Here is a 112,906-nt window from a genome sequence, read left to right on the forward strand (position 1 = left end):
GCAATGGCCGACAGCGGCACCATGGTGGTGGCGGCGCTGCTCAATGCCTGCCCGCTGGACGGATCGCGCGCGGCAGTGGTGTTGGCCGGCGCGGCCGCGCCACCGGCGCTGGCGGTGCCGCGCGAAGGCACATACACGTCGTTCAGCGCCTCGGGCGACTGCTGGTACTGCTTTGCCACGCCCATGATCACGCTGTACTGATTGAGTTCATCGTAGATGGTCGTCACCTGGCGCTGGCCGAAGGCGTTGTAGAGCGCATTGTCGACGTCGCGCGGGTTGATGCCGAGGCGCGCGGCGCTGTCCTTGTCGATCTGGACGAACATCTCCACCCCGTTTTCGGCCTGGTCGGTATCGACATCGACCAGCGCCGGTTGGCGCTTCATGGCGTCGGCCAGCTTGCCGGCCCACAGTTTGAGGTCGGCGCGGTTGTCGCTCTTTAAGGTGTACTGGTAGGTCGAATTGGACTGGCGCCCGCCCATGCGCAGGTCCTGCACCGGATTGAGGAACATCGACACGCCGGTCACCTTGGCCAGTTGCGGGCGCAGGCGCGCAGTCACGGCCTGGCCGCCATCGCTGCGTTCGGACACCGGTTTCAGGTTGATGAACATGAAACCACCGCCGGCCCGCCCGCCGCCGGTAAAGCCGACCACCGTGGCCACCGCCGGATCGCGCCGGATGATGTCGACCAGTTGCTTCAACTTGGCTTGCATGGCCTGGAACGAAATGCTCTGGTCGGCGCGGATGCCGCCGCTGATCTGCCCCGTGTCCTGCTGCGGAAAGAAGCCTTTCGGCGCGGCGCTGAACAGGTACACGTTCAAGCCGATCACGAACACGAAAATGAGCATCACCAGCGCAATGCTGTCGAGCGCCCAGTCGAGCGAATGCTCATAAGCCTTGTGAACGCGGTCGAAACCCCGCTCGGCCCAGCGCGCAAGCCGGCCTGGCTGGCGCTCATGGCCGGTGGGTTTGAGCAGCCAGGCGCACATCATCGGCGTGGTGGTCAGCGAAATGACCAGCGAAATCATCACCGCCGCCGACAGGGTGACGGCGAATTCGCGGAACAGGCGGCCCACCTGCCCGCCCATGAACAGCAGCGGGATGAACACCGCCACCAGCGACAGGCTGATCGACAGCACTGTAAAACCGACTTCGCGCGCGCCGAGCAGTGCCGCCTGCATGCGGTCCATGCCGTTTTCGATATGGCGGGCGGTATTTTCCAGTACGACGATGGCGTCGTCGACCACGAAACCGGTGGCCACCGTCAGCGCCATCAGCGACAGGTTATTCAGCGAAAAACCCAGCATGTACATCACGCCGAAGGTGCCGAGCAGCGACACCACCGTGGCCACCGCCGGGATGATGGTGGCGCGTACGCTGCGCAAAAACAGGCTGACCACCAGCACCACCAGCAAAATGGAGATCATCAGCGTCAGCTCGATCTCGGCCAGCGAGGAGCGGATCGAGTTGGTGCTGTCGGATGCCACTTCCAGCTTCACATCCTGCGGCAACTGCGCCTGCAGCATGGGCACCAGGGCGCGCACGCCGTCCACCGTTTCGATGACGTTGGCGCCGGGCTGGCGCGTGATCAGCACGATCACGGCCGGCTGGCCGTTGAACAGGCCCAGTGTATTGACGTTTTCGACACCATCGATCACCTGGGCCACGTCATCCAGGCGCACGGCGGCGCCGTTGCGCCAGGCGACCACCAGGCTACGGTAGTCGGCCGCGCTGCGCCCGCCCGTGGCGGTGCTGGCCTGCGAATAGATTTGCAGACGCATGCCGTTGCCTTCGATCGCGCCCTTGGGCCGGTTGGCATTGGTCGACTGGATCGCGGCACGCACGTCTTCGGTGGAGACGCCGTAGCGGTTCAGTGCGTAAGGCAGCAATTCGACGCGCACGGCCGGCAGCGAACCGCCGCCGATTTCCACGTCGCCCACGCCCTGTACCTGCGCCAGCTTTTGCTGCACCAGGTTCGATACCGACTCGAAGATCTGGCCCGGCGACTTGGTTCTGGACGTCAGCGCCAGGATGATGATGGGCGCGTCGGACGGATTGGCCTTGCGGTAGGTCGGGTTGCTCTTCAGCGTGGACGGCAGGTCGGCGCGCGCGGCGCTGATGGCCGCCTGCACTTCGCGCGCGGCCGAATCGATCTTGCGGTTCAAATCGAACTGCAGGCTCACGCGCGTCGATCCGCTGCCGCTCGACGAGGTCATTTCGTTCACGCCGGAGATGACGCCGAGCCGCCGCTCCAGCGGCGTGGCCACGCTGGTCGACATGGTATCCGGGCTGGCACCCGGCAGCGATGCGCTCACCGAGATGGTCGGAAAGTCCACCTGCGGCAGCGGCGAGACCGGCAGCACGAAGAACGCGCCGATGCCGGCCAGCGCGATGCCGAGCGTGAGCAGGACGGTGGCGATCGGACGCCGTACGAAAGGCTCGGACAGGTTCACTTGGCTACCTCGCCGGCAGTCACGGTGTCCTTACGCGACCAGCGCCGCGCCAGGCGGTCGAAGCCGAGGTATATCACTGGCGTTGTAAACAGCGTAAGCATCTGGCTGACGATCAGGCCACCGAAGATGGCCAGGCCCAGCGGGCGGCGCAATTCGGCCCCCTCGCCCCAGCCGAGCATCAGCGGCACCGCCGCGAACAGCGCGGCCAGGGTAGTCATCAGAATCGGGCGGAAGCGCAGCAGCGCGGCCTGCTGGATCGCCTCGCGCGGCGCCATGCCATGTTCGCGTTCGGCTTCGATGGCAAAGTCGATCATCATGATGGCGTTTTTCTTGACGATGCCGATCAGGAGGATGATGCCGATGATGCCGATCACGCCCAGGTCCTGGCCGCTGATCATCAGCGCCAGCAGCGCGCCCACGCCCGCCGACGGCAGGGTGGACAGAATCGTCAGCGGATGCACATAGCTTTCGTACAGCACGCCCAGCACGATGTAGACGCACACCACCGCCGCCAGAATGAGCCACAGCTGGTTCGACAGCGACGCCTGGTAGGCACCGGCCGCACCGAGGAAGGTCATGCTGACCGACGCCGGCAGCTTGATTGCAAGAGCGGCGGCGCGAATCGCCTCCACCGACTGGCCCAGCGAGACGCCCGGCGCGGTATCGAAACCGATGGTGGTGGCCGGGTACTGCGCCACGTGGGTGATTTGCAACGGCGCCGGCTGCTCGGTGATATTTGCCACCGCCGACAGCGGCGTGGTCTTGCCGGAGCCGGTCTTGATCGGTAACTGGCCCAGGGCGGCGATCGACATGTGCGGGTCGCGCTGCGCTTCCAGGATCACGCGGTACTGGTTGGTCTCGGTGAAAATGGTCGAGACGATGCGCTGGCCGTAGGCGCTGTACAGGGCATCGTCGATCGAGGCCGCCGTGACCGAGAGGCGCGAAGCGGTATCGCGGTCGATGCTGACAAAGGCCGAGACGCCCGTGGCGCCGGCGTCGGTCACCACGTTCGTCACCTGCCTGTTCTGCTGCAGATGCCTGACCAGGGCCGCCGCCCACTGGGTGACGGTGGCGCTGTCGGCCCCTTCGAGCGAGACGCGGTACAGCGTCGGCCCGCTTTCGGCGTCGATGGTCAGGTCCTGGGTCGGTTGCAGGTACAGGGTGACGCCGGCCACGTCGGCGACGCGGCGGCGCAGGCGTTCCATGATCTCGGCCTGGCTGGACACCTTGTCGCGTTTCAGGTTGATCAGCATGCGGCCGGTGTGCAGCATGGTGTTGTTGGCCGCGTCGACGCCGACGTTGGAACTGAGCGACTCCACATCGGGATCGGCCAGGATTGCCTTGCCGGCCGCCTGCTGCAGTTCGGCCATGCGGTCGTACGAAATCGACTGGCGCATTTCCACGCGCGCCTGGAGCTGGCCGGTATCCTGGGTCGGGAACAGGCCCTTGGGAATGAGCACATACAGCACGGCCGTGAGCACCAGCGTGGCCAGCGCCACCAGCAGGGTCAGGCCCTGGCGCGCCAGCACCCAGTTCAGCGCGTGGCCGTAGCGTACGATCACGCGGTCGAAAAAAGCCTGGGTGCGTTGCGCCATGCGCCCCGGTTTTTCATCCTCGTGGCTGCGCAGCCAGCGCGCCGACATCATCGGCACCAAGGTCAGCGAGACCACGCCCGAAATAAGGATCGTGATGGCCAGGGTGATGGCGAACTCGCGGAACAGGCGCCCCACCACGTCGCCCATGAACAGCAGCGGAATCAGGACGGCGATCAGCGATACCGTCAGCGAGATGATGGTAAAGCCGATCTGCGCCGCGCCCTTGACGGCGGCCGCCATCGGCGTTTCGCCTTCTTCGATGTAGCGCGCGATGTTTTCGATCATGACGATGGCGTCGTCGACCACGAAGCCGGTGGCGATCGTCAGCGCCATGAGGGACAGGTTATTCAGGCTGTAGCCGAGCAGGTACATGGCGCCGCAGGTGCCGATCAGCGAGATCGGCACCGCCAGGCTGGCAATGACGGTGGCGCGCACGCTGTGCAGGAAGGCGAAGATCACCAGCACCACCAGCGCCACGGCCAGCAGCAGTTCGAATTCGACGTGGGTGACGGAGGCGCGGATACCGGTGGTGCGGTCCGACAGCACGTCGAGCCGCAGCGCGCCGGGCAGGCTGGCCTGCAGCTCGGGCAGGCGCGCCTTGATGGCGTCCACCGTGGCGATGACGTTGGCACCCGGCTGGCGCTGCACGTTGAGGATGATGGCCGGCTTCATGTTGGCCCAAGCGCCCAGCTTGACGTTTTCGGCGCTGTCGACCACCTTGGCCACGTCGGACAGGCGCACCGGAGCGCCGTTGCGGTAGGCGACGATCAGTTTCTCGTAATCGGGCACGGTCAGCAGCTGGTCGTTGGCGTTGATTGCGTAAGAGCGCGTGGGACCGTCGAAGTTCCCCTTGGCGCTGTTGGCGTTGGCGCCCGAGATCGCGCTACGCAGCGTGTCCAGGCCAAGGCCGTAGGTGGCCAGCGCGCCGGTATCGGCCTGGATGCGCACCGCCGGCCGCTGCCCGCCGCTGAGGGTAACCAGGCCCACGCCCGATACCTGGCTGATTTTCAGCGCCAGGCGCGTGTTGACCAGGTTCTGCACTTCCGTCAGCGGCACCGTGTCGGACGTAATGGCCAGCGTGAGCACCGGCGCATCGGCCGGGTTGACCTTGGCGTACACCGGCGGCGCCGGCAGGTCGGCCGGCAGCAGCGAACCGCCGGCGTTAATGGCCGCCTGTACTTCCTGTTCGGCCACGTCGAGCGTTTGCCCCAGGCCAAACTGCAGGGTGACGATGGAGACGCCCGAGGCGCTGGTGGAACTCATGCGCTGCAGGCCGGACATCTGGCCGAAGCGGCGTTCCAGCGGCGCCGTGACGGTACGCGCCATCACTTCGGGACTGGCGCCCGGATACAGCGTCTGCACCTGGATGGTGGGGAAATCGACCTGCGGCAGCGCCGACAGCGGCAGGAACTTGAAGCCGACGAAGCCGGCCAGCACGATCGCCAGCATCAGCAGCGAGGTGGCGACCGGGCGCTGGATAAACGGGGCGGACGGATTCATCGCGCGCCCCTCGTACTGCGCGCAACCATCATCGCGGCGCTCCTTCGCGCTGGCGGCGACGCCCGCCACCGGCGCCGGCAGCCGGCTTGTCGGTCGCCAGGGTCACTTTGGCGCCGTCCTTGAGGCGGTCCGCGCCTTCGGTAATCACCTGCTCGCCGGCTTTCAGGCCTGTTTTCACTTCCACCTTGTCCACCGTGGCCTGGCCGCGCGTCACGGGGCGCACGGCGACCGTGCGTTCGGCCGCATTGAGCACATAGACAAAGTCGCCCGTGCTGCCGTGACGCAGCGCGGTCACCGGCACCACGACGGCATCCTTGATGGTGCGCAGCTCCAGGCGCAGGTTGACGAACTGGCTGGGGAACAGCGCCTGGTCGTCGTTGGCGAAACGCGCCTTGGCGCGCACGGTGCCGGTCTGCACGTCGACCTGGTTGTCGAGGGCCTTGAAATTCCCGCTGGCGAGCGAGGTGGTACGGGTGCGGTCGAACGCGGTGGCGGCCAGGCTGGCGCTGTCGCGGATGCGCGCCTGCAGGTCGGGCACGCGGTCTTGCGGCACCGCGAATTCGACATCGATGGGCGAGAGCTGGGTGATGACGGCAATGCCGTTGGCGTCGCCGCTGCCGACCAGGTTGCCCATGTCGATCACGCGCAGGCCAACCCGGCCCGTGATCGGCGCCTTGACCTGGGTATGGCCCAGGTTCAGGCGCGCCACGCCTTCGGCCGCGCGGTCGGTCATGGCGGTGCCTTGCAGCTGCTTGACCAGCGCGGCCTGGGTGTCGACTTCCTGGCGCGCGATGGAGTCCTGCGTGAGCAGGGTGCGGTAGCGCTCCAGCGTGACCTTGGCGCTATCGAGCTGCGCTTCGTTGCGCTGGCGCGTGCCGGACGCCTGCATCAGCGCCATCTCGAACGGGCGCGGATCGATCGTGGCCATCACCTGCCCCGCCTTGACCAGCTGTCCTTCGCTGAAGTGGATCTTTTGCAGGATGCCCGATACCTGCGGGCGCACCGTGGCCGTGGCGGCCGCCGTGACCGTGCCGAGAGCGTCGAGGATGACCGGGATGTCGGTGCGTTCAGCCGTGGCCACGCCGACCGTGGTGGCCATGCCGCCGCCGCGTCCACCACGGCCACCGCCACCACCACTGCCCGGGCCGGAAGCCGCGCCCGGCGCGCCGCCAGGGCCGCTGGCCGGGCTCTGGTGGGTCAGGTACCAGGCGAGTCCGCCCAGTCCGGCCATGGCGAGTACGGCAATCACGCTACCGATAAGCTTGGCACGGCGGCTGCGCCGTGGCTGGGAGGGTGATGGATTCATGCTTTTCCTTGTCTTGATTGCAACAACTATTGAAGGAACTCTAGCACGGACAAGGGTGTCGACATGTTTCGGCCGGGGCATGGTCAAGCCCCAAAGCAGGCCGATTCATGGGCTGTCATGACAAGCGCATGCCGCCGCCACGCTTCAGGCGCTGGCGGGGCATGCATTGTCATAGGGGGAATGGGTGATACGGGCGAGTTTGTAACAAACTACATGGCGTTACAAACTCGCTACAAATCGATGGCGTGGCGCACGGATGGGCATGGACTGCCCATCCGTGTACAACAAGGCGTCAGGGCGCCGTGCACATGCAGTGGGTGACCGCCGTGAATGGCTTGCGGTCCTTGGCCAGGTCGGCCAGCCAGCCCAGTTCCTTGCTCACTTCGGCCACGGCGCTCGACGGCACGCCGGTCGGCATCAGGCCCAGTTTGACCTCGATGTTGACCGCGTGCGCGGCGCTCACGCCGAACATGGTCGTGAGCACGCGCTCGAATGCCGACACCTCGCGCTCGACGTAGGCCACACGGTAGCCGTCGGCCAGCTTGGCGCGTTTGGCGGCCGACTTGAGCGCATCGGTGTAGCTGCCGATGGTGTCGACCAGGCCGCGTTCCTTGGCCTGCACGCCGGTCCACACGCGGCCCTGCCCCACTTCGTCGATCTTCGGCTGGGTGGTCTTGCGCGCCGCGGCGGCCTTGGTGGTGAAGTCGCTGTAAATATGGTTGATGCTGCTCTGGATCAGCTGGGCGAAGCGCGGGTCGAGCGGACGCATTGGATTGTAGGCGTCGGCCAGCCAGGTGGTGGTCACGCCGGCGGTGTGGATGCCCAGTTTCTCGACCACTTTTTCGGCCGTCGGCAGGATCGCGAACACGCCGATCGAACCGGTGATGGTGGCGCGGTCGGCGAACACTTCGTCGGACGCCATCGAAATCCAGTAGCCGCCGGACGCCGCCACGCTGCCCATCGACACCACCACCGGCTTGCCGGCGGCGCGCGTCAGTTCCAGCTCGCGCCGGATCAGTTCCGAACCGAAGGCGCTGCCGCCGGGCGAATCGACGCGCAGCACGACGGCCTTGATCTGCTTGTCCTCGCGCGCCTTGCGGATCAGGTTCGCGGTGGACAGGCCACCGATCGAGCCCGCGGGGGCATTGCCGTCGCTGATTTCGCCGGAGGCCACGATCACGCCAACGGCGTCGCCCATCAGGTCCGGAGTCAGGCGCATCAGGTACTCGCCGAAGCCGACCTGGCGAAAGCTCGTGCCTTCATCATCCTTGGCGCCGCGCGTGATCATCATGGCGCGCACCTCGTCGCGCGTTTTCAGGCCGTCCACCAGTTTGCTGGCCAGGGCCAGCTTGCCGGTGTCGCCGGCGGCTTGTTCCATCTCGGCGGGCATGGTCTCGATGCGCTGGGCGATCCAGCCGGCCGGCAGCTTGCGGTTTTTCTCGACGTCGGTGGTGTAGCCGCTCCACAGCGCTTTAAAGAGGAAGGCGTCCGCTTCGGCCGCTTCCGGCGAGGGGCCATTGCCGATGTACGGTTCGGCGAAGCTCTTGTAGGTACCGACTTTCATCAGGTTGACCGTCACGCCGACCTTGTCGAGCGCATCGCGGTAGTAGTTGCGGTAACGGCCGAAGCCTTCGATCATGACCGCGCCCATCGGATGCATATAGACCTGGGTGGCGTGGGAGGCGAGCAGGTACTGGCGCTGGTCGAACGAGCTGCCCCAGGCGATGACGGGCTTGCCGGACGCCTTGACGCGGTCGATGGCCAGGCCGACTTCATTGAGCATGGCAAGTCCGGCGCCATCCATCTCGTCGAGCAGCAGCAGCACGCTGCTGATCTGCGGGTCCTTGGCGGCGCGATCGAGCACGGTGAGCACGTCGCGCAGCTGCACCGACCTGCGTACTTCGCCGGCGCCGGCGTTGGCCATGAGCGCCTCGCGCACGTTGCCGCTGTGCTGCTCGACCAGGCTGCCCTTAATTTCGAGCACGAGCGCGGTCTTGGTCGCCATCGGCTTGACGCCGCCGCCGCTGAAAATGGCGATCAGCAGGAAGATGACAATGGCGAGGAACAGCACGTTGAGCACGCCCCGGCGCGTGCTGTCGACCGCTCTCCAGAACACGCCGAAACCCCGGCGAAGGGAAGACAAGGGTTTGAATGACATCGGTACTCCGGCAGAAAATGTGAGGTTGGTAAAGGCTAAACGTCTACTGTAAGCGAAATCGCCGGGTCCCGTCCGAAATGCGGGGCGCGCCCGGGGCTGGAAATCGCCCACAAGCCGGCAAACACCAATATGCCATTAATCATGAGCAACTCAAGCCCGAGGCGATAACTTCCCAACAGCAATGTTTGATTATATTCAAGGAAAGCGCAGATCACGGGGCCGCCGACGGCCACCAGCGGCACCCAGCGGTCCGCGAGCATGCGCCGGGTCAGGATGCCGAAGGCGAACAGGCCAAGCAGCGGGCCGTAAGTATAGCTGGCCACTTTCAGGATCACGCCGATCATGCTGGGACTGTCGACCCATTTGAAGGCCATCACCAGCACCAGGAACAGCAGCGCAAAGCCAAGGTGCACGCGCTGGCGCCAGCGCACCTTGTCCTGCTCCGTCAGGTCCTGGCGGCGCGTGAGGCCAAGCAGGTCGATGCAGACCGTGGAGGTTAGCGCGGTGATGGCGCCATCGGCGCTGGGGAACAGGGCCGAGATCAGCGCGATCAAAAAGATGATCTGCAGCGTCGCCGGCAGGTGGCCCATGACGATGGCGGGGAACAGCTTGTCGCCGCTGGCAGTCGCCCCCACCACCGGCGCGTACAGGTACAGCAGGCCGCCCAGGAACATGAACAGCGATAGCACCACGAACAGGATCACGGTGAGGCTGAGCAGGTTTTTCTGGGAGTCGGCCAGGGTTTTGACGGAGATCGTCTTTTGCATCATCTCCTGGTCCATGCCGGTCATGGCGAGGACGATGAAGATGCCGGCCACGATCTGCTTGAGGTAGAAATTGGGACTGTCGAAGGACGTGGTAAACACGCGCGCCAGGCCGCGCTCCTGCATCCGGGCCAGGCTCTGGCCGACCGACAGGTCCATCTGGAACAGCAGGATGGCGATGCAGGCGAGCAGCCCGAATAGCATGCAGCTCGTTTGCAGGGTATCGGTCCAGACGATGGTCTTGACGCCGCCCTGGTAGGTGTACATCAGGATCATGGCCAGGATGACCAGGGTGGTGAGCCAGAACGGCACGCCCAGGCTGTCGAGGATGATGGCTTGCAAAATATTCACGACCAGGTACAGGCGCGCGGTGGCGCCCAGCAGGCGCGAGATGATGAAAAAGGAAGCGCCGCTCTGGTAGGCGCGCCGGCCCAGGCGCTGGTTCAGGTAGTCGTAGATCGAGGTCAGTTTCAGGCGGTAGTACAGCGGCAGCAGGATGTACGCGACCGCGATGTAGCCGATCACGTAGCCGATCAGGATCTGCATGTAGCCGAAGCCGTCGCGCCCCACCGCTCCCGGCACGCTGATGAAGGTCACGCCGGACAGGGTGGTGCCCACCATGCCGAAGGCGACCAGCTTCCAGTTGCTGCTTTTATTACCGATGTAGAAGCTGTCGTTGGTCGCGTTGCGCGAGGTGGCCCAGGCGACGCCGAGCAGCAGGGCGAAGTAGGCGATGAGGATGCAAAGAAGTAAAGCCGGGGACATGGACGTGCCTTGGATGATAGAACCGGCAGCAATATACACCGGGCCGGGCCGGGGCATCGGACGAGGGAGCTTTCGGGGATGGCCTCAACGGCGCGAAATCAGCTCGACGATGTTGGCCCTCACCCGGCCGCCATCGACCAGCAGTTCGGCCGCGGTGACGGGCAGGCTGAAACGGCGCGGGCCGGCGCTGCCGGGGTTCAGGTACAGCAGCGGGCCGCGCTGCTCGGCCAGCGGCCGGTGCGAGTGGCCGCTCACCACCACGCTGACATCATCGGGCAGCGCGGCCGCATCCAGATCGGCGATGTCGTGCAGCGCGTACAGGCGCACCCCGCCCACGGTCAACAGGGCGCTGTGCGGCACGGCGGCGGCCCACTCGCCCTTGTCGTTATTGCCGCGCACGACCGTCAGGGGCGCGATCGCGGCAAGATCGGCCAGGATGGCGGCGTTGCCGATGTCGCCGCCATGCACGATGTAGTCGCTACCGGCGAGAAAGGCCATGGCCTCGGGGCGCAGCAAGCCGTGGGTGTCGGAAATGACGCCGATGCGCAGCAATCAGGTCTCCTTGCCTGCGACGCGCCGGAACGGGCCGATGCAGGCATCGAGGGACTCGGCGGCGCACATTACGAACAAGGTGCCGGACGGATGGAAGCGAATGAAATTGATCCCCGTGGCGCCGGTTTTCATGACCTTGCCCGAGCAATCGGGCTTGCCGTTGACTTTGACGTTCTTGTCGACCAGCTTGTAGAAGCCGGCGGCGCTCGGCTTGGCGGGAATCTCGAATTTGCTTTCGGAGACCTCGGCGGCGCTGATCACGAGCGTGGTGCCGTCGCCGCGGAAGCGGTAGGTTTCGGAGCAGCCGCCGCCGGGCAGCTTGAGCGTCCAGATGCCGAGAATGGGATGGCTGGCCGCCAGCGGGGCGCCGTGGGCGACGGGCGCGAGCACGGCCAGTGACAGCGCAAGGGCGGTGAGCATACGCATGGCGGGCTTCCTTTCGGGCGATCATGGCGACAGCTTGAAGTTTGCACCATTTTGCGATTGCGTGCAGGGGCGGCATATGTGTGCGCGGCACCTGGAAAGCGGCCATGCATGCGGCATATCGGAATCGTCACGGGAACAGCGATGCTGGTGGACGGTGGATTGGCGATGCAATCGCCCGTCGGTAAGCGCGGGAGCGTGGCGCCCCCGCGGTGAGGCTTCTTACTTGCTTTTCGCCGGCGCCTTCGGCTTGGCCGGACGGCGGCTGCGCGGGATCGCCTTGCGCACTGGCTTGGCAGCGGCTTCGTCGTCTGCCGGCAGCTCAAGCGCCGCCGGTTCCGGTTCCGGAGTCGGCTCCGGTACAACGTCGGCTTGCGGCGCCACGTCGGCCTGCTTGGCCGCCTTTTTCGCCGCGGGCTTACGCGCAGGGCGACGTTTTTCCTGCGCTGGCGGCACCGGAGTCACTTCCGCTTCGGCCGGCTGCTCCGTGTCCTCGACCTGCGGGACCGGGTCGTACCATGCCGGAGCGGTGGCAACCGGCTCCTCGGCTTGCGCCACGCTGGCCTCGGCCACCGGCTCGTTGCGGTTGCGTCCTCCGCGGCCACGACGGCGCGACGACTCCGGAACCACCGGCGCGGCATCGGCCGTTTCCGGCTGCGGGTCGTACCAGGCCGGCACGCTCGCTACCGGCTCTGCGTCCAGCGCGTCGACTGCGTCCTCCGCCTCCACCACCTCCGGCGCGGCCGCTTCGACCGTGTCGTTGCGGTTGCGTCCACCGCGACCGCGGCCGCGGCGCGGCGATTCCGGCTTGGCCGCCGCTTCTTCCGCTACCTCGGCGTCCACTGGCGCGTCCTGCACGGCTGGCGCTTGCAGCTCCACCGCGAGCGCATGGTTGTTGTTGGCGGCATTGCTGCTGCGGTAAACGTAGGCGCCGGATTTTTCGTCACGGCCGAATTCGAGCATGCCGCGGTTCTGCGCTTCTTCCAGCAGGTTGCCGAAGGTGCGAAAGCCATAGTAGGTTTCGTTGAAATCGGGACGGCGGCGCTTGAGCGTGTCTTTCAGCAGCGACGCCCAGATCTTGCCGCTGTCGCCGCGCTCGGACACCAGCGCATCGAACATTTCGACCACCAGGTCGATCGCCTGCGCCTTGCGCGCTTCGAGTTCTTCCTTGCGGCGGTTGCCTTCGTCGGGCGAGCGCTTCGGCTGCGGCTGCACCTTGCGCTCGTCGCGCTTGGCGGCCGCGCGCTTTACTTCGCGCACCAGGTCGTCGTAGAAAATGAATTCGTCGCAGTTCGCCACCAGCAGGTCCGAGGTGGACTGCTTCACGCCCACGCCGATCACCTGCTTGGCGTTCTCGCGCAGCTTGGACACGAGCGGCGAAAAATCGGAGTCGCCGCTGATGATCACGAAAGTGTTGACGTGCGATTTGGTGTAGCACAGGTCGAGCGCATCGACCACCAGGCGGATGTCGGCCGAGTTCTTGCCGGACTGGCGCACGTGGGGAATCTCGATCAGCTCGAAGTTCGCTTCATGCATGGTGGCCTTGAAGCCCTTGTAGCGCTCCCAGTCGCAGTACGCTTTCTTGACCACGATGCTGCCCTTGAGCAGAAGCCGTTCGAGGACCGGCTTGATATCGAATTTTTCGTAGTTCGCGTCGCGCACGCCAAGTGCGACGTTCTCGAAGTCGCAAAACACCGCCATGCTGATATTGTCTGAGGATGAAGCCATATGATCTGTTCTCTAATAATGGTTTTGCCAAGCTGATCTTAGATTATACGCAACAACCCGATATGGGCAATTACTGCCAGTTTTCGGGTGTGGCGCGGGCGGTGTAACCGGAGACAAAACGCGTGGCCGCGCCCGTGGCCGGGTCGTACACATGGCGCTCCACGCGGCCGATGTCCGCGCCATACACGTGGATACTGACCGAGACGGCACCTGGGCAGGCATTAGAGACGCGGTGTATGTCGCCCACGCGCGGCGACACGATGTCGATGGCGCCCGCCGGCAGGTGGTGCGCGCCAAGCGCCTGGAGCGGGCCGCCTCCGGCTGGAGGGGCGAATTCCTCGCACTGTTCGGCGCCGCGCAGCACGCCGACCATGCCCCAGACGGTGTGGTCGTGCACCGGCGTGGCCTGGCCCGGCCCCCACACAAAACTCACCACCGAGAAGCGTTCGAGCGGGTCGCAATGGAGCAGGAATTGCTGATAGCGGTCGGGGTGAGGCTGGGCGAAGGCCGCGGGCAGCCAGTCATCAATCCCGACCAGACCGGCGAGGAGCGCCCTGCCCTGCTCCAGCATCAGCACTTCATCCTGCGCCGCCGCATCGGCAAGGCTGGTAAAAGCGCGCACGAAGTCGCGCAGGCGGGCGGGGTTGGTCATCGCTTCAGCTCCATGGTGCTCCTTCGCGCAGGGCGGGTGCAGCGAATATAACATTGTCCCCGCGCTTGACGCGCCTGGCCTCCACTGTCACACTTCCCACTTCAATTCACTTCCACAGGAGACTACACCATGCATACGAATGATATTGCCCTCCTGTCGGCTGCCTGATCCCGCCACAACCCGCCTTACTGCTGTTCTTCTGGACTGAGCATCGTGTGTTGATGCGCGCCTGATCGCGCGCCGACCTCCGTTTTCCTTTGCCTGCGTGCTATTGCGCGCGGCTTGTGCCCGCGCGCGTCGCGGGCTTGACGAATCCGGGAACACATTCTCACCATGATCCACATCGATTTTGAATCACTGCGCACTATCGGACTGACGCAATCGGTCGCCAGCCAACTCGCCACCATCAACGATCCATCCGAGGGCACGCGCCTGGCGCGCGTCACCGAAATCCACCGCGACTGGGCCGTCATCCACGACGGCGTCGCCGAATCGGGCGCGCGCTCGCTCAATAAACTGATCCAGTCGCTGCACGCGAACGACGCTGCCCTCGCGGTAGGCGACTGGGTACTGGTTGAAACCCACGCCCACGACGAGCAGTGGCTGTCCGAACGGCTGCCTCCGGTGACCCACCTCGCGCGCCGCACCAGCGAGGGGCGCCGCCAGTCACTGGCCAGCAACGTCGACACCGCGCTCCTGGTCATGGGCCTGGACCACGACTTCAACCTGCGCCGGCTAGAACGCTACCTGGCGCTGGCCGAATCGTCCGGCGTCGAACCGGTGGTGGTGCTGACCAAGGCCGATATCGGCCTTGACGTCGAGGAGCGCATGCGCCAGCTCACGGAGCGCCTGCCGCGCCGGGTGCAGGCGTTTGCGCTCAACGCCCTGGGCGACGAACCGGCGCGCGTGCTCGCACCCTGGCTGGCGCCGGGGCAGACGCTGATCCTGCTCGGCACATCGGGCGCGGGCAAGTCGACCCTGACCAATGCGCTGTCGGCCAGCAGCCAGGAGACCGGCGGGGTGCGGCGCGGCGACAACCGCGGGCGCCACACGACCACCGCGCGTTCGCTGCACCAGTGCCCGAGCGGCGCCTGCATCATCGACACCCCCGGCCTGCGCTCGTGGCAGCCGGACGCCGACGAAGCAGCGCTGGCGGCCAGCTTCGACGACATTGGCGAGCTGGCGCGCCATTGCCAGTTCCGCGATTGCGCGCATGAAGAGGAACCCGGCTGCGCGGTGCGCGGCGCGGTCGATCCGGACCGTTTGCTGAACTACCGCAAGCTGCTGCGCGACGCCCGGCGCAGCCAGCAAACGCCGCTCGATCGCATCGCCGCCCGCAACAAGTGGAAGGTGATCATCAAGGCGCACAACACCAAGGAACGGCAGCGTTAAGGCGCCTGCGGGCCGACCCGCTGCTCGACTTTGGCGCGCTCGATGAAACGGGTGACGTCTTCGTCGAGCAGCAGGCCCTCGTCGCGCAGGGCCCGGGCGGCGAGCGCCACCGCCTTGGCGTATTCCAGCCGCGTCGGGTAGCGCTGCGAGAGCGCGCGGCGCGGATCGCCCGCGCGCGGCAGCGCCGCGAACGGCACCGACAAGCCATTCAGGCCGCACAACTGGCCTTCCGCAAAGCCGCCGCGGCGCAGGTTCCAGCCGGCGTAGGTGGCCAGCGGCACCTCGACATCGGGCAGGCGGATGCCTGCGATATCGTGGCCGTCGACGTCGGCCATCGGCACCAGCACCTGATAGCGTTTGTCGGCCGCCGGCTTGGGCGGCAGGCTGGCGTAACCGACCACCGTCAACTCATTCAAGCCTTCCGGATAAGTCACCCCTAACGCGCGCAGGTCCGGAAAACCGACCGCGTCGCGCTGCGGCGGCACCAGCATGGCGTTGCCGATCCGTGGAAAGCGGCTGGCCGGAGGCTCCCTGCCGCTGCGCGCCCACGCCACCAGACGATCGAGCAGCACGCGCACGGCAGGTCCCTGCTGCGCCGTATTATTCGTCCACTTGCAGATGCCGACCGTCGCCCGGCTCGCGGTCATGTGCTGGGTCGACGCCATGAGGTAGGCGCGCACGCCGGCCGGCAGGGCGATATCCTTGCCGGCGCCGTCGGTCACCACCAGCGAGGCGCGGCCCTGCCAGAATTCGGTGCTGCTGTCGACGTGCATCAGCTTGGGGCAGCTGTCGTTCGCCTGGCAGCGCGCGAAAATGCCGTCGGTGGCGCCGCTGACCGGGTCGGTGGTGACGGCATAGCTGAACGGGAACTGGTCGCCGTAGGTCCAGTGGTTCAGGTGCTGGGTGGAGTAGCGTTCCGGCCGGCCGAAGCGGCGGTTGACGAAGCTCTTGCGGCTGCCGGCGAGGAGCGGCATGGCGCCGTCGAATACCCTGCCGCCGCGTGGATCGGCATTGAAACCCTGCCAGATCAGGTCACGCAAGAAGCGTCCCGGCTGCGACACGCCCAGCGCCAGCGTGACGTCCGGTTTGATGTCGGCCAGGGGATTGGGCTGGCCGGCGCCATCGGCGAGGCCGGATTTGAGGTGGCTGGTGACGTCGCGCAGCGCCGCCATGCCCAGGCCCATGACCACCGGGTCAACCGCCTCGTACTGGAACTGGTAGACCGCGCCGGCGTCGAAGCCGCGCGGGCGGGTGATCTCGATCCGCGTGGGACTGGTGTAGCTCCAGGCGCTGGCCGGCAGGATGAGCGGCGCCGCGGTGGCGTGGGCGCGCACGCTCAGCACCGCCCCCGCCTGGCCGGTCGACGCCGCCCGATACGCCAGGTCGATGGCGCCGGTGGGTTTGATGTCGTCGAAGACCTTCTCTTCGACGCTCTGGCCGGTGATCGGCTGGCCGTCCGCGCGCGCCGTGGGAAAGGCGGTGCCGGCCGATTCGCCGTTGGCCGACAGGCCGATATCGCCCTGCCAGCCGATCCACGCCAGCGTATGCCCGCGCCGCATCAGGAAGCCGTTGCCGGCGTCGCCTGCTCCGGCCTCGTTGACCATCTGGAGCGCCAGCTTGCCGCCGCGGTTGGGGATATCGAGCAGGAGCACGCGCGAGGCCCTGGATGCATCGCGCGGTCGCATCACGATCACGTCGGTGCGGTACCTGACCCAGCCGCCGGCGCTGGGCGCCTTGTCGAGGTCCACGATGGCGCGGTTGGCAGGATGATGCGGGTCGATGCGCATATGCGCGATGGCGACGATCTTCTCGTAGGCGCCAGCGTCGTCGAAGACCTTGCCGTCGAAGGCGGGGCCGCGGCTGACGATCTCCAGGCGCTCGACCTGCGCGGCCGGCGAGCCGGTGCCGCCGGGCGCGGCGCAGGAGGCCAGCATGGTGAGCGCGAGAAGGCAGGACAAACGGCGCAGGCAGGTCAATTTCGGCTCCTTGTGAGAGCGAGACGATAGCATGACAGGCCGTGTCAGGCAAAGACCACCGAGCGGTGTGCCGCCGCGCCGGCGGTCACGCCATCGGCGGCGGCCCAGGTGGCGTTGTGCGGCATGCGCGCCACGTCGCCGGCGGCGAACACGCTGGGCACGGTGGTTTCCTGGAACTCGTTGGTGCGCACGTAGAGACCGAGCGGGCCTTCGTCGAAGGCGCATCCGAGCTGCTGCGCGAGCGGACTTGTGGACACCTGCGTGGCCAGGAACGCGGCATCGGCCGGCACCAGCGTGCCATCGGCAAGGGCGATGCCGTCCAGCGCGGGCGCCACGCCACCGAGCGACACCACCGGACTATGTTCGATCCGAATGCCGCGCGCGCTCAGGATCCGCTCCTGCTCCGGGTCGAGCGCGATGCCGTTGGCGCAGTAGGTGACGAACGGCGACCACTCGGCAATCAGCTGCGCCATGTGGGCCGACATCGGCATCATGCCGATCACCGCGAGCTGCCGGCCCAGGAATTCGTAGCCGTGGCAGTAAGGGCAGTGCAGGATCGATGTGCCCCAGCGCTCGCGCACGCCGGGAATCGCCGGGAACTGGTCGACCACGCCGGTCGCCAGGATCAGGCGCTTGCCGCGGATGCGCTCACCGCCGGCCAGGACGATTTCGAAGCCGCCGTCGACCCGGGCCGCGCTGTCGACCGTGGCATCGATGACGCTGGCGCTTGGGTAGGCCAGGAGCTGGCGGCGGGCGTCGTCCATGATGGCGCGCGGGGCGCGTCCGTCGTGGCCGACGAAGCCGTGGGCGGCGGCGGCGAATCGGTTGCGCGGCTGGCCGGCGTCGATCACGCGTACCGGGCGGTTGGCACGCGCCAGTTGAATGGCCGCGGCCATGCCGGCGAAGCTGCCGCCGACGACGATAAAGTCGGTGTCCATAGGGGTATCCATCGTGCGCCTTTCGGGTTGGTTGGCGGCCCGGCCAGCTTGCCGAGCCTTAACGTAACAATGATAGTTACGTTAACTGGCGCTGTCAAGCCGAAGGCAGTCGCGAACGCGGGACCGGCCGGAAGACGTGGTTTTTGCTAAAGTAGCGGGATCATGAAACCTGAACACCTCCAGCTGCTGCTGACCCGCGAGATGCCTTACGGTAAATACAAAGGCCGCGTCATCGCCGACCTGCCCGGCCACTATCTTGGCTGGTTCGCGCGCGAAGGTTTTCCGCGCGGCGAGATCGGCGAGCTGCTCGCGCTGATGTACGAACTCGATCACAACGACCTGCGCAGCCTGCTCGACCCCTTGCGCGCTCGCCGCTGACCGGTACGGTGACGGTCAGGAAATCGCCGGCCCGCGCGGGCGCGGCTGATTGCTGCCTGCCGCCGCGATCACGCGCCGGAAAAACGCGACCAGTTCGGGCACATGGGCGTCGAAGGTGAACTGCGCGCGCTGCGACCACACCTGTTCGCGTAGCGCGTCCATGCGCGGGCGGTCGCGCAGCAAGGCGCCCAGGTGCCCGATCGAATCGTAGAACAGGCCGGTGCCGAGCCGGTGCGACAGCGACTGCGTCGCCACGATGGCGCCTTCGTTACTGCGCTGGATCATCGGCAGGCCGGCTGCCGCCAGGGTGGCCATGCGCGCCGGATAATTCAGGTCATCCCAGTTGGCGCGCCGCAGTTCGCCGTCGTTGGTGCTGGCGAAGGCATGCAGCCAGCCGGCGTCGTAGCGCGAGAATTCCTCCACCCAGCGCGACTGGTCGACATTGGCATGCAGGTGCAGATGGCGAGGCGCCAGGCGCCGTGCGTCGGCTATCCATTGGCGCCACTGGCCGTGCGTGAAGTCGCCGTAAAAGTGCAGGTGGATGCCCTGGGCCGCCAGTTCGCCCACGGTGTGGGGATGCAGGCCGATGGGGCGGCCGGGAACGACGGTGTGGACTTCGCCGCCGTCCGCGGCGGACAGCAACCTGGTGCGCGCCTCGCCAAACCAGCTGGCCTTGGGCAGGTCGCCATCGAGCACATGGCAGGGCTTGGACGTCGACAGACCCGGCAGCACGGTATCGAACCAGTCGCGCATTTCCGGGCTGCTGAAGATGCAGCCGTCGGCAAGCTCGAACAGCGCCACCAGCTGCGGCCACGTGCCTTTTTCAAGACAGATGAACGGGCCTTCCTTGAAGTGCCACACGAACGGTACGCCGGGTGTGGCCAGCAACAGCTGGTGGCAAAACGGCACCGCCTGCCAGTTCAGCTGGGCGTGGATGATGTCCGGCCGCAGCTGCCCAACCGCCTCGGGCCAGCGACCGAACGGCAGCTCGCGCACATGCCCGAACGGCAGCGGCCCGACCGTGTTGTACCAGTACGGCTCGCGCATCCACAGCCCGTGCAGCGTGTGGCCCCGCTCTTCCAGCGCCAGCACCCGGTCGGCGTTGTACGCCAGTTCGCCGGCCAGCAGGATGTTCAAGCCATCTTCGGCAGCCGGCGTGGGCGGGCGCGCGCGCATGGCGCGGTACTGCGCCACCTCGTCGATCGCGTTGCCGGCCGTGGTGTGAAAGCGCAGCGGCTCGCGCACCCGGTAATGCTGGCGAAACGGGTTGATGCCGCCCACCGGCTCCTGCATCAGCTTATGGCGCTGGGCCGGGTGGCTGGTCCATTCGCAACTGAGCTGGCCGGTGCCGGTAAACGAACCTTGCTCGCGCAGGCGCCCCCAGAACAGGCGTTCCAGGTCGTCCGATTCGAGCTCGTCGCGGTCGGTCCAGCGCAACTCGCTCCTGCGGTACATGCACTGGACCAGCTGCAGCGCGGTGCCGGCGATCAGGCCGTCGGCCTCGCGGTTGTAATGATGGCGCACGCCCGCGTATGCGAGAACGGCGTCGGGCCGGGCCTGCAGCGCCGCGCACAATGTGGCCAGGTGCTCGCGGTAAAACACGTCGTCGCTGGGCAGGCAGGCGATCAGCGGCGCGCGCGCCAGGTTCAGCGCGCAGTTCAGGGCATTGCCCAGGCCCGTGTTGTGCGGCAGGCGCCGGTAGCGCACGCGTTCATCGCGCAGGAACGGTTGGACCACGCCGGCCGTGTCGTCGGGCGAGCCGTCGTCGATGACGATGGCTTCCCACGCGCCAAGGGACTGGGCCAGCAGGCTGTCGAGCGCGCGCCGGATGAAGTGGCACTGGCCGTACGTCGGCATCAGCACGGTGACCTGCGGTTCGGTTGGGAAAGGGCTTGTCAAAGCGGACTCTTCAAAGGGTGGTTGACCTGTGAAGAAAGCATGCGCGGAAAATGCGCGCCCTGTTTGATGTTGAACAGAGGTGCGCGCAATGAGCGCGCTGGCGCCTCAGCGGCTCACCATCAGCCGTTTCGCTTCGCGCTGCATGCGGGCAAATTCATCGGCGCACACCGCCTGGCTGAACAGGTAGCCTTGCAACTGGTCGCAGCCGAGGTCGCGCAAAAAGGCCATCTGCTCGGGGGTTTCGACGCCTTCGGCCACGATTTCCTGCCGCAATTGCTGGGCCATCGTCACGATCGCACGCGCGATGGCGCAATCGTTTTCTTCGTACGGCAAGCCGATCACGAACGAGCGGTCGATTTTTAATGTGCTGATCGGGAATTTCTTCAGGTAGGCCAGGCTCGAGTAGCCGGTGCCGAAGTCGTCCAGCGCCAGCGCCAGGCCCATGGCCACCAGTTCGTTCATGATCGCGATGATGCCGTCGGTGCCGCGCACCAGCAGGCTCTCGGTTATCTCCAGCATGATCTGCGCCGGCTCCACGCGGTGCCGGTCCAGCACGTCGCTGATGCGGCCCGGCAGACTGCGGTCGAACTGGCGCGCCGACACGTTGATCGCAATCGGCGGCATGGACAGGCCGGCGTCGTCCCACGCGCGGACCTGGCGGCACGCTTCATTCATCACCCAGTTGCCGATATCGAAAATCAGGCCCGTCTCCTCGGCCAGCGGAATGAACACGCCCGGCGAAATCATGCCGCGCTCCGGATGGCGCCAGCGGATCAGTGCTTCGGCGCCGACGATGCGGCCGCTGCGCAGGCTCACCTTGGGCTGGTAGTGCAGCTCGAACTGGTTTCCGGCCAGGGCTTCGCGCAGCTCGGTTTCCAGGCGCAGGCGCTCGCGCGCGCGCTGGTCCATTTCGTCGCGGTAGAACAGGAAGCCGCCGCTGCCGAATTCGCCGGCCTTGGCCAGCGCCACCTCGGCAAAGCGCAGCAGCGAGGCCGTATCCATGCTGTCGTCGAGGTACAGCGCGATGCCGATATTGGCGCTCACCTGCAGGCCGTGGCCCGCCACCAGCAGCGGCGCGGCCAGGGTCGCGAGCAGCTTTTGCGCGACGATGCCGGCGTGCTCGCGCTGTCCGATAGTGGGCAGGGCAATGGCGAATTTGCTGCCGTCGATGCGCGCCAGGATGTCGGGCTCGCGCAGCACGCTGCGGAACTGGCGCCCCACCATGCACAGCACGTCATTGGCCACGTCGTGGCCGAGCGTGTCGCTGATGGCGCCGATGCGGTTCACTTCAACCACCATCAGCGCGCCGTATTCGTTGCCGCGCCGCGCTTCGTTGAGCACCTGTCCGACCAGGTGATTGAACAGCGAGCGGTTCGGCAGGCCGGTCAGGCTGTCGTAGTTGGCCATGCGCTGCATGCGCGCTTCGGCGTCCTTGTGCACGCTGATGTCGGAAAACAGCGAGAACGTATGCGTGATCCTGCCCTCGGCATTGCGCACCACGCTGATGGTGACCGATTGCGGAAACAGCTCGCCATTTTTGCGCTTGCCGACAATCTCGCCGCGGAACGGGCCGTTGCCCTGCATGGCGGCGCGCACCTTGGCGCGGAACTCGGCGTCATGCACGCCGGAGCGCAGCAGGTCGGGCGTCTGCCCGATCGATTCGGCCGCCGAGTAGCCGGTGATGCGGGTGAACGAACTGTTGATCGACACAATGCGCTCGCTGGCGTCGGTAATGAGCACGCCCTGGTCGCTGTCTTCGATGATGCGCGCGTACAGGCGGATCTTGTCTTCCTCGCTCAGGTGTTCGGCCAGCGGCGAGAGGTGCACCAGCATGCCGATCGCTTCGCCGTCGTCATCGTGGATCAGCGACAGCGCCAGCCGCACCCAGATCACGTCCCCGCTCTTGCGGCGGCGCCGCACTTCGACCAGGCAGCTGCCATGTTCGAGGAACAGTTCGGCGATGCCCGGATCGGCTTCATCGGTGTCGTCGGCGTACAGGAACAGCACGTGCTGGCCGATCGCTTCCTCGCTGGTGTAGCCGAACACCGCTTCGGCGCCGCGGTTCCAGCTGGTGAGGTAGCCGGACAAATCGAGCACGATCACCGGTTCGTCGGACGCTTCGTAGGTGTCGGCGTGGTGCCGCAGCAGGCGCCGCGCCGGCGGTTGCTGCGCTTCTTTCGCCAGCAGCAGCTCGGCTTCGAGCCGCACCAGCATCTGGGTCAGCGCACTGCCCTCCATCTCGCGCGCGATGCGCACGAGGTCGAGGCTGCGGTCGAGGGCCGATTCAGCCATGATGACGCGCGCCGCTGTCGCGCAAGGCGCCCAGCATCCAGCGGTTCGCTTCGATGATGGCGGCGTTGAAGTCGCACGGCGTCATTTGCAGGGCCATGACGCGCGCCGCCACCGCATCGGGTTCGCCCCGTTCGGCGCATTCGACCAGGTCCAGCAGCGCGCCCAGTTCACCGTCGCGGTGCAGCAGCGCGCCCAGTACCGCATCGCTGATCGAGAGCGGCGCCAGGATGGCGGGCAGCGGCATGCCGAACAGGACCCCGAGCAGCGAAAACATCCCGGTCATGAATGCCTGCTCCTGGGTGAGCTTGTCCAGGCCGCGCGTACGGGCCAGCAGTTCGAGCGAGCGCGCCCGCACCGACACGCGTGCCAGCAGCATGGGCGAGCGGATGTCATCCTTGTTGGCGGCGAACAGCATCAGATTGAGCCAGCGGCGCAGTTGCTGGCGTCCGAGGATCAGCAGCGCCTGGCCGAAGCTGGTGATGCGCCGCACCACGCCCATGCCGAGTGAATTGACAAGACGCAGCAGCTGGTACGACAGGGTCGGGTCGAGCCGCAGCAGCGCTTCGATTTCGTGGGTGTCGGCGTCGGCGGCGACCAGTTGCACCAGCTGAAGGGCGAGCGCGCGCGATGCCGCCTGGCGGGCCGCCTCCCTGGCCGGTGCGGCCATGCACCAGTCGCCATCGATCCAGCGCGCTTCGGGCGGCAGCAGCACCGCGCTCAGGCGCTCGTCGGCGCAGTACAGGCTGCGCGCGGCCAGCTCGGTCCAGCCCTGGCCGCGCAGCACATCGGCCAGCCGCGCATCGAGGCCGCTCCGGTACAGGCACGGAAACTCATCGCACAAGGCGCCCAGCGCTGCCACGATGGATGGCGCGACGAGCGCATCGTCCGCTGCCGCGGCGGCCGCTGCCGCGCCAACGTCGATCAGCAGACCGGAGGGCAAGCCGCGGCGGTCCGCTAATACGCGTAAAACTAGGAGTGGCGCCGGGCTCGAGCAGGTCATTGGGATCGAGGGGGGGGGTGGGTAACAGTGAAGGCCATGGTACCCCCGAGTTATTTACCCCCACCAACGTTTCGATCAAGAACTAAGGTGATTCGCGGAAAAAAATCTCCCGCTATCAAGCAGGTGTTGCAAATCCGCCCGGCGCAAAATCGGCCAGTTGCGCGAACAGGCCGGGGCGCTGCATGCGCTCGCGCCACCAGCGCAGGGCCGCGCCCTCCTCGCCCACGCGCCAGGCCAGGTAAAAGGTTTCGGCGCCGCGCACTTCCTCGACCTGTTTTTCAACCAACAGCCCGCGCTCGATGGCCGGGCGGGCGCAGGCTTCGGGCAGAAAGCCGAAGCCCAGGCCGGCGATCTGCAAATCGTATTTGGCTTGCATGGTCGGCACCGTCAGCGCGTCCTGCCCCAGCAGCAGGCCGACCGTGCGCGCCGCCATGTTGCGCGCCGAATCGGCCACCACGATGGCGCGGTGGTTCTGCAACTGGCTGCGTCCGAGCGGTTCGGGCATGCCGGCCAGCGGATGGCCGGGCGCGACGGCGAACACGAAGGGCATGGAACCGATCATGCGCGCCACGTAGCCGCCGCCGGCCGGACCGTCGCCGGCCACGCCGACCAGCAGGTCGACGCGGCGGTCGAGCAAGGCTTCCCATGGACCGGACAGGGTTTCCTGCACGATGCGCAGGCGCGTCTGCTGCGCTACTTCATAGAACGCGCGGATGTCGTCCCGCAGCGCGAGCGCGGAAAACATCGAATCGATGCCGATGCCCAGTTCGGTTTCCCAGCCGGACGCGACCCGGCGCACGCGGTGTTCCAGGTCTTGCGCGGCCTTGAGCAGGTAGCGCCCTTCGGTGAGCAGTTCGCGCCCGGCCGGGGTGAGCAGGATGCGCGGGCCGTTGCGCTCGAACACTTGCACTCCCAGGTCGTCCTCCAACTTGGCCACGGTGTAGGAAATGGTCGAGGGTACCCGGTGCAATTCCTGCCCGGCCTTGGAGAAGGACCCGCGGCGGTCGATGGCGTCGATGATCAGCAGTGCTTCCAGGCTCAGTTTTAGCATTCGATTTTTTCGATCATAGGAGACAAAATTTTCCGTTTTTTGATTCGCTCGACGCCCCCTATACTAGCTTCATCGGTGCAGCGAAACAGAAATCCACCGATAACGTGGATCGAAATTATTGCACATTAACTTTAAAGAAACGGAGCAAATCATGTTAGAAATTCGTCCAGGCGCAGAACGTGGCAACGCAAACCATGGCTGGCTGCAATCCAAACATACGTTTTCTTTCGGTCACTATCACGATCCGAAACAGACCGGCTTCGGCCCGCTGCTGGTGATCAATGAAGACAAAGTAGCGCCTTCGCAAGGCTTCGGCACCCACGGCCACCGCGACATGGAGATTATTTCCTACGTGCTGGAAGGGGCGCTGGAACACAAGGACAGCATGGGCACCGGTTCCGTATTGCACTATGGCGATGTGCAGCGGATGAGCGCCGGAACCGGGGTGCGGCACAGCGAGTTCAACGGCTCGGCGACGGCGCCGGTGCATTTTCTGCAAATCTGGATCCAGCCGAACGTGACCGGCATCGCGCCGAGCTACGAAGAGAAACACTTCACGCCGGAAAGCAAGATCGGCCAGCTGCGCCTGATTGCGTCGAGCGACGGACGCCAGGATTCGGTGCTGATTCACCAGGATGCAGCGATTTATGCGGGCATTCTGAACGGTGGCGAGGCGATCGAGCACCCGCTGGCCGCAGGACGCACCGGGTATGTGCACCTGATTCGCGGCTCGCTGACGGTCAACGGCGTCCAGCTCAAGGGCGGCGATGCGGTGAAAATGACGCAGGAGAGCGCGGTCAGGATCGAGAACGCCGAGGCGGCCGAGGTGCTGGTGTTCGACTTGCCGTATTGACAGGCCGCCGACGTTGCGCACCATCGGCGACACGCACCCCTGCGCATCCTCCGCACGCCCGGCAGTTAACTGGTGACCGTGCGCAGGCGCTTGGCAACATCGGCCAGTCTGTATGGCTTGGCGATCAGGTCGAACTGCGCAAGCGCTTCGCCGAACTGCTCCCGCAGCGGGCCGCTCATGTAGCCGGACGTGAGGAGGATTTTGATCTCGGGCATCAGCTCCCTGGCGGCCTGCGCGAGCGCCACCCCGTTCATGTCGGGCATCACGACGTCGGTAAACAGCACTTTGATATCAGGATGCTGCCGCAGCAGATGCATCGCCTCCGCCCCGCTGTTGGCGGCGATCGCGTCGTAGCCCAGGCTTTGGAAGATGGCGACCGTCATGTCGAGCACATCGGGCTGGTCATCGACGACGAGCGCTCTATCGACACTTGGCACTTCAGGCTCGCTCCCGTGCTGCGCAACCTGCGTCGGGAAGTACAGGGAAATGCAGGTTCCTTGTCCCACAGCCGACTTGAGGACGAGGTGGCCGCCCGATTGCTGCATGAGCCCGTACACCTGGCTCAGGCCGAGGCCGGTTCCCTTGCCTACCGCTTTGGTCGTGAAAAAAGGTTCGAGCGCACGGGCCGCGACCTCGGGCGCCATGCCGGCCCCATTATCGCTGACGGAAATCACCGCATACGTGCCGGCAGGCAGCCGATCAATTTCATTTTCCTCCAGCAAGGCCTGGCGCGTTTCCAGCGTGATGGATCCGTCTTCGCCTACCGCATCGCGTGCATTGATCACCAGATTGAGAAGTGCCGATTCGAACTGCGAGACATCGGTCTGCACCCTGCCGACGGGTTCCTTTGTAATGACAAACCGGACCGAGTTGGGAACCGCCCGCCGCAGCACCGCTTCGAACGACGCGATGATATGGTTGATATCGAGCACTTCGAGGGTCAGTGGCTGTTGACGCGCGAACGCCAGCAATTGGCCGGTCAGGGCGGCCCCGCGCTGCGCGGCGCGCTCCATGCTGTCGATGATCTTGCGGTGTTGCGCCGTATCCGATGGCGTCCCACGCAATAAATCGATCCCGCTGCAGATCACATTCAACAGGTTATTGAAGTCGTGCGCGATGCCGCCAGTCAGCTTGCCGATGGCCTCCAGTTTTTGCGATTGCGCAAGCGCTTCCCGGGTGCGTTCCAGCACGAGCGCCGCCTCGCGCCGCTCCGTAATATCGCGGGTAATCTTGGCAAAGCCGATCAGCTGCCTTGCCGAGTCGAATACAGGATCGATCACGACGTGGGCCCAGAAGCGCGTGCCGTCACCGCGCACTCTCCACCCTTCCGTCTCGTAGCGTCCGTCGTGCTGCGCCGTCAGCAGCGCTTTCTCCGGAACTCCGTTGAGCCTGTCCTCTTCGGTATAAAAGCGCGAAAAATGGCTTCCTTTGACTTCGTCGAAGACCAGCCTTTTGATCCGCTTGGCGCCCTCGTTCCAGTTGGTGATCAGCCCGGCTGGCGACAACATGTAGATGGCATAATCGGTCACGCTTTGTACCAGCAGCCGGAAGCGCTCTTCGCTTGCGTGCAGCGCTTCGGCCGCGCGGCGCTTTTCGGTGATATCCCGCGTAATCTTTGTATATCCCAACAGCACATCGTCGGATCCGAAGATGGGATCGATGACGACGTTGGCCCAAAACAGGGACCCGTCCTTGCGCACCCGCCAGCCCTCATCTTCAAATTTGCCGGTCGTGCGGGCCACATACAGCGCCTTGTGCGGCACACCGCTGGCCCGGTCCTCGAGCGTGTAAAACGTCGAAAAGTGCTTGCCGATGATTTCATCCGGCGTGTAACCCTTGAAGCGTTCCGCGCCCGCGTTCCAGCTCACCACGTCGCCATCGGCCGAGAGCATATAGATCGCGTAATCGGTGACTTTTGAAATGAACAGCTTCAGGCGGTCGGCCTCGAGATAGGATTGAGACATGGCAACTCTATAGCTTAAAATACAAGTGTACTCTTTTTTGTCCAGGCAGCAAGCCCAAAAAGCAGCCATTGACGGAGGGGCTATTAGAGCCCCTCCCCCAACGGCCCCACCCGATTTCCGCTACACTTGCGGCTACAGCAATAGATTTGAGAACATGGCCATGCCCTCCCCCGTCACTGAAGAACTCCTCGATTACACCACCTCGTGCGCGCTGCCCACTCCCTGGGCGCAGTTCACCCTGCACGCCTTTGTCGAGCACGCAACGGGCAAGGAGCACCTGGCGATGACCCTGGGCGACATCGGCGACGGCGAACCGGTGCTCGCGCGCGTCCACTCCGAATGCCTCACCGGCGATGTGCTGTTTTCGCAACGCTGCGATTGCGGTGCCCAGCTCGAAGGCGCGCTCAAGCGCATCGCCGAGGAAGGGCGCGGCATCCTGCTCTACCTGCGCCAGGAAGGACGCGGCATCGGCCTGGTCAACAAGATGCGCGCCTACCGCCTGCAGGAAGCCGGCGCCGACACGGTCGAGGCCAACCTGGCTCTCGGCTTTCACGCCGATGCCCGCAACTACGAGCTGTGCCAGCCGATGTTCGCCCATTTCGGCATCCACGCGCTGCGCCTGATGACCAACAACCCGCGCAAGATCGATGCGATGGAAAAACTCGGCGTCACCGTCAGCGAACGCGTGCCCCTGCTGGTGAACCGCAACGCCTTCAATAACAGCTATCTGAACACCAAGGAAGCCAAACTCGGCCACATGATGACCCCGCTGGCCGAGCCCGTTGCGCAGGATGGCGAACTGTAAGGCCCGTAACGCGCGCAAATAAGCTAAGCTGGTGGCAAGATAGCGGAAACAGCTCTTGCCACCGAAGGATTGCATGAAATTTGTCAATACTGCAGTGCTTGCTTATTGTTTCGCCGCCCATGCGATCGCGGCGGCCCCGCCCGCGGCGCCTCCCGCGCCCGTCCGCCCGCCCGCTTCCCTGACCATTCCCGCCGTCGTGCCACCGCCAGCACCGGCCGTCATTCCGCCGGGCGCCGAGCCCCCGGCGGCCAGCACGCCCGAAGTCGAAGAAAACGCCGCCCTGCCACCGCCGTCCTCGGCCGCGCAAAAGGTGTATTCCGCCGCCAAGGGCGACCTGTTGCAAATCCGCATGCTGCTCAAGAACGGGCGCAGCCAGTCGACCGTGGGCTCGGGCTTCATGGTCGGCACCAGCAACCTGGTGTTGACCAATTACCACGTGGTGTCGCAGATGGCGCTCGACCCCGATGTGTACGTGGGCGAATATATCGATACCGACGGCAAGAGCGGCCCGGTCGAGCTGCTCGCCGTGGACGTGCTGCATGACCTGGCGGTGGTGCGCATCAACCGCAACGGCAGCGGCTTTTTCAATATCCCCGAGAAACTGGTGAAGCTGACCCAGGGCCAGTATCTGTATTCGCTGGGCAACCCTCTCGACCTCGGCTTCGCCATTTCGGAAGGCTCGTACAACGGTATCATCACGCGCAGCTTTTACGACCAGCTGATGTTCACCGGCCCGATCAACTCGGGCATGAGCGGCGGTCCCAGCGTGACCGTGGCCGGCGACGTGGCCGGGGTGAACGTGTCGAAGCGGCGCGATGGCGAATTGATCAGCTTTCTGGTGCCGGTGCGCTATGCCCAGGAATTGCTGAAAAAAGTCGCGGCGCAGACCAGCGCGCCCACGGATTTCAATCCCCTGATCGGCCAGCAATTGCTGGCGCACCAGCGCGGCATGATCGACCGCCTGCTCGACTCTCCGCTCTCGCTCAAGACCATGGGCCCGTACCAGGTGCCGGTGCGCGAGTCGGAACAGGTGCGCTGCTGGGGGCGCTCCAACGTCAAGGCCAAAGCGACCTTCAACGCCGACACCATGGCCTGCGCGATGGAGTCCGCCATCTTCGTGTCGGACTCGCAGCAGACCGGGCACGTATCGATGACGCACCAGTACGTGCGCTCGGCCATCCTGGACCCGGCGCGCTTCGCGGTGCTGGCATCGACCCTGTTCAAGACCGATAACCTGGGCAGCACCAAGGACACGCGCATGACCGGACCCATGTGCACCGAAAAATTCGTCAAGACCAAATCGCTCCCGCTGCGCGCGGTGACCTGCGTGCGCGCTTACCGCAAGTTCGCGGGCTTGTACAACTTCACCCTGCTCACCGCCAGCACCGACGACGCCCGCGCCACCTTGCAGAGCCGTCTGGACGTCTCCGGCGTCTCGTACGAAAACGGCCTGCGCACCACGCGCGCCTTCCTCGAAGCGCTGGCGCGCGGGCACAAACAATGAACGCGCCCTACTTCATCGAAACGCTGGCGCGCAACGGCGACGTGCTGCACCGGCACCAGGTCAACACGCTGCCGATCCGCTTCGGCCGCGGCTACGACAACGACTTCATTCTCGACGATGCCTTCGCCGCGCCGCGCCACGCCGTGCTCGAAGCTGACGAGCATGGCCAGGCCGTGCTGCGCGACCTCGGGACCAAAAACGGCGTGGTCCACCTGGGCCGGCGCAAGACCAGCCTGGTGATGACCGGCGACACCGTGATCCGCATCGGCCACACCAGCCTGCGCGTGCGCGGGGCCGACTTTCCGGTCGGGCCGGAGATGGTCGACCGCACCATGCACGGCTGGGAGGGCGGCATCCCGGGCCTGGTCGGCATGCTGCTGATCGGCGCCTTCGCGCTGCTTACCACGTGGCTGAGCGACACCCAGCCGTTCCAGCTGATCCGCTACCTGCTCGCACTGGCCTACGGTGTCGGCGCCGGCCTGGTATGGAGCGGCGCGTGGGCTTTCGCCAACCGCCTGTTCGGGCGCCACGCGCGGCTCGGGCGCCACCTGTTCATTGTCGGCTGCGGCCTGACGGCGATACTGGTCTACAAAATGGCATCGAGCGCCGCGGCCTACGCATTCTCGCTCGAAGCGCTGACCGGCTACAGCTCGCACGTGGTGATCGCCATCGTGGCCGGCGTGATCTTCTTTCACCTGGGGACGGTCAAGCCGCACCAGACCCGCCGCTTCGGACTGGCCTGCCTGATCCTGGCCCTGATCGGCTCGGGCCTGACCCTGATCAGCAACCAGCAGCGCTACGGACGCATGGCCGACGAACTGTTCATGTCGGTGCTGATGCCGCCATCGGCACGCGTCAGTCCCGACCACAGCGTCGATGAATTCATGGGCGACGTCGCCGCCATGAAGGCCACGCTCGATGCCGAACGCAGCGAGAAGGTCAAGAGCGACAGCGGCGAGGACTGAGCCCCATCAGGCTTTCCTGGCCATCAGCGGATGCAGCGTTTCGCCGCGCGCCAGCATGGCCGCAAAGGTGGCGATGCGGCGCGCGCGCGTGTCGGGCTTGACGGCGGTCTGGATGCGAAACAGCACCGCGTAGCGATTCTGCCCGTTGAGCGTGGCGAAAAATTCGCGCGCCCCGGGGTGCGCATCGAAGGCCGCTTCCAGGTCGGGCGGCACCTGCGCCGTGCTGGCCGGCTCGTACGCCGCGGCCCAGCGGCCATCGTTTTGCGCGCGCTCCACCTCGGCCAGGCCGGCCGGCTGCATCTTGCCCTCGGCGATGTAGCCGAGCGCCTTGTCGCGGTTCACGCGCGACCAGATGCTCCTGGCGCCGCGCGGCGTCCAGCGCTGCAGCCAGTGATGCTGGTCCTCGCTGCGTTTCTGGCCGTCGATCCAGCCGAAACACAGCGCCACTTCCAGCGCCTCCTGGTACGTCACGGTCGCCTCCGGCGCGCCCTTCTTCGCGTGGCGCAGCCATACCCCGCGCGAGCCGGCATGGTGTTCGGCCAGCCACTGCGCCCATGCCGCCTGCGAGGCGAATGCGCGCGGGGCGTCATCTTGCGCCAGCGGTGTCTCCAATGTGCCTGCCATCCGGTTTCTCCCGATTCTTTGACATGGCAGACAGAATACGCAATCATCAGCGCTTCGGCCAGCCCCTGCGTCATTCACCCCACCCAATCATGCGACTTCAACGCTCCACCATCGTCATCGGCGTCGCCTGGCTGCTGTTCTGGACGCTGATGGTATCGGTCGCCGTCGAAGACTATCTGCGCGATGGCGGCAAGACGCTGTGGCAGCCGGTGCTGTGGGAAAGCTCCTCGATGCTGGCCGCAACGGGCCTGCTGGCGCTGCAGCGGCGCCTGACGCGCAAGTACGACCATCTGCTGGCGACGCCGTGGCGCTGGTTCGGCCTGCAGGCGCTGTTCCTGCCGATGTACTGGGTGGCGTTCGTGCCGATCGCATTCGGCATCCGCCATGGCGTGTACGCGCTGGCCGGCATGCGCTACGAACACGAAGCCTGGGGGCCGACCTTCTTTTACGAGTCGCTCAAGCTGTCGGTGTTCGTCGGCCTGTTCGTGGTGATCGTGTTCGGCATCCTGTCGTACCGGCAGCTGCTGGAAGCGAAGCTGCGCGCCGAAAAGGCCATCGCCCTGTTGCGCGAGGCGCACCTGCAACGCCTGCGCCAGCAGATGCAGCCGCACTTCCTGTTCAATGCGCTCAACACCATTTCGTCCCTGATGCATACCGACGTGGCGCGCGCCGACGCCACGCTGATCGAACTGGCCGACGTGCTGCGCGCCACGCTCGACGTGGGCGAACTGCAGGCCGCGCCGCTGTCGACCGAACTGCGGCTGGTGCGCGGCTACGCGCGCGTGATGCAGGAGCGCTACGCCGAGCGCGTGACCATCGCATGGCGCATCGACGACGAGGCGCTGGCCTGCCCCGTGCCGGTGATGAGCATCCAGCCGCTGCTCGAAAATATCTTCAAGCACACCGTGGAGAAGCGGCGCGAGACGGCGCACATCGCAATCAGCGCCAGCCGCCGCGACGGCATGCTGGTGGTGACCCTCGACGACGACATCGGCACCCTGGCGCCCGATGCGCCGCCCGGGGTGGGCCTGTCCAACCTGCGCGAGCGCATGGCGGCCCTGTACGGCGAGCGCGCCAGCCTGGCCCTGTCGCCGCTGGCGCCGGGCGGGGTGCGCGCGCAAATGAGGGTGCCATGCGCATCCTGATCGTCGACGACGAGCGCCCCGCGCGCGACAGGCTGCGCCATCTGTTGGCGCAGGAAGCTGGAGTCGAAGCCATTGCGGAAGCGCGCGATGCTGTCGATGCCATGCAGCAGATCGCGGCGTTCGCACCGGACGCGCTGTTTTTGGATATCCAGATGCCCGAGGTGAGCGGCCTCGAACTGGCCGCGTCGCTGCCCGCGCCGGCGCCGCTGATCGTGTTCGCGACCGCGCACGACCAGTATGCCGTGCAGGCCTTCGACGCCAACGCCATCGATTACCTGCTCAAGCCCTACGACCAGGCCCGCCTGCGGCGCGCCTTGCAGCGCCTGCGCGAACGCCTGCTGGCGCGCAGCGCGCAGCCACTGCCGCCGTTCGCGGGCGAGCATGCGCTGCGCCAGTTGCTGGTGACCGAACGGGGTGTCACGCGCGTGATCCGCGTCGACCGGATCGGGTGGATCGAGACCGCCGACAATTACGTGGTGCTGCATACGGCCGGCGAGCAGCCGCTGATGCGGCAGACGCTGGCCGGCCTGCTCGACAAGCTGGGACCGGGATTCGTACGCTGCCACCGGCGCGCGGCCGTGCAGCTGGCATGGATCGAGCGGATCGACACGCTCGACAAAGGCGACTGCGAACTGGTGCTGCGCGACGGCGCGCGCGTGCCGTGCAGCCGGCAGTACCGGGCCGCCGTCATGGCGCTGTTGTAAGGCCGTGCCGTAAGGCCGTGCCGTAAGGCCGCGCGCCGGTTCGCCCCACCGTGATCCCGGCTCGCCCCATGTCGCTGGCGCGCTTGGGCGTGTTGATTCAGGCTGGGGTTTTCCACTCACGGAACGCGCCATGACTTCTTCCCCCGCCCGACTCTGGTTCCTCGACTGGGTCCGCATCCTCGCTTTTTTCGTGCTGATTCTCTACCACGTCGGCATGTATTACGTGACGTGGGACTGGCACGTCAAAAGTCCGTTCGCCAGCCATGCCATCGAGCCGCTGATGCTGCTGTCGTCGCCGTGGCGCCTGGGACTACTGTTCCTGGTGTCCGGCGTGGCATCGAGCCTGATGCTGGCAAAGATTGGCGCCGGCCGCTTCCTGCGCCGGCGCAGTGCGCACCTGCTGCTGCCGCTCATCTTCGGCATGCTGGTGATCGTGCCGCCGCAGGCGTACTTCGAAGTGGTGGAAAAGGTGGCCTACCAGGGCGGCTACGCCGACTTCATGCAGCTCTACTTGGGCCGTTACCGCGGGTTCTGCCGGGGCACCGATTGCCTGATCATGCCGACCTGGAACCATCTGTGGTTCGTGGCCTACCTGTGGGTGTACACGCTCCTACTGGGCGGCCTGGTCATCGCGTTTGGTGCGCGTTTCGACCGGCTGGCCGCGCGCGTCGGCGCACTGCTGGCCGGATGGAAGATCATCGTGCTGCCGGTGGCGGTATTGTCCATCGGGCGCATGGCGCTGATGTCGCGCTTTCCGACCACGCATGCGCTGGTGGACGACTGGTTCAACCACGCGACCTATCTGTTCCTGTTCCTGCTCGGCGCCATGCTCGCGCGCACGCCGCAATGTTGGCCGCGCCTGGAAGCGCTGCGCTGGCATGGCCTGGGAATGGCGGCGGCCGGCTGGGCCGCGCTGACCATCTATTATGCCCTGCCGGATGACCTGGTTTCCGCGCAGGTGGCCGCACCGCTGATGCACGCGCAGCGCATCGTGTATTGCCTGTTCGCGTGGAGCGCAATCGTGGCCGTATTGGGATTTGCGCACCACCACCTCAATCGCGACAGCGCCAACCGGCGTTATCTGGCGCAGGCGGTGTTCCCCGTGTATATCGTGCATCAGACGCTGATCGTCGTGACCGCGCATGCGATCCAGCCGGCCAGGCTGGCGCCACCGGTCGAAGCACTGGTGCTGATCGTGCTGACCTTGACCCTCAGTTTTGGTGTAGCCGACATTGTGCGGCGCTCACGCGTGCTGGGGCCGCTCTTCGGCATCGCGCCCCGCGCCAGCGCGCACGCGGTTACCGCGGCGGGCAAGCAGCCCGCCGCGGCAACTGCGTGACAGCGTCCGGCCGGCTCCATGCCGGCCGGACTCCGGCGAGTACTCTTAGCTGTTCTTGCCGGTGCTGGCGCTACCGGCTTTCCCGCTGGCGGAGCTGCCGGCCTGGCCAGCCGAGGCAGCGCCCGCACTGGTGCTGTTGCCCTGCATGCTGCCGTGCATGTCGCTCTGGCTGCTGCCAGCCGAACCGCCCTGCGCGTTGCCAGCCTGGCCGCTCTGCATGCTGGTGCTGCCGCGCACTTCGGTGCTGCCGTTACCACGCCATGCGCCCGCGTTCTGGGTAAACGGATCGCTGAACTTGCGCATGCTTTCCTGTTGATTGCGTACGCTGCGCTCGGTTTCTTCGGAAGCGACGCGGGCCACTTCGTCAGCCAGGGCGCGCGCGGTGCGGGTGGTTTCCTGCACATGCTGCTCGGTCACGCGGGCCAGCTCGACCTGCGCATCGGCAGCCACGCGGGAAATGTGCTGTTGATAGGCGCGCAGTTTTTCGGTGGCAGGCTGGGCGCGCGATGCGGCTGCACTGATCACGTCGGTCTGGCGGTCGGCCGTCAGCAGTTGCTGGCTGCTGATGGCGGTCTCTTCCAGCAAGGTCTGGGTCAGCTGAATGTTCAGATTGCACAGTTGCTGGAACGAATTGAACAACGATTTCGACATATCGTTGAGGAAAGAAACTTGTGCGTCCAGGTGGCTTCGCACAGCGGGAGTCACGGATTGTGAATATGGAAACATGTAGACCTCGATAAAGTAGTTTTTTCAAATAAACGGAGTTGCTGTACCGGGGACAAGCGGCCTGGTGTGTGACCCTTATCGCGCCGCCGCAGCGCAGGCGTGGTGAAAGCTCCTTGTCTCGTATCAAACCTTCTGCAAGATCTTGTCTTCAGCACGAGCCCCAAGACTAGGCGACAAGAGCGATCAGAGTTTGATATAGATCAAATGTGTTCAAGTCGGCAACGTTCCCAACAGCCTTGCGGGCTTGAAACGGTGCAAGTGTGCTGCATTGCACCAAAAGCATGCCGTTTTCCTGCCCGCGCGGCGCCGCCGCAGGGGAAACAGCCGCATTCGGCCATGGCGTGAAACTTGCATGGATGCACACACTAACCAACTCGACAAGGGAGCGCTGCCATGCTGCTGAAAAATGACTTGCTCTATTACCCGGCGCAGGCGCGCACGATCCGCATCCTGTGGATCGACAGCGCCGCCAGCGTCGCCTACACCTTCGAACTGGGCGCGAAAGGCGCGCATCCGGTGCTGGCGCCGCTCGCGACGCTGAGCGCCGACCTGCGCGAACAGCGCGCGCGCCTCTTGGCAAGCGACCCGCATGCGGGCAGCGGCGACGCCGCAGCCCTGCCCGCGCGCCATCGCCAGGTGCGCGATCGGGCCTGGGCCGTGGTGCAGGCGCTGGTCGCCGACGAACCGGCGATCTTCCAGGCCCGCCACCGCGGGCGCATGGTGATGGAACAAAGCGCGCTGCACGGGGTGTCGCATCCATCCGTGTATCGCTATCTGCGCCGCTACTGGGAGCGCGGCCAGCATAAGGATGCGCTGCTGCCGGACTATAAAAACTCCGGCGCACCGGGCAAGACGCGCGGTTCCAGCGCCAACGTCAAGCGCGGCCGGCCGCGCAAATCGGGCAGCCATCCGGGCCTGAACGCCGACGATGGCATCCGCCGCACCTTTCATGCGGCGGTGGCGCGCTACAGCGCCACCCATGCCCAGTTCTCGCGGCGCGGCGCCTACCGGCAAATGATCCAGGATTTTTTCGACGCCCGCGACGCCGAACTGCTGCCCACCTTCGGCCAGTTCAATTACTGGATCGGCAAGGACGCGCCCGGCGCCAGCGCGGCGGCCTGAATCATCGCCCTGTGCACCGCGCCGGCATGGTGCATGCGCATCAGAAACGATCATGCGTAGCAACACCGGCTTCCTCCGGGAGGCCGCTTTTGTTTGCGGCTGGAATGGGCGTCAACGCGATTGATTGTTACAGATCAAGTCCGGGCCGGCGTCAGGATTTGTCGTACTCATACGCCGGCAAGGGTTCTCCGCAATCCTTGCAGTACATCGCTTCCGGCTCGTGCCCTTCGCTCAGGCACGAGGGGCAGGTCCGGGTGGTGGGCTTCCAGTTCATCCGCTGCGATGTCATTTCCGCCGTCACGATCCCGGTCGGTACCGCCAGCACGCCCCACCCCAGCAGCATCATGAACGACGCGATGATGCGTCCCAGGGTCGTCTGCGGGGTAATGTCGCCATAACCGACCGTCGTCATCGTCACGGTGGCCCAGTACATCGCCATCGGAATGCTGGTGAAGCCGTTTTTCGGACCTTCGACCACGTACATCACGGTCCCCAGAATGAGCACCGCCATCATTACCACCGACAGGAAAATGAGGATCTTGCGCCCGCTCGCGCGCAGGGCGCGCCCAAGCCGGATGTATTCGGTGATGTACAGCGTGAGCTTGAAGATGCGGAAGATGCGCAGCAGCCGCAGGATGCGGATGTCGAGGAAGGCCGACGCTTCCGGCACCAGCAGCGCAAACCAGGTCGGCAGTACCGATATCAGGTCGATCACGCCGAAAAAGCTGGTCGCATAGCGCCACGGATGGCGCACGCAGCACAGGCGCGCGATGTATTCGACCGTAAACAGCAGCGTGAACGTCCACTCCATCACGTTGAGCGGGCGCCCGAAACGGCCCACCACCGACGGCACGCTATCGAGCAGGACCACCACGATACTGAGCAAGATGACCGCCACCAGCAGCACGTCGAAGGTCTTGCCGGTGCTCGTGTCGGCTTCAAAAATAATCGTGTAGATGCGCCGGCGCAGGCCGGTGCCGGGCTTGCCGAAGGCAGGCGGCGTATGCGGAGCGATGTCCTCCGCCGACGTGGATTTATTCGTCATCGTGTGCGCGATCAGCCCGGCCGGGCCGGCCCCTTAAGCTCGACCGTGTTGCCTTCGGGGTCGTCCAGGTAGATCGACGGCCCCTCCCCTTCGGCGCCGTAGCGCGATTCGACCGCGCCGGGCGTGACGCCGCATGCGGCCAGGTGATCCCGGATCGCCTGCGCATCGAACGGTTCGACCCGAAAACACACATGGTCCATATTGCGCCCCTCGCGCCCGGGCGCCGCACCGCCGGCCCGTCCCAGCTTGCCGTCCACCGGCACCAGATCGACCAGCGCGCGGCCGGCGCGCAGTTGCACCAGGCCGATGTCGTCCTGGCGCCGCTCGATCGCGCAGCCAAGCGCGTCGCGGTAGAAGCCGATCATCGCTTCCAGGTCGACCACGCGCAGAACCACGTGATCGATATCACGGATGTTTATCATCGCGGCGTCCCGGGTTCAGTCGGCGTGCCGTTCGACCCAGACCGCGAACGCGTCGATGAATTTCTGCAGGAATGCTTTGGTGCTGTCGTTGGTGAGATTGTCGCCCTCGTACTGGCTGCCGATATTGGCCAGGTAGGCTTCGGGCTGCTGCATGGCGGGCATGTTCAGGAACACCAGCGACTGGCGCAGGTGATGGTTGGCGCCGAACGCGCCGAGCGCGCCGGGCGTGACGCTGACCACGGCGCACGGTTTGCTGCCCCATGCGCTCTGGCCGTACGGACGCGAGCCGACGTCGATCGCGTTTTTCAGCGCGGCGGGCATCGACCGGTTGTATTCCGGGGTGCAGAACAGGACCCCGTCGAATTCCTTGAGCTTGTCGCGGAACTCGGTGTAGACCGGCGGCGGCGCGGCGTCGTCGTCCTGGTTGTACAGAGGCAGCTGGCCGATCTCGACGATTTCCATGTCCAGGGTGGGCGGCGCCAGCAGCATCAGCGTCTTGGCGACCTTGCGGTTGAACGAATCCTTGCGCAAGCTGCCAATGATGACAGCGATTTTTCTAGAAGCCATGTCGGTCCTTTCGGGGGTGGTCGGTTGGTCGGCGGTGGAGCAATTGTAAATCTTAACAATTTTTACAGCACAGCGCGCACTTTCCCGAACACCCCGTCGAACGGGTACTTAGTAAGCCACCGTAAAGCGCTGGCGGCTATGCGCCGGCTGTTCCAGTTCATCGATCATGGCCACCGCATAGTCTTCCACCGAAATGGCGCTGTTGCCGTCGGCGTCAAGCAGCAGCGCGTCGCCGCCCAGGCGGAACACGCCGGTGCGCTCGCCGGGCGAAATCATGGCGGCGGGACTGAGCATGGTCCAGTCGAGCGAGGCTTGCGCGCGCAGCAGCGCGAGCGCCTGGCGCGCGCCTTCGGCACTGGCGCGGTACGCCTCCGGAAAGCCGGGCGTGTCGAGCAGCTGCACGCCCGGCGCCACTTCCAGCGAACCGGCGCCGCCGACCATCAGCAGGCGCGGCACGCGCGCTTCCTTGACGGCGGCGACGATGTTGCGCGCGCCGGCCAGGTAGTAAGCCTGCACGTCGCCCTGCGCATGGCCGCTGAAAGCCGACAGCACGGCATCGGCGCCGGCCAGTTGCGCGGTCAGCGCGGCGACGTCCATCACGTCCGCCGCGCGTGCCTGCAGGCGCTCGCGCGCGGCCAGCTTGCCTGGACGGGTCGACAGCGCGGTGACCGCATGGCCGCGGTTCAAGGCTTCATTGAGCAAGGCTGTGCCGATAAATCCGGTGGCGCCGATCAGTACGATATTCATTGCGAAACTCCCGCTGTTGTTTGGATGAGATGCATGATGACAGCAAGGATTGATTCGATAAACAGTGATCTGAATAATTCATTGTTACGAATTTCTAATCAATTAAGCGAGCTGGACAATCTTCACGCGGCTTGCGATTGCACAAAGCGGGCGCGTGTACAAAGCCGACTATTCAACACGCTACTGACGAAGCGCAGGACGGTGATCCGGGTGCGCTTTGCGAATCACGTTTCCTCCTGTCCGCCAAGTGGCAGTGCCGCCACCCGGGCGGACAGTCTCTGTGCAGTGGCCGCAATACGCGGCATTTACAGGAGAGTGTGATGGACGAACAGGACCAACTACAGGGCAGGCCGAATGACGAGACGTATGACCGCCCACGGGTGGTGGTGCGCTTTCGCGAAGGCGTGAGGCTCGACAACCGGGGCGAGCTGGGCGAGCAGATCGACAGAAGCAGTCTCGGATCGTGGCGCAAGCTGCTCGGGCAATTCCCGGGTCTGAGGGTACGTCCGGTATTTACCCTGGTCAGGGGAAACCAGCTGGAGGAACTGATCCGGCGCGCGGTGCAGATGGACCCGACCTACAAGCCGGCCGACTTCGGCACGTTCTTTTATATCGATGCGCCTTCCGATACCGATCTGGTCGCGCTGGCCAGGACGCTGATGCGCTGGAACAGCGTGCAAACCGCCTATGTCGACCGGGCCGGGCCACCGCCCGTCAATCCGTCGGATGACCCGCAACGGGTCAATCAGGGCTATCTCGACCCGGCGCCGGACGGCATCGATGCGGAATACGCATGGACCATGCCCGGCGGCGACGGCGCGGGCCAGCGCCTGATAGACCTGGAGAGCGGCTGGACGCTGGACCACGAAGACCTGGCGGCGCACGGTGCCACGCTGCTGCACGGGTCGATCTACGACCCGTACCGTTCCCACGGCACCTCCGTTCTCGGCACCATCTGCGCCGTCGACAACACGATCGGCTGCGTGGGTATCGTGCCGGCGCTCGAAGCCGTCAATGTCGTCTCGTTTTACGGCAGTTCGCGGCCGGACGCCATCTTCGCCGCCATCGCCCACCAGAATTTCGGCGAAGTGCTGCTGCTGGAGGCGCAGGTCTACCTGAACGGCACCACGCTGCTCGGCCCGATCGAAGCGTACGACGCGGAGTACGAAGCGATACGGCTGGCCACGGCCCTGGGCATCGTCGTGATCGAAGCGGGCGGCAACGGTACCAACAACGGCTCCACGCCGCCCCTGAACATGGATACCTACACGACCCTGTCGGGCCAGGCCATTCTCAACCGCGACGAGGCGAATCCGGAATTTCGCGATTCGGGCGCGATCATGGTCACGGCGGCCAGTGCGGCCGCGCCGCATACGCGCCGGCCCTACGCGCCGCACGGCAGGCGCATCGACTGCTATGCCTGGGGACAGGGCATCACCACCCTCGAATCGGTTCCGGGCAGCCTGACCAACGGGTACACCACCGGCTTTAGCGGCACCTCCGGCGCCTCTGCGATCATCGCCGGCGCGGCGCTCTCGGTACAGGGTGGCGTGGAGGCGCAGGTACCGCCGCAAGCGCGTTTCAGCCCGCGCCAGATGCGCGCCATCCTCAGCGATCCGGCCACGGGGACCTTGCCCTCGCCCGCTGAAACGACGCAGATCAGGGTGATGCCGAATCTGCGCAGGATTTTCGACGAGGTGCTGCACGTCGCGCCCGACATCTATATCCGCGACTTCGTCGGCGACACGGGCGAGCCGCATGGCGGCGCGATTTCCGCCAGCCCGGACGTGTTCCTCAGGCCGGCGCCGGCCGCCGATCCGCAGGCCGAATTCGGCGCCGGCAGCACCCTGGCCGACAGCGCGGCCCTGGGCTGGACGGCCGAAGCGGGCCAGGACAACTACATCTACGTGCGGGTCAAGAACCGGGGCGGCGCCGCCGCCACGTCGGTCGTGGCAAGCGTGTACTGGGCGCCGGTCGCCACCCTGGTCACCCCGGACCTGTGGACGCTGGTCGGCAGCACCACCCTGCCATCGGTGCCGGCCGGCGACGTGCTGACCGTGTCGTCCGCCATCGTCTGGCCGCAGGCCGCGATCCCGGCGCCCGGGCACTATTGTTTTGTCGCGCTGATCGGCAATGCCGCCGACCCGGCGCCGGCGCCCGCCGAGTTCCTGGTCTGGGAAAATTTCACGACCTTCGTCCGGGCGAATAACAACGTCACATGGCGCAACTTCAACGTCGAGGACAATGCCCCGGATGCGGACGATCCGTCCACGCCGGATTTCAAGGCGCTCGAATTCATTGCGCCCGGTGCGCCCGACCGGGGCCGCGAAATGGCGCTGGAGGTCGTCGGCAGGCTGCCGCCCGGCGCCGGCGCCCTGCTGGAAATGCCGCTGGTCTTTTTCCGCATGCTGCAAGCGCGCCAGCTGGCGGCCGACGCCATCATCGACCAGGAACGCGGCGTGGCCCGGATCGCGGTCAATCCGAACAGGCGCACCAATTTCGGCGACGTCCTGTTCCCCGCCAAGTCGCGCATGGCGTTCCGGCTGCTGATCCGGATTCCCGAGGAGAACCGCGACCAGACCTTCCAGGTTTTCGTGCGGCAGGTGTGGCAACAACAGGAAGTCGGCAGGGTCACCTGGCAGCTTCAGCCACGGAGAGCGCAACCGTAAGCGCTGGGTCCTGGCAGCGATTGATCGCCGATGCGGCATGGATGATAATGGATTGATCTCAATTGCTTATCAATCCCGATGACGCCTCTCGATCAGATCGACCTGAACAGCCTGACCATCTTCGACGCCGTCGCCGAGGCGGGCAGTTTTACCGCCGCGGCGGACCGGCTGGGCGTGGCCAAGGCCAGGATCAGCGTGCAGATCGCGCGCCTGGAGCGCCAGCTGGGCGTGTCGCTATTCACCCGCACCACGCGCCAGGTGGCGCCCACCGACGCCGGACGCGCGCTGCACGCCCAATGCCAGCCGCTGCTGCGCGCCCTGTCCGACGCGCTGGCGCAGGCCGGCAGCGACCAGGGCGAGCTGTCCGGCATGCTGCGCATCTCCACCACGGCGCTGCAGGTGGCCCACTCCATCGGCCCGGCGCTGGTGCAGTTCATGGCGCGCCACCCGCGCATCACGGTCGACCTGCGCACCGCCGACAAGGTGGCCGACATGATCGCCGAAGGCATCGACCTGTCGTTTCGCATGGGCTGGCTGCGCGACTCGACCCAGCGCGCCATCAAGCTGGGCGAATTCACCCAGCACGTGGTGGCGGCGCCGTCGTACCTGCAGCGGCGCGGTTATCCGGCCACGCCCCAGGACCTGGCGCAGCACGACTGGGTGGCGCTGTCGCTGATGCGCACCCCGCACACCTGGACGTTTACCGGGGCCGATGGCGCCCAGAGCGTGGTGCAGACGGCGTCGCGCATCCAGGTCGATTCGCCGGCCGCCTTGCTGGCGCTGGTCGGGCAAGGCGCCGGGGTAACGGTGATGGAAGGTCAAACGCTGCGCGCCAGCTTCAAGGCCGGCACGGTGGTCGAACTGCTGCCACAATGGTCGCTGCCGCGCGGCGGCATGTACGCCGTGCTGCCGCCCGGACGCCAGGCGCCGGCGCGGGTGCGCGCGTTCATCGACTTTTATCGGGACTATCTGCAGCGCGCCGACACTGTTTCATGAACCGCAAGCGCATTGTGCAGTATGATTTTTCTACGTGTGGCGACTCGGGGCCTTACAGCCAGCGGTTGACAGGAGCGTTGCGCAGGCACGCCATCATGCGCACTTCGTCGACGATGCCGCGCCCTGTCAGCTCCGCGCCAATCTCAAGGAAGAGCGCGTGGTCTTCGGCGCAGCCGGTGTTGGCGGACAGCAGATCGAGCGCCTGTTCCAGCACCCGCGCCTGCCCCGCTCCGTGCGCCGCGACGATCAGATCGCGCATGCGCAGCTTCAGGCGGCGGTTGGCGCGCGCGCCCTCTTCCTCGCTGCCGAACTCCGTGTCGTGGTAGCGATCGACATCCTGTTCCAGCGCGGCCAGTTGCTCAAGCAAATCCATCGCTAAATTCTGCCGCGCCGGAACTCGGCCAGGAATTTCTTCGCCTGCGCGGCGCTCAGGACGACCACCGGGTCGCCATGCCACGCATACAAAAACGGCGTGCCGCCCAGGCGGTCGGTCAGCTTGGCCGACAGCAAAAAGCGCGTGCCGGGCGGATGCAGCGCCCGGTCCACCAGCGCGCGCGCGCACCGCACGCGCAGGCTGGGGGCGAAGGCCTGCCCCGCCATCGGGCGGATGCGCAAGGTGCCGCTGCGCGCATCTTCATACGATTCGACCGCCACGTCGCGGTAAGCCCAGGTATCGCGTGCCATGCTTATGCCTTCGCTGCAAGCACCGGTTCGCGAACGACATGCGCTTCGCGGATCGGCAGGTTGATAAGAGCCGCGGCCAGCGCGAGCACGATGTCGGCGTACCACATCCAGGTAAAGTCGCCGTAGGCCACGAACGAGAGCCCGCCCAGCCACGCGCCGAAGAAGCCGCCCACCTGATGCGACAGCAAGGTCAGGCCGAACAGCGTGGACAGGTAGCGCATGCCGAACAGTTTGCCGACCAGGCCCGCCGTCGGCGGCACCGTCGCCAGCCAGGTGAAACCGAGCGCGCCGGCGAACACGTAGAAAGTCATGGGCGTCTTCGGCGCCAGCAGGTAGGCGATGACGATCACCGCGCGGCTGGCGTACATCAGGGCCAGCAGGGACTTCATGCGGTAGCGGGTCGACAGCGCGCCCGCTGTCAGGCTGCCGGCGATGTTGAATAAGCCGATCAGCGCAAGCGCATTGGCCGACACGCCCGCCGGCAGGCTGCACAGGGCAACCTCGCCCGGCAGGTGCGTGACCAGGAAGGCGATGTGAAAGCCGCAGGTGAAAAAGCCGGCGTGCAGGCACAGGTAGCTGCGGTCGCGCAGCGCGATCTTGATCTGCGCGCCCAGGCCGATGCCGGGTGCATCAAGCGGCTTGGGCGGCGCCACGACAGCCGGATCGGCCTTGGCCAGCCCGGCGCCCTTGCGCAGCGGCCAAGCCAGGGGAATCGTGAGCAAGGTGGTCGCGGCCATGGTCAGCATCGCCGCAATCCAGCCGGCGCTGTTGATGATCGCCTGCATCAGCGGCGCGAACACGAACTGGCCGAACGAGCCGCCGGCGTTGATGAAGCCGGCCGCGAACGGACGGCGCGCGGCCGGCAGGCGCTGCGCGGTGGCGCCGATCAGGATCGAGAAGCTGCCGGCGCCCGCGCCCGCCGCCGTCAGCAAGCCCATGGTCAGCATCAGGCCCCACTGCGAGGACACGAACGGCGTCGCCGCCATGCCGGCGGCAAGCATGACGGCGCCCAGGATGATGACCTTGGCCGAGCCCCATTTGTCGGCCACGGCGCCGAACACCGGCTGCGCCGCGCCCCACACGAACTGCCCGATCGCCATGGCGAAGCTGATCGATGCCACGCCCAGCCCGGTGGCGCTGTTGATCGGCGAGAGAAACAGGCCCGTGGTCAGGCGCGCGCCCATGGTGATCATCAAGATCGCCGAGGCGGCGAGGATCAGCAGCCATGCGGCGCGCGGCGTCATCTCATTCTGGGTGGGCATGGGGCAGGTCCTCGATCAATGGCGTTAATTGGGCAAGTGTGGATTCAAGCTGGGTGTGCAGGGCGCGCACGGCCTCGCGCCCGACCAGTTGTTCGAAGGCGCGCTGGGCGCCGCACCACACCGGGTAGGATTCGGCGAGTTTTTGCTGGCCGGCCCCGGTGATGGTGACGATGCGCTGGCGGCTGTCGGCGCCGGGACGCGGGACGACCCAGCCGGCCTCCATCAGCGGTTTGAGGTTGCGCGTGAGCGTGGTGCGTTCCATGCCGAGGCGTTCGGCCAGCTCGGCCACCGGCAGCGCCTGGCGCGCGACGTTGGCCAGCACGCTGTACTGAGTGGTCTTCAGGCCCACGGCAGCCATGTGGTGGTCGTACACGCGCGACATGGCGCGCGTGAGCTTGCGCAGCTTGAAGCAGGTACAGCCCAGCGGTTTTTCGATTGGATCGGTCATATCGTGGCGTTGCGGAAATAGGTGCAGGTACACTGATTGTTTGAAGTATATTACAATTCACGCGCCGTGTGCGCCTCTCCCGCCTTTTTAGCCATCAAGCAAAAGGATGATCATGGAACAGCAAGACAAACGCCAGCAATGGCTGGACGAGGCCGCTGCAATGCGCGCCAGACTGGCCGCGCCGGGCGTGGCGGACCGCGCCACCTTGCGCAGCAGCAGCGGCATGGAATTTTTGGAAGGCATCGGCAGCGGCGCCCTGCCCCCGGCGCCGATCGCGCACTTGATGGGAATCCTGCCGATGTCGGTGGAGCCCGGCCGCACGGTGTTCCAGGGAACCCCGGAGCGGGCGCACTACAATCCGAGCGGCGTGGTGCACGGCGGCTACGCGGCGACCATGCTCGACACCGCGCTCGGCTGCGCGATCCACACGATGCTCCCGGCCGGCAAGGGATACACGACGCTGGAGCTGAAGGTGAACTATCTGCGCGCGATGACCGATACGACCGGGCCGGTGCGGGCCGAGGCGACCGTGGTCAGCGTGGGGGGCCAGGTCGGCGTGGCCGAAGCGCGCATTACCGATGCGAATGGCAAGCTGTACGCCTTTGCGACGACAACCTGCCTGGTGTTCGAGATCAGCGCTGGTTGATGATGCCGACATTGCCGCTGCCGTTTTGCAGCACGCTGGCCGTGAAGGCATTGCCGGTTTGCCTGATGTTCGAGAAGTTGCCGGTCGTCCAGCTGAGCGCGCCGTTCTGCAGCGCGCTGGCGCGGTTGTAGCTGCCGGTCTGGACGATCTCCGATACGCTGCCGTTCAAGGTCGACGTCGCCGAGGCAAGGTTCTCGTTTCCGGTCTGGACGATGGTCGAGCCGTTGACTTGCCCGCTTTCATCGGCGCGGGCGACGTTGCGCTCGCCCCGTTGCACGATCGACTGGTCTGCCGTGAAGGCGGTGCCGTTCTGGCGCACGTAGGCGTCGTTCAGCGTGCCGGCCTGGTCCACCCGGACGAAGGAATAGGCGGCGTCGGACTGGTCGATGAGTACCTTGTTGGCGCTGCCGGCCTGCTCGATGTCCGGCCCGCCGTATCCCGAAAAGTAATGCTGCACCACGATCCGGTTATCCGCACCGGTCTGGCGCGCACGCACCGAGAAGGTCGGAATGTCCTTCTGGTTGATGGAAGTGTAGTTGGCGCTGCCGTGCTGTTCGAGGGTCAGGGTTGAACTGTTCGCATTGACCTGCCTGAACACGGCCACATTTCCCTGGCCGGTCTGGAGCAGGTTGTTGTCGCTGCGGTCAGTATGGTCCTGCAGGATGTTGGCGTCGTTCGCCCTGCCTTCCTGACGGACATGCACTCGCGCCACAGTGGCGATCTGGACAATGCCACTGTTACCCATGGCCGGGTCGCCGATGACGTTGCCGGTACCGATTTGCGTCACGTCAACCTGGGCATAGTCGTTGCTCTCGCGCTGCTCGACAAAGCTCTTGTTGCCGCTGCCCTGCTGGATGGTGTTGACGAACACCTGCGCCAGCGCCGGGCCGCTGGCGAACGCCAGGGCGGCGGCGAGGGCCGATAATGCGGATTTCATGATCTTTCTCCCCATGATTGAACTTGTTGAATCCAGTTCAAGTGTAGGGGCCGCTTTTTCAGGCCCGCCTGACGGCGATCAAGGTTCCCGGCCGCCGGCCCGGCGGGCCTTGCCGCCGGTGCTTACGCGGAAGCGGACTTGATCAGCAGACAGATCGCCTCGGCGGCCATGCCCTCTTCGCGCCCCAGGTAGCCCAGCTTTTCGTTGGTCTTGGCCTTGACGTTGACCTGCTGGGGCGACACGCCGATGTCTTCGGCGATGCGCGAAATCATCTGCGCGATGTGCGGCGCCATCTTCGGCGCCTGGGCGATGATGGTGGCGTCGATGTTGCCGATGGTGTAGCCGGTGGCGACCACGCGGTGCGCCACTTCGCGCAGCAGGGTGCGTGAATCGGCGCCGGCGAACATCGGGTCGGTGTCCGGGAAATGCTTGCCGATGTCACCGAGGCCAGCCGCGCCGAGCATCGCATCGATGATCGCGTGCAGCAGGACGTCGGCGTCCGAATGGCCCAACAGGCCCATGCGGTGCGGGATTGCAACCCCGCCGATGATCAGTTTGCGGCCCTCGACGAGGGCGTGGCAGTCGTAGCCGGTTCCGACACGGAACGGCGGGGTGGGATTGTAGGATGCCAGTGCCATGGTCTCACTCATTTCAGGTTAAGGCGCGGCCAGGTACATCTCGGCGATCCGGATGTCCGCCGGCAGCGTCACTTTTAAATTACGGGGATGTCCTTCAACCAGCTTGGGCGACAAGCCGAGGGCCTCGACCGCACTGGCGTCATCGGTAATGACGCTGGCGTCGGTGGCCGCCGCCAGCGCATCGCACAGCAGCTTGTAGCGAAACATTTGCGGGGTCTGCGCCAGCCACAGGCCGTCGCGTGCGACGGTGCTGACGTGCTCGCCGCCGCGCTTGACGGTGTCGACCACGGGCAAGGCCAGGAGGCCGCCGACCGCATCGTCGCCGACCGCGTCGATCAATTTCCCGATCAGCCCGGCGTTCAGTCCCGGCCGCGCCGCGTCGTGCACCAGCACCCAGTCATGTTCGTGCAGCTCGCCCTCCAGCGCCCGCAGGGCGTTGCGGACCGACTCCATGCGACTGGCGCCGCCGCAGCGCAGCACGGTGGCTGCGCCGGACGGCACGATGGCATCGATATACGCGTCGTGCGCGCTGACCACGACGTAGGTATGGGCGATCAGGGGGCTCGACACGAAGGCGTCGAGCGTATGACGCAGCATCGGCTTGGCGCCGATGGGCAGATACTGCTTTGGACTGCTCGATGCCATGCGCGCGCCGACGCCGGCGGCGGGGATCAGGGCAATATAGCGCGGTGCGATCTGCTTCATGGCTGTCTTCATCTGTCTCGGTTAGCCGGTCTTACAAGGGACTGTACCTCACCTGCGCAAACTTTGCTCAGGCGCGCATACTCTTGCGGCGTGTCGATGGCGGCTTGTAGCGGGTCTACTTTGGCCATCTCTTTTTGTATGTACGGCGCCCAGCCGGTATTGAGTTCCTGCTGCAGCAAGGCCAGCGCCTGGCCGCGCGGCGCGTACAGGGGTTTGTCGGTGAAGCGCCGTGCCAGTGCCGCGCGCACCGTTACTTCCACTTTCGGCAAATGGTCGAGATAGGTCTTGAGGTGGCGCATCTCATGCGCAAGAATCTCCTGATATGCACAAGAACCCGGGCGAAACTCGCGTCCGACGTACACCACTACCGGGCTGTACAGCAGCGAGACGGTGATCCGCGGCGCCACGCACTCGTAGCCGGTGACGGGGTCGATCAGCATGTCCGCCTTGAGCGAAATCGTCGAGCGTGACTCGGTCCTGGTCAGGCCCAGCACAAAGGTAGCGGGCGCGCCCGGCTTCATGGCGGTAAGGCCGTGAAAGGACACCGTGTTATTGATGGTGTAGCCGTTCGGGGTCGAGTGCAGCACCGAGATCCCCTTGGCCATCGCATCCTCGCACTGCGCCTGGAAGGCGCTGCGCGCCGCCCAGCTGCTGGACGAGCAGAGGATGGAAAGCGCCAAGGCGGGGACGAACGCCAGGGTTTTCATGGCGGATCAAGCCGGCGGCCAGCTTCCGCCGAGGAGTTTGTCGAGCCAGAAGGCGCCGATGATGGTCTTCACGTCCGTGATCTGGCCGCTGCGCACCATCTCGAGCAGCTCGGGCACGGTGGCGCTGAAGGTTTCCAGGAACTCTTCCGCATCCAGGCGCGCCTGGCCGGCGGTGAGGCCGCGCGCGACGAACAGGTCGAGGTGCTCGTCGGAGTAGGCGATGGCGTTGTGGATGGTGCTGATGAATTGCCAGTCGCTCGCCGTGTAGCCGGTTTCTTCCTGCAGCTCGCGCCTGGCGCAGGCCAGCGGCTCCTCGCCCGCATCGATTTTCCCGGCCGGGAATTCGATGAAGACGCGCCCCAGCGGATAGCGGAACTGGCGTTCGAGCAGCACCCGGCCGTCGTCCAGCAGCGGCAGGATCACGACGGCGCCGGGATGGCGGATGTACTCGCGGGTGGCGATGGCGCCGTCGGGCAGGCTGACGCGGTCGCGCGAGACCTTCAGAAAGCTGCCCTCGTAGGCCAGTTCGCCATCGATGCGGCGCTCTGTCAGATGATCGTCGTTCAGGTTCGGCTCCATGCGCCCTCCGATGAATTAGTGATGGCGCTTGCGCAGGTAGCGCATGACGAAGCCGGGGAACGCCAGCACCACGAACAGCGGCACGGTGATCATGTAGAACTCCTTGGTCTGGCTAAAGACGTTGCCGATGCGCGCTTCCAGCAGATAGGCGATGGCGCCGACGGCAAAGTACAGCACCACCAGTTCCAGCACGCGCCACCAGCCGGCCTTGACCGGCCCCTGGTCGGCGCTCGCGCGCCCGACCGGGATAAAGCCGAACAGCCGCTCATTCATGAACGGCAGGTTGGCGGCCGCCAGTGCCAGGGCGATCGCCAGCCAGCTCGATGACGACACGTCCATCAGGAACCGATAGTCTTCGTCATCGCGTTCAGGCAAGCGGCCAGCAGCGGACCGGCGAACACGCCCAGCAGCACGGTCGCGATCCCGTTCATCGAGAGCACGGCGCGCATGTCGAACGGCGCCACGATCGGGGTGGTATCAAGCGGTTCGTCGAAGTACATGACCTTGACCACGCGCAGGTAGTAGAACGCGCCGATCAGCGAGAACATCACCGCCACCACGGTCAGCCACACGGCGCCGGTCGAGAGCACCGATTCGAGCACCGCGAACTTGGCGGCGAAGCCCATCATCGGCGGCACGCCGGCCAGCGAGAACAGCAGGATCGCCATGACGGCCGCGAACCACGGGCTGCGCCTGGCCAGGCCCTTGAAGTCGTTCAGTTCTTCCGCTTCGAAGCCGGTACGCGCCAGCATCATGATCAGCCCGAAGGTGCCGAGCGTGGTCAGCACATACGTGATCGAGTAGTACATGGCGGCGCTGTAGGCGGAAGCGGCATTGCTGGCGTCGGGAATGGCGCTGGCGTCGAGCGGATTGGCGACCACGCCGGCCAAGAGGCCCAGCAGCACGAAGCCCATCTGCGCGATGGTCGAATACGCGAGCATCCGTTTCAGGTTGGTCTGGGCAATCGCGGTCAGGTTACCGATCGCCAGCGACAGCACGGCCAGCACCATCAGCATCTGCTGCCAGTCGATCGCCATCGGCAGCAAGCCTTCCACCAGCAGGCGGATGCAGATCGCGAACGCCGCCAGTTTCGGCGCGCCGCCCAGCAGCAGGGTCACCGCGGTCGGCGCGCCCTGGTACACGTCCGGCACCCACATGTGGAACGGGACGACGCCGAGCTTGAACGCCAGGCCGGCCACCAGGAACACCAGGCCGAACACCAGGATGTTCAGGTTGGCGGTGGACGATGCCGCCGCCTTCGAGATTTCATTGATGTCGAGCGAACCGGTGGCGCCGTACAGCATCGAAATACCATACAGCAGGAAGCCGGACGCCAGCGCGCCGAGGATGAAGTACTTCATCGACGCTTCGGTCGAGACGGCGTGATCGCGGCGCAGCGCAACGAGGGCGTACAGCGACAGCGACATCAGTTCCAGGCCCAGGTAGATGATCAGCATGTTGTTACCGGAGATCATGATCATCTGGCCGAGCATCGAGAACAGCGCGAGCACATAGAATTCGCCGCCCAGGTTGCCGGACAACATGCCGCGCTCGGTCGCATAGGTGCGCGAATAGACCAGCGTGATGCCGATGGCCAGGTAGGTGAACAGCTTGAGCAGGTTCGCCATCGGGTCCGACACGAACATGTTGTGGAACGTGTAGACCGTGGTGCCGGCCGCGTAGTCCGAATAAGTCAGGGCGGCGCAGCCGGCCAGTGCCGCCAGCGACAGCCAGTAGGTCAGGACGCGCTTGCCATCCTTGAGGTACATGTCGATCAGCAGGATGCTTGATGCGGCGATCAGCAGGAAGATTTCGGCGTAAGCCGGGATCAGGTTGGGATTCGTAGTCTGGATCATAGTCTTCTTTATTGCGGCAGTTTCGACACGGAGACATGCTGGAGCAGGTCCGCGACCGAGGTTTGCATCGTGTCGGTGAACGGCGCCGGGTACAGGCCCATGGCGATCACGGCGATGGCCAGGATGCCGAGCATGACGAATTCACGCGTGTTCAGGTCCGTCAGTTCGGCGACGTGCTTGTTGGCGACAGCGCCGAAGACAACGCGCTTGACCATCCACAGCGAGTAAGCCGCGCCGAAGATCAGGGCGGTCGCCGCCAGCATGCCGATCCAGAAATTGAATTCGACGGCGCCCAGGATGACCATGAACTCGCCCACGAAACCGGAGGTCGCCGGCAGGCCGCAGTTGGCCATCGAGAACAGCACGATAAAGGCGGCGAACTTCGGCATGCGGTTGACCACCCCTCCGTAGTCGGCGATCTGGCGCGAGTGCATGCGGTCGTACAGCACGCCGATACACAGGAACATGGCGCCCGAGATGAAGCCGTGCGAGATCATTTGCACGATGCCGCCCGAAACCGACATCTGGTTGAACATGAAAAAGCCCAGGGTCACGAAACCCATGTGCGCGATCGACGAATAGGCGACCAGTTTTTTCATGTCTTTCTGGACCAGCGCCACGAGGCCGATGTAGATCACGGCGATCAGCGACAGGGTGATGATGAAGCTGCCCATGTAGTGCGATGCGTCAGGGGTGATCGGCAGCGAGAAACGCAGGAAGCCGTAGGCGCCCAGTTTCAGCATGATCGCGGCCAGCACGGCCGAACCGCCCGTTGGCGCTTCGACGTGGACGTCCGGCAGCCAGGTGTGGACCGGGAACATCGGCACCTTGACGGCAAACGCCATCAGGAAGGCCAGGAAGATGAAGATCTGCTCTTTCATCGTCAGCGGCAGTTTGTGCCACGTCAGGATGTCGAAGCTGCCGCCCGAGACGTTGTACAGGTAGATGATGGCGACCAGCGTGAGCAGCGAACCGAGGAAGGTGTACAGGAAGAACTTGAACGACGCGTACACGCGGTTCTCGCCACCGAACACGCCGATGATGATGAACATCGGGATCAGGGTCGCTTCGAAGAAGAAGTAGAACAGCAAGCCGTCCATGGCGCAGAACACGCCGATCATCAGGCCCGACAGGATCAGGAAGGAACCCATGTACTGGGCCACGCGCTTTTCGATCACTTCCCAGGCCGAGATCACGACGATCACGGTGATGAAGGCCGTCAGCGGCACGAACCACAGCGACAGGCCGTCGATCGCCAGCGAGTACATGATGTTGAAGCGGCCGATCCACGGCGTGCTTTCGACGAACTGCATGCCGTGGGCGGCGTTGTCGAAGTGCTGGATCAGCGGCAAGGTCACCAGGAAGCTGGCGATGGAGGCGATCAGCGCCATCCACCGGGTCATGCCCGGCTTGTCGTCGCGGCCTATCGCAAGAATGGCCGCGCCAAGGACGATCGGGAGCCAGATCGCCAGGCTCAGATACGGAGGGAAGTTAGAAATCGTAGACTGCATCATGTTTTGTTGTCTTTGCGTGTCTGATTAAGCGTGCCAGAACGGGAGGAAGTACATCAGTGCGCCAAGCACGCCGATGATCATCACGAACGCGTAATGGTAGATATAGCCGGTCTGTCCGAGACGGACGATGGACGAGAACCAGCCAACCACTTTCGCGCTTCCGTTGACGACCAGGCCATCGATCAGGCCCTTGTCGCCGATATTCCACAGGCCGTTGCCAAGCAGGCGCGCGCCACCGGCGAACACCACGTCGTTGAACTTGTCCATGTAGTACTTGTTGTCCAGCAGCGTATGGATGGCCGTGAATTTGGCAAAGAACCAGGCCGGTACACGCGGATTGACCATGTAGCAGTAGTAAGCCGCGGCCACGCCGGACAGGGCCAGCCAGAACGGCGCGGTTTGCAGGCCGTGGATGACCATGCCGACCGGGCCATGGAAGCCTTCGGCCAGTGCCTTCATGGCGCCGTGGTTGTCGCCGACGGTGATCACACCCTCGAAGAATTTACCGAACAGCATAGGCTCGATGGTCAGGAATCCGATGATCACCGATGGAATGGCCAGCAGGATCAGCGGCAGGGTCACCACCAGCGGCGACTCGTGCGGCTTCTGGCCCGGGGCCAGGCCGTGGTGCGCGTGCGCGGCCTCTTCGTGATGCGCGTCGGCGTCGTGCGCGTGCGCATCGGCGTGCTTGGCGTCGTGCTTCGCAGCGTTCTTCTTGGCGTTCTTCTTGGCTTGCTTGGCATCGTGCTTTGCGTCGTGCGCATGATGGTCATGCCCATGCGCCTTGCCGAAACGCTCTTCGCCGTGGAATACCAGGAAGTACATGCGGAAGGAGTAGAACGCCGTGACGAACACGCCGGCCAGCACAGCGAAGTTGGCAAAGCCAGCGCCCCAGATATGGGTCGCGTGCACCGCTTCGATGATGCTGTCCTTCGAGTAGAAACCGGAGAAGAACGGGGTACCGATCAGCGCCAGGGAGCCGAGCAGCGCGGTGATCCAGGTGATCGGCATGTACTTGCGCAGGCCGCCCATGTTGCGGATGTCCTGGTCGTGGTGCATGCCGATGATGACCGAGCCGGCGCCGAGGAACAGCAGCGCTTTGAAGAACGCGTGGGTCATCAGGTGGAACACGGCGACCGAGTAGGCGGACGAACCGAGTGCCACCGTCATGTAGCCGAGCTGCGACAGGGTCGAGTAAGCGACCACGCGCTTGATGTCGTTCTGGATGATGCCCAAAAAGCCCATGAACAGCGCCGTGATCGAACCGATCACCAGCACGAACGACAGCGCCGTGTCGGACAGTTCGAACAGCGGCGACATGCGCGCCACCATGAAGATACCGGCGGTCACCATGGTCGCGGCGTGGATCAGTGCCGAGATCGGGGTCGGGCCTTCCATCGAATCGGGCAGCCAGACGTGCAGCGGGAACTGGGCCGATTTGCCCATCGCGCCGATGAACAGGCAGATGCAGGCAACCGTGAGCAGCATCCAGTCCGAACCGGGCAAGGTCATCAGGGCCAGCGCTTCTTTTTTGGCGAACACTTCGGTGTAATTCATGGAACCTGCGTACGCCAGCAGCAGTCCAATACCCAGGATGAAGCCGAAATCGCCGACGCGGTTGACCAGGAACGCTTTCATGTTCGCAAAGATCGCGGTCGGGCGGGTGTACCAGAAACCGATCAACAGATAGGAGACCAGGCCCACCGCTTCCCAGCCGAAGAACAGCTGCAGGAAGTTGTTGGCCATGACCAGCATCAGCATCGAGAACGTGAACAGCGAAATGTACGCGAAGAAGCGGTTGTAGCCTTCGTCTTCGGCCATGTAGCCGATGGTGTAGATGTGCACCATGAGCGACACGAAGGTGACCACGCACATCATCATCGCCGACAGCGCATCGATCTGGAAGCCGACTTCCATTTTCAGCGTGCCGACGGTCATCCAGTTATAGATGGTGCCGTTGAAGCTGGCGCCGTCGAGCACGGCCATCAAGGTCTGCACCGACAGGACCAGCGCGATCAGCACGCCCAAAATCGTGACGGTATGCGACGTTTTACGGCCGACCAGGTTACCGAAGAATTTTGTTCCGAACAAGCCCGCAATCACAGCACCAGCCAGCGGCGCCAGTGGTACGGCAAGAAGGACGTTAGGGTTAAGAAGTTGCCCCGCCATGTTGAACCTTAATCGTTATGTATTCGAGTATGAATGTAAGCGCCAAACGGACCGGATTAGCCTTTGAGGGTATCGAGGTCTTCCACATTGATCGTGTCCAGGTTACGGAACATGACCACCAGAATCGCGAGGCCGATTGCCGATTCGGCGGCGGCCACGGTCAGGATGAAGAAGACGAAGATCTGCCCCGCCGCGTCGCCCAGGTAGTGGGAAAACGCGATGAAGTTCAAATTCACGGCCAGCAGCATCAATTCAATCGCCATCAGCAGGACGATGACGTTTTTGCGGTTCAGGAAGATCCCGACGATCGAGATCGCGAACAGGATCGCGCCCAGGACCAGGTAGTGTGCGAGCGATAAGGTCATTTTGTCTCCTTGGGGGCAGCCGGTGCCGCAGCGTCGGCCTGGGCTTCGGCGGCGGCCAGCGCGGCCGCCTTCGATGCCGCGTCGATGGCGGGCTGGTCGACCGTGGCCATCTTCACGATGCGCAGGCGGTCGTTGCGCTTGACGCGCACGGCATCGCCCGGGTTGAAGGCCTTGGTGTCCTTGCGGCGGCGCAGGGTCAGCGCGACGGCGGCAACGATGGCCACCAGCAGGATCGCCGCGGCGATCTCGAAGCCGAGGATGTACTTGGTGTAGATCAGCAAGCCCAATTCCTTGGTGCCGCCGATGTTCGCGCCGACCGTTTCGGCCTCCTGCTCGAACTTCATGAAACCGCGCCACAGCACCGCCGCCATTTCCAGCACGATGAGCGCGCCGATGCCGGTGGCCAGCGGCAGGTAGGACCAGAAGCCCTCCCGCATGCGGTCCATATTGATATCGAGCATCATGACCACGAACAGGAACAGCACCATCACCGCGCCGACATACACGAGCACCAGCACGATGGCCAGGAACTCGGCCTTGAGCAGCATCCAGATGCCGGCCGCATTGAAGAACGCCAGCACCAGGAACAGCGCCGCGTGGACCGGATTGCGGGCAGTGATAACGCGGGTCGCGGCGAGGATCATAATCGCCGAGAACACGTAGAACAACACAGTTTTAAATTCCATAACTAACCCAGAGGACTTGCAGATAAATGGCTAATACAGCGTGTGCTAAATACAGCATTTGCTGAACGACTTAGCGGTAAGGAGCATCGGCTGCGCGCGCGGCGGCAATGTCATCCTCGTAGCGGTCGCCGACAGCGAGCAACATCTCTTTCGTATAGTACAGATCGCCGCGTTTTTCGCCGTGGTATTCCAGCACGTGCGTCTCGACGATCGAGTCGACCGGGCAGGATTCTTCGCAAAAGCCGCAGAAAATGCACTTGGTCAGGTCGATGTCGTAACGCGTGGTGCGGCGCGAACCGTCGTCGCGCTGTTCCGATTCGATCGTGATCGCCATGGCCGGGCACACCGCTTCGCACAGCTTGCAGGCGATGCAGCGCTCTTCCCCGTTGGGGTAGCGGCGCAGCGCATGCAGGCCGCGGAAACGCGGCGACATCGGGGTCTTCTCTTCCGGATACTGCACGGTGATCTTGCGCGAGAACGCATAGCGTCCGGTCAGCGCCAATCCCTTGATCAGTTCGGTCAGCAGCATGCTGCTGAAAAAGTCTTTCACTCGTTCCATTATCTCTTCCTTACTTCCAAATATTCCAGGATGTCTGCATCCAGCCTGCGACCAGGACCAGCCAGAACAGGCAAATCGGAATGAAAATCTTCCAGCCGAGGCGCATGATCTGGTCATAGCGGTAGCGCGGGAAGGTGCCGCGAACCCAGATGAACAGCGAGACAATCACAAAGGCCTTGGCGAACAGCCAGAAGAAGCCGAGGAAGCCGCCCAGCACGCCGCCAACTTCCAAGAAGGCGAACGGCGCGTGCCAGCCGCCCAGGAACATGATCGCTGCCAGGGTGCCGATCAGGATCATGTTGGCGTATTCGGCCAGCATGAACATGGCGTAGGACATGCCCGAGTACTCGACCATGTGGCCGGCCACGATTTCCGATTCGCCCTCGACCACGTCGAACGGGGAACGGTTGCATTCGGCCAGACCCGAGGTCAGGTAGACCACGAACAGCGGCAGCAGCGGCCACACGTTCCACGACAGCATGGAGACGCCGTGCGCCACGCCCCAGCCCATGTTCTGGCCGGCGACGATGTCGGAGAAGTTCAAGCTGCCCGAGACCATCAGGATCACCACCAGCACGAAGCCGATGGGGATTTCGTACGAAATCATCTGGGCCGAGGCGCGCATCGCACCCATGAACGAGTATTTCGAGTTCGACGCCCAGCCGGCGATGATGATGCCGTACACCTCGATCGAGGTGATCGCCATCAGCAGCAGCAGGCCGGCATTGACGTCGGCCAGGGCGATGCCGGGACCGAACGGCACCACCACCCAGGCGGCCAGCGCCGGCATGATGGTCATGATCGGACCGAGCACGAACAGGCCGCTCGATGCCTTGGCCGGCACCACGATCTCTTTGAAGAGCAGCTTGAGCGCATCGGCGATCGGCTGCAGCAGCCCCATCGGGCCGACGCGGTTGGGACCGACGCGGATCTGGATCCAGCCGATCAGCTTGCGTTCCCACAGGGTCGCGTAGGCAACCAGGCCCATCAGCGGCAGCAAGACGCACATGATCTTGGCCATGGTCCAGATCAGCGGCCAGACGTAGCCGATGTTGGTCGCGCCCCAGGCGTTGATGCCATCAATCATTTCAGGCAGAGCCATCAGACCCCCTCCCCTGCTTTTTCAACTGTAATTGCACCGAACATCGCGCCGAGCGTGGCGGTAGCCGGGTGCGCCGAGGCGACACGCACGGTGTTCGCCGGCAGGCGGGCATCGATGCCCGCCACCAAAATGGCCGAACCGGAACCCTGCGACACCTTCACTTTGGCGCCAGCCTGCACGCCGAGCTTGTCGGCCAGGGCCGACGGCAGGGTGACCAGCGGCGCGTTGGCGTCGGCGGTGCGCAGCAGCGGCTCGGAACGGCGCGCGATGGCGTCGGCGAAATAGATCGGCACGTCGGTCACGCGCTCGAGGGCAGCACTGGTGCCGAAGGTCGCGGACTTCAGGGCGGCCTTGGCGGTGTTGTTCAGCTTGGCCGAGAGGTCGGTCACGCCTTTGCCGAACAGCTCGTCGCGGATCGCTTCGGAGGTGTCGTACTCAAAACCGGACAGGCCCAGCAGGTTGCCCAGCACGCGCAGCACTTTCCATGCCGGACGGGTGTCGCCGAGCGGCTTGACGGTGCCGTTGAAGCTTTGCGCGCGGCCTTCGCAGTTCACGAAGGTGCCCGAGGTTTCGCTGAATGGCGAAATCGGCAGCAGCACGTCGGCGTACTCGAATCCATGCTGGAAGGCCGACATGACGACGACCATTTCGGCAGCGTCGAGCGCGGCGCGCGCTTGCTGCGGGTTGGCGCAATCGAGCTCGGGCTCGGCGTTGAGCAGCACGTAGGCTTTTTTCGGTACCGAGAAGGCCGGTGCGGCGTTCCTGGCGGTCGCGCCGACGAGGTAGCCACCAACCGTGTTGGCAGCTTCCGTCAGGTAGCCGAATTTGGCGCCGGTCTGTTCGGCGATCCACTGCGCGGCCGCATGCAGCGCGGACGCTTGCGGGTGGTGCGCGGCGGCGTTGCCCATCAAGACCACGCCCGGCAGGTTCTCGTCGCCGGTGTTCAGGCTGGCGGCGATGGCCTTGGCAGCGTCGGTGGCTTCAATATTCTCGAAACCGGCCGGGGCAGCGACGCCCTTGGCGGCGGCAACAGCGGCAACGATGCCTGACAAGGCAGCGAGCCAGTCGGACGGCGCGGCGATGATCTTGTTGGCGGTCGGGATCAGGAGTTCGTCATCCGACGCGTGCACCAGCGACAGCTTGGCGCCGCTCTTGACCGCGGCGCGCAGGCGCGTGGCGACCAGCGGGTGATCCTTGCGCACGAACGAACCGATGACGAGCGCGCGCTTGACAAGCGACAGGTCGGCGATCGGCATGCCCAGCCAAGGGGTGACCTGGCCGTCCAGCGCGAAGTCGCTCTGGCGCAGGCGGAAGTCGATATTCTCGGAACCGATGCCGCGCAGCGCCTTTTGCAGCAAATGCAGCTCTTCGACGGTCGAATGCGCGGTGGCGACGGCGGCGATGCTGTCGGCGCCATGCTCATGCTTGATGTTGCGCAAGCCGTGCGCCACGTATTCGAGCGCGGTCTGCCAGTCGGTCTCGGCCCACTGGCCGCCCTGCTTGATCATCGGCTTGGTCAGACGCGACTGGTTATCCAGCGCTTCGTACGAGAAACGGTCTTTGTCCGAAATCCAGCATTCGTTGATGCTATCGTTTTCCAGCGGCAGGACGCGCATGACTTTGCCGCCCTTGACCTGGACGATCAGGTTGGTGCCGAGCGAATCGTGCGGGCTGATCGATTTGCGGCGCGACAGTTCCCAGGTACGGGCGCTGTAGCGGAACGGCTTCGAGGTCAGCGCGCCGACCGGGCACAGGTCGATCATATTGCCCGACACTTCAGAATCGACGGTCTTGCCGACGAAGGAAGTGATTTCAGCGTGTTCGCCGCGGCCCAGCATGCCCAGTTCCATGACGCCGGCCACTTCCTGGCCGAAACGCACGCAGCGGGTGCAGTGGATGCAACGGGTCATTTCCTGCATCGAGATCAGCGGGCCGGCATCTTTCGGCGGAACCACGCGTTTTTCTTCTTCGTAGCGCGAGTTCGATTTGCCGTAGCCGACCGCCAGGTCTTGCAACTGGCATTCGCCGCCCTGGTCGCAGATCGGGCAGTCGAGCGGGTGGTTAATGAGCAGGAATTCCATCACGGATTTCTGTGCCTGTACCGCCTTCTCGCTGTTCGAGCGCACGATCATGCCCGCCGATACCGGCGTGGCGCAAGCCGGCAAAGGCTTCGGTGCCTTCTCGACTTCAACCAGGCACATGCGGCAGTTCGCTGCGATCGACAATTTCTTGTGATAGCAGAAGTGCGGAATGTAGGTGCCCAGCTTGTTGGCCGCGTCCATCACCATGCTACCCGGTGGGACTTCTACCTTCTTACCGTCAATTTCAATTTCAACCATGAGAGTTCTCTGGCCTTAGATATAAGCGGGCACCAGACAGTGCTTGTGCTCGATGTGATATTCAAATTCTTCGCGGAAGTTCTTCACGAAAGCGCGTACCGGCATCGCCGCCGCATCACCGAGGGCGCAAATGGTGCGGCCCTGGATGTTGTCGGCGATCGAGTTGAGCATGTCCAGGTCGTCGGGACGGCCCTGGCCGTGCTCGATGCGGTGGACCATGCGGTACATCCAGCCCGTGCCTTCGCGGCACGGCGTGCACTGGCCGCAAGACTCTTCATAATAGAAATACGACAGGCGCAGCAGCGACTTGACCATGCAGCGCGTCTCGTCCATGACGATCACGGCGCCCGAACCGAGCATCGAGCCGGCCTTGGCGATCGAATCGTAGTCGAGATCGGTGTTCATCATGACGTCGCCGCGGATCACCGGGGCGGACGAACCGCCGGGAATGACCGCCTTGATCTTTTTACCGCCGCGCATGCCGCCAGCCAGTTCCAGCAGCTTGGCGAACGGCGTGCCGAGCGGCACTTCGTAGTTGCCCGGCAGGTTGACGTCGCCCGAAATCGAGAAAATCTTGCTGCCGCCATTGTTCGGCTTGCCGATGGCGGCGTACTTCTCGCCACCCATGTTCAGCAGGAACGGCACGGCGGCAAAGGTTTCGGTGTTGTTGATGGTGGTCGGCTTGCCGTACAGGCCGAACGAGGCCGGGAACGGCGGCTTGAAGCGCGGCTGTCCCTTCTTGCCTTCGAGCGACTCGAGCAGCGCAGTTTCTTCGCCGCAGATGTAGGCGCCGTAGCCGTGCGCGGCGTGCAGCTGGAAGTTGAATTCGCTGCCCATGATCTTGTCGCCCAGGAAGCCGGCGGCACGCGCCTCGTCCAGTGCGTCTTCAAAGCGCGCGTATTCGGCCCAGATTTCGCCGTGGATGTAGTTGTAGCCGACCGTGATGCCCATCGCGTAGGCGCCGATGGCCATGCCTTCGATCAGCGCGTGCGGATTGTAGCGAATGATGTCGCGGTCCTTGAACGTGCCCGGCTCGCCTTCGTCGGTGTTGCAGACGAGGTATTTCTGGCCCGGGAACTGGCGTGGCATGAAGCTCCACTTCAGGCCGGTCGGGAAACCGGCGCCGCCGCGGCCGCGCAGGGAACCGGCTTTCAGTTCGGCGATGATCGCTTCCGGCGTGATTTTCTCTTCCAGGATGCGGCGCAGCGCGGAATAGCCGCCGCGGTTCACGTAATCCTGCAAGTGCCAGTTCTGGCCGTCGAGGCCGGCCAGGATGACCGGGTCGATGTGACGTGAATGGAGCGATGTCATTTCTTGAGTTCCTCGACGAGTGCGTCGATCTTGCTATCCGACATCAGGCTGCACATGCGCTTGTTATTGACCAGCATCACCGGCGCATCGGCGCAAGCGCCCATGCACTCGCCTTCGACCAGCGTGAACTGGCCGTCGGCCGAGGTGGCGCGGTAGCCGATGCCGAGTTTTTCCTGCAGATAGTGACCGGCGTGCTCGCCGCCCGACAGGGCGCACGGCAGGTTGGTGCACACGGTGATCTTGTACTTGCCGACCGGCTTGACGTTGTACATATTGTAGAACGTGGCCACTTCCTGCACGGCGATGGCGGGCATGCCGAGGTAATCGGCCACGTCCTGCATCACTTCCGGCGGGAGCCAGCCTTTTTCATCCTGCGCAATGGCGAGCGCCGCCATGACCGCGGACTCTTTATGGTCGGGCGGATACTTGGCGACTTCACGGTCGATTTTTTTGTATGACTGCTCTGATAACAACATGGTTGTGCCTCAAATGGTCGACAGCTTAGCGGTCGATACTGCCGAATACGATGTCCTGGGTGCCGATGATGGTGACGGCGTCGGCGAGCATGTGCCCGCGCGCCATTTCGTCCAGGCTCTGCAAGTGCGCATAGTCCGGGGTGCGGATCTTCAGGCGGTACGGCTTGTTGGCGCCGTCCGACACGATGTAGATGCCGAACTCGCCCTTCGGATGCTCGACCGCGGCATACGCCTCGCCCGGCGGCACGTGGAAGCCTTCGGTAAACAGCTTGAAGTGGTGAATCAGCGATTCCATGTTCGACTTCATCTCGGTGCGCTTGGGCGGCGCGACCTTGTGGTTGTCGGTCATGACCGGGCCCGGGTTGGCGCGCAGCCAGGCCGACGCCTGCTTGATGATGCGGTTCGACTGGCGCATCTCTTCCACGCGCACCAGGTAGCGGTCGTAGCAGTCGCCATTGGTGCCGACCGGGACGTCGAAATCCATCTTGTCGTACACGGCGTACGGCTGCTTCTTGCGCAGATCCCACTCCACGCCCGAGCCGCGCAGCATGGCGCCGGTAAAGCCCATGGCTTTGGCCGCTTCCGGGCTGACCACGCCGATGCCGACCGTACGCTGCTTCCAGATACGGTTGTCGGTCAAGAGCGTTTCGTACTCGTCCACATAGGTGACGAAACGCTTGCAGAAGTCGTCGAGGAAGTCGAGCAGCGAGCCCTGGCGGTGTTCGTTCAGTTCGTCGATGGCCTTGGCGCTGCGGATGATCGAGGCCTTGTGCTTCGGCATCGCGTCCGGCAGGTCGCGGTACACGCCGCCCGGGCGGTAGTAGGCGGCGTGCATGCGCGCGCCGGAGACCGCTTCGTAGCAGTCGAACAAGTCTTCGCGGTCGCGGAACGCGTACAGGAACGGACCCATCGCGCCGACGTCGAGCGCGTGCGTGCCGAGCCACATCAGGTGGTTCAGCAGGCGCGTGATTTCGTCGAACATGACGCGGATATACTGGGCGCGCACCGGTACCTCAATCCCGAGCAGCTTCTCGATCGCCATCACATAGCCGTGCTCGTTGCTCATCATCGACACATAGTCGAGACGGTCCATGTACGGCACCGATTGCAGGTAGGTGCGGGTTTCGGCCAGCTTTTCGGTGGCGCGGTGCAACAGGCCGATGTGCGGGTCGGCGCGCTGGATCACTTCGCCGTCGAGCTCGAGCACCAGGCGCAGCACGCCGTGCGCGGCCGGGTGCTGCGGACCGAAGTTGAGGGTGTAGTTCTTAATTTCAGCCAAGGTTTTTGCTCCCAGGATTCATCCCGTAGGTTTCTTCGCGGATCACGCGCGGAATGATTTCACGCGGCTCGATCGTCACGGCTTGGTAGATCACGCGCTTCTGTTCGGGGTCGTAACGCATTTCGACGTAACCGGACATCGGGAAGTCCTTGCGGAACGGATGGCCGATGAAGCCGTAGTCGGTCAGGATGCGGCGCAGGTCGTTGTGGCCTTCGAACAGGATGCCGTACAGGTCGAACGCTTCGCGCTCGTACCAGTTGGCCGAACGCCACAGCTCGACGACCGACGCCAGTACCGGCGTGTCGTCGTCCTCGGCGAACACGCGCACGCGCACGCGCCAGTTGTGTTCGATCGACAGCAGATGCGAGACGGCCGCGAAGCGCGCGCCATCCCAGGTGCCTTCGCCGTAGGTGGAGTAATCCACGCCGCACAGGTCGAGCAATTGTTCAAATTTGAGCGCGGGATGGTCGCGCAGGGTCTGCATCGCGGCGATATAGCCGGCGGCCTTGACCACTACGGTCACCTCGCCCAGCGCCACGCTGATAGCGGCGCCCTCACCCAGTGCGGTGCGCAGGGCGAGTTCAAGGGCTTCGAGTTTTGTCGTCATGGTGGAAACCGCTTCTTAACGTGCGATGGTATTGGTGCGCTTGATCTTGTTCTGCAGTTGCAGGATCCCGTACAGCAGCGCTTCAGCGGTCGGCGGACAGCCCGGCACGTAGACATCGACCGGCACGATGCGGTCGCAACCGCGCACCACCGAGTACGAATAGTGATAGTAGCCGCCGCCGTTGGCGCACGAGCCCATCGAGATGACCCAGCGCGGTTCCGGCATCTGGTCGTAGACCTTGCGCAGGGCGGGAGCCATCTTGTTGCACAGCGTGCCGGCGACGATCATCACGTCGGACTGGCGCGGCGAGGGACGGAACACGACGCCGAAGCGGTCCATGTCGTAGCGGGCCGCGCCCGTGTGCATCATTTCGACGGCGCAGCAAGCCAGGCCGAACGTCATCGGGAACATCGACCCGGTACGCGCCCAGTTGATCAGCTTGTCTGCTGTCGTGGTGATGAAACCTTCGTTTAATACGCCTTCAATTGACATGGCTTATTCCCAATCAAGGGCACCTTTCTTCCAGATATACCAAAAACCGACCACAAACTCGGCGATGAAGACCATCATCGTCACGAAGCCGGCCCAGCCCAGTTCACGCATGGAAACTCCCCATGGGAAGAAGAATGCCGTTTCCAGATCGAACAAAATAAACAGGATTGCCACCAGATAGTAGCGGACGTCGAACTTCATGCGCGCGTCTTCAAACGCTTCAAAGCCGCACTCGTAAGGCGACAGCTTGGCGGAATCGGGCTTATGGGGAGAGAGCAGATATCCCAGTACCTGCGGGACGACACCGACACCGATGCCAACCAGGATGAACAACAGGACGGGGAAGTAATTATCGAGGTTCACTTGATGGAGCCTATCTTGAACGATCGGTTAATGAAACACTGCATGCCGCAGCGCCCTACCGCACGAACCTGGCTTGAACCTTGCCACCAGGACCGAACGACTGATCCTCGCAAAAAAGCCAGCTTAGGCATAAACATGTTCGCTTATGCAACCTTGCTGGCTTTTATATTCTTGGTGCCGACGGCGAGACTCGAACTCGCACAGGCTTTCGCCCACTACCCCCTCAAGATAGCGTGTCTACCAATTTCACCACGTCGGCATTGAGTCCGCTATTCTAACATTGTTACATCACTGTATTCAATGCAAAATTGCGCGAAAACAAGGATAAAACAGAAAAACTTTACTTCTTTTTGATACTGGCCAATACCCGGCCATGCTGCCTGCGCTAATACTCTGTGCGCGGGCAGTATTCTACCAGAACTGGCTTACTTTGGCACCTGATTAGCAGGTACTTCCGGCCCAGTTGCCGCTGGTGCGGCCGGAACCGCTCCGCCGGTCGCTGGCGCGGCAGGCTCTGCGCCACCGGTGACTGGCGCGTTCGGCACTGCCGAAGGAGCGGCAGGTGCGGCGAGCGACGGTGCGGCGGTCGGGATTGCGCCCGGACCGGTCACTGGGGCCGGCGCCGTCACGGCCGCGCGATCCATCACGCCGCCGCCGACCTGGCCCTTGTTTTTCGTGGCAAAGAACGCCAGGCCCAGGGTGGCGCCGAAAAACACCGCGGCGGCCACGCCGGTCGATTTCGACATGAAGTTCGAGGAGCCGGTGGCACCGAACAGACTGCCGGAAGCGCCGGAACCGAAAGCCGCCCCCATATCGGCGCCCTTGCCATGCTGCAGCAAGACCAGACCGATAATCGCCAGAGCGGAAATAACCTGTACAACTACAACCAGATTGAACAACGTGTTCATTGCTTATTCCATTCCAAGTTTAACAACAATAATATTTCAATTGGCTGCATTAAGGATGGCAAGAAAATCTGCCGCCTTCAGCGCTGCCCCGCCGATCAAGCCGCCGTCGATATCTGGCTGAGCCATCAATTCCAGGGCGTTATCGGGCTTCATGCTGCCGCCGTACAAAATCTGCACTGTCTCGGCCGCTACTGCATTCCTGGCCATCAGCTGCGCGCGCAGCTGGGCGTGGACTTCCTGGGCCATGGCCGGCGTGGCCGTCTTGCCGGTGCCGATCGCCCACACAGGTTCGTAGGCAACGACGATCTGCGCCACGCGCTCGCCCACCAGGTCGAGCACGGCGCCGAGCTGGCTCGACACCACGGCGGCGGTCTGGCCGGCTTCGCGCTCGGCCAGCGTTTCGCCGACGCACACGATCGGGGTCATGCCCGCGTCGAGGACGGCGACGGCTTTTTTCGCCACCAGTTCGCTGCTTTCGCCATGGCAGGCACGGCGCTCGGAGTGACCGACGATGACGTACTTGCACGCAAAATCGGCCAGCATGGCTGCCGCGACTTCGCCGGTGAAGGCGCCGCCGGGCTGGGCGGAGACATCCTGGGCGCCCCAGGCAACCGGGCTGGCGCTCAACGCATCCTGGCACTGGGCCAGATAGGGTGCCGGCGCGCACACCGCACAAGAGGCGTTCGAACCATGCGCGCCCGCGACAATGCCCGCCAACAGGCTTGCATTCGCGGCACGGTTGCCGTTCATTTTCCAATTTCCTACGACGAGTTTGCGACGCATAGTAGCCCAGATTTAATTAACCCGCTATTTTAACCCCCGATCCGATGTCGGTCAAACAAAGGCCGGGGGCAGTTGCCAGCCGATCACACCACTTGCAACATGATCTTCCCGATATGGGTGGAACTCTCCATCAGCGCATGGGCCTGGGCAGCCTGTTCCAGGGGGAAGGTCTTGAAAATGACGGGGCGTACCTTGCCCGCTTCAAACAGCGGCCAGACGTGTTCGCGCAGGTTCGCCGCGATCGCGCCCTTGAAGGCGACCGGGCGCGGGCGCAGGGTCGAGCCGGAAATCGTCAGGCGGCGCCGCAGCACCTGGCCGAGGTCGATATTGGCCTTGGCGCCGCCCAGCAGGGCGATCAGGGCGATGCGGCCATCGTCGGCCAGGCAATCGATTTCGCGCGGGAGATAGTCGCCGCCGACCATGTCGAGGATAACGTCGACGCCCTTGTTGCCGGTGAGCGCCTTGACCACGGCGACAAAGTCTTCGGTCTTGTAATCGATGCCGCGTTCGGCGCCGAGCGACTCGGTGGCGCGGCATTTGTCGGCGTTGCCGGCGGTGGCGAACACGCGCAGGCCGAAAGCGGCGGCGAGCTGGATGGCGGTCACGCCGATGCCGGAGGTACCGCCCTGCACCAGCAGGGTTTCGCCGGCGGCCAGTTTGGCGCGGTCGAAAACGTTGCTCCAGACCGTGAAGTAGTTTTCAGGCAGGGACGCCGCTTCCAGCGGGCTCAGGCCGGCGGGCACGGGCAGGCATTGCTGGAGCGGCGCGGCGCAGAATTCGGCGTAGCCGCCGCCCTGGACCAGGGCGCAGACCATGTCGCCTTTTTGGAAGGCGCTGCCGGCCAGGTCGCCGTCGACGATGTCGCCGGCCACTTCGAGGCCCGGCAGGTCGGACGCGCCCGGCGGAACCGGGTAGTGGCCGAGGCGCTGCAGCACGTCGGGACGGTTGATGCCGGCCGCGTGCACGCGGATGAGCACTTCGCCGGGTTTCAGTTCAGGGACGGGACGCTCGCACAGTTGCAGAACATCGGCAGGGCCGGGTTGCTTGATTTCGATGGCACGCATGGGATGGGGGCTCGCTGGAAGCAAAAGGCGATTGTACGGGAAGTGGGGGTGGCCCGTCGTTACCGCCCACCGTCGTTCCCGCCCCCGCTGCGCGACTGCCTCGGCAACGGCGTCCCCGGGCGCCAGGCGCGCGAGAGCGCCTGCGCCTCGTCGATCTGCTCCTGCGTCATGCGCTTGGCAATCGCCGCCCGATGCTCGGTCGCATTCGCATTGCCGCTGGCCGCCGCCAGGTTCCACAACATATAAGCGAGCACCTTATCCTGCGGCATGCCCGCCGCGTGATACCGGTACATCAGCCCCAGCGCATGCTGCGCCTCCGCGTGCCCCTGCTCGGCCGCCTTGCGGAACCACGCGATCGCTTCCTTGTGATCGAGCGGCACCGCATTGCCGGTGTAGTACATCGCCCCCACCACATACTGCGCGTCGGCCTTGCCCTGCTCGGCCGCCTTGCGGTGCCACAGCATGGCTTGCTTGTAGTCGCGCGCCACCCCGCGTCCCATGTAATACATGAGGCCGAGCAAATGCTGGGCCTCCATATGCCCGGCCCGGGCCAGCGGCGCGACTTCTTTCAGCGCACGCACATAATCGCGCGCATTGTAGGCGTTGGCGCCTTCGGTAAAACCGGCCAGCGCGCTGGCGTGCAGGCCGAATGCGACGATCATCGCAACGAGGTGTTTTTTCATGGTTCGCGTATCGCACCAGGACCGGCTTGCCCGTCCTGTTGATCCAGTCGTCGTCCGTCGCATGTGAGAGACATGACGCTTATTTCCAGCTGACTTTGCCGAGGCCATCGACGCTGACGCTGCGGTTGGGCGGCTTGCCGTACACCGTCACCGAACCGAGCCCGCTCAGGCGCAGGTTCGCGCTGTGGCGCGCCATCACCGAGGCATTGCCCAGCCCGTTCAAGTCGAGGGTCACGCTGTCGACCTGGAAGTGCTGCGCGTCGAGGCCGCCGAGCCCGCCCAGATTGGCCTTGAGCCACCTGGCGCTCCCACCGAGGGTCGCATACCCTGCCCCGCGCAGCGTCAGCTCGACCCCCTCGCCAATAACGCCCTGCAGGTTCATGCTGCCCACCCCGCCCAGGCTGGCGCTGACGAGACGGTAAGTACAATTGACCTTCATCGAACCGGCCCCTTCCAGCGACAACTCCAGCTCGTCGCCCGAAAACCCGCTGACATCGGTCCAGCCGATGCTTTCGGACGCTACTTCGCGCAGGCTCGGCAGGGTCAGCTCGGCGCGCACGCTATTGCCGCGCGTGAGCGCGCGCACGCCGCGCGCTTCGCTGCCGATGGTCAGGGTGTCGCCCTCCTGCTCGGTGGTGATCGAGTTCATCAGGCGCTTTTCGCCCGTGATGACCAGGCTGGGCACGGCGCCCTGGCGCAGGCGCAGGTCGATGGCGCCGTCGAGCCTGACCCGCTGCGCCCTGGCGTCGACCACGCGCGTCTCGGTCATCCGGGTCGTACTGTCGTCCGGGGCGGCGCTGGCCGGGCCGGCCGGGGCGAACAGCGTGCACAAGGCTGCCGCCAGCGCTCCGGTGTGGAAAAACTGATTCATTGCGCGTCTCCAGATCTTCTTGTTCATGCCGGTCCGGCCGGCCGGTACATACACTACCAGCAAGCGGACCGGCGTTCCAGCTTATTGTGGCAATTGCGCTTTTTCAGCGGCGCTCAGGCGGCGGGCGCTGACCACCACCACCGGCATGGCAGCCTCGGTGGCAGCGGCAACGCTGGGCGCGCTGCGCTGGAGCGGGGTGCCGGCCGTGGCGAAGGTGGTGGCGCCGATCACGGCGACAACGGCAAGAAAGATGGCTTCCATGTGTTTGGCGATGTTCATGATGCGCTCCTTGTGTGGGGTTCGATGGCGTTGCGGTATGGTGTGACTTTAGCCATGCGCCGCCCGTGCTGCCAGCCGATTGCGACGAACTGCATTTTTCGCCACCTGTTCCAGCAAATAGGCGCGATGGAACGCATTGCGATTGACGCGCCCGCCACGCGGGCCGATACTCGGACCCATGTCCGACACCACAGCCCCATCGGCCGCCGCGCGCGGCACACCTCCATACGACGCGATCGTCGTCGGCAGCGGACCGGGCGGCGCCAGCGTCGCGCGCGAACTGGCCAGCCGCGGCCTGCGCGTGCTGATCCTCGAACAGGGCAGCGCCGCCCCGCTCAGCGGCACGCTGGGCCAGATGGCGCGCATCGCCGCCATCCCCGGCAAGGGCGCCTTTCTCCACCGCGACGGCTCGCTGCTGGTCCAGGGCATCAACACCGGCGGCAGTTCCAGCATCAATTTCGCCACCGCCGCCGATCCGCCCCTGGCCCGCTTCGCCGCGCACGGCATCGATCTGGCGCCGGCCTTGCAGGCTTTGCGCGCCGAGCTGCCGATCGGTCCGCTTCCAGACGAACTGATCGGCCCGATGGCGACGCGCATCATGGAGGGCGCCCGGGCGCTGGGCATGGATTGGCACAAACTCGACAAGATGATCCGCCCGCAGCTGTGCCGCAGCGGCTGCTGGCGCTGCGCCTACGGCTGCCCGTTCGGGGCCAAATGGAGCGCGCGCGACTTCATCGACGAAGCGTGCCGGCATGGCGCCACCCTGGCCGACCAGGCGCGCGCCACGCGCGTACTGCTGGAACACGGCAAGGCGGCGGGAGTGGAGTACGTACGCGGCGGCAAGACGCAGGAAGCGCTGGCGCCGCTGGTGATCCTGGCCGGCGGCGGGGTCGGCAGCCCGCGCCTGCTGCACCAGAGCGGCTTGCGCGCGCCAACCAGCACCCTGTTCAGCGATCCGGTGGTGGCGCTCATGGGCAGCGTGGATGGCCTCGACGGCGGCGCCGAAGTGCCGATGGCGGCCGGGATGCGCCTGGACGAGGCCGGCATTTCGCTGGCCGACATGACCCTGCCCAAACCGATGTACCAGGGCTTTACCGCGCAGGCCGGGCGCTTCGACCGCCTGTTCGCGCATCGGCGCACGCTCTCGATCATGGTCAAGATCGGCGACCAGGCCGGCGGCGCGGTGGGGCCGCGCTGGGTCGACAAGACCTTGCACCCGGCCGACCGTGCCAGGTTCGCGCAGGGCGAAGCCATGGCGCGCGCGATCCTGGCCGCCTGCGGCGCCACCCATGTGTTCAAGAGCCGCCATTTCGCGGCCCATCCGGGCGGCAGCGTGCGCCTCGGCGACGGCGTCGACGGCAATCTGCAAGCCGGCGCGCGCGGCCTGCATGTGTGCGACGCCTCGGTCATTCCGGGGCCATGGGGCTTGCCGCCGACCCTGACCTTGCTGTGCCTGGGCAAATGGCTGGGCCAGCGACTGGCGCGCTGACGCCCCTCCCCAGCGTCAGCAGGCCAGCGCGCCGTTCAGCGCTTCGTGCACCAGGTCGTCGATTTCGCCGGTGATCAGGGTCATGCTGCTGGCGACCACGGAAAACTCCTTGCCGGCCTGGCCGGCGCGCGCGGCGACGATCTGGGCATTGAAGGCGACCATGCGGGCTTGCTTGGCGATGGTCTTGATATCGCCCATCATCACCTGCAGCTGGCGCTTTTGCAGCTGGGCGTGGCGCTTCGATTGTTCTTCATAGACCAGGGTCAGGCCGTTGAGCACGCTCAGCAGGGCGGTGGCTGCGCGCACCAGCTCGTCGAGCAGCGCCGGCGCGCCGCGGCCTTCGCCGACGATGGCGTCGAGGGTCGATTCGGCCAGGGCGATGAAGTCGCGGATCACGCGGTCGCCCTGCAGCACGCCGAAGTAGGCGTCGCGCAGCTGGGCGCAGAACACGCCCGGCAAACCGCCCTTGCCTTCGACCAGGGTGACATGGGCGTCGCGAAACAGCGCCAGCGTGTCGCGCGCGGTGGCGGCCGCGCCCTCGTGGCCCATCGAGGCCAGGACCGCGTACAGGACCACCCGCTGCGACGTGAAGCGGCGCCGGCCCGACAGATTGATCAGTGCGCCGAAAACGTCGCCCGACAGCTTGACGCCGGCAAACCCATCTTCGCGCGGGCGCTCCGCGATGCTCGCATCTTCCAACATGTTGCTCTCCTTCTTCATGCCGGCGGCGACTTCGCCATCCGGACAAGCAAGCACGTGCAGTTTCCGTGCCAGCTCCGGGGGGCAATTTCGGCCGTCCGCCTCACCAAACTGGCGCAATCGAGCACAAGTGGAGCACCAGGACGGCGAGCCGCACACCAGCATGATGCGAGAGCGAAGTATTGACACGCCTCAACAGTGCGCCAGCTTAGGATTTACTTAAAGCTGAGCTTCCTAAATTTCTCGCCTTGTTGTAGGACTAGGACTACAAACACAAATGATATGAACACAAATGGTGCTTTGCAGCAGATATTGAACAAGCTCTTCACTATGAAGATGGGTTTGCAATAGGGTTTCCATATCAATAAAACGTTCTGTGTAGCAAATTGCAACGAGATGTAAAGAACCGGGCTCATCCTTACTGCTGTCACAAGCCGATGTTAGATTGCCCTCTCGCGTTCACATACGCGTTTTAAGCCACAACCCGGCCTTAACAAAAGGCAACTTTAATAGGTGTTATATGATGAAAAAATCTAAAGTTTTCCTGTCGGCCATCGCGCTGGCATCCGCTGCACTCGTGTCGAGCCAGGCATCCGCTGTCGAAATCATCAACACGTCGACCCTGGAACTGGTAGACAACTTCGCTGAAGCCGACGGCTTCTTCACTGGCGGCAACAAAGGCAACACCTTTGTCGACAACTACAACTTCACCCTGACCCAGGCTGGCGAATTCGCCGCTGGCGTTCTGTCGATCACCGGCAACGCTAAAAACGGTCTGGACATCACCGCTTTCAACCTGATCGACAGCAACGGTTCCCTGTTCGGCGGCACCCTGCTGTCGACCGGCGCGACCGACCAATGGTCGCTGTCGACCTCCAGCCTGAGCGCTGGCGCCTACACCATCCAGGTCAAGGGCAGCATCCTGTCGAATGCATCGGGTCGCTACTCGGCCAACATCGCTCTGGCACCAGTACCTGAGCCAGAAACCTACGCCATGATGCTGGCAGGCCTGGGCCTGCTGGGCTTCACCGCTCGCCGCCGCAACAAAAAGGCAGCAGCCGCCGCACTGGCAGCGTAAGCAGTCACGCGCCGTGCATGAAAACCCTCGCGTAGCGCGCCCTGGCGCGTGGCGCGAGGGTTTTTTTTCGCATGCATATGTTTGCTTAAAAACCAACGTACGTTAAGATACTTCGCCGTGCAGCGGGCCCCGCCCCTGCGGCCAACGTCGTTTCCAGGTTTTTATCGTGAGGTCTTTCATGCGCATGCGCCATCTACCCGTTCTCATCGCCGGACTTTCCCTGTCGCTGACCGCCTTCGCGGCCACCAGCGACAAATGGAACATTCCCGTCAACGTCAAAAAGCTCGATAACGGCCTGACCGTGATCGTCTCGCCCGACCATACCTCGCCCACCGTCGGCGTGAGCGTGGTGTACCACGTCGGCATGCGGCTCGAACCGAAAAACCGCACCGGCTTCGCCCACCTGTTCGAACACCTGATGTTCCAGGGCACGCCGAACGCCCCCAAGGGCGTGTTCGACAAGACCATCACGGGCGGCGGCGGACGCAACAACGGTTCGACCCGGCCCGACTTCACCAACTATATTGAAACGGCGCCGGTGTCGTCGATCGACTCGATCCTGTGGCTCGAAGCGGACCGCATGAAGACGCTCGACTTCAATGAAAAAACCCTCAAGAACCAGCAGGACGTGGTCAAGGAAGAAATCCGCGTCAACGTGAAGAACCAGCCTTACGGCGGCTTCATGTGGATCGACATCAACCAGCAGGCGTTCCAGAAGTGGGAAAACAACCATGACGGCTACGGCAGCTTCCAGGACCTGGAAGGCGCCAGCCTGGACGACGTGCGCAATTTCCACCGCGATTACTACGGCCCCAACAATGCAGTCCTGGCGATCTCGGGCGACGTAACGCCGGCCCAGGGCTTCGCGCTGGCGAAGAAGTATTTCGCAGGCATCCCGAAACGCCCTACTCCGCCGACGAGCGACTTCAGCGAGCCTCTCAACACAGCCGAAAAGCGCATCGAGCAGAGCGATGCGCTGGCCCAGGTGCCGGCCATTGCCGCCGGCTGGAAAATGCCGGCGCGCGGCAGCCGCGATCTGGCCCCGATGGCGGTGCTGGGCGAACTGCTGGCCGGCGGCGACGCCTCGGTGCTGTACCAGGGTCTGGTCAAGGGGCGCGAAGTGGCGCTCAACGTCGATTCCCTGTACGGGCTGACCAGCCCGTGGGAATTCGACGGTCCGACCTTGTTTACCGTGTTCGCCCTGTACAAGCCGACCAGCAGCGCCGACGTCATGCTCAAGAGCATCGATGAAGAAATCGCCAAGGTGGTCGCGAGCGGCGCCGATGCCGCCACGCTCGCCCGCGTCAAGACGCGCATGCTGGCCAACTGGTACAACACGCTGGAAAGCTTCATGGACCGCGCCGACACCCTGGCCAAGCTGCAAACCCTGTGGGGCGACGCCAATGTGGTCAACCAGATCCCGGGCTGGATCGATGGCGTGACGTCGGAAGACCTCCAGCGCGTCGCCAAGACCTATCTGACCGCCGCCAACCGCACCGTCATCGACCGCAAGCCGGTGGCCAAGACGGCCGCCGCGCCAGCCGCTGCCGCCCCTGCGCCAGCATCAACCGCCGTGAAGAATTAAGGAGAGCCGCCATGAAAAAACTGATGCTGGCACTGAGCATTTCCCTGCTGTTCGCGCCGGCCGCCTTCGCCGCCGACAGCGCCAAGGCCGCCGCCGATTCCCTGCCCCCGTACGGCAAGGACAGGACCATTCCGGCCCCGAAAATCATCAAGAAGACCCTGGCCAACGGCCTGCAGGTGTGGGTCGTGCCGCGCCAGGGTTTGCCGCGCGTGGACTACGTGCTGGCCGTACGCGGCGCCGGCCTGGCCGCCGACGACAGCAAGCACCCCGGCTTTGCCAACCTGATGGCCGGCCTGCTCAATGAAGGCAGCACCAAACGCGACTCGCGCGCCATCGCCGAAGCGGCCCAGGGCCTGGGCGGCGAAGTCGGCGCCGGTGCCAGCCACGACGGCGTCATCGTCTCGGCCAACGCCCTGACCTCGAACGCCGGCCCGATGCTGCAACTGCTGGCCGAAGTGGCGCGCATGCCGGCCTTCCCGCCGCAGGAAGTCGAACTGGGCAAGGGCAATGCGCTGGAGGGCTTGAAAGTGTCCGAAACCAGCCCGGGCTTTCGCGCCGAGCGCGCCCTGAACAAGGCGATTTTCGGCCCTCACCCGTACGGCAACACCAGCCCGACGGTCGAGTCGATCAAGGGCGTCACGCCGGAATTGTTGCGCGCCGAGCACGCCAAGCGCTTCCGCCCCGACCGTAGCCTGCTGGTGATCACCGGCCGCATCGGCGAAGCCGAGGCGCTCAAGCTGGCCACGGCCGCCTTCGGCGACTGGAAGGCCGAGGGCGCCGCCCTGCCCGACACCCCGGGCGCGAGCCTGGCCGCCAAGCCGGTGCGCATGATCCTGCAGCGCGATGGCAGCGTGCAGTCGACCATGCGCCTGGGCAGCCCGGGCATGGCCGCCAGCGCCACCGATTACGTGCCGCTGCGCCTGACCAGCACCATCCTCGGTGGCGGTTTCAGCAGCCGCGTGAACCTCAACCTGCGCGAGGAAAAGGGTTATACCTACGGCGCCTCGGCCGGCGCGCGCATCTTCCGTAACGGCGGCAGCATCGTCGGCGGGGCCGACGTGCGCAATGAAGTGACCGGCGCCGCGCTCAAGGAATACCTGCACGAGTACAAGCGCATCGGCACCGAGCTGGTACCGGACGCGGAAATGAGCATGAACAAGCGCTACGTGGCCGGCGGCTACCTGATCAGCAACCAGATGCAGCGCGCCGTGGCCGGTACGCTGGCCAACAACTGGCTGGTGGGGCTGCCGTCCGAATTCCTCGGCCAGTATGTGCCGCTGATCCAGAAGGTCACGCCCGAGCAGGTACGCGAAATGGGCAAGAAATATTTTGCTCCAGAGCTACAATCGGTGGTCGTGGTCGGCGATAATGCCGCCGTGGCCGAGCAGTTGAAGCAATACGGGGAGTTCACCGTCCAGGAGAAGTAAGCCGGGAGCAGGCACGGCGTGCCTGTGCTCGATTGACCGGCCCGACAGCCGCCGCTGCGCAAGCACCGGCGGCTTGTTTTTTGCCCGCTTTTCCGAACATTATCCACCGGCTCGGCCGGCTAGCTGCCATGACCATCAAAACTTTTCCCCTGCTCATCCTGCTGGCAGCCTTGACCGGCTGCGTTACCTACGCGCCGCCGCCCGACGGGCCGACTGCTTCCCTGGGGATGTACTTCGACACCGATTCTGCCGGGCGCATGCGTACCGGATTGGCAAACGTGTTTGCCAATCCGGCCTGCGACAGCATGCCGTCGGGCGGACGCATCGGCACCCGCATGGGCATGGACGAGCTTGACGAATTGCCGACCCAGAAAATCGCCGCGGGCAAGGAGTTCACCTTCGACCTGGCGACGATCGAGGTACAGGGCCAGGCCAATGCAGGCTGTTCCGTGACCGCCACATTCCTGCCCGCACCCGGTGCAACGTACGAAGCGCGCTTGTATATCCGCGGCAACTCGGCACGATGCGAGATGGTGATCGTCGACGACCAGAACGTCGCTGTTCCATTCACGACGCCGGCTTTTTCCTGCATGGGCGGCATAAACGGTAAGACCCAAAATGGGGTCGGCTGGTTCGCCTACCCCAAGATTCCCACTCTGATTCTGAACGTCCCGTTTAAATAAGCCGCGTTCAACACCTCGTTTAGGGAAATCCTCCGCGTTGCCCGCACGGCACGCGAGCGCAGCATGCAGGAAGTGCGAAAAAAACCGGCTGCCCGCCTCCACCGCACGGCACGACCGCATAGCGCTGCTGGCGCTGAGTCTTGTCGCGGGACTGTCGAGTCTGTCCACGCGCGCGCTGGCCCAGACCACGGACACCCTGAGCCCCGCCTGCGCCAACTTTCTACCCGGCCGACTTCAAGCTTTCCACCACGCTGGCGCGGCGTTCAAGGAATACCTGGACGAGTACAAGCGTATCGGCACCGAGCTGGTTGCGGACGCGGAAATGAGCATGAACAAGCGCTATGTGGCAGGTGGCTATCTGATCAGCAACCAGATGCAGCGCGCCGTGGCCGGTACGCTGGCCAACAACTGGCTGGTGGGGCTGCCGTCCGAATTCCTTGGCCAGTATGTGCCGCTGATCCAAAAGGTCACGCCCGAGCAGGTGCGCGAAATGGGCAAGAAATATTTTGCTCCAGAGCTGCAATCGGTGGTGGTGGTCGGCGATAACGCCGCTGTGGCCGAGCAGTTGAAGCAATACGGGGAGTTCACCGTCCAGGAGAAATAAGCCAGGGGCAGGCAGGGCCGCCGCCAGGGCGCGCCTGTGCTTCATTGATCGGCCCGACAGCCGCCGCTGGGCACGCACCGGCGGCTTGTGGATTTTATCCGCAAGCCCAGCCCTGCCATCACCGTCAAAACCTGCGCTCTGATCTTCCGGTGGGCATTTTCGCCGGCTGCGTTACTTGCCCAGTTCCCGCTGCGTATGGCCTGAACACGCGCACGACCCATCGCTGGTCGGCAGACTCGCCAACGGCGATCACTACGCCTTGTCGGTCAAAGCAATCCTGGGCAGACCTCCCAACGGGCTACGAGTGGCACGGGTCACGCGCTACGGCAGTCCAGATATCCGTATCCTATTACCGTCGCGGCCATAGCGCTTGCAAGATCAAAGCGAGTCAGTCAATTTCCGGACCCACACATCTAAAAGATTCCCGTCTTTATCGAATAGTAGCTAATATTTACGGTAGAAGAAAGAAAACATATTGGGCTGTTATTTCTATCTCACTGGGTTCCCCATTTACAATCAATGGCTCAAAAAACCAGTTCCTGGCGGCACTCCGCACAGATAACGACAAGAGCTCATGCGGAGACGAGATGACGCGAAAGTCGTCAACATAGCCTTTTTTGTCAATTTTAATAATAAAGACCACGGTACCTTGGATTTCATGGCGTCGCGCAGACGCCGGATACTCTGGCACCTTTCCAGACCTAATTTTCAACCCCAAGTCAACCTTGCTATTTACAAGGCGTTCTATTGCCGCAGCCCCGGAAGAAAAATTTGACTCGGCATTCTGACAAAACCCAACTTGACTGATAAATAATTGAATAATGAAAATTGCTGTAAATTTCGATATTTTATTTCTCAAGAGCAACCTTCTTTAAAGTTAACATAAATGCACGGCAAGTTCAATTCCAAATAAAGGACTGCTGTTGGCTGCGGATTGCTGACCGTCGCAGGTGAAAACGACAAAAACCTAGGTAGACGCTGATCACTATTTTCAGCCCTTTCATTGCCGTAGGCCCACACTCCCACGTCCCGCTGAGTAAGTTCTCCGCCATCGACACGAGCACAACCCCGGCAAGCGGAATTCCTGCAAGGAGTTCGATAAAGATTGCCCGTTGTGAACGCAGGTGAATTCCTTGTTTTATATTTGCTCTTATTATTACTCAAGCGGGACAGAAGCGACGGTTCAGGTACGGCAAGGCGAACATTGCTACGTCATGGTGGAGACCGCCGAACCCGGAATGGCTGCATACGATGGCGAATGCCCCCCCTTGCCTTTACCAGATCATGATTCATATACGCCGCTCATCCTGTAAAACGCGCCGAGAGGGGCTGCTGGGTGGCGTCGAGCACGAACTCGCGCAGGTCCGAAAATGCGGCGCCAAACGCTGGCCGCTTCGAGACGAGCGACATATATCGCTTGAATACCTCGGCGCGACACAGGCCATAGCCGCGCGCCCAGAGAACAGTCTGTCCCACGATGCAATCGGCCGCTGTAAATTTCTGTCCACAGACAAACGGCGCCCGCTCGAGCCGCGCGGCAAGCTGGGGTTCGATTTCCTCGCTGAATTTCTTGCGGTATCTCGCCACCATGCGCGGGTCGCGCTCCGCTTCCGGCAAGACATGCTCGTGGGCGCGAATTTGCCACAGCGTCATGTCCATCCAGGTTGACCCGAAGTGAAGCATTTGCAAGTAGTCGGCGCGCTCCGGCGATGCGTCGGGGGACGGCGCCAGATCGGCATCGGGGAATGCATCGGCAAGAAAAGCGACCATGGCAGCGCTTTCGAGCATGTACTGCACTGTGCCGTCGTCCCACGTAATCTCAAGCACCGGCACAGAATGGTTGGGATTGAGACGCAAGAACTCGGGGGAATACTGAACGGCTCCGTAAAGGTCGACTTTCTCGACATCGAAGGCATCGCCAACGACTTCATGCAACATCCATTTCGTACGTGCACTTCGGCTGGCAGGGTAATGGTACAGTTTCAGGTGTTGAATTGGCATGGTTTTCTCCAGAGAAGGAGCCGGCAGTGTGGCGCCTTGGAGCTGGCCGGTGAAGAAGGATATTTGACATTTTTTATGTCAAAATGGACAAATGAAGATCATCACGGTTCTGGTGTTGGATGGCGTATTTGACAGCAGCCTGTCGATTACGCTCGATACCTTGCATGCAGCCCAGGCCATTCTTGCGGCGCGCGGCGGTGCGCCGCAACTGAAGGTCAGGACCATCGCCGCCAGGACTTTCATTACTACCGGCGCCGGCTTGCGGATGAAGGCTGACCTCCAGTTCAAGACAGCAAAGCAGGCGGTATCGGACTGGATCATCGTTCCAGGCCTTGGTTACCATTCGGATCAGGAACTCAGCGACTGCTTTGCGCGCAGCGATACCATGCGGGCGATGCACTGGCTGGCCGCGGCGGGTACGGGCACGGCAAAGATTGCGGCGTCATGCAGTGCGGCGTTTCTGCTGGCGCAAGCCGGTCTGCTCGACGGGCGCAAGGCGACCACCGCATGGTGGCTGGCCCAGGCATTTCGCGCGCGTTATCCAGCGGTGATACTCGACGAAGCGCGCATCCTGGTGCGCGATGGACCGTGCCTGACCGCGGGCGCGGCCTTGTCGCAGCTCGATCTCATGCTGGCAATCGTGTCCGACGTGGCGGGGAAATCGGTGGCGCATTTGTGTTCGCGTTATTTGCTGATCGATCAGCGCTCTTCGCAGGCGCGCTACATGATGCGCGACCATCTGGAACATGAAGATCGGACGGTGATTGCGGCGGAGCGCTGGATCGATGCGCATCTGGCGCAGCCGATGACGGTCACCGCGCTGTCGTCCGAATTGGCGCTGTCGCCCAAGACGCTGTCGCGGCGTATCAAAGCGGCAACTGGCGTATCGCCGATCAAATTCATTCAACGGCGGCGTTTGTCGCATGCGGCGCATTTGCTGGAAACGACGGCGCTCTCGATCGAAACCGTCGCGGCGCAGGTCGGCTATCAGGACAGTACAGCCTTGCGTAAATTGATCAAACGCGAGTTTGGCGTGACACCGAGTACCTTGCGCTAACCCATGTTTGTCAAAGGGCGTAACCATCTTCAATACAGAACGCGCGCAAAATCCAGGACCGCGCGCCCCGAAAGCAGGCGGTTTTTTTACGCCGGCCACCATGAGTTAAGTTGAACATTTGATATCAAACGGATAAGATTGACAGGTTTTCCTCTTTAAAATCAAGGTATTAAAAATTCTGATACCAGGAGCGAAAACCTCACGTTTTTTTCATGTCAATCTTCCTGAGGAACCAATGACCAACCTATCCCTCCCCGCAGTGCGACCGCGCAGCTTGCTGGCGCTGAGCCTTGTTGCCGGGCTGTCGAGCCTGTCCACGGGTACGCTGGCCCAGAGCACGGATACCCTGAGCCCCGCCTGCGCCAGCTTCTACCCGGCCGACTTCAAGCTGTCCAGCACGCGCACGACCGACGCCATCCCCACCACAGCCCGTCCGGCCAAGGGCGTGGCCACCAGGGAAGGCGCGTATAACACCTGCCTGGTGCGCGCCACCAACCACACGGCCGAAGGCGTGAACGGCTTCTCGCGCAACGACTACGCGCGCCGCCAGGCCTTCAACGCCGACAGCTCGCAATACCTGACCCAATCGCTGGACGGCTTCTGGCAAACCTACAACGCCAGGACCTTCGGTTTCAACAAGCGCTTGCCGGGCCTGGGCGGCGACGCCGAGCCGCAATGGCACCCGACCAATCCCGACAAGCTGTATTACCTGCCGACCAACGGCGTCGGCATGCGCCTGAACGAACTGACCGTCTCGACCGGCGCCACGCGCGTGGTGGGCGATTTTGCCGCGCGCCTGAAAGCGCGCTGGCCCGGCGCCAACGCGGCCTGGACCAAGTCGGAAGGCTCGCCGTCGAAGGATGGCCGCTACTGGTGCTTCATGGTTGATGATGCGAACTGGAAAAGCCTGGGCGTCTTCACCTGGGACCGCGACACCAATTCCATTCTCGGCACCTACAATACCAACGGCGAGCGTCCCGACCATGTCAGCATGAGCCCGAGCGGCAACTACTGCGTGATTTCCGGCGACGGCGCGAGCGGCACCCTGGTTGCCAACCGCGACTTCAGCAACCGCCGCAAAATTCATCCGAAATCGGAGCACTCGGACCTGGCGATCGATGCCAACGGCGACGATGTCTATGTTTCCGTCGATTACCAGAGCAATGCGGGCGATGTGTTCATGGTCAACCTGCGCACCGGCGTGCGCACCAACCTGTTCCCGACCTATCTCAACGGCTCGGCCACCGCCCTGCACGTCTCGGGCAAGGCCTTCAATAAACCGGGCTGGGCACTGGTATCGACCTACGGCGACAGCGGCACGCGCCAGTGGCTGCACCGCAAGATGTTCCTGGTTCAGCTCGCAGCCAATCCGGTCACGTACAACCTCGGCTTTTCGCGCGTGAGCAGCAATGGCTACTGGAGCGAGCCGCACGCCTCGGTCAACCGCGACCTGACCAAGGTCCTGTTCAACTCGAACTGGGGCACCAGCAGCGACACCGACGTCGACGCCTACATGATCGACATCCCGGCCAGCGCCGTGAAGACGATTCTGGGCACCGGCACGCCGACCACGCCGCCGCCGGCCACCCCGGCGCTGGCCATCACGCTCGGCGCTGTCACCCACAGCGGCTACGACGCCAGCTATGCGTTCACCACCAACCAGCCGGCCAAATGCCGCGCATCGTGGACTGCCGGCAATTCATACGGTGCACTGTACGACAATATCGTCACCAGCGCCGATGGCCTCAAGCACAGCAAGGCACTGACGCTCGGCTCGACCGCGGCGCAAACCGTGTATGCCGTCTGCAAGTCGGACAGCCAGGGTACCGAGAAGGAACAGGCCATCCTGCTCAGGTAAGCGTTTTTTGGGATGCGCATGTAACCGGTTACATGCATCGTTGGCGGCGCTGCGGGGCCGGATTCAGGCGTAGACGTCGATGATATTGCTGGAGGGCGTGGCCGATAGCGCGCTCGCAGTGGCCGTCGCCGGCGTGGCGGCGGCACCACTTTCCTGGGCGATGCGCTGCTGCACCTGGGTGATGCGCGCAGCGATAGCCTGAATATCGGATTTGCCTTGCGCCGTGTCGGCGCTGGCGCAATTGACGCAGTCGGACAACTGCTGCTGATAACGCTGCAATTGCGCTTGCAGGGTCACGGGCGACGGTTTGCCGGCGCCATAGGCATACGCGGCGCTGCTGGTACTGCTGGCGATGGCTTGCGGCATACGAGCTCCTCCTGAAAACGCCCGGCGCTACGGCCGGGCATCACGATTACTTCTTCATCTCGTCCTTGGCCATGGCATCTTTTTTCATCTCATCCCTGGCCATTGCATCTTTCTTCATTCCCTCCTTCTTCATGCCATCCTTGGCCATGTGGTCCTTCTGCATGGCATCTTTCTTCATGCCATCCTTGGCCATGTGGTCCTTCTGCATGGCCGGCTTGTGCATGGCGTCCTTGCCCATGCCATCCTTGGCCATCTCGTCCTTCTTCATGGCGTCCTGGGCGTACGCGGAACCGGACAGCATCAGGCAAGCGGCGATCAGGGCGGTGGTCATGTTTTTCATGGTATTTCCTTCAAAGTAAGTTCAACAGGATAAGTACTGCTTGCGGGCGGTCCGGGACAGCGATCGGTGACCGGTCAACTGCCGCCGAACCAGTTATACCCCTGGTTTTCCCAGTAGCCGCCAGGGTAGGTATTGGTGACGAAAATGGCTTGGACATGCTTGGGATTCTTGTAGCCGAGCTTGGTCGGCATGCGCAGCTTCATCGGAAAGCCGTAGCGCGGCGGCAAGGGCTGGTCGTCGTAGGTCAGCGCCATCAGGGTTTGCGGATGCAGCGCCGTGGCCATGTCGATGCTCGTAAAATAGTCGTCGGCGCATTGGAAGCCCACGTATTTGGCGCTCAGGTCGGCGCCCACATGGCGCAGGAAGTGGCCGAACGACACCCCGCCCCATTTGCCGATCGCACTCCAGCCTTCCACGCAGATATGGCGCGTGATCTGGTCCTGCTGCGGCAGCGCGCGCAGCCGGGCCAGGGTCCACGGCTTGCGCTCGGCCACCATGCCGCTCAGCTCAAGGCGCCAGGCCTCGCCATCGATCGTGCGGATCTCGTCTTCGCCGTAAAACGCATTGAACGGAAACGGCCGCGTGATCATGCTGGCCGGATAGGTGGGCGCCAGCCGCTTCGGATCGAACAACAAGCCCTGCACGCGGTCGTTGAAGCGCGAGATGCCGGTCAGCGCCTGCTCGATGCTGTCCTGGTCGCTGGTGGAGCAACCGGTCAGCAGGCTCAGGCCGCCCAGGGTCAGGCTGCGCTGCAGGAAGGCCCGGCGCGATGGCTGGGCGATGCGTTTGACGGCGTCGGCCAGCATGGCGGCGCCCTCGGGGGCAATGACGATATCGCGTGGTGTGAACAGTTTCATGATGAGGTTTCCTGAACCTTGATTGTTAGCGGCCGCGCAGCATGGCCAGCAGCGTGCGCGGCACCAGGGCCACCATTGCCACATGCACGGCGATGAAAGCGCACAGGCCCGCCATCGCAAAAAAATGCACCAGGCGCGCGCCTTCGTAGCCCCCCATCAGCACGCGCAGCAGGGGAAACTGCACCGACTTCCACAGCACCAGCCCGGACACCACCAGCACGATGCTGTCGAGCACGACGAACAGGTATGCCAGGCGCTGCACGCTGTTGTAGCGGCGCGGATCGGCATGGACCAGCTTGCCTTTGAGCGCGGCGCCCATGTCGAGCAGCAACTGGCGCGGCGACATCGGAAAGAACTGGCGCCGCAGCCGTCCGGACACCAGGTTGAGCAGCAAATACAGGATGCCATTGGCCAGCAGCAACCACATCGCGGCGAAGTGCCACTGCAGCGCGCCGCCCAGCCAGCCGCCCAGGGTGATGCCCGAGGGAATCGCAAACCCGAGAAAACCGGTCGCGTTGTAGATGCGCCAGCCGCTGGCCACCAGCAACACCACGGCGAGCGCATTGAGCCAGTGCGTCAGCCGCAGCCAGAGCGGGTGGATGGTGCGCGCATCGCGGCTCATCGCGCGCCCCCGGCGGCGGCCGTTTTGACTTGGCGGCAATAAGCGGCATATGATGCCGGCGCGGCGCCGGACGCGGTCGACACGGTGAACGTGGAAAAATGTTTCATGAGCCTGGCCTGTTTATGAATGACACTGACAGGTAGTTCGCAGCACGCCCGCGATTGGTTACAGTCCGGAAAAAATTTTCACAAAATAATTTAAATCGATCAAACGCTGTTACTAAAGGCCCCGATGGAACGAATACCTGAGGTAAGCATGTTGCGCGGCACCGAATTGCGCCTGCACGCCCTGTTCTTGCAGGGACTCGACGGCGACGCCCAGGCTTACCGCAGCTTTCTGAAGGCGACCGCGTCGCATTTGCGCGCCTTCCTGCGGCGGCGCCTGAGCCGCTGGCCGGACGAGGTCGAAGATCTGGTGCAGGAATCGTTGCTCGCGATCCATAACCAGCGCCTGAGTTACGATACCGCCGTGCCGTTGACGGCGTGGATGGTGGCGATCGCGCGTTACAAGCTGGTCGACTGGCTGCGCCGTCATGCGCGGCGCGAGGCCTTGAACGAACCCATGCCCGACGAAGACGCCTTCTTTTCCAGCGCCGACGCCGATGCCGGCGAAGCGCGCCGCGACTTGGCCAAGCTGCTGGCCACCCTGCCCGACAAGCAGCGCGAGGCGATTATTTACACCAAGCTCGACGGCTTGTCGGTGCGCGAGGCGGCCGCGGCCCTGCAGATGAGCGAAGCGGCGGTCAAGGTATCGGTCCACCGCGGTTTGAAAACCCTGGCAACCCTTTTGAAGGATGCGCTATGAACACCGATGACTTGATTGACATGCTCTCCAGCGGTCCGGATGTGCGCGTGCAGGCGGCCCCGGCGCGGATCACCCTGCTGCCGCTGGGCGCCGGCTTGCTTGCCAGCACTATCATCGTGCTGGCCGGGCTGGGCCTGCGTGCCGACCTGGCCCAGGCGGCCACCCTGGCGCCGTTCTGGACCAAGCTCGCCTTCTCGCTGGCCCTGGCCGCGGCCGGCGCCCTGGCACTCAAACGCCTGGCCACGCCGGGCGCGCGCACCGCCATGCTGCCGCTTCTGCTGAGCGCACCGGCCCTGTTGATCTGGTGCTTGAGTGCAATATTGCTGTGGCAAGCCGCGCCCGAGGTACGCGCCGGGCTGTTCTGGGGTGGCACGTGGCGCACCTGCCCGCTGCTGATCGCGCTCATTTCCCTGCCGCTGTTCGGCGCCGCGCTGCACTTCGTACGTGGCCTGGCACCCACGCGCCTGCGCCTGGCCGGGGCGGCCGCCGGGTTCGGCGCTGGCGCGGCCGCCGCCGCCGTGTACTGTCTGCATTGCCCAGAGGCAAGCACGGTCTTTGTCGGCTTTTGGTATCTGCTGGGAATGATGATCCCGGCAGCGCTCGGCGCCCTGATCGGGCCGCGCGTGCTCGCATGGTAGTTTGCATATTTCATGCCATCTAGCGCGCTTGTGCGCAACAAAACCGGTATTGATACAGATCAAAGGTTGTGCAGATTGGAGCACGTATAGTGGTTTATATCCATCCGGGCCCAAGCAAACCTTTGAGCCTAATCAAACATTGTGCAACTTTCTTTGACCGGGAGATTGACGCGCATGCAAGCCCGACTGGCCCTCCCACTCTGGATCCACGCGTTTGAACCGGTCAGTGCCGCAGTGCGCGTCAAGGTGGCGGCGGCGCTGGAACAGGCCGGGCTGCAGCCGGAAGCGCCCGGCGCCCTGCCGGCCGGCTTCGGCCTGGCCCTGATCGACGGCATCGATAGTGACGTGCTGGAGCGGGTGCGGACCCTGGCCGCCAGCGCCAGCGTGCTCGCCATCGCCGTCGGCGCGCGCGCGCCGGCCACCGCCGACATGTGGGCCTTGCTGGAGGCCGGCGCCTTCGACGTGCTCAGCTGGACTGACGCCAGCGGCGACGCCGCCCAGGTCCGGGCCCGCCTGGAGCGGCGCGACGCCCTGCAGCGCCTGGCCGACTCGCCCGCCGTGTGCAACTGCCTGGTCGGGGTCAGCCCGGCCTGGCGCGCGCTGGTGCACAGCGTGGTCGAAGTGGCCGCCTTCACCGAGTCGCCGGTGCTGATCACCGGCGAAACCGGCACCGGCAAGGACCAGATTGCGCAACTGATCCACCGCCTCGGCGGGCGCGGCGAGCTCACCGTGCTCGACTGCACCACCCTCACGCCCGAGCTGGCCGGCAGCGAACTGTTCGGCCACGAGCGCGGCGCCTTTACCGGTGCCGCCAATGCGCGCGACGGCGCCTTCGCGCTGGCCGACGGCGGCGTGCTGTTCCTCGACGAAGTGGGCGAGCTGCCCCTGCCGCTGCAGGCGCAATTGCTGCGCGTGCTGCAGGAGCACACCTATAAACGGGTCGGCAGCAATACCTGGCAGCACTCGCGCTTCCGGCTGGTGTGCGCCACCAACCGCAGCCTGGAAGAGGACGTGGCGAACGGCCGCTTCCGGGCCGACCTGTACCACCGCATCGCCGCCTGGCGCTGCCGCACCCCGCCCCTGCGCGAACGCAGCGACGATGTGCTGCCGCTGGCGCGCCACTTCCTGGCGCTGCTGGCCGGGCCCGGCGTGGCCTGCGAATTCGACGACGCCGTGCGCGAATTCCTGCTGCTGCGCCAGTACCCCGGCAACGTGCGCGAACTGCGCCAGACCGTGGCGCGCCTGTGGTACCGCCACAGCGGCCCCGGGCCAATCACCATCGGCGACCTGGCGCCCGACGAGCGGCCCGCGCGCGGCACGGCGCCGGCCTGCTGGCCCGATGTGCGTTTCGAGAGCGCGATCCGCGAGGCCATCGATCTGCGCATCGGCCTGGCGCGCATCAGCCAGGCCGCGGCGGACATCGCGATCCAGCTGGTGCTGGAACAGGAAGGCGACAATAACCAGCGCGCAGCACTGCGCCTGGGCGTGACCGACCGCGCACTGCAGATCAGGAGGAAGGCGTGGGCCGAAGCCCACTGACGCCGGACGCGCTTCAATGCCCGATCAGGCGCAACAGGTTTTGGCCCAGCACCAGCGCCTCGTCGTCCGGCGCCAGGCCCAGCATGCCGATCTTGGCCAGTTCCACGCCCGGATGCAGCCACGGTCCGTCCGAGCCGAACAGCAGCTTGTGCGCGCCGGCGCGCCGCACCGCCATCTCCAGCAAATCGAAGCGGCGCACGCCGGCGCTGTCGGCGTAGATATTGCGGTGGCGCGCCAGGTGGTCGATCAGCGCCAGCTGCGCGCTCCAGTCGTCGGCAAAGCTGCCCAGGTGCGGCAGGATGAAGTTCACGTCCGGGAACTGGCTGGCCAGCAGTTCGGCCGCCGCCACCTCGCCCGTGACGTCGTACAGCACCGGCAGGCGGAAGAAGCGCGCCGTCTCGCACACCTCGCGCGAGATGCGCGCGTCGTGCCGGTGCAGCTTGATGCCGACGAAGCCGTACTCCTCGACGGCGACGCGCACCATCGCGCGCACCCGCCCGCGGTCGCGCTGCGCATGCACGAAGGCGAAGCCGTAGAAGCGCCCCGGATCGGCCGCCACGATGCGCGCCACGCTGCGGTTGGCCTGCGCATAGTCGGAGTGAAACGCGGCCAGCAGCACGGTGCGCGCGATGCCGGCCTGGCGCGCCCGCGCCAGGTAGCGTTCGAGGCCGGCGTCGCTGTCCCATGGACCGGAAAAGCCGTCGCCCTCGCCCGCGTGGCAGTGGCAGTCGATGATCATAAGTCCAGCACGATCTGGCCGCGGCCCTGGCGCCGCCAGGTGCCGCTGTTGCCTGCGCGGGAAGGCGATGGTTGGCGCATTTGCGGCATGTGCGAGCGCAGCGCCGCATCGATGGCCTGGCGCGCGGCGCGCTGCGGATCGGCGCCCTGCCCCGCCATGCCGGCCTGCTGCGCGGCGCTGCCGGCGATGCGCACGAAGCGGCGCGCCATTTCCAGCTCGCGCTCCTCGCCATCCATGCCGGCCGTTTCCATCTCCAGCGCCTTGGCCAGGGCGCCGCCAAGCGCGCCGCCGATGGCCGTGCCCACGCCCGGAATCGGAATGAAGGAGCCGAGCGCCTTGCCCACGAACGGCAGCGCGGTCTTGGCCAGGCCCTTGAGCATGCCGCCGAGCGGCTTGGCGACCTTGCCGATCACGGAGCCGACCTTTTTCACGCCCTTCCAGATCCCCTTGAACATCTTGCCGAGGAACTGTTCGAGTTCTTCCTCGCTGGCGACCGACATCAGTTCCATCGCCAGCGCGATTTCCTCCTGTTCCCCGAAGGGGCCGGGGGCTTCGAATTCGAGCATTTCCAGTTCGCTTTCCGCCGCCTGGCGGCATTTGGCGCAACCACATCCTGACTCTTGCATGATGATCTCCTTGGGTTGATGAAGCATTGTCGAACGTTAGCGCCAGAACTCGCCGAGCAGTTCGGCCTCCAGTTCGGTGCGCTGGTTGGTCAGCACTTTGGCCGCCGGGGCGCCCTTTTTCGTGGGCGCGGCCATCTTCGCGTGCAAGTCCTTCTCCACGTCGCGGCGCTGGCCGGCCGGCATGGTGGTCTCTGCCACGAACACCTTATGCTTGGCCACGTCCAGTCCGAGCATGGTGGCGCACAGCAGATGCTGCTGGAGGCGGCGCCGCACGTTGTCGCTCTGGCCGCTGTAGGCGCGCTTCTTTCCGTCGGCGGTGAACTCGATCAGATACAGGCCCGCCACCTTGGGGCCCAGGGCGCGCACGGCGTCGCGCAGAAACCCCTTCGATTGGTAATCCGGCCGGACCGCGGCCGGCATTTTCTTGAGCGCCGGCTGGATGGTCTTGGGCTGTTCATCCTGCGGCTCGTCGTCCTGCGCATCGGGTTCATCGCCGGGCCGGGGGCGGTCCGGATACGGTTCCGGCCATGGCGCCAGCACCGGGTAGCGCCAGCCGCCCCATGACGGCCGGCGCGGCGCAGGCGCCCTGGCCGGCCAGGTGCGCCCGGACGGCGCCCTTGGCGCTCGCGCAGGCGCTCCCCGGCGTCCCCCGCGCTCCTGTTCCATTCCGAATTCCTGCTCCATCCCGAATTCCAGCATTTCAAATTCCGTATTCATACTCCCTCCTCGTGTGTCCGACTGAAGCTGCCTGCGCACGCAGGCAGGCCGCCAGCAGCGCCAGTGCGCGTTCGATGTCGCCCGGCGCATGGCGCGCCGTGACGATGAAACTGAGCGTGGCCTGCGTGCCCGCCCGCTGCAGCACCGCGTCGACCCCGGCGCGGCGCAGGCAGGCGTGCAGCGCCACGCCATCGGTGCGGCCATCGAGCGCCAGCGTCTGCACCGGAAACCCGCTGGCACGCAGCGCGATGCCGTGCCTGGCCGCGCTGGCGCGCCACTGCGCCACGCGGCACCACAGGCGCTGGCGCAGCTGGTCGCCGTGCGCGCGGTTAGTGCGCAGCGCCGCCAGCGCGGCCCGGATCGACGCCACCGACGGCGGGCTGGAATGCACGCGCGCCTGGCTCGATTGCCCGAAGCGCCGCACCAGGTCCGCGCTGGCGCACAGCACCGCCAGCGGCGCGCCGAACGCTTTTGACAGCGAACTGCCGACCACCACGTGCGGCCCCTTGATGCCGTGCCGGCGCAGCGAACCGCCACCGCCGGCGCCGAACAGGCCGATGGCCTGGGTGTCGTCCAGCACCAGCCAGCCGCCCGCCTCGCGCGCCAGCGCCGCATACGCTGCCAGCGGCGGCGCCTGGGCCGCGCCGGGCGAGTAGCCGTCGGCCAGGATCAGCGGACGCCGCCCCTGGCGCCGCGCCGCGGCGGCCAGCCGCCTTAGCGCACCCACGTCGCCATGCGCGAATACCGTCAACGGCGTGCCCTTTGCCGCCGCGCGTTCGGCTCCGGCGCGCGCAATCGGGTAGCTGGCGCCGTCGACCAGGATCGCCACCGGTGCCTGCGCCATCAGCTCGAACAGGTCGCAGAACAGGTGCAGGGTAGATGGCAGCAGGGTCGCCGCCTCGCAGCCGCACAGCAGCGCCAGCGCCGCCACCAGCTGCGCGGCGCCCGGCGGCTCGCTGCTCTCCGCCGGCCGCCCCAGGGTCAGCGCATCCCACTGTCCCAGCTCGGAGCTGGGATGGCGCAGGCCCAGGTACAGGGCGTTGGCAAAGTCGAGCATGTGCGGGGCTTGCTCAAGCCATCCGCGCTTGCTGGTCCAGGCGCTTGCGCAGCAGGATCGAGGGCAAGGTGCCTTCCGCCTTGGCGTCGCGCGCGTCGACCGTCAGGTCGACCCCGGTGGCGGCGCGGTAGGCGTGGATGTAGCCCTGGATTTGCGGACGCCAGAAGCGTGCCCAGTTGAAGGCCTGGGTCGGCTCGTAGATATCGCTCCAGGCGCCGTAGCGCACCGACAGCAGCACCTGTTCGCCGAACATGGCCAGGCTGCGGAAGTGCATCACGCTGGTGTCGGACCATCCCTGCAGCTTCTTCATGGCGTCGACCCGGTCCATCCACGGTTCCGGGTACGCGACCATGACGCGGGTCGGGAGGAACTCGCGGAACTCGGGCCGCGCCAGCATCCACTGCTGCATCAGCATTTCGATGCGCGCGGTCGATGGCAGGTCGCCGAACTGGTTGTGCGCGCCCTGCGACAGGATCAGGTGCACTTCCTTGAGGCCATTCAAGACCGGGAAGGCGTCGGCCTTGACGGTGGTGTCGTCGTCCTGGCGGTAGAAGGAGGTGCACAGGCGCAGCAGGTAGTGGAACGCTTCCAGGAATTTCGAGCGCGTGTCGGCCGGGCGGAAATGCTGGACCGCCTTGCCGTCGAGCCGCACGCCGTAATGGTGGTCGTACTCGTAATTGCGCCGTACCACGGTGAGGCGATGCTGTTCGTCCTGCGTGTACCCCCAGATCAGGTTATTCAGTGGGCGCAGGGGATCGATTTCGAGGTTCGCCAGCGGGTCGTCGCGGCCCAGCGCGCGCACGTTCTGGAAGCGCTGGGTGATCGCGTTCATGGTCTGCACCAGCATGCCCTCTTCGTGCCAGTAGGACCAGATCAGCTCCAGCAGGCAGGGACTGGCCAGCTTTTGCTGGACGATGCCGAAGCACATATCGGCCTCGCCCTCCATCCCGCGCAGGAGGTTCATCGGCACGTCGGGCAGCTTGCGCCGGATGATCGCCAGGTACGGCAGCACCTTGGTGCCGTCGACCGTCTCTTCGAGATAATCGGCGTTGAAGGTGGTCTCCAGGTCGCGCGTGGCGGGAATGTCGCGCCGGTCCAGGTAAGCCTGGTCGGCGACCGGATTGAAATGCGCCGGCTGGCTGAGCACCCCGCAGTTGACCATCACGAACGCTTCGGTGGCGACCTTCAGCACGCGGTAGGCTTCCGAATCGGTGAAGGGCAGCGCGCGGCGCTGGCGCAGCTGCTCGAACAGCTGGTTCCTGGCCTCGAAGCCGGGACCGCGGTTGGCCGGGGTGCAGAACAGCGCATCCATGAAGTTCAGGTAATTCGTAAACGACATCGCATCGGTGCTGTTGCGGATCAGGGTCCACAGCGGCAGGTCGTCGGTCGGCTCGGTCTCGGTGCGCGTCATCGACACGCCGATGCTGCCCGAGATCGGGGTCGGGGTGCGCTCGTCGGCCACGAAACCCTGGCGGATGCCGATCAGGGCCGGCGGCGCCGCATCCATGTTGACGCTGGGCGCCAGCGGAGCGGCCGCGGCGGCGGCGACGTGGCCATGGCCATCGGCCATGGCGAGGGAGCGGCGCGCGAACCCCAGCACCGCCTCGAACTGCTGCGGTCCGGCATGGTTCACCACGCGCGCGAACTCGTATGGGTCATCCGGACGCACGATCCACCCGGGCGCGGGCGTGACCCGCACGTAGGGCTTGAGGGTGCTCTGGTTATCGCTGAAGCAGATCTTCGCCACGACCCGGTCCGACACCCGCGCCACGCTGCAGGTGTTGGCGTTGCAGTCGACCGTCTCGTACCGGAGTTCGGCCCGCAGTTCGAGCGCCAGCTGGAAGCAGACCACGGCGCGGCAGCCGCCGTCGACCTGCACGCAGCGCGGCGCGGTGACCGGATAGTGTTCGTACACCACCACGTAGCTGCCTGGCGCCAGGTTGGCGACGGTGGCTTCGCCGGCGCTGCCGGTGATGGCGGTGGCCTCCAGCATGGCCGGCGACGGCGTCCAGCCGGACGCATCGAAACTGTCGACGCCGGATGGGTGGCGGTAGATGCTGACCATCCCGTTCGACACCGGCGCGCCGGTCTGGGCCTCGTGCACGGTCACTTCGAGCGACCCCGCGCGGGCTTCCTTCACATTGTTCTTGCTGCTCATGTCATTCTCCTCAGTGGAAAGTCAAAGGTGCCCGGGGAAGCGCCGGCGCTCGCGCGTCCAGCGAGGCGCACAGGAAGCTCGTGTCGAGCGTGCTGCGCAGCGCCCAGTGCGTCAGCAGTTTGGCCAGCAGGACGTTTTCGTCTTCCGGCCCGACCTGGCCATCCGCGCGCGCCTGGCCCAGCACCGCGAACACCAGCGATGGCGGCGCGCGGTACATCTGCGCGGGCGCGCCCTCCCAGCGCCGGTACAGGGCCGAGAGCGCGGCCGGCTGGCGCGCCGCCACATCGAGCACGTCGGGCAGCGACTTGCCGCGCAGCGCGGCCGGCCGGTGCCGCGTCAGCAGCGCCACGAACGCCGGCATGCCGTGCCGCAGCCGCGCCAGGAGATCGACCGTCTCCGGCGCCAGCGTCGCGGTCGGGTAGTAGTCGTGCCACACGTTGGACAGGCGCTCCCACTGCGGATGCGGATACAGGGCCTGCCCCATGGCGCAACTGAGCATCACGCGGATCCACGGAATCGGATGGGGGTCGTCGGGACTCAAGCGAAACACGAACACGCGCGGCAAGCTGACCACCCCGATCAGGCCCAGGGTCGAGACCACGCCGACCCGCGCCACCGACCAGAAATCGGCCACGATCTCGGAGATCCAGCGTTCCCACCACTGCCACACCTCGCGCCGGGCCGGGTCGCTTTGCTGCATCGCCTGCAGTTCGGGGCGCAGCGAGTTGACCAGGTCGAGCAGGGCCGCGCCCTGGTGCCCGACTTCGTGGATCAGCGACGAGGCGATGCCGCTGCCGATCATGCGTTCGCGCGGCACCCGCACCACCGCCACCGGGTTTTCGCCGCCGCCCGGCAGGCGGGTGCGCGCGCGCCGGATCGCCGCGCCCGGCCCGCGGTCGAGATAACAGACCACCGGCGGCAGGCGGTAATAGTCGCCCGGCAGGGTCAGGGCGTCGGCCGCGACCGCGTCCAGGCCTGACAGCCAGACCCCGTTTTCGTGCTCGCTGCGCTGGGTGATGACGTCGTTGAACAGGTCGAACTGGGTCAGCGTGGCATTGAACTTGAGGCGCAAGAAGGTGAAGCGGCGCTGCGCCTCGGACGCGCTGGCGGTATCGCGCGCACCGGCCAGCCAGTGCTGGAAGGCTGCGACCAGCGCCTGCAGCTCGCGCCGCCCCGTGACCAGATAGCGCTCGAGCGCCGCCTGGGCCGACGGCAGCAGCGCGGCCGCCGGTACCATCGGCTCGATCAGGGCAAAGGGGCGGACCCGCGCCAGCCTGGTTTGCAGGGAGCGCGCTTCCTGTTCGAGCAGCGACGCGGCATAGGGGCTCATGGCGGTCAGGCGCCGTAGATGACGATCTTGTTGCCCTGGCGGCTCCAGCGCCCGCTGGCGCCACGCCCGCCGCCGGCAGCCATGCCGGCGCCCGACGACATGCCCGCAGCGCCGCCGCTGCATTTCGCGCAGCCGCCGCCGCCGGCGCCCCGTCCGAGCAAGCCTGGCGCATGCTGGCGCGCCGCGGCCGTTGCCGCATTCTGGGCGATCGTGCGCGGGTCGCCCGAGCCCGGGGCCTGCGATGCCTTCTGCACCGTGTCAGCGGCCAGGCGCACGAACTGGCGCGCGCCTTCGTACTCGCGGTCTTCGCCGCTCATTTCGCCTTCCAGCCCGAGCGCGCCGCCGGCCGCCGAGGCCAGGCCGCTGCCGATCTTGACGCCCAGCGGGCCGCCGAAGTAGCCGCCGATGGCGCCACCGGCCAGCGGCAGCGCCTTTTTGGCCACGCCTTTGAGCACGCCGCCGACGGCCTGCCCGACCGGCGAGCGGATCACGCGGCCGGCGGTGGCGCCGACCTTGCGAATGAAGTCGCCGAGAAACTGGTCGAGCTCCGCTTCGCTGTTCACGTTCAGCAGTTCCTGCGCGTATTCGGCTTCCTGCTGTTCGTTCAGGCCCGATTCGCCGCTCCACTCTCCCTCGCCGAACTCGAACTGTTCGCCTTCGTAGCTGGAGGTTTCCTGGCCATATTCCATTGTCGTGCGGTCGATGTCATGCATGATGCGCTCCCAAAGAAGAGTGAAACAACAAAATGCCCGGATGGACCATCCGTCCGGATCAGCAATCGTGAAGAACCAGCCGGCCTGCCTGGCGGGTCCAGCGTCCCTGTTGTGCCGGCTGCGCATGCACATGCGGCAGCAGGCCCGGGGCAATTTGGCGCGCGGCGGCCTGCACGGCGGCGCGCGCGGACTGCGGCGACGCGCTGCGTGCATTGCCGGCGTGGCGCGCGGCTTCGTCGGCCAGGCGCACCAGCTGGCGCGCCAGGACGAATTCCTTGTCCTCGGGGCTCAAGCCTTCGAGTTCGAGCCCGAACATGCGCGCACCGAGGTTGACGCTCACGGTCTTGGCCCTGGCGCCATGCGGCAGGCGGCGCTGCGGCGTGAGGATCGGCTGCACGGCGCGCAGCAGTTCCGCCACCAGCAATGGGCCCATTGGCGAGCGCGCCACGCGGGCACCGAGCACACCGGCGCCGGCGATGGCGCGGCGCAGCACGCGTTGCAGGTCGGCCGGCTGGTCCGCTTCGAGCAGTTCGGCGGCCAGTGCCAGGTCGGCGCTTTCGTCGGAAAGAGGACCGGCCTCGAATTCCTGCGCCTCGGCGCGCGGCGCGGCGTTGGTGAAGATGTCGAAGACCGGACTGTATTCAAGCAGGCGACGGTTCACGGGCAGCCCCTCTGGTTAGTGGTGGATGCGCGTGGATGAAAGGGTGATGCTGCTGCGCGTCCTGATCCATCTATTGCAAGGGCTGTGCCAGCGCGCACACCGGGCAAACGGTCAGCCTGGCGGGGGCGGCGGCGAAACGCGTTTCGTGCAGGCCGTCGTGCGGGGCCGGCACGGCGAAAAGCGTTTCGCAAGCGCCGCATCCCCTTCCCTTCGGAGGGCATGCCGGACTATTTTTCGTGGAACCGGTATAGTGATATCAATAGCGCAACAGGCGGTTTGTGCTTGCGCGCCCCGGTTTGACGTCCACGAAGGAGAAACGATGCAAGTCCGTAATGATGTTCTGTTTCACGCCCTGCACGCCGATGGCCTGCTGATGCTGTCCAATTGCGGGGACGCCGGCAGCGCGCGCATTGCCGCGGCGGCAGGCTCGAAGGCGCTGGCCACGAGCAGCGCCGCCGTCGCCTGGTCGCACGGGTTCGCCGACGGCAGCACACTGCCGCGCGAACTGCTGATGGCGTCCGTCAAGGCGATTCTGCGGGTCAGTTCGCTGCCGCTGACGGTCGATGCGGAGGATGGCTACAGCGCCGATCCGGCCGAGGCGGCCGCGCTGGTGGGCGAGCTGATCGATGCGGGCGTGGTCGGCATCAATATCGAAGATGGCGGCGGCACGCCGGCGCTGCTGGCCGAAAAGATCAGGGCAATCCGGGCAGTTGCCGACGCGCGCGGCGTGAACCTGTTCATCAATGCGCGCACCGATGTCTATTTGCATGGCGTGGATGCGAACCTGCGCGTGCAGGAAGTCCTTGCCCGCACCGCCCTGTACGAAGCGGCCGGCGCCAGCGGCCTGTTCGTGCCCGGCATCACTGCCGAGGAGGATATCGCGGCCGTGGTCAAGGCAACGCCGCTGCCGCTCAATGTGATGGTGCGCGATGGCGTGCCGGCGCCGGCACGCCTGGCGCAACTGGGCGCGCGCCGCCTCAGTGCCGGCTCGGCCATCTCCGAGGCGATGTTCGGCTGCGTCGATACCCTGACCCGCCAATTTCTCGACAGCGGCAAGGTCGCTGCCGCGCCGTATGCGCCGATGGGCTATTCAGCGCTGAACCGGCTGATGGGCCAATAGCGACGCCAGGCGTGTGACAGGGGTGTGCTACGCCCCCCTCCGGCGCAGGCTCTCGTTCAAACCAGGCTATCTACGTGAGAACGGCAAGTGGAAGTTGAATTTTGTGCGCCGGTCGTTGGAAGTGCAAAGCAAGTCGTAGCAGGCTGTCACCGAGTTCGATACGGTCCAATGATAGATATATCCATCTTTGGTCCTTCTTTCCCAGTCTGCGGCAATGGCTTTTGCTTGAGCCAACATCACGCTGTCGGAATTGTCCGGAGTGGCACCGCAATTGTATGTCTCATTCATTGTTCCCTCTTGGTGCCACCAATCATGTTTCTTCTTGAGTCTTGTCTGAGCCTCAGCCGTGGTTATCATTGCCATACTTACCTCTCCTGAATAGTCATGCCACTCAACGTTATTGCAATCCTTCCCGATGCATGGATTGCGCCATTGCTCCAGTAAAAATTTGGCGCGCGCAGCTGCACTGGATTGCGATACCGAGAGCCGTACGGCAAGTCATTTTCTTTGCTGCTGAGTTGACGATAGTTGAAGATGGGGAAGCCGCAAAAAACAATTAGAACAATTTGCATGCGCAGCTATAGGAGGTTGCTCAGGAAAATATAACGGTTGCAGAAGCCTGAAAAGTCGGGCAAGTTAACGCTCTACATGCTCCGCAAGTGATTCCCCCTGGGGCCACATGTCCATGGCGCCAATCTGTGACACTGCCTGAAAGATCGCGATATGCAGATCAAGATGTCGAGTCAAAGGAAAGACGATCAGCCGCTGACGGCGGCACCTGTACAGGCGGTCCAATTGGCGCCAGGCGACAAGGTGTTTACGGACGCGCGGCCTGTCGCGGATGTGCAGCGCAAGCGCATGGAGATGATGCACAACAGCCCTCGCCTGACGCCGCAGCGCGCCTTATTGCAACGCATTAACAGCCCGGGCATCGCCGCGCGGGGTCCAGGGCATGCCGGGTTAGCTGGCGATGCGGTGCAGCGTGCCGGGAATGAGGATCTGCTTCAAGGCAAGACCGGGACTGAAGCGCCGGCGCGGCTGGCGCATCCGCGTGACCTCGATCCGAACCGTACCGGTCTGCCGGATCACCTCAAGTCCGGTATTGAATCCCTTTCCGGCATCAGCATGGATCATGTCAAGGTACATTACAACTCGCAGGCGCCGGCGCGGCTGAATGCGCACGCCTATGCTCAGGGTAGCGATATTCACCTGGCGCCTGGGCAAGAACAGCATTTGCCGCATGAGGCCTGGCATGTGGTGCAGCAGGCGCAGGGGCGGGTGAAGCCGACGATGCAGATGAAGGGCGCGATGGTCAACGATGATGTGGGGCTGGAGCGGGAAGCCGATGTGATGGGGGCAAGAGCACTGGGGGCCGGGTCCATGGGCAGGCTCAACGATGAGACTGCCGAAACGTCGGAACCGGCTCGGGCACTGGCATCGCAATGCAAGGCGACAGACCGTGCGCCGCTGTTGTCGACAAGCCGCATGGCGGGAAGTCAGCCGATGCAACTCGCCCCCTATCTCAAAAGCATCCAGAATCCTTTGGACATGGGCAATGAAGTCCTGCGCCTGACGCATGCGTCGCCATTGGACAACAATACATTCGGAGGCGATGTCGACCTCGGCTGGGCTACACGCCCGATTGACCTGAACCGGTGGCTGGCCGGCGGCGCGGGTAACAGTACGACGCACTACAACCCCGGCCAGAACCAGTACTATTCGCCGGTCGGCTATATCGTCGAGGTGTCGCAAGACCGGGTATTGGGAAACTACGCCGGCGACGGCAGTACTTCCACGCTCCACTCGGACAATGTGCGCTATTGGCAGGCCGTTGAGGCGATCCGGATAGCGCTGAGGAGCCACAACGACGTCAATGGCGCCATCGATACCAATGGCTATACCGCCGGTTTCGCAGCTGCGGTGACGGACAAGGCGACAGCGATCGTCATGACTGGACAGATCGAGCAATTCCTTGCTAACGCCGCGGTCGACGCCGATGCGAAAGTCGAGGCGAAAAACATCATCAAAGCCCAAGCCAGAACCGCATTGATCGCACACTACTCGAACACCGGAAATTCTCGGCTCGGAGCAGGTGGTCCGGGCCTCCTGGCCGGACTGGAACCCCACCTGCGGGGCTTGGGTCCAGGCGCGGCATATCATAACGCCGCCCAGGGCCGCGACAATAAATATACGGAATCGCAGGTACATGCCGAACTGGCGCATGTGGTCGGCGTTTTCTATGGGGCGGAGCTGGGGCAGTATCCCGACTTGATCAATGCTGCCTGGCGCATGGGCGATCCGGGATGGCTGAATAACAGACGCGCCGCGGCCGAGCAATTCAAGCAACAATTTGCCGCCGCGGGCAATACCAACGTCGCCATCATGATGCTCTCTGGCGGCAATCTGTCGCATGCGCCGCTATCCTGGAGCACGCGCTTGACGCGCGGATTCTTCCGCTGGGCCTTACCAGCGGTTGGAGTTGCAATGCTTGCCTATGCCTCCCTGCCCTATTTGCAGCAATTGTTCGATCAATATAATGCGGCTCAGCCGGGTGGTGCGGAATAAGAGGCAGGCGTTCGAACACGCCTGGCCGGACACCCTGGCGTTGTGCGCCCGGCCGCTCAGCTAGAACGCCGACTTGCCGAAACGCGCCACGCCCTGGTTCACGCCGGGCGGGTCCAGGGTTTCCAGCTTGAGCGGCAGCGGCGCGCCGATCCAGTGCGCCAGGGTGGTGTGGTCGGCCACGTCGTCGTCGGTCAGCGGGTGCACCAGGGCGCGCAGGCCGGATGCTTCGAGCAGCGCAATGACCGCCGGCAGCATGGCGGCGCTGTAGTGGATCTCGTATTCGGGCAGCGGGTGCGGGCCGACCGCGTGGTCGCCGAGTTCGCCGACAAAAAACAGTTCGGCGATGGCGCCGGACTGTTTGGCGTCGAGCAGACGCTGGCGCAAGGCCAGTGCCTGCGGGCGGGTGGCGTCGTCGTAGTAAATGTGGGCGTGGTACGGGGCGCTGAGGTCATCCATGTGCTTTATCCTTTTTTAAGTGGCAGCGTGAAAAAAACCGCCAGGGCTTGCGCGCTGGCGGTTTTTCACAGGCGTGAGCCAGTAACGATTACTGAGGAGCCGCTTCCGCGCCTTCTGCAGCTTTCATCGACAGCTTGAGGCGGCCGCGGTCGTCGGTCTCGAGGACCTTGACGCGCACTTGCTGGCCTTCTTTCAGGTAGTCGGCAACCGCGTTCACACGCTCGTTGGCGATCTGCGAGATGTGCAGCAGGCCGTCCTTGCCTGGCATGACCTGGACGATCGCGCCGAAGTCCAGCAGCTTGAGCACGACGCCGTCGTAGGTCTTGCCCACTTCGACCGACGCGGTCAGTTCTTCGATGCGGCGCTTGGCTTCCTGGCCGGCGGCAGCGTCGACCGACGCGATGGTGACGATACCTTCGTCGCTGATGTCGATCTGGGTGCCGGTTTCTTCGGTCAGCGCGCGAATGACTGCGCCGCCCTTGCCGATGACGTCACGGATTTTTTCAGGGTTGATCTTGATGGTGATCAGGCGCGGTGCGAAATCCGACAGTTCGGTCTTCACGTGCGGCATGGCCTTCTGCATTTCGCCGAGGATGTGCTGGCGGCCTTCCTTGGCTTGCGCCAGTGCCACTTGCATGATTTCCTTGGTGATGCCCATGATCTTGATGTCCATCTGCAGCGCGGTAATGCCATTGGCGGTACCGGCTACCTTGAAGTCCATGTCGCCCAGGTGATCTTCGTCGCCCAGAATGTCGGACAGGACGGCGAACTTGCCGCCTTCCTTGATCAGGCCCATGGCGATACCGGCCACGTGCGCTTTCATCGGCACGCCGGCATCCATCAGCGCCAGGCAGCCGCCGCAGACGGAAGCCATCGACGAGGAACCGTTCGATTCGGTGATTTCCGATACCAGGCGCACCGAGTAGCTGAAGTCTTCAGGGTTGGGCAAGGCGGCGATCAGCGCGCGCTTGGCCAGGCGGCCGTGGCCGATTTCGCGACGCTTCGGGGTACCGACACGGCCGGTTTCGCCGGTGGCGAACGGAGGCATGTTGTAGTGCATCATGAAGTCGTCGGTGTACTCGCCCATCAGCGCATCGATCTTCTGGCTGTCGCGCGCGGTGCCGAGGGTGGCCACGACCAGCGCTTGCGTTTCGCCGCGGGTGAACAGGGCCGAACCGTGGGTGCGCGGCAGGATGCTGGTGCGGATCGCGATCGGACGCACGGTGCGGGTGTCGCGGCCGTCGATGCGTGGCTCGCCGTTGAGGATCTGCGAACGCACGACTTTGGCTTCGATGTCGAACAGGACGTTGCCGACGTCGACATTGTCCGGCTGGGCGATGCCGGTGGCGGCAGCGTCAGCGGCCAGGGCGGCGTAGACTTCCTGGAACGAGGCTTTCAGCTTGGCGGTACGGGCAACCTTGTCCTTGATCTGGTAGGTTTCGTTGATGTTCGTTTCAGCCAGTTCCTTGACGCGGGCGATCAGCGCTTCGTTCTTGGCCGGAGCGGTCCATTCGACTTCCGGCTTGCCGCCGTCGCGCACCAGTTCGTGGATCGCATCGATCACGACTTTCATCTGGTCGTGGCCGTAGACGACGGCGCCGAGCATGATTTCTTCGGACAATTGCTTGGCTTCGGATTCGACCATCAGCACGGCCGTTTCGGTACCGGCAACGACCAGGTCCATCTCGGATGTTTTCAGTTGTGTCGTGGTCGGGTTCAGGATGAACTGGCCGTTGGCGTAGCCGACGCGCGCGGCGCCGATCGGGCCGCTGAACGGGATGCCGGAGACGCACAGGGCAGCCGAAGCGCCGATCATGGCGGCGATGTCCGGATCGATCTCAGGATTGACCGACAGCACGTGGATGATGATCTGAACTTCGTTCAGGTAGCCTTCTGGGAACAGCGGGCGGATCGGACGGTCGATCAGGCGGCTGGTCAGGGTTTCTTTCTCGGAAGGACGGCCTTCGCGCTTGAAGAAACCGCCTGGGATTTTACCGGCAGCGTACGTTTTCTCGACGTAGTCGACCGTCAGCGGGAAGAAATCCTGGCCTGGCTTGGCGTCTTTGCGCGCAACCACGGTCGCCAGAACGACGGTGTCTTCGATCGACACCATGACGGCGCCGGAGGCTTGACGGGCGATTTCGCCAGTTTCCAGGGTAACTTGATGTTGGCCGTACTGGAAGGTTTTCGTAACTTTATTAAACATGGGTAATCCCTTTCTATTTGCCGACAGATTTTCAGGCGCTGTCGTTCACCTCACCACAGGCAACATTGCTTGCTGCCTTTGCTACTTTTTCGGGACTAAAAATGCAAAATGCCCGCGACAGCAAGCTGCGCAGGCATTTCTTGATAAACTTGAATCCGCAAAAATTACTTGCGCAGGCCGAGTTTAGCGATCAGATCGCGATAACGGGTTGCGTCTTTGCTTTTCAGGTAGGACAGCAGGCTCTTACGACGGTTGACCATCATGATCAGACCACGGCGGGAGTGGTGATCTTTAGCGTGAGCTTTGAAGTGGCCGTTCAGTTCGTTGATGCGTGCGGTCAGCAGAGCGACCTGAACTTCAGGGGAGCCGGTGTCGTTTTGCGCACGGGCGTTGTCCGCGATGATCGCGGCTTTGTTGATGTTTTCTACGGTCATGATGATACCTTTCACATGCGGTGCACGAGTCGCAACCCGACACACCGTGAACTTCGATTGATGAACCGGCCAAAACGGCCAGACCCGCAAGTATATGCGAAAACCCGGCGTGCTGCCAGTGCCGCTTCGCGCAAGCTGGTGCATGATGGCGTTTTGGTCCTTTCAAAGGTGGTTTTTATGCGAAAACTAGTTAAAGTAGCAATCCTGAGCGCGCTGCTGGCACTGGGCGGCTGCGCCGCGATGATGCGCACGCCGCCGCTGCCGGGCGATACGCTCGAGGTGGTACGCGCCAAGTTCGGCGAGCCGAGCGCGGTCCATGCGCTGCCATCGGGCCAGGTACTTGAATACGCGACCGGGCCGTACGGCCAGTTCACCTGGATGGCGCGCATGGGGCCGGACGGCAAGCTGCTTGCCTTCGAGCAGGTGCTGGGCGACCTGGGATTCGGGCGCATCAAGATCGACAAGGCGACCCGTGCCGATGTGATGGTGACGGTGGGACGCCCGGCCGAGCGCTCGTACCTGGCCCTGTCGGACCTGGAGGTGTGGTCGTACCGCTATAAAGAGAGCGGCGTGTGGAATTCGATGATGCACGTGCACTTCGACCGTGGCGGCATCGTCAGGAAAATGATCAGCGGGCCGGACCCGATGTATGAAGAGAAGCGCGGGTTTTTCAGGGATTGAGAAAGGCGTGGCGGGGCGTTCGCACCTCGCCGGGCAACGTGCACAGGCCGGCATCTCCGGTATTGCACCGTGTATCGTCCAGCCGTGTCGCGCTGCGAAGGCGGCGGATGACAGCCGCCCGCCTGTTTAACGATCAGTACGTCCGTTGCGCGCCGCGCTTGTTCGGCACGCCCGCCTGGGGTTTATTTGCATCAGTGATGGCGGAGGCAGGCTGTATCCGGTTTGCGGCAGCCGGCGTCCCGGCGAGGCCGCCCCCAGGTGGCACATCCGAGCCCGCATGATTTTGCGCAACGGCGAGATGCTCGTCCGCGAGTGCGATATCCGACCCAGCGTGAACCTGCGCAACGGCGGGAAGAGCGCCCCCGGCCACCTGTACGGCCGCCGGCGTCACGGCAGGCGCCTCCTTGAACAAGGCGGCATCCAGATTGATTTTCCAACCATGTCGCGCAGCACTGGCCGCCACTGCATTTTGCACAGCGCCAACGACAGCTAGCTCCTCCGGGAACAGATTTCGGCTGCCAAGGTCAAAATTGAATTTTTTGAGTGTCATGATCAATCCAGTCTATAACCATTCAGGGCGGTTCGCAATAAACAAGGGGACGACGGTGCGCAAGGTCAGCTGACGAGACAGCGAATGGTCCGTGCGGTTATCCAGGGTATTCTGATGCTTGCGCGCCGATTGCAACGTCAACAGCACACCCAGACTGCCTGGCGGCAAGCCAATTTCCTGCGTTGTGCCGCCCGCGTCGCGCCACAGTCCGATCGACCGCGCCGGCTTGGCCTCAAGCCAGTTCGAGCGATCAACCAAGGCGGCACAGGTAAACGACAGCACTGCCGAGCCAGGATCTTCCGCCAGCACGGTGGCATATCGCCCCGGCCAGCGCGCCGCAAGCTGGGGACCATCCATCAGGAGGGCCACTACCAGGTTGGGCCCTACCGCTTTGATGACCGCCATCGCCGGGTCGGTCCGCGCCAAGTCTTCGCAAATCAAGGTTGCGAGCGACATATCCTTGCGCAGTCCGAACAATGGCAACTTACGTTGTCCGACATCGATATCCTCCCACCATTTGTCATTGCATGGATCAGGATCGAAGTCGAGTGCGTAACGATCGGTTTGATGTCGATCAAGGCGCCACCGATGATGCTTGTTTTGTTCACGCACCACCGCACCTTCCCCGGGTCGGATGACAAAGGTCTGAGCACGGTTGTAGGTGATACCCGTTTCCGGGACGGTATCGAGGACACCCGTAATAAGGAACTCAATGCCGGAGTCCGCCAGCGCCTGGACCAGTTCGCGAGCCAGCCCGGACGACAATGCGCATTCCGGCAGAACAATACCGTTCGGCATCCACGCCGATTCTGCGACGGCTTGCTGGATCAGCGGAAGAAACAATTCATCCGCGAGCTGCCTTCCGGTCAGTTTTTGACCCGCGTGTTCGAGCCAGCGTTGTACCAGCTTAAAATACGCCGGGATGTGATTGTCGACACCAAAACTGGTTCGTGGCGTGCTTAACTGAAAACTCTCCGCGTGGATCACAAAGGGGAAAGGAATGAGCAGAAGACGGAGATCGTAAGGATCTTGCGGATCCGGACGGGAATCGACCGAGCGCTGCTTGCTCGATAAAATCCATGAGGGCGCAACAATCGATTCTGGAGGTAGCAATGCCAGATAATGGCTGAGTGAGCGAATTGTACATCCCACGGAAGACGTGATCGATTTCGGCAACACGATGGCTCTGTCCGGAGGAACGGCGATACACAATGACGCAGGCAAGTTGGGGATCATCCGAGTGGAACGCTCCTTCCCTGTAATGTCTACCAGTGCAAGAGCGGCGAACATGTTTGTATTGGCTTCGTCCTCGCGAACATCCCAGCCCATCCCGATGCACGCTTCATCGGCGATCGCGAACAGCGTCAGCAGGCAGCGAACCAGATCCGCACTGTCGGACAGCCGGTCCACCGGCGTATCGCCATACTCGTTTACCAATCGCTCCCACAGGCGCACCACTTCCGGTGGCGGGGCCAACACGTCCAGATTCCAGGCCAGGGCAAGCGCATTCACACGATCGAGATACACCTCGTGTTCTTTCAGATCGCTCCGGTCCGGACATGCGAGCGTGTAACACCCGGAACGTTCGATCAGAGAGCCGGCAACGGCAAACAGATCGACCGGCCAATTCGGGCACTTCTCCAGCGGCACTCCCTTGGGCCCGTTCGTTGTCACTTCCAGAAGCGATGCCATTGCCTCAGACCCGTGTGGCATGAGATGTTCCACAACTTCGCGGATACGCATTTGTTTCTCTCCGGTAGACTGGCTTCGTAATCTCGCCAGCAATGCACAAATCGGCCGGCACCGCGATATGGCAGCGCGGTGCCCTTCCCTTTCATCGCATCAGATTGAATTCAAACCTGCGCCTTCCTCCGGCCGTGTCGGTCGATCCACAGAAAGGTCAGCGCCGGCACGGGGTGGCGAAACAGTTTCGCACCGGATTTTTTTCCAGCATGCGCAGAGAGGAAAGCGTACTCCTGTTGCCGACACGGTCCTTGCCGGAGGACATACGTTCCCACTCCGAATCATGTTGCGGAACACTCCGGAGTCGTAGTGATGGTCAACCCGCAACGTTGCAGAATCGGCAGACAAGTCAACGACCTTGTCATGAACATTGCGGTCTGCCCCGGCCGCCGAACTTGCGCATGCCGGCTCCCCCTCGTCGTGGCCATTGCGTTGACACGTGCGCAGCACGTCAGCCGGACATTCCACCGACAGCACCGCGCTCATTCTTCCTTGGGAATGTTGATAGGCAACGACTATGACCATCGTTGCCAATAGCCGGCCTCACGCCTACTTGTCGGCCGGCGCCTGCCGGTTTTCGGGTGAGCGCCGATGCGGCCCGAGCCAGTTGCTGTCGTTCCTTAACGCAGCGACCGCGCCTTGCAGGAAACGGTACAGCTCAGGTTTATCCAGGGGCACCAGCATGCCGCGCTCGTACGACGCCGTCCTGGGCCGGCTGGCCACGTGCAGCAGCGCCGGGTCCATGAAGGCATCGTTCCTGAGCGCGTCCAGGGTGGAACGGTCGACAATGGTAAAGTCCAGGCGCCGGTTCGAGACGATCATCTGCAGCGCATTCTTGATTTGCGGCACATCGACGCGGGTAATCTCGCCGGCGGCAATGAGCGGCTCCAGGTCGGGAAAACGGTGGCCGCTCGGGGCGCCGAAGCGCTTGCCGCGCAGGGAGTCCGGCCCGTCGTACTCCAGCGGTGCCGCGCGCGGCGACACCACCAGCGATTCATCGTCCATCAGCCCGGCAGTCCAGAGATAGCGCGTGCGCCCGGGATCATCAAAAAAGCGCGGATGCACCCAGGGAACGACCATCGTGACTTTACCGTTCTGCAAAAGCACATCGAGGCGCCGGCGCGGAATGTAGACCGATTCAAAATGGTAGCGCCCGCCGGACATGCCGTTCAGCTTGCTGGCCAGCCGGGCGTTGAGCCCGGCGGAAGGTTGGCCCGGCACGAACCACGGCACGTATTCATAGTAGGTCGCCAGCTGCACGGTTTCAGCGCCATGCGCGAGGCGCAGCGCCAGCGCCGGCAACAGAAACAGATATCTCAGCCGCATGACCATACCGCCATTGACATCGCCATCCGTTCGTCACTCCCCAGGCCGCTTTGAAGGAACCGAAAATCACCACGCTATTTAACCACGACTGGATGGGAAGCAGTGCCGGCTTGCACGCACCCGCACACCGTTCACCGTCTTTGCCGGCTGCGCTGTCCTTTGCTGTCGAATTGATGTGCCGTTCAAACTGACCGGGCCGCAGCGCCGGTTCGCCTGACGGCACCACTGGTACCGGCAGGCGCCGCTTTCGCGAAGAGATGAAAAACAGGAAAGCCCAGCTATGTTGCGCGTGCGAAACCATGGCTATACTTGCGGCCATGGTCCTCGCCTTCACGCCGCCTCCAGACAAACGCCACGTCGCCGCTTTCGCGCTGACCGTGCTCGTGCACGCTGTGCTGATCGTGGGCTGGCAATATGCCCGGCGCATCCCGCCCGCCGACCACGATCCAGCCCGGACGATTCAGTGGGTGACGATCACGCCGCAACCGAAGAAGGCCGGCACCCCGGCACCAAAACCGGTGCCGCCAGACCTGAGAAAAACGGTCGGGGTGGCTGCCGCGGCGGCGCGCCCTGCCCCCGCCGCGCCGCCAATGCAAGCGCCAGCCCAGCCTGCGGCCGAACAGCCGGCCGAGGTGGCGGCAGCGGACGCACCATCCACGCCAGTGCCGAGCGCGGCCGAGATCATGCAGCAGGCCAGACGCAGCATCGGGAAAATCGATCGGGATTTACGCAAGGCCCATCCCGGGCAGCCGATCACGGCGCCTGTGACGAACGGGGCAACCCGGCTGGCCCAGGGTTTGCAGGCAGCGGCCGACGCAGCACCCAACCGCTGGTACGAGGCGCCCAAGGTCACCGAGATCATCGATCCCGGCCCGTACAGCAGGCGGCGCTACCGGGTGGTCGGCGCCAGCGGCACCTACTGCATCACGGTCGAATCGAACCACGCGCCCGATGGACTGGACATCATGAAAAACGGCATCCAGCACAAGACGACCACCTGCGAAGCGAGCGAACAGGCGGCCACCAGGCAGAAATGGTAGGCCGGTGGCGAAGAAGGTATTCAGGTTCGCTGGCGGCAGGCATGCGTGGGCGCCGTCACATGCGCGTTTTGTGGCAAAGCGTCCAGGGCATCCTGGTCAGGGACTGGCCTTCGATATTGATCCAGCCGGTGCCCGCGGCGAAGCTGACCCAGAGCTTGTTTGGCCCGGCGTACACCATGCTGCCGTCGTCGCCGATAAAGAAAGGACGCGCGCCTTCGGCCAAAGCCTCGTCCAGGTCGACCAGCTTCTCGGCACGGCCGGCGCTGGCGCGGTACAAGGCACTTGGGCGTACCGGCGAGGCTTGCGAATCGGCGCCGCCGATGAAGTACAGGGTGCGTTGCTGCGCACCCACCAGCACCGCGTTATACGGGGCGGCAGTGCCGGCGTAATTGAGTTCGAGCCGTTTCCAGGGCGCGCCAGCAGCGGCCTTGCGCACCAGATGGCGGCGATGATTGGTGCTGCGGGTGGCGTACTGCACGCCGTCGCTGCCGGTGTACACGAAGGATTCACCACCACCGGCGGCCACGGTGTCGCCGCGGTCGGCGAGCTTGCCGGTCACATCGCGCCATGTTTTTCCATGGTCAAGGCTGCGCACGGTGCCGAAGCTCGCGCGCACCAGGATCTCGCCGCTGGCGCTGGTGCGGGCCCAGTGGATTTCCTGGAACGTGCAGGAGCTGGCCTGCGCGCCGCCGGCGGCGGCGCACAAACCAGCGAAGAACAATGCGGACAGACGCATCCCTGCTACTGCTGCGGGTTGAGGCGCTCGATCTTCGAGTGCAGCTTGTTCAGGCCTGACAGGTAAGCCTTGGCCGAGGCGACGATGATATCCGGGTCGGACCCGACGCCGTTGACGATCCGGCCAGAACGCGACAGGCGCATCGTGACCTCGCCCTGCGACTGGGTGCCGTTGCTGATCGCGTTGATCGAAAACAGCACCAGTTCCGCACCGCTGGCCGCTTCCTTTTCGATGGCGTTGACGGTGGCGTCGACCGGGCCGTCTCCCTCGCCTTCGCACGCAAACTCCTTGCCGCCGATCGCGAACACCACTTTGGCGGTCGGGATTTCGCCGGTTTCGGAGCGCTGCGACAGCGACACGAAGCGGTAATGCTCGTCTTCCTGCGCGTGTTCTTCGTCCGAGACGAGCGCCATGATGTCTTCATCAAAAATCTCGGACTTGCGGTCGGCCAGTTCCTTGAAACGGGCAAAGGCGGCATTGACTTCGGCTTCGGATTCGAGTTCGATGCCCAGTTCCCGCAGGCGTTCCTTGAACGCGTTGCGGCCCGAGAGCTTGCCCAGCACGATCTTGTTGGCGGCCCAGCCCACGTCTTCGGCGCGCATGATCTCGTACGTTTCGCGCGCCTTCAAAATGCCATCCTGGTGAATGCCGGAGGCGTGCGCAAAGGCGTTGGCGCCGACCACCGCCTTATTCGGCTGCACGGCGAAGCCGGTAATCTGCGACACCATTTTCGACGCCGCCACGATCTGGGTGGTGTCGATGCCCAGTTCCAGGCCGAAGTGGTCGCTGCGGGTGCGCAGCGCCATCACGACTTCTTCGAGCGCGGTGTTGCCGGCGCGTTCGCCCAGGCCGTTGATGGTGCATTCGATCTGGCGCGCGCCGCCGATCATCACGCCGGCCAGCGAGTTGGCGACCGCCAGGCCAAGGTCGTTGTGGCAGTGGACCGACCAGACGGCCTTGTCGGAGTTGGGGATGCGCTCGCGCAGGCGCTTGATGGTCGCTCCAAACACCTCCGGCACCGCGTAGCCGACCGTGTCGGGGAAGTTGATGGTGGTGGCGCCTTCGGCGATCACCGCTTCGAGCACGCGGCACAGAAAGTCTTCGTCGGAACGGCTGCCGTCTTCGGGCGAGAACTCGATGTCATCGGTGTACTGGCGCGCGCAGCGGATCGCGATTTTGGCCTGTTCGAGCACCTGCTCGGGCTCCATGCGCAGCTTCATCTGCATGTGCAGGGGCGAGGTGGCGATGAAGGTATGGATGCGTTTGCGTTCGGCCGGCGCCAGCGCTTCGGCGGCGCGCGCGATGTCGCGGTCGTTGGCGCGCGAGAGCGAGCAGATGGTCGATTCGCGCACGGCGCTGGCAATGGCGCGGATGGCTTCGAAGTCGCCCGGCGAGGCGGCCGCGAAGCCGGCCTCGATGACGTCGACACGCATGCGCTCCAGCTGGCGCGCAATGCGGACCTTTTCATCCTTGGTCATCGATGCGCCGGGCGATTGCTCGCCGTCGCGCAGGGTGGTGTCAAAAATGATCAGGCGATTCGAATTCGTCATGGCGGCTCCATTGGGCTAGGTGAAAGGGCTGGCGCACGCCAGCGGGCGTGCGCCAGCAAGCGTGCCAGCCGCCGTCAACGCATCGCGTGAACGGTCAGCGGCGTTCGCTCGGGTCGGCAGGTTCGTCGGCGGTCTGCACGATGCTCACTGGCTTGCCCTTGGCAAGGCGCCACGCGTACACGGCATAGCCGGACAAACCATAAATAACAAACAGCGGCATCAGCACTTTTGGCGGGTCGATCGAGACCAGCGCCAGCGCCAGCGCGATCAGGAACACGACGATGAACGGTACCGATTTGCGGAAGTTGACGTCCTTGAAGCTGTAGAACGGGACGTTGGTGACCATGGTCAGGCCGGCGAACAGCGCGATGCACCACGAGATCCACGGCAGCTCGGCGCCGGAAAATCCCAGGTCGGTCATCATCAGCACGAAGCCGGCCACCATGGCGGCGGCGGCCGGGCTGGGCAAGCCCTGGAAGAAGCGCTTGTCGACCACTTCGATATTGGTGTTGAAGCGCGCCAGGCGCAAGGCCGCGGCGGCGCAATAGACAAAGGCGGCCAGCCAGCCGAATTTGCCCAGGCCGCGCAGGGACCATTCGTAGATGACCAGCGCCGGCGCGGCGCCGAAGGACACCATGTCGGCCAGGCTGTCGTACTGGGCGCCGAATTCGGATTGGGTGTTGGTCAGGCGGGCGATGCGCCCGTCGAGGCCATCGAGGATCATGGCGATAAAAATGGCCCAGCCGGCGTGCTCGAAGCGCTGGTTCATGGCCATGACGATGGCGTAAAAGCCGCAGAACAGCGCGGCGGTGGTGAAGGCATTCGGTAACAGGTAGATTCCACGGCGCCGCATCGGGTTGCCGTCGGCATCGAGCCGCTGGCGGCCGATCTTGCTAAAGCGGGACAACTTGCCACCCTTCGCTTTCGGGACTGAGGGCTTTCTGCGGCGTGGGAAGGTGGCCATATGTTTCCGTTTCAAGTAATTGGATCGCTTCGTGCGGCCGCGTCCGAGAGTGGACGCGGCTGGTTTGCCACTTATTATAGTGGGAGCACCGTCAACTTAGCGATCAGATACTTTTACTTGAATTTCACCTTTCCTACAAGACGCATCTGCAAGGTGGTTTCGCCAGGCTCGAAGCTCGGTTCGGCCACTTCGACCGCTTCGGCTTTGGCGGCGCGCATGAACTGCTGCGGCGCAGCATCGCCAGCATAGTTGCCGGAACCTTCGTAGTCCAGCGTCTCAATGACCGCTTCGTTCATCTTGCGGCCCATGGCGCTGGCGATCGCGGAAACGCGTTCGTTCAGGTTCTTGTAGGTCGCGATGAGGCGCTGGTCGTCGAGCTTGCGGGTGGTTTCGGGCGACAGGCCGAAATTGAGACCGTTCAGGGCCAGGATTTTTTGCACGGCGGCCGTCATCCTGGGCAGGTTGGCCAGGTTGGTGGTTTTCACTTCCAGATACTGGCCCACGCGCCAGCCGGTCGGCACGAGCGGACGAGGCTGCGGCTGGCCGTCCGGACGCGGTGCCACTTCCGGATAGACCGGATACGTGTAATAGCCGACCGTTTTCAGGATCGCTTTCGGGTCTTCCCGGCGCACGATCTCGGTGCCCTGCTTCATCTTCTGGTTCACGCGCGAGGCGGCGGCGGCCTTGTCCTTGTCCTGCTCTTCGATAAAGAAGGTGGCAACGACCTGGTCGTTCGGATGGGTCACTTCACCGTAGGCGGGAACGATCACCAGCGCGCCGGCGGTCGCGAGCGTGTTTTGCGCGGAGGCGTGGGTGGCGAGCGTCAGGGCGGCGATTAATGCAATTTTTTTGAGGGACATGTTTTTCTCCAGGTGAATGACAAGCACATGAGGTATGAAACCTCATCAGCTTGGTTAACCCGGACGATACCCGGAATCGGAGGAACCACGTACCGTTGTAATCAAAATTTGCAAATTTGAGAAGGTTGATTACATCTCGTTAACTCGTCGTTCCCGCCACTGGCAGGAACGACGATTCTACGGATAGCGCAAGCTGTTAGTTTTTGGACTGATCAACCAGCTTGTTCTTGGCGATCCACGGCATCATCGCGCGCAGCTTGGCGCCGACTTCTTCGATCGGATGCTCGGACGTCAGGCGGCGGCGCGAGATCAGGGTTGGTGCGCCGGCCTTGTTTTCCAGGATGAAGCTCTTGGCGTATTCGCCGGTCTGGATGTCCTTCAGGCATTGGCGCATCGCATCCTTGGTGGCCGACGTCACCACTTTCGGACCCGTCACGTACTCGCCGTACTCGGCGTTGTTCGAGATCGAGTAGTTCATGTTGGCAATGCCGCCTTCGTAGATCAGGTCGACGATCAGCTTCAACTCGTGCAAGCACTCGAAGTACGCCATTTCCGGCGCGTAGCCCGCTTCGGTCAGGGTCTCGAAGCCAGCCTTGATCAGCTCGACAGCGCCGCCGCACAGAACCGCTTGCTCGCCGAACAGATCGGTCTCGGTTTCTTCACGGAAGTTGGTTTCGATGATGCCGGCACGGCCGCCGCCGTTGGCCATGGCGTACGACAGGGCGATATCGCGCGCCGAGCCGGACTTGTCCTGGTACACGGCGATCAGGTGCGGTACGCCGCCACCGGCTGCGTAGGTACCGCGCACGGTGTGGCCCGGCGCTTTCGGCGCGATCATGATGACGTCGAGGTCGGCGCGTGGCACAACCTGGCCATAGTGCACGTTAAAGCCGTGCGCGAAGGCCAGCACGGCGCCCTGCTTGGCGTGCGGCGCGACGTTTTCGGTGTAGACCTGGGCGATGTTTTCGTCCGGCAGCAAGATCATGATGATGTCGGCTGCTTTGATGGCGTCGTTGACTTCCGCCACTTTCAGGCCAGCCTGCTCGACCTTGGTCCACGACGCGCCGCCCTTGCGCAGGCCGACGGTGACGTTGACGCCCGAATCGTTCAGATTCTGTGCGTGCGCATGGCCTTGCGAACCGTAGCCGATGATGGCAACGTTCTTGCCTTTAACGAGGGAGAGGTCGCAATCTTTGTCGTAAAAAACGTTCATGATAATTTTCCTATAATTTTTAGTGTGGGACGTGCCCGTCCGGGACGTGCCCGCGGGCACGGATTAAACTTTGAGAATGCGTTCGCCGCGGCCGATACCCGATCCACCGGTACGTACCGTTTCGAGGATGGAGGCACGGTCGATGGAATCGATGAACGCGTCGAGCTTGCCCTTGTTGCCGGTCAGCTCGATCGTGTAGGTCTTTTCCGTGACGTCGATGATGCGGCCACGGAAGATATCCGCGGTACGCTTCATCTCTTCGCGTTCCTTGCCGACCGCGCGCACCTTGATCAGCATGAGCTCGCGCTCGATATGCGCGCCCTCGGTCAGGTCGACCACCTTGACCACCTCGATCAGGCGGTTCAGGTGCTTGGTGATCTGTTCGATCACATCGTCCGAGCCGCTGGTGACGATGGTCATGCGCGACAGGGTGGCGTCTTCGGTCGGCGCCACGGTCAGGGTTTCAATGTTGTAGCCGCGGGCCGA

107 protein-coding genes and 1 tRNA gene (2 of these 108 only partly in view) are annotated in these 112,906 nt (G+C 64.4%); 28 read left to right on the forward strand and 80 right to left on the reverse strand.

Annotation, left to right across the window (positions count from 1 at the left end; genetic code table 11):
• From RBA41_RS13010 to RBA41_RS13050, 9 genes are all read right to left on the reverse strand, one after another.
• Window positions 1-2,450: the 5' portion of an efflux RND transporter permease subunit gene (locus RBA41_RS13010; protein WP_306624353.1), read on the reverse strand. Its footprint begins 760 nt before the window's first position; 2,450 of the gene's 3,210 nt are visible here — the first part of the coding sequence; the start codon lies at window positions 2,448-2,450; its stop codon lies off the left edge, out of view.
• Window positions 2,447-5,545, reverse strand: a complete 3,099-nt coding sequence (locus tag RBA41_RS13015; RefSeq protein WP_306624354.1) for an efflux RND transporter permease subunit — start codon at window positions 5,543-5,545, stop codon at window positions 2,447-2,449. The genes RBA41_RS13010 and RBA41_RS13015 overlap by 4 nt, the downstream gene beginning before the upstream one ends.
• Before the next feature lie 28 nt (window positions 5,546-5,573).
• Window positions 5,574-6,851 carry an efflux RND transporter periplasmic adaptor subunit gene (locus RBA41_RS13020; RefSeq protein WP_306624355.1) on the reverse strand — a complete coding sequence of 426 codons (1,278 nt, stop codon included), beginning with the start codon at window positions 6,849-6,851 and terminating at the stop codon, window positions 5,574-5,576.
• A 292-nt stretch (window positions 6,852-7,143) separates the two neighbouring features.
• Window positions 7,144-9,009, reverse strand: a complete 1,866-nt coding sequence (gene sppA, locus RBA41_RS13025) for a signal peptide peptidase SppA (RefSeq protein WP_306624356.1) — start codon at window positions 9,007-9,009, stop codon at window positions 7,144-7,146.
• 35 nt (window positions 9,010-9,044) lie between these two features.
• The gene (locus RBA41_RS13030; RefSeq protein ID WP_306624357.1) at window positions 9,045-10,538 is read right to left on the reverse strand and encodes a sodium:solute symporter; all 1,494 of its coding nucleotides are present in this window, start codon (window positions 10,536-10,538) and stop codon (window positions 9,045-9,047) included.
• Between the two features lie 84 nt (window positions 10,539-10,622).
• Window positions 10,623-11,090, reverse strand: a complete 468-nt coding sequence (locus tag RBA41_RS13035) for a metallophosphoesterase family protein (RefSeq protein ID WP_306624358.1) — start codon at window positions 11,088-11,090, stop codon at window positions 10,623-10,625.
• A complete protein-coding gene (locus RBA41_RS13040) occupies window positions 11,091-11,516 on the reverse strand; it encodes a hypothetical protein (protein WP_306624359.1) in 426 nt (141 codons plus the stop codon). It lies immediately after the preceding gene.
• Window positions 11,517-11,735: 219 nt separating this feature from the next.
• Window positions 11,736-13,241 (reverse strand): NYN domain-containing protein, encoded by a 1,506-nt coding sequence (locus RBA41_RS13045; protein ID WP_306624361.1) that lies wholly within the window; start codon window positions 13,239-13,241, stop codon window positions 11,736-11,738.
• A gap of 70 nt (window positions 13,242-13,311) precedes the next feature.
• Entirely contained in the window at window positions 13,312-13,893 is a 582-nt protein-coding gene (locus tag RBA41_RS13050; RefSeq protein ID WP_306624363.1) for a cysteine dioxygenase family protein, read from the reverse strand.
• A gap of 333 nt (window positions 13,894-14,226) precedes the next feature.
• Here RBA41_RS13050 and rsgA point away from each other — a divergent pair, with 333 nt between their 5' ends.
• Window positions 14,227-15,285 carry a ribosome small subunit-dependent GTPase A gene (gene rsgA / locus RBA41_RS13055; RefSeq protein ID WP_306624365.1) on the forward strand — a complete coding sequence of 353 codons (1,059 nt, stop codon included), beginning with the start codon at window positions 14,227-14,229 and terminating at the stop codon, window positions 15,283-15,285.
• On the opposite strand, the gene RBA41_RS13060 is transcribed toward rsgA, so the two are convergent.
• Both RBA41_RS13060 and RBA41_RS13065 read right to left on the reverse strand, forming a co-directional pair.
• Window positions 15,282-17,261 carry an alpha/beta hydrolase domain-containing protein gene (locus RBA41_RS13060; protein WP_306624367.1) on the reverse strand — a complete coding sequence of 660 codons (1,980 nt, stop codon included), beginning with the start codon at window positions 17,259-17,261 and terminating at the stop codon, window positions 15,282-15,284. The genes rsgA and RBA41_RS13060 overlap by 4 nt on opposite strands.
• 44 nt (window positions 17,262-17,305) lie before the next feature.
• Window positions 17,306-18,199, reverse strand: a complete 894-nt coding sequence (locus tag RBA41_RS13065) for an NAD(P)/FAD-dependent oxidoreductase (RefSeq protein ID WP_306624369.1) — start codon at window positions 18,197-18,199, stop codon at window positions 17,306-17,308.
• A gap of 162 nt (window positions 18,200-18,361) precedes the next feature.
• Between RBA41_RS13065 and RBA41_RS13070 the strand changes: the two genes are divergently transcribed.
• Window positions 18,362-18,577, forward strand: coding sequence for a DUF3820 family protein (locus tag RBA41_RS13070; RefSeq protein ID WP_289311720.1), 216 nt, complete (start codon window positions 18,362-18,364; stop codon window positions 18,575-18,577).
• Between the two features lie 15 nt (window positions 18,578-18,592).
• Here the strand turns inward: RBA41_RS13070 and RBA41_RS13075 are convergent, their stop codons facing one another.
• The 4 genes from RBA41_RS13075 to RBA41_RS13090 form a co-directional block, all read right to left on the reverse strand.
• Window positions 18,593-20,476, reverse strand: a complete 1,884-nt coding sequence (locus RBA41_RS13075; RefSeq protein ID WP_306624371.1) for a glycosyltransferase — start codon at window positions 20,474-20,476, stop codon at window positions 18,593-18,595.
• A gap of 105 nt (window positions 20,477-20,581) precedes the next feature.
• Entirely contained in the window at window positions 20,582-22,768 is a 2,187-nt protein-coding gene (locus RBA41_RS13080; RefSeq protein ID WP_306624372.1) for a putative bifunctional diguanylate cyclase/phosphodiesterase, read from the reverse strand.
• Window positions 22,761-23,708, reverse strand: coding sequence for an EAL and HDOD domain-containing protein (locus RBA41_RS13085; protein WP_306624373.1), 948 nt, complete (start codon window positions 23,706-23,708; stop codon window positions 22,761-22,763). The genes RBA41_RS13080 and RBA41_RS13085 overlap by 8 nt, the downstream gene beginning before the upstream one ends.
• 175 nt (window positions 23,709-23,883) lie before the next feature.
• The gene (locus RBA41_RS13090; protein WP_306624375.1) at window positions 23,884-24,819 is read right to left on the reverse strand and encodes a LysR family transcriptional regulator; all 936 of its coding nucleotides are present in this window, start codon (window positions 24,817-24,819) and stop codon (window positions 23,884-23,886) included.
• Between the two features lie 151 nt (window positions 24,820-24,970).
• Here RBA41_RS13090 and RBA41_RS13095 point away from each other — a divergent pair, with 151 nt between their 5' ends.
• Window positions 24,971-25,672 carry a pirin family protein gene (locus RBA41_RS13095; RefSeq protein WP_306624377.1) on the forward strand — a complete coding sequence of 234 codons (702 nt, stop codon included), beginning with the start codon at window positions 24,971-24,973 and terminating at the stop codon, window positions 25,670-25,672.
• 65 nt (window positions 25,673-25,737) lie between these two features.
• Here RBA41_RS13095 and RBA41_RS13100 read toward each other — a convergent pair whose 3' ends face one another.
• Entirely contained in the window at window positions 25,738-27,636 is a 1,899-nt protein-coding gene (locus RBA41_RS13100; RefSeq protein WP_306624379.1) for a hybrid sensor histidine kinase/response regulator, read from the reverse strand.
• Window positions 27,637-27,796: 160 nt separating this feature from the next.
• On the opposite strand from RBA41_RS13100, the gene ribA reads away from it, so the two are divergent.
• The 3 genes from ribA (at window position 27,797) to RBA41_RS13115 (ending at window position 30,910) form a co-directional block, all read left to right on the forward strand.
• Window positions 27,797-28,441, forward strand: coding sequence for a GTP cyclohydrolase II (ribA, locus tag RBA41_RS13105; RefSeq protein ID WP_306624381.1), 645 nt, complete (start codon window positions 27,797-27,799; stop codon window positions 28,439-28,441).
• 73 nt (window positions 28,442-28,514) lie between these two features.
• Window positions 28,515-29,945, forward strand: a complete 1,431-nt coding sequence (locus RBA41_RS13110) for a S1 family peptidase (protein WP_306624383.1) — start codon at window positions 28,515-28,517, stop codon at window positions 29,943-29,945.
• On the forward strand, window positions 29,942-30,910 hold the full coding sequence (locus RBA41_RS13115) for an FHA domain-containing protein (protein WP_306624385.1): 969 nt from the start codon (window positions 29,942-29,944) through the stop codon (window positions 30,908-30,910). Before RBA41_RS13110 ends, RBA41_RS13115 begins: the two co-directional genes overlap by 4 nt.
• A 6-nt stretch (window positions 30,911-30,916) precedes the next feature.
• Here RBA41_RS13115 and RBA41_RS13120 read toward each other — a convergent pair whose 3' ends face one another.
• Window positions 30,917-31,534, reverse strand: coding sequence for a YdeI/OmpD-associated family protein (locus RBA41_RS13120; RefSeq protein WP_306624386.1), 618 nt, complete (start codon window positions 31,532-31,534; stop codon window positions 30,917-30,919).
• Window positions 31,535-31,623: 89 nt separating this feature from the next.
• On the opposite strand from RBA41_RS13120, the gene RBA41_RS13125 reads away from it, so the two are divergent.
• The 3 genes from RBA41_RS13125 (at window position 31,624) to RBA41_RS13135 (ending at window position 34,722) form a co-directional block, all read left to right on the forward strand.
• On the forward strand, window positions 31,624-32,679 hold the full coding sequence (locus RBA41_RS13125; protein WP_306624387.1) for a sensor histidine kinase: 1,056 nt from the start codon (window positions 31,624-31,626) through the stop codon (window positions 32,677-32,679).
• On the forward strand, window positions 32,667-33,383 hold the full coding sequence (locus RBA41_RS13130; RefSeq protein WP_306624388.1) for a LytR/AlgR family response regulator transcription factor: 717 nt from the start codon (window positions 32,667-32,669) through the stop codon (window positions 33,381-33,383). Before RBA41_RS13125 ends, RBA41_RS13130 begins: the two co-directional genes overlap by 13 nt.
• 130 nt (window positions 33,384-33,513) lie before the next feature.
• Entirely contained in the window at window positions 33,514-34,722 is a 1,209-nt protein-coding gene (locus tag RBA41_RS13135; RefSeq protein ID WP_306624390.1) for an acyltransferase family protein, read from the forward strand.
• 45 nt (window positions 34,723-34,767) lie between these two features.
• Here the strand turns inward: RBA41_RS13135 and phaP are convergent, their stop codons facing one another.
• Window positions 34,768-35,448, reverse strand: coding sequence for a TIGR01841 family phasin (gene phaP, locus RBA41_RS13140; RefSeq protein WP_306624392.1), 681 nt, complete (start codon window positions 35,446-35,448; stop codon window positions 34,768-34,770).
• 393 nt (window positions 35,449-35,841) lie between these two features.
• On the opposite strand from phaP, the gene RBA41_RS13145 reads away from it, so the two are divergent.
• Window positions 35,842-36,570, forward strand: a complete 729-nt coding sequence (locus tag RBA41_RS13145; protein WP_306624394.1) for a hypothetical protein — start codon at window positions 35,842-35,844, stop codon at window positions 36,568-36,570.
• A 151-nt stretch (window positions 36,571-36,721) separates the two neighbouring features.
• Here RBA41_RS13145 and RBA41_RS13150 read toward each other — a convergent pair whose 3' ends face one another.
• The 4 genes from RBA41_RS13150 to RBA41_RS13165 all read right to left on the reverse strand — a co-directional run bounded on the left by RBA41_RS13150 (window position 36,722) and on the right by RBA41_RS13165 (window position 39,351).
• Window positions 36,722-37,615, reverse strand: a complete 894-nt coding sequence (locus tag RBA41_RS13150) for an ion transporter (protein ID WP_306624395.1) — start codon at window positions 37,613-37,615, stop codon at window positions 36,722-36,724.
• 11 nt (window positions 37,616-37,626) lie between these two features.
• Complete coding sequence (locus RBA41_RS13155; protein ID WP_306624396.1) at window positions 37,627-38,037, reverse strand: VOC family protein; 411 nt, start codon at window positions 38,035-38,037, stop codon at window positions 37,627-37,629.
• Between the two features lie 15 nt (window positions 38,038-38,052).
• On the reverse strand, window positions 38,053-38,604 hold the full coding sequence (locus RBA41_RS13160) for an NADPH-dependent FMN reductase (protein ID WP_306624397.1): 552 nt from the start codon (window positions 38,602-38,604) through the stop codon (window positions 38,053-38,055).
• A gap of 108 nt (window positions 38,605-38,712) precedes the next feature.
• Window positions 38,713-39,351, reverse strand: a complete 639-nt coding sequence (locus tag RBA41_RS13165; protein ID WP_306624398.1) for an NAD(P)-dependent oxidoreductase — start codon at window positions 39,349-39,351, stop codon at window positions 38,713-38,715.
• 320 nt (window positions 39,352-39,671) lie between these two features.
• Here RBA41_RS13165 and RBA41_RS13170 point away from each other — a divergent pair, with 320 nt between their 5' ends.
• Together RBA41_RS13170 and RBA41_RS13175 are read left to right on the forward strand one after the other, a co-directional pair.
• The gene (locus RBA41_RS13170; RefSeq protein ID WP_306624400.1) at window positions 39,672-42,020 is read left to right on the forward strand and encodes a S8 family serine peptidase; all 2,349 of its coding nucleotides are present in this window, start codon (window positions 39,672-39,674) and stop codon (window positions 42,018-42,020) included.
• Window positions 42,021-42,098: 78 nt separating this feature from the next.
• Window positions 42,099-43,016: a LysR family transcriptional regulator gene (locus tag RBA41_RS13175; RefSeq protein WP_306624402.1), complete on the forward strand. Its 918-nt coding sequence runs from the start codon at window positions 42,099-42,101 to the stop codon at window positions 43,014-43,016.
• Between the two features lie 52 nt (window positions 43,017-43,068).
• Here the strand turns inward: RBA41_RS13175 and RBA41_RS13180 are convergent, their stop codons facing one another.
• From RBA41_RS13180 to RBA41_RS13195, 4 genes are read right to left on the reverse strand one after another with little or no spacing between them, the layout of a single operon-like run.
• Window positions 43,069-43,389, reverse strand: coding sequence for a hypothetical protein (locus tag RBA41_RS13180; protein ID WP_306624404.1), 321 nt, complete (start codon window positions 43,387-43,389; stop codon window positions 43,069-43,071).
• 2 nt (window positions 43,390-43,391) lie between these two features.
• Window positions 43,392-43,700, reverse strand: coding sequence for a hypothetical protein (locus RBA41_RS13185; protein WP_306624405.1), 309 nt, complete (start codon window positions 43,698-43,700; stop codon window positions 43,392-43,394).
• 2 nt (window positions 43,701-43,702) lie between these two features.
• Window positions 43,703-44,962: an MFS transporter gene (locus tag RBA41_RS13190; RefSeq protein WP_306624406.1), complete on the reverse strand. Its 1,260-nt coding sequence runs from the start codon at window positions 44,960-44,962 to the stop codon at window positions 43,703-43,705.
• Window positions 44,946-45,410, reverse strand: a complete 465-nt coding sequence (locus RBA41_RS13195) for a MarR family winged helix-turn-helix transcriptional regulator (RefSeq protein WP_306624407.1) — start codon at window positions 45,408-45,410, stop codon at window positions 44,946-44,948. The genes RBA41_RS13190 and RBA41_RS13195 overlap by 17 nt, the downstream gene beginning before the upstream one ends.
• A gap of 112 nt (window positions 45,411-45,522) precedes the next feature.
• On the opposite strand from RBA41_RS13195, the gene RBA41_RS13200 reads away from it, so the two are divergent.
• The gene (locus RBA41_RS13200) at window positions 45,523-46,056 is read left to right on the forward strand and encodes a PaaI family thioesterase (RefSeq protein ID WP_306624408.1); all 534 of its coding nucleotides are present in this window, start codon (window positions 45,523-45,525) and stop codon (window positions 46,054-46,056) included.
• Here the strand turns inward: RBA41_RS13200 and RBA41_RS13205 are convergent.
• The 27 genes from RBA41_RS13205 to RBA41_RS13335 all read right to left on the reverse strand — a co-directional run bounded on the left by RBA41_RS13205 (window position 46,043) and on the right by RBA41_RS13335 (window position 69,328).
• A complete protein-coding gene (locus RBA41_RS13205) occupies window positions 46,043-46,993 on the reverse strand; it encodes a hypothetical protein (RefSeq protein WP_306624409.1) in 951 nt (316 codons plus the stop codon). The two genes, RBA41_RS13200 and RBA41_RS13205, sit on opposite strands and share 14 nt — an antisense overlap.
• Before the next feature lie 122 nt (window positions 46,994-47,115).
• Complete coding sequence (gene ispF, locus RBA41_RS13210) at window positions 47,116-47,631, reverse strand: 2-C-methyl-D-erythritol 2,4-cyclodiphosphate synthase (RefSeq protein ID WP_306624410.1); 516 nt, start codon at window positions 47,629-47,631, stop codon at window positions 47,116-47,118.
• Window positions 47,632-47,649: 18 nt separating this feature from the next.
• Window positions 47,650-48,336 carry a 2-C-methyl-D-erythritol 4-phosphate cytidylyltransferase gene (gene ispD / locus RBA41_RS13215; RefSeq protein ID WP_306624411.1) on the reverse strand — a complete coding sequence of 229 codons (687 nt, stop codon included), beginning with the start codon at window positions 48,334-48,336 and terminating at the stop codon, window positions 47,650-47,652.
• A gap of 8 nt (window positions 48,337-48,344) precedes the next feature.
• Window positions 48,345-49,043, reverse strand: coding sequence for a hypothetical protein (locus RBA41_RS13220; protein ID WP_306624412.1), 699 nt, complete (start codon window positions 49,041-49,043; stop codon window positions 48,345-48,347).
• A 6-nt stretch (window positions 49,044-49,049) separates the two neighbouring features.
• A complete protein-coding gene (locus RBA41_RS13225) occupies window positions 49,050-49,622 on the reverse strand; it encodes an NUDIX domain-containing protein (RefSeq protein WP_306624413.1) in 573 nt (190 codons plus the stop codon).
• 15 nt (window positions 49,623-49,637) lie between these two features.
• Window positions 49,638-49,961 carry a DUF2818 family protein gene (locus tag RBA41_RS13230; RefSeq protein WP_306624651.1) on the reverse strand — a complete coding sequence of 108 codons (324 nt, stop codon included), beginning with the start codon at window positions 49,959-49,961 and terminating at the stop codon, window positions 49,638-49,640.
• Window positions 49,961-51,478: an NADH-quinone oxidoreductase subunit NuoN gene (gene nuoN / locus RBA41_RS13235; RefSeq protein WP_306624414.1), complete on the reverse strand. Its 1,518-nt coding sequence runs from the start codon at window positions 51,476-51,478 to the stop codon at window positions 49,961-49,963. The genes RBA41_RS13230 and nuoN overlap by 1 nt, the downstream gene beginning before the upstream one ends.
• Window positions 51,479-51,486: 8 nt before the next feature.
• Window positions 51,487-52,992 (reverse strand): NADH-quinone oxidoreductase subunit M, encoded by a 1,506-nt coding sequence (locus tag RBA41_RS13240; RefSeq protein ID WP_306624416.1) that lies wholly within the window; start codon window positions 52,990-52,992, stop codon window positions 51,487-51,489.
• Between the two features lie 24 nt (window positions 52,993-53,016).
• On the reverse strand, window positions 53,017-55,161 hold the full coding sequence (gene nuoL, locus RBA41_RS13245) for an NADH-quinone oxidoreductase subunit L (RefSeq protein ID WP_306624417.1): 2,145 nt from the start codon (window positions 55,159-55,161) through the stop codon (window positions 53,017-53,019).
• 56 nt (window positions 55,162-55,217) lie between these two features.
• Window positions 55,218-55,526: an NADH-quinone oxidoreductase subunit NuoK gene (nuoK, locus tag RBA41_RS13250; protein WP_099876580.1), complete on the reverse strand. Its 309-nt coding sequence runs from the start codon at window positions 55,524-55,526 to the stop codon at window positions 55,218-55,220.
• Window positions 55,523-56,212: an NADH-quinone oxidoreductase subunit J gene (locus RBA41_RS13255; protein WP_306624418.1), complete on the reverse strand. Its 690-nt coding sequence runs from the start codon at window positions 56,210-56,212 to the stop codon at window positions 55,523-55,525. The genes nuoK and RBA41_RS13255 overlap by 4 nt, the downstream gene beginning before the upstream one ends.
• A gap of 70 nt (window positions 56,213-56,282) precedes the next feature.
• Window positions 56,283-56,771 (reverse strand): NADH-quinone oxidoreductase subunit NuoI, encoded by a 489-nt coding sequence (nuoI, locus tag RBA41_RS13260; RefSeq protein WP_054263642.1) that lies wholly within the window; start codon window positions 56,769-56,771, stop codon window positions 56,283-56,285.
• A gap of 10 nt (window positions 56,772-56,781) precedes the next feature.
• Window positions 56,782-57,873, reverse strand: a complete 1,092-nt coding sequence (nuoH, locus tag RBA41_RS13265) for an NADH-quinone oxidoreductase subunit NuoH (RefSeq protein ID WP_306624419.1) — start codon at window positions 57,871-57,873, stop codon at window positions 56,782-56,784.
• The gene (gene nuoG, locus RBA41_RS13270; protein ID WP_306624420.1) at window positions 57,873-60,212 is read right to left on the reverse strand and encodes an NADH-quinone oxidoreductase subunit NuoG; all 2,340 of its coding nucleotides are present in this window, start codon (window positions 60,210-60,212) and stop codon (window positions 57,873-57,875) included. Before nuoG ends, nuoH begins: the two co-directional genes overlap by 1 nt.
• Window positions 60,213-60,227: 15 nt before the next feature.
• Entirely contained in the window at window positions 60,228-61,523 is a 1,296-nt protein-coding gene (gene nuoF / locus RBA41_RS13275) for an NADH-quinone oxidoreductase subunit NuoF (RefSeq protein ID WP_054263645.1), read from the reverse strand.
• Window positions 61,520-61,999 (reverse strand): NADH-quinone oxidoreductase subunit NuoE, encoded by a 480-nt coding sequence (gene nuoE, locus RBA41_RS13280; protein ID WP_054263646.1) that lies wholly within the window; start codon window positions 61,997-61,999, stop codon window positions 61,520-61,522. The genes nuoF and nuoE overlap by 4 nt, the downstream gene beginning before the upstream one ends.
• A 25-nt stretch (window positions 62,000-62,024) precedes the next feature.
• Window positions 62,025-63,278, reverse strand: coding sequence for an NADH-quinone oxidoreductase subunit D (locus tag RBA41_RS13285; protein WP_099876561.1), 1,254 nt, complete (start codon window positions 63,276-63,278; stop codon window positions 62,025-62,027).
• Window positions 63,271-63,885 (reverse strand): NADH-quinone oxidoreductase subunit C, encoded by a 615-nt coding sequence (locus RBA41_RS13290; protein WP_099876559.1) that lies wholly within the window; start codon window positions 63,883-63,885, stop codon window positions 63,271-63,273. Before RBA41_RS13290 ends, RBA41_RS13285 begins: the two co-directional genes overlap by 8 nt.
• Window positions 63,886-63,900: 15 nt before the next feature.
• A complete protein-coding gene (locus RBA41_RS13295) occupies window positions 63,901-64,377 on the reverse strand; it encodes a NuoB/complex I 20 kDa subunit family protein (RefSeq protein WP_054263649.1) in 477 nt (158 codons plus the stop codon).
• A 3-nt stretch (window positions 64,378-64,380) separates the two neighbouring features.
• On the reverse strand, window positions 64,381-64,740 hold the full coding sequence (locus RBA41_RS13300) for an NADH-quinone oxidoreductase subunit A (RefSeq protein WP_306624421.1): 360 nt from the start codon (window positions 64,738-64,740) through the stop codon (window positions 64,381-64,383).
• Between the two features lie 172 nt (window positions 64,741-64,912).
• Window positions 64,913-64,999, reverse strand: a tRNA-Leu gene (locus RBA41_RS13305).
• Window positions 65,000-65,165: 166 nt separating this feature from the next.
• Complete coding sequence (gene secG, locus RBA41_RS13310; RefSeq protein WP_306624422.1) at window positions 65,166-65,648, reverse strand: preprotein translocase subunit SecG; 483 nt, start codon at window positions 65,646-65,648, stop codon at window positions 65,166-65,168.
• Window positions 65,649-65,684: 36 nt separating this feature from the next.
• Window positions 65,685-66,431 (reverse strand): triose-phosphate isomerase, encoded by a 747-nt coding sequence (gene tpiA, locus RBA41_RS13315; protein WP_306624423.1) that lies wholly within the window; start codon window positions 66,429-66,431, stop codon window positions 65,685-65,687.
• Window positions 66,432-66,514: 83 nt separating this feature from the next.
• On the reverse strand, window positions 66,515-67,495 hold the full coding sequence (locus RBA41_RS13320) for an NAD(P)H-quinone oxidoreductase (RefSeq protein WP_306624424.1): 981 nt from the start codon (window positions 67,493-67,495) through the stop codon (window positions 66,515-66,517).
• Between the two features lie 59 nt (window positions 67,496-67,554).
• Window positions 67,555-68,178 carry a tetratricopeptide repeat protein gene (locus RBA41_RS13325; protein ID WP_306624426.1) on the reverse strand — a complete coding sequence of 208 codons (624 nt, stop codon included), beginning with the start codon at window positions 68,176-68,178 and terminating at the stop codon, window positions 67,555-67,557.
• A gap of 79 nt (window positions 68,179-68,257) precedes the next feature.
• Window positions 68,258-69,049, reverse strand: coding sequence for a GIN domain-containing protein (locus RBA41_RS13330; RefSeq protein ID WP_306624427.1), 792 nt, complete (start codon window positions 69,047-69,049; stop codon window positions 68,258-68,260).
• Window positions 69,050-69,130: 81 nt separating this feature from the next.
• On the reverse strand, window positions 69,131-69,328 hold the full coding sequence (locus tag RBA41_RS13335; protein ID WP_306624428.1) for a hypothetical protein: 198 nt from the start codon (window positions 69,326-69,328) through the stop codon (window positions 69,131-69,133).
• Between the two features lie 178 nt (window positions 69,329-69,506).
• Between RBA41_RS13335 and RBA41_RS13340 the strand changes: the two genes are divergently transcribed.
• A complete protein-coding gene (locus RBA41_RS13340) occupies window positions 69,507-70,817 on the forward strand; it encodes an FAD-dependent oxidoreductase (RefSeq protein ID WP_306624430.1) in 1,311 nt (436 codons plus the stop codon).
• Window positions 70,818-70,832: 15 nt separating this feature from the next.
• Here RBA41_RS13340 and RBA41_RS13345 read toward each other — a convergent pair whose 3' ends face one another.
• On the reverse strand, window positions 70,833-71,519 hold the full coding sequence (locus RBA41_RS13345; RefSeq protein ID WP_306624652.1) for a methyl-accepting chemotaxis protein: 687 nt from the start codon (window positions 71,517-71,519) through the stop codon (window positions 70,833-70,835).
• A 520-nt stretch (window positions 71,520-72,039) separates the two neighbouring features.
• Between RBA41_RS13345 and RBA41_RS13350 the strand changes: the two genes are divergently transcribed.
• The 5 genes from RBA41_RS13350 (at window position 72,040) to RBA41_RS13370 (ending at window position 76,893) form a co-directional block, all read left to right on the forward strand.
• Window positions 72,040-72,594, forward strand: coding sequence for an FxDxF family PEP-CTERM protein (locus RBA41_RS13350; protein WP_306624432.1), 555 nt, complete (start codon window positions 72,040-72,042; stop codon window positions 72,592-72,594).
• Window positions 72,595-72,760: 166 nt separating this feature from the next.
• Window positions 72,761-74,179: a M16 family metallopeptidase gene (locus RBA41_RS13355; protein WP_306624434.1), complete on the forward strand. Its 1,419-nt coding sequence runs from the start codon at window positions 72,761-72,763 to the stop codon at window positions 74,177-74,179.
• An 11-nt stretch (window positions 74,180-74,190) separates the two neighbouring features.
• On the forward strand, window positions 74,191-75,606 hold the full coding sequence (locus RBA41_RS13360; protein ID WP_306624435.1) for a M16 family metallopeptidase: 1,416 nt from the start codon (window positions 74,191-74,193) through the stop codon (window positions 75,604-75,606).
• Window positions 75,607-75,638: 32 nt separating this feature from the next.
• Window positions 75,639-76,289 carry a hypothetical protein gene (locus RBA41_RS13365; protein WP_306624436.1) on the forward strand — a complete coding sequence of 217 codons (651 nt, stop codon included), beginning with the start codon at window positions 75,639-75,641 and terminating at the stop codon, window positions 76,287-76,289.
• 37 nt (window positions 76,290-76,326) lie between these two features.
• The gene (locus RBA41_RS13370; RefSeq protein WP_306624437.1) at window positions 76,327-76,893 is read left to right on the forward strand and encodes a peptidase M16 family protein; all 567 of its coding nucleotides are present in this window, start codon (window positions 76,327-76,329) and stop codon (window positions 76,891-76,893) included.
• 451 nt (window positions 76,894-77,344) lie between these two features.
• On the opposite strand, the gene RBA41_RS13375 is transcribed toward RBA41_RS13370, so the two are convergent.
• Together RBA41_RS13375 and RBA41_RS13380 are read right to left on the reverse strand one after the other, a co-directional pair.
• Window positions 77,345-77,752, reverse strand: coding sequence for an energy transducer TonB (locus RBA41_RS13375; protein WP_306624438.1), 408 nt, complete (start codon window positions 77,750-77,752; stop codon window positions 77,345-77,347).
• Window positions 77,753-78,195: 443 nt separating this feature from the next.
• Window positions 78,196-78,894: a glutathione S-transferase family protein gene (locus tag RBA41_RS13380; protein ID WP_306624440.1), complete on the reverse strand. Its 699-nt coding sequence runs from the start codon at window positions 78,892-78,894 to the stop codon at window positions 78,196-78,198.
• Between the two features lie 91 nt (window positions 78,895-78,985).
• On the opposite strand from RBA41_RS13380, the gene RBA41_RS13385 reads away from it, so the two are divergent.
• Window positions 78,986-79,951, forward strand: a complete 966-nt coding sequence (locus RBA41_RS13385; RefSeq protein ID WP_306624442.1) for a GlxA family transcriptional regulator — start codon at window positions 78,986-78,988, stop codon at window positions 79,949-79,951.
• A 235-nt stretch (window positions 79,952-80,186) separates the two neighbouring features.
• Window positions 80,187-81,809: a hypothetical protein gene (locus RBA41_RS13390; RefSeq protein WP_306624443.1), complete on the forward strand. Its 1,623-nt coding sequence runs from the start codon at window positions 80,187-80,189 to the stop codon at window positions 81,807-81,809.
• 63 nt (window positions 81,810-81,872) lie between these two features.
• Here RBA41_RS13390 and RBA41_RS13395 read toward each other — a convergent pair whose 3' ends face one another.
• The 4 genes from RBA41_RS13395 to RBA41_RS13410 all read right to left on the reverse strand — a co-directional run bounded on the left by RBA41_RS13395 (window position 81,873) and on the right by RBA41_RS13410 (window position 83,994).
• Window positions 81,873-82,175, reverse strand: coding sequence for a hypothetical protein (locus RBA41_RS13395; protein ID WP_306624445.1), 303 nt, complete (start codon window positions 82,173-82,175; stop codon window positions 81,873-81,875).
• Window positions 82,176-82,221: 46 nt separating this feature from the next.
• On the reverse strand, window positions 82,222-82,515 hold the full coding sequence (locus RBA41_RS13400; protein ID WP_306624446.1) for a pentapeptide MXKDX repeat protein: 294 nt from the start codon (window positions 82,513-82,515) through the stop codon (window positions 82,222-82,224).
• A gap of 74 nt (window positions 82,516-82,589) precedes the next feature.
• Complete coding sequence (locus RBA41_RS13405; RefSeq protein ID WP_374709550.1) at window positions 82,590-83,321, reverse strand: molybdopterin-dependent oxidoreductase; 732 nt, start codon at window positions 83,319-83,321, stop codon at window positions 82,590-82,592.
• Between the two features lie 76 nt (window positions 83,322-83,397).
• Window positions 83,398-83,994 carry a cytochrome b/b6 domain-containing protein gene (locus RBA41_RS13410; RefSeq protein ID WP_306624448.1) on the reverse strand — a complete coding sequence of 199 codons (597 nt, stop codon included), beginning with the start codon at window positions 83,992-83,994 and terminating at the stop codon, window positions 83,398-83,400.
• A gap of 255 nt (window positions 83,995-84,249) precedes the next feature.
• On the opposite strand from RBA41_RS13410, the gene RBA41_RS13415 reads away from it, so the two are divergent.
• From RBA41_RS13415 to RBA41_RS13425, 3 genes are all read left to right on the forward strand, one after another.
• Entirely contained in the window at window positions 84,250-84,798 is a 549-nt protein-coding gene (locus tag RBA41_RS13415; RefSeq protein ID WP_306624450.1) for a sigma-70 family RNA polymerase sigma factor, read from the forward strand.
• Window positions 84,795-85,436 (forward strand): NrsF family protein, encoded by a 642-nt coding sequence (locus tag RBA41_RS13420; protein ID WP_306624452.1) that lies wholly within the window; start codon window positions 84,795-84,797, stop codon window positions 85,434-85,436. The genes RBA41_RS13415 and RBA41_RS13420 overlap by 4 nt, the downstream gene beginning before the upstream one ends.
• Window positions 85,437-85,610: 174 nt before the next feature.
• Window positions 85,611-86,975: a sigma-54-dependent transcriptional regulator gene (locus tag RBA41_RS13425; RefSeq protein ID WP_306624454.1), complete on the forward strand. Its 1,365-nt coding sequence runs from the start codon at window positions 85,611-85,613 to the stop codon at window positions 86,973-86,975.
• 13 nt (window positions 86,976-86,988) lie between these two features.
• Here RBA41_RS13425 and RBA41_RS13430 read toward each other — a convergent pair whose 3' ends face one another.
• The 8 genes from RBA41_RS13430 to RBA41_RS13465 are packed head-to-tail and all read right to left on the reverse strand — an operon-like array spanning window position 86,989 to window position 94,976.
• Window positions 86,989-87,714, reverse strand: coding sequence for an amidohydrolase family protein (locus RBA41_RS13430; RefSeq protein WP_099876522.1), 726 nt, complete (start codon window positions 87,712-87,714; stop codon window positions 86,989-86,991).
• Window positions 87,711-88,340 (reverse strand): hypothetical protein, encoded by a 630-nt coding sequence (locus RBA41_RS13435; protein ID WP_306624455.1) that lies wholly within the window; start codon window positions 88,338-88,340, stop codon window positions 87,711-87,713. The genes RBA41_RS13430 and RBA41_RS13435 overlap by 4 nt, the downstream gene beginning before the upstream one ends.
• 36 nt (window positions 88,341-88,376) lie before the next feature.
• Window positions 88,377-89,057 carry a GIY-YIG nuclease family protein gene (locus RBA41_RS13440; RefSeq protein ID WP_306624456.1) on the reverse strand — a complete coding sequence of 227 codons (681 nt, stop codon included), beginning with the start codon at window positions 89,055-89,057 and terminating at the stop codon, window positions 88,377-88,379.
• On the reverse strand, window positions 89,041-90,114 hold the full coding sequence (locus tag RBA41_RS13445; protein ID WP_306624458.1) for an aminotransferase class I/II-fold pyridoxal phosphate-dependent enzyme: 1,074 nt from the start codon (window positions 90,112-90,114) through the stop codon (window positions 89,041-89,043). Before RBA41_RS13445 ends, RBA41_RS13440 begins: the two co-directional genes overlap by 17 nt.
• A gap of 13 nt (window positions 90,115-90,127) precedes the next feature.
• The gene (locus RBA41_RS13450; RefSeq protein ID WP_306624460.1) at window positions 90,128-92,272 is read right to left on the reverse strand and encodes an MSCRAMM family protein; all 2,145 of its coding nucleotides are present in this window, start codon (window positions 92,270-92,272) and stop codon (window positions 90,128-90,130) included.
• 10 nt (window positions 92,273-92,282) lie between these two features.
• Window positions 92,283-93,602, reverse strand: coding sequence for a hypothetical protein (locus RBA41_RS13455; RefSeq protein WP_306624462.1), 1,320 nt, complete (start codon window positions 93,600-93,602; stop codon window positions 92,283-92,285).
• 5 nt (window positions 93,603-93,607) lie between these two features.
• A complete protein-coding gene (locus RBA41_RS13460; RefSeq protein WP_306624463.1) occupies window positions 93,608-94,315 on the reverse strand; it encodes a hypothetical protein in 708 nt (235 codons plus the stop codon).
• A 58-nt stretch (window positions 94,316-94,373) separates the two neighbouring features.
• Window positions 94,374-94,976: a hypothetical protein gene (locus RBA41_RS13465; RefSeq protein ID WP_306624464.1), complete on the reverse strand. Its 603-nt coding sequence runs from the start codon at window positions 94,974-94,976 to the stop codon at window positions 94,374-94,376.
• 319 nt (window positions 94,977-95,295) lie between these two features.
• Between RBA41_RS13465 and RBA41_RS13470 the strand changes: the two genes are divergently transcribed.
• The gene (locus RBA41_RS13470) at window positions 95,296-96,096 is read left to right on the forward strand and encodes an isocitrate lyase/PEP mutase family protein (protein WP_306624466.1); all 801 of its coding nucleotides are present in this window, start codon (window positions 95,296-95,298) and stop codon (window positions 96,094-96,096) included.
• A 723-nt stretch (window positions 96,097-96,819) separates the two neighbouring features.
• On the forward strand, window positions 96,820-98,661 hold the full coding sequence (locus RBA41_RS13475; RefSeq protein ID WP_306624467.1) for an eCIS core domain-containing protein: 1,842 nt from the start codon (window positions 96,820-96,822) through the stop codon (window positions 98,659-98,661).
• A 60-nt stretch (window positions 98,662-98,721) separates the two neighbouring features.
• On the opposite strand, the gene RBA41_RS13480 is transcribed toward RBA41_RS13475, so the two are convergent.
• The 3 genes from RBA41_RS13480 to rpsO form a co-directional block, all read right to left on the reverse strand.
• Window positions 98,722-99,117: a DOPA 4,5-dioxygenase family protein gene (locus RBA41_RS13480; protein ID WP_306624469.1), complete on the reverse strand. Its 396-nt coding sequence runs from the start codon at window positions 99,115-99,117 to the stop codon at window positions 98,722-98,724.
• Window positions 99,118-99,205: 88 nt separating this feature from the next.
• Window positions 99,206-101,323, reverse strand: coding sequence for a polyribonucleotide nucleotidyltransferase (gene pnp / locus RBA41_RS13485; protein ID WP_166876583.1), 2,118 nt, complete (start codon window positions 101,321-101,323; stop codon window positions 99,206-99,208).
• 164 nt (window positions 101,324-101,487) lie between these two features.
• Window positions 101,488-101,757, reverse strand: a complete 270-nt coding sequence (gene rpsO / locus RBA41_RS13490) for a 30S ribosomal protein S15 (protein ID WP_054263682.1) — start codon at window positions 101,755-101,757, stop codon at window positions 101,488-101,490.
• Window positions 101,758-101,934: 177 nt separating this feature from the next.
• Here rpsO and RBA41_RS13495 point away from each other — a divergent pair, with 177 nt between their 5' ends.
• Window positions 101,935-102,438 carry a hypothetical protein gene (locus RBA41_RS13495; protein ID WP_306624472.1) on the forward strand — a complete coding sequence of 168 codons (504 nt, stop codon included), beginning with the start codon at window positions 101,935-101,937 and terminating at the stop codon, window positions 102,436-102,438.
• A gap of 133 nt (window positions 102,439-102,571) precedes the next feature.
• On the opposite strand, the gene RBA41_RS13500 is transcribed toward RBA41_RS13495, so the two are convergent.
• The 3 genes from RBA41_RS13500 to RBA41_RS13510 all read right to left on the reverse strand — a co-directional run bounded on the left by RBA41_RS13500 (window position 102,572) and on the right by RBA41_RS13510 (window position 106,057).
• Window positions 102,572-102,988 (reverse strand): hypothetical protein, encoded by a 417-nt coding sequence (locus RBA41_RS13500; protein ID WP_306624474.1) that lies wholly within the window; start codon window positions 102,986-102,988, stop codon window positions 102,572-102,574.
• A gap of 12 nt (window positions 102,989-103,000) precedes the next feature.
• A complete protein-coding gene (locus RBA41_RS13505; protein ID WP_306624476.1) occupies window positions 103,001-104,731 on the reverse strand; it encodes a hypothetical protein in 1,731 nt (576 codons plus the stop codon).
• 549 nt (window positions 104,732-105,280) lie between these two features.
• Window positions 105,281-106,057: a substrate-binding periplasmic protein gene (locus RBA41_RS13510; protein ID WP_306624478.1), complete on the reverse strand. Its 777-nt coding sequence runs from the start codon at window positions 106,055-106,057 to the stop codon at window positions 105,281-105,283.
• A gap of 299 nt (window positions 106,058-106,356) precedes the next feature.
• Between RBA41_RS13510 and RBA41_RS13515 the strand changes: the two genes are divergently transcribed.
• A complete protein-coding gene (locus RBA41_RS13515) occupies window positions 106,357-107,097 on the forward strand; it encodes a hypothetical protein (RefSeq protein WP_306624480.1) in 741 nt (246 codons plus the stop codon).
• A 55-nt stretch (window positions 107,098-107,152) separates the two neighbouring features.
• On the opposite strand, the gene RBA41_RS13520 is transcribed toward RBA41_RS13515, so the two are convergent.
• The 6 genes from RBA41_RS13520 to ilvN form a co-directional block, all read right to left on the reverse strand.
• On the reverse strand, window positions 107,153-107,833 hold the full coding sequence (locus RBA41_RS13520) for a hypothetical protein (protein WP_306624482.1): 681 nt from the start codon (window positions 107,831-107,833) through the stop codon (window positions 107,153-107,155).
• 5 nt (window positions 107,834-107,838) lie between these two features.
• The gene (locus RBA41_RS13525) at window positions 107,839-109,383 is read right to left on the reverse strand and encodes a 2-isopropylmalate synthase (protein WP_306624484.1); all 1,545 of its coding nucleotides are present in this window, start codon (window positions 109,381-109,383) and stop codon (window positions 107,839-107,841) included.
• Window positions 109,384-109,477: 94 nt separating this feature from the next.
• Window positions 109,478-110,347, reverse strand: coding sequence for a CDP-diacylglycerol--serine O-phosphatidyltransferase (gene pssA, locus RBA41_RS13530; protein ID WP_306624486.1), 870 nt, complete (start codon window positions 110,345-110,347; stop codon window positions 109,478-109,480).
• 113 nt (window positions 110,348-110,460) lie between these two features.
• Window positions 110,461-111,207: an SIMPL domain-containing protein gene (locus RBA41_RS13535; RefSeq protein ID WP_306624488.1), complete on the reverse strand. Its 747-nt coding sequence runs from the start codon at window positions 111,205-111,207 to the stop codon at window positions 110,461-110,463.
• 196 nt (window positions 111,208-111,403) lie between these two features.
• Complete coding sequence (gene ilvC / locus RBA41_RS13540) at window positions 111,404-112,420, reverse strand: ketol-acid reductoisomerase (RefSeq protein ID WP_054263690.1); 1,017 nt, start codon at window positions 112,418-112,420, stop codon at window positions 111,404-111,406.
• Window positions 112,421-112,483: 63 nt separating this feature from the next.
• Window positions 112,484-112,906 carry the 3' portion of an acetolactate synthase small subunit gene (ilvN, locus tag RBA41_RS13545; RefSeq protein ID WP_054263691.1) on the reverse strand. 69 nt of this gene lie beyond the right edge of the window, so 423 of the gene's 492 nt are visible here — the last part of the coding sequence; its start codon lies off the right edge, out of view; its stop codon occupies window positions 112,484-112,486.

Source organism: Massilia scottii, from assembly GCF_030846495.1.
Lineage (GTDB): Bacteria > Pseudomonadota > Gammaproteobacteria > Burkholderiales > Burkholderiaceae_D > Telluria_A > Telluria_A violaceinigra.

Excerpts from the sequence above, each read along its gene's own strand:
- RBA41_RS13015 (WP_306624354.1), bottom strand. The coding sequence starts at position 5,545 with ATGAATCCGTCCGCCCCGTTTATCCAGCGCCCGGTCGCCACCTCGCTG.
- RBA41_RS13020 (WP_306624355.1), bottom strand. The coding sequence starts at position 6,851 with ATGAATCCATCACCCTCCCAGCCACGGCGCAGCCGCCGTGCCAAGCTT.
- sppA (WP_306624356.1), bottom strand. The coding sequence starts at position 9,009 with ATGTCATTCAAACCCTTGTCTTCCCTTCGCCGGGGTTTCGGCGTGTTC.
- RBA41_RS13030 (WP_306624357.1), bottom strand. The coding sequence starts at position 10,538 with ATGTCCCCGGCTTTACTTCTTTGCATCCTCATCGCCTACTTCGCCCTG.
- RBA41_RS13040 (WP_306624359.1), bottom strand. The coding sequence starts at position 11,516 with ATGCGTATGCTCACCGCCCTTGCGCTGTCACTGGCCGTGCTCGCGCCC.
- RBA41_RS13045 (WP_306624361.1), bottom strand. The coding sequence starts at position 13,241 with ATGGCTTCATCCTCAGACAATATCAGCATGGCGGTGTTTTGCGACTTC.
- RBA41_RS13050 (WP_306624363.1), bottom strand. The coding sequence starts at position 13,893 with ATGACCAACCCCGCCCGCCTGCGCGACTTCGTGCGCGCTTTTACCAGC.
- rsgA (WP_306624365.1), top strand. The coding sequence starts at position 14,227 with ATGATCCACATCGATTTTGAATCACTGCGCACTATCGGACTGACGCAA.
- RBA41_RS13065 (WP_306624369.1), bottom strand. The coding sequence starts at position 18,199 with ATGGACACCGACTTTATCGTCGTCGGCGGCAGCTTCGCCGGCATGGCC.
- RBA41_RS13070 (WP_289311720.1), top strand. The coding sequence starts at position 18,362 with ATGAAACCTGAACACCTCCAGCTGCTGCTGACCCGCGAGATGCCTTAC.
- RBA41_RS13080 (WP_306624372.1), bottom strand. The coding sequence starts at position 22,768 with ATGGCTGAATCGGCCCTCGACCGCAGCCTCGACCTCGTGCGCATCGCG.
- RBA41_RS13090 (WP_306624375.1), bottom strand. The coding sequence starts at position 24,819 with ATGCTAAAACTGAGCCTGGAAGCACTGCTGATCATCGACGCCATCGAC.
- RBA41_RS13095 (WP_306624377.1), top strand. The coding sequence starts at position 24,971 with ATGTTAGAAATTCGTCCAGGCGCAGAACGTGGCAACGCAAACCATGGC.
- RBA41_RS13100 (WP_306624379.1), bottom strand. The coding sequence starts at position 27,636 with ATGTCTCAATCCTATCTCGAGGCCGACCGCCTGAAGCTGTTCATTTCA.
- ribA (WP_306624381.1), top strand. The coding sequence starts at position 27,797 with ATGCCCTCCCCCGTCACTGAAGAACTCCTCGATTACACCACCTCGTGC.
- RBA41_RS13110 (WP_306624383.1), top strand. The coding sequence starts at position 28,515 with ATGAAATTTGTCAATACTGCAGTGCTTGCTTATTGTTTCGCCGCCCAT.
- RBA41_RS13115 (WP_306624385.1), top strand. The coding sequence starts at position 29,942 with ATGAACGCGCCCTACTTCATCGAAACGCTGGCGCGCAACGGCGACGTG.
- RBA41_RS13120 (WP_306624386.1), bottom strand. The coding sequence starts at position 31,534 with ATGGCAGGCACATTGGAGACACCGCTGGCGCAAGATGACGCCCCGCGC.
- RBA41_RS13125 (WP_306624387.1), top strand. The coding sequence starts at position 31,624 with ATGCGACTTCAACGCTCCACCATCGTCATCGGCGTCGCCTGGCTGCTG.
- RBA41_RS13130 (WP_306624388.1), top strand. The coding sequence starts at position 32,667 with ATGCGCATCCTGATCGTCGACGACGAGCGCCCCGCGCGCGACAGGCTG.
- RBA41_RS13135 (WP_306624390.1), top strand. The coding sequence starts at position 33,514 with ATGACTTCTTCCCCCGCCCGACTCTGGTTCCTCGACTGGGTCCGCATC.
- phaP (WP_306624392.1), bottom strand. The coding sequence starts at position 35,448 with ATGTTTCCATATTCACAATCCGTGACTCCCGCTGTGCGAAGCCACCTG.
- RBA41_RS13145 (WP_306624394.1), top strand. The coding sequence starts at position 35,842 with ATGCTGCTGAAAAATGACTTGCTCTATTACCCGGCGCAGGCGCGCACG.
- RBA41_RS13150 (WP_306624395.1), bottom strand. The coding sequence starts at position 37,615 with ATGACGAATAAATCCACGTCGGCGGAGGACATCGCTCCGCATACGCCG.
- RBA41_RS13155 (WP_306624396.1), bottom strand. The coding sequence starts at position 38,037 with ATGATAAACATCCGTGATATCGATCACGTGGTTCTGCGCGTGGTCGAC.
- RBA41_RS13160 (WP_306624397.1), bottom strand. The coding sequence starts at position 38,604 with ATGGCTTCTAGAAAAATCGCTGTCATCATTGGCAGCTTGCGCAAGGAT.
- RBA41_RS13165 (WP_306624398.1), bottom strand. The coding sequence starts at position 39,351 with ATGAATATCGTACTGATCGGCGCCACCGGATTTATCGGCACAGCCTTG.
- RBA41_RS13170 (WP_306624400.1), top strand. The coding sequence starts at position 39,672 with ATGGACGAACAGGACCAACTACAGGGCAGGCCGAATGACGAGACGTAT.
- RBA41_RS13175 (WP_306624402.1), top strand. The coding sequence starts at position 42,099 with ATGACGCCTCTCGATCAGATCGACCTGAACAGCCTGACCATCTTCGAC.
- RBA41_RS13180 (WP_306624404.1), bottom strand. The coding sequence starts at position 43,389 with ATGGATTTGCTTGAGCAACTGGCCGCGCTGGAACAGGATGTCGATCGC.
- RBA41_RS13185 (WP_306624405.1), bottom strand. The coding sequence starts at position 43,700 with ATGGCACGCGATACCTGGGCTTACCGCGACGTGGCGGTCGAATCGTAT.
- RBA41_RS13190 (WP_306624406.1), bottom strand. The coding sequence starts at position 44,962 with ATGCCCACCCAGAATGAGATGACGCCGCGCGCCGCATGGCTGCTGATC.
- RBA41_RS13195 (WP_306624407.1), bottom strand. The coding sequence starts at position 45,410 with ATGACCGATCCAATCGAAAAACCGCTGGGCTGTACCTGCTTCAAGCTG.
- RBA41_RS13200 (WP_306624408.1), top strand. The coding sequence starts at position 45,523 with ATGGAACAGCAAGACAAACGCCAGCAATGGCTGGACGAGGCCGCTGCA.
- RBA41_RS13205 (WP_306624409.1), bottom strand. The coding sequence starts at position 46,993 with ATGAAATCCGCATTATCGGCCCTCGCCGCCGCCCTGGCGTTCGCCAGC.
- ispF (WP_306624410.1), bottom strand. The coding sequence starts at position 47,631 with ATGGCACTGGCATCCTACAATCCCACCCCGCCGTTCCGTGTCGGAACC.
- ispD (WP_306624411.1), bottom strand. The coding sequence starts at position 48,336 with ATGAAGCAGATCGCACCGCGCTATATTGCCCTGATCCCCGCCGCCGGC.
- RBA41_RS13220 (WP_306624412.1), bottom strand. The coding sequence starts at position 49,043 with ATGAAAACCCTGGCGTTCGTCCCCGCCTTGGCGCTTTCCATCCTCTGC.
- RBA41_RS13225 (WP_306624413.1), bottom strand. The coding sequence starts at position 49,622 with ATGGAGCCGAACCTGAACGACGATCATCTGACAGAGCGCCGCATCGAT.
- RBA41_RS13230 (WP_306624651.1), bottom strand. The coding sequence starts at position 49,961 with ATGGACGTGTCGTCATCGAGCTGGCTGGCGATCGCCCTGGCACTGGCG.
- nuoN (WP_306624414.1), bottom strand. The coding sequence starts at position 51,478 with ATGATCCAGACTACGAATCCCAACCTGATCCCGGCTTACGCCGAAATC.
- RBA41_RS13240 (WP_306624416.1), bottom strand. The coding sequence starts at position 52,992 with ATGATGCAGTCTACGATTTCTAACTTCCCTCCGTATCTGAGCCTGGCG.
- nuoL (WP_306624417.1), bottom strand. The coding sequence starts at position 55,161 with ATGGCGGGGCAACTTCTTAACCCTAACGTCCTTCTTGCCGTACCACTG.
- nuoK (WP_099876580.1), bottom strand. The coding sequence starts at position 55,526 with ATGACCTTATCGCTCGCACACTACCTGGTCCTGGGCGCGATCCTGTTC.
- RBA41_RS13255 (WP_306624418.1), bottom strand. The coding sequence starts at position 56,212 with ATGGAATTTAAAACTGTGTTGTTCTACGTGTTCTCGGCGATTATGATC.
- nuoI (WP_054263642.1), bottom strand. The coding sequence starts at position 56,771 with ATGGAACGAGTGAAAGACTTTTTCAGCAGCATGCTGCTGACCGAACTG.
- nuoH (WP_306624419.1), bottom strand. The coding sequence starts at position 57,873 with ATGGCTCTGCCTGAAATGATTGATGGCATCAACGCCTGGGGCGCGACC.
- nuoG (WP_306624420.1), bottom strand. The coding sequence starts at position 60,212 with ATGGTTGAAATTGAAATTGACGGTAAGAAGGTAGAAGTCCCACCGGGT.
- nuoF (WP_054263645.1), bottom strand. The coding sequence starts at position 61,523 with ATGACATCGCTCCATTCACGTCACATCGACCCGGTCATCCTGGCCGGC.
- nuoE (WP_054263646.1), bottom strand. The coding sequence starts at position 61,999 with ATGTTGTTATCAGAGCAGTCATACAAAAAAATCGACCGTGAAGTCGCC.
- RBA41_RS13290 (WP_099876559.1), bottom strand. The coding sequence starts at position 63,885 with ATGACGACAAAACTCGAAGCCCTTGAACTCGCCCTGCGCACCGCACTG.
- RBA41_RS13295 (WP_054263649.1), bottom strand. The coding sequence starts at position 64,377 with ATGTCAATTGAAGGCGTATTAAACGAAGGTTTCATCACCACGACAGCA.
- secG (WP_306624422.1), bottom strand. The coding sequence starts at position 65,648 with ATGAACACGTTGTTCAATCTGGTTGTAGTTGTACAGGTTATTTCCGCT.
- tpiA (WP_306624423.1), bottom strand. The coding sequence starts at position 66,431 with ATGCGTCGCAAACTCGTCGTAGGAAATTGGAAAATGAACGGCAACCGT.
- RBA41_RS13320 (WP_306624424.1), bottom strand. The coding sequence starts at position 67,495 with ATGCGTGCCATCGAAATCAAGCAACCCGGCCCTGCCGATGTTCTGCAA.
- RBA41_RS13325 (WP_306624426.1), bottom strand. The coding sequence starts at position 68,178 with ATGAAAAAACACCTCGTTGCGATGATCGTCGCATTCGGCCTGCACGCC.
- RBA41_RS13330 (WP_306624427.1), bottom strand. The coding sequence starts at position 69,049 with ATGAATCAGTTTTTCCACACCGGAGCGCTGGCGGCAGCCTTGTGCACG.
- RBA41_RS13335 (WP_306624428.1), bottom strand. The coding sequence starts at position 69,328 with ATGAACATCGCCAAACACATGGAAGCCATCTTTCTTGCCGTTGTCGCC.
- RBA41_RS13340 (WP_306624430.1), top strand. The coding sequence starts at position 69,507 with ATGTCCGACACCACAGCCCCATCGGCCGCCGCGCGCGGCACACCTCCA.
- RBA41_RS13345 (WP_306624652.1), bottom strand. The coding sequence starts at position 71,519 with ATGTTGGAAGATGCGAGCATCGCGGAGCGCCCGCGCGAAGATGGGTTT.
- RBA41_RS13350 (WP_306624432.1), top strand. The coding sequence starts at position 72,040 with ATGAAAAAATCTAAAGTTTTCCTGTCGGCCATCGCGCTGGCATCCGCT.
- RBA41_RS13360 (WP_306624435.1), top strand. The coding sequence starts at position 74,191 with ATGAAAAAACTGATGCTGGCACTGAGCATTTCCCTGCTGTTCGCGCCG.
- RBA41_RS13380 (WP_306624440.1), bottom strand. The coding sequence starts at position 78,894 with ATGCCAATTCAACACCTGAAACTGTACCATTACCCTGCCAGCCGAAGT.
- RBA41_RS13385 (WP_306624442.1), top strand. The coding sequence starts at position 78,986 with ATGAAGATCATCACGGTTCTGGTGTTGGATGGCGTATTTGACAGCAGC.
- RBA41_RS13390 (WP_306624443.1), top strand. The coding sequence starts at position 80,187 with ATGACCAACCTATCCCTCCCCGCAGTGCGACCGCGCAGCTTGCTGGCG.
- RBA41_RS13395 (WP_306624445.1), bottom strand. The coding sequence starts at position 82,175 with ATGCCGCAAGCCATCGCCAGCAGTACCAGCAGCGCCGCGTATGCCTAT.
- RBA41_RS13400 (WP_306624446.1), bottom strand. The coding sequence starts at position 82,515 with ATGAAAAACATGACCACCGCCCTGATCGCCGCTTGCCTGATGCTGTCC.
- RBA41_RS13405 (WP_374709550.1), bottom strand. The coding sequence starts at position 83,321 with ATGCTGGCCGACGCCGTCAAACGCATCGCCCAGCCATCGCGCCGGGCC.
- RBA41_RS13410 (WP_306624448.1), bottom strand. The coding sequence starts at position 83,994 with ATGAGCCGCGATGCGCGCACCATCCACCCGCTCTGGCTGCGGCTGACG.
- RBA41_RS13415 (WP_306624450.1), top strand. The coding sequence starts at position 84,250 with ATGTTGCGCGGCACCGAATTGCGCCTGCACGCCCTGTTCTTGCAGGGA.
- RBA41_RS13420 (WP_306624452.1), top strand. The coding sequence starts at position 84,795 with ATGAACACCGATGACTTGATTGACATGCTCTCCAGCGGTCCGGATGTG.
- RBA41_RS13425 (WP_306624454.1), top strand. The coding sequence starts at position 85,611 with ATGCAAGCCCGACTGGCCCTCCCACTCTGGATCCACGCGTTTGAACCG.
- RBA41_RS13430 (WP_099876522.1), bottom strand. The coding sequence starts at position 87,714 with ATGATCATCGACTGCCACTGCCACGCGGGCGAGGGCGACGGCTTTTCC.
- RBA41_RS13435 (WP_306624455.1), bottom strand. The coding sequence starts at position 88,340 with ATGCAAGAGTCAGGATGTGGTTGCGCCAAATGCCGCCAGGCGGCGGAA.
- RBA41_RS13440 (WP_306624456.1), bottom strand. The coding sequence starts at position 89,057 with ATGAATACGGAATTTGAAATGCTGGAATTCGGGATGGAGCAGGAATTC.
- RBA41_RS13445 (WP_306624458.1), bottom strand. The coding sequence starts at position 90,114 with ATGCTCGACTTTGCCAACGCCCTGTACCTGGGCCTGCGCCATCCCAGC.
- RBA41_RS13450 (WP_306624460.1), bottom strand. The coding sequence starts at position 92,272 with ATGAGCAGCAAGAACAATGTGAAGGAAGCCCGCGCGGGGTCGCTCGAA.
- RBA41_RS13455 (WP_306624462.1), bottom strand. The coding sequence starts at position 93,602 with ATGAGCCCCTATGCCGCGTCGCTGCTCGAACAGGAAGCGCGCTCCCTG.
- RBA41_RS13460 (WP_306624463.1), bottom strand. The coding sequence starts at position 94,315 with ATGCATGACATCGACCGCACGACAATGGAATATGGCCAGGAAACCTCC.
- RBA41_RS13470 (WP_306624466.1), top strand. The coding sequence starts at position 95,296 with ATGCAAGTCCGTAATGATGTTCTGTTTCACGCCCTGCACGCCGATGGC.
- RBA41_RS13475 (WP_306624467.1), top strand. The coding sequence starts at position 96,820 with ATGCAGATCAAGATGTCGAGTCAAAGGAAAGACGATCAGCCGCTGACG.
- RBA41_RS13480 (WP_306624469.1), bottom strand. The coding sequence starts at position 99,117 with ATGGATGACCTCAGCGCCCCGTACCACGCCCACATTTACTACGACGAC.
- pnp (WP_166876583.1), bottom strand. The coding sequence starts at position 101,323 with ATGTTTAATAAAGTTACGAAAACCTTCCAGTACGGCCAACATCAAGTT.
- rpsO (WP_054263682.1), bottom strand. The coding sequence starts at position 101,757 with ATGACCGTAGAAAACATCAACAAAGCCGCGATCATCGCGGACAACGCC.
- RBA41_RS13495 (WP_306624472.1), top strand. The coding sequence starts at position 101,935 with ATGCGAAAACTAGTTAAAGTAGCAATCCTGAGCGCGCTGCTGGCACTG.
- RBA41_RS13500 (WP_306624474.1), bottom strand. The coding sequence starts at position 102,988 with ATGACACTCAAAAAATTCAATTTTGACCTTGGCAGCCGAAATCTGTTC.
- RBA41_RS13505 (WP_306624476.1), bottom strand. The coding sequence starts at position 104,731 with ATGCGTATCCGCGAAGTTGTGGAACATCTCATGCCACACGGGTCTGAG.
- RBA41_RS13510 (WP_306624478.1), bottom strand. The coding sequence starts at position 106,057 with ATGCGGCTGAGATATCTGTTTCTGTTGCCGGCGCTGGCGCTGCGCCTC.
- RBA41_RS13515 (WP_306624480.1), top strand. The coding sequence starts at position 106,357 with ATGGCTATACTTGCGGCCATGGTCCTCGCCTTCACGCCGCCTCCAGAC.
- RBA41_RS13520 (WP_306624482.1), bottom strand. The coding sequence starts at position 107,833 with ATGCGTCTGTCCGCATTGTTCTTCGCTGGTTTGTGCGCCGCCGCCGGC.
- RBA41_RS13525 (WP_306624484.1), bottom strand. The coding sequence starts at position 109,383 with ATGACGAATTCGAATCGCCTGATCATTTTTGACACCACCCTGCGCGAC.
- pssA (WP_306624486.1), bottom strand. The coding sequence starts at position 110,347 with ATGGCCACCTTCCCACGCCGCAGAAAGCCCTCAGTCCCGAAAGCGAAG.
- RBA41_RS13535 (WP_306624488.1), bottom strand. The coding sequence starts at position 111,207 with ATGTCCCTCAAAAAAATTGCATTAATCGCCGCCCTGACGCTCGCCACC.
- ilvC (WP_054263690.1), bottom strand. The coding sequence starts at position 112,420 with ATGAACGTTTTTTACGACAAAGATTGCGACCTCTCCCTCGTTAAAGGC.